The 115,343-nt window shown below is 45.4% G+C and carries 100 protein-coding genes and 1 tRNA gene (1 of these 101 running past the window's edge); 43 read left to right on the top strand and 58 right to left on the bottom strand.

From position 1 onward, the window contains the following. Both ACZIX4_RS11205 and ACZIX4_RS11200 read right to left on the bottom strand, forming a co-directional pair. On the bottom strand, window positions 1-547 hold the 5' portion of the coding sequence (locus tag ACZIX4_RS11205; RefSeq protein ID WP_463335729.1) for a DUF3127 domain-containing protein. It extends 23 nt beyond the left edge of the window; the window shows 547 of its 570 coding nt (coding positions 1-547); its start codon is at window positions 545-547; its stop codon lies beyond the left edge, outside the window. Window positions 548-606: 59 nt separating this feature from the next. Then, entirely contained in the window at window positions 607-1,488 is an 882-nt protein-coding gene (locus tag ACZIX4_RS11200) for a flavin reductase family protein (RefSeq protein WP_463335728.1), read from the bottom strand. Between the two features lie 160 nt (window positions 1,489-1,648). Between ACZIX4_RS11200 and ACZIX4_RS11195 the strand changes: the two genes are divergently transcribed. Next, window positions 1,649-2,794 (top strand): sensor histidine kinase, encoded by a 1,146-nt coding sequence (locus ACZIX4_RS11195; RefSeq protein ID WP_463335727.1) that lies wholly within the window; start codon window positions 1,649-1,651, stop codon window positions 2,792-2,794. A 5-nt stretch (window positions 2,795-2,799) separates the two neighbouring features. On the opposite strand, the gene ACZIX4_RS11190 is transcribed toward ACZIX4_RS11195, so the two are convergent. The 4 genes from ACZIX4_RS11190 to greA all read right to left on the bottom strand — a co-directional run bounded on the left by ACZIX4_RS11190 (window position 2,800) and on the right by greA (window position 4,994). Then, a complete protein-coding gene (locus ACZIX4_RS11190; protein WP_463335726.1) occupies window positions 2,800-3,306 on the bottom strand; it encodes a hypothetical protein in 507 nt (168 codons plus the stop codon). A gap of 120 nt (window positions 3,307-3,426) precedes the next feature. Beyond that, a complete protein-coding gene (locus tag ACZIX4_RS11185) occupies window positions 3,427-3,813 on the bottom strand; it encodes a lipocalin family protein (protein WP_463335725.1) in 387 nt (128 codons plus the stop codon). A 298-nt stretch (window positions 3,814-4,111) separates the two neighbouring features. Continuing rightward, the gene (locus ACZIX4_RS11180; RefSeq protein WP_463335724.1) at window positions 4,112-4,501 is read right to left on the bottom strand and encodes an HIT family protein; all 390 of its coding nucleotides are present in this window, start codon (window positions 4,499-4,501) and stop codon (window positions 4,112-4,114) included. Window positions 4,502-4,517: 16 nt separating this feature from the next. Beyond that, a complete protein-coding gene (greA, locus tag ACZIX4_RS11175) occupies window positions 4,518-4,994 on the bottom strand; it encodes a transcription elongation factor GreA (RefSeq protein WP_463335723.1) in 477 nt (158 codons plus the stop codon). A gap of 169 nt (window positions 4,995-5,163) precedes the next feature. On the opposite strand from greA, the gene ACZIX4_RS11170 reads away from it, so the two are divergent. Next, entirely contained in the window at window positions 5,164-5,601 is a 438-nt protein-coding gene (locus ACZIX4_RS11170) for a Rieske (2Fe-2S) protein (RefSeq protein ID WP_463335722.1), read from the top strand. Continuing rightward, the gene (locus tag ACZIX4_RS11165; protein WP_463335721.1) at window positions 5,601-6,074 is read left to right on the top strand and encodes an SRPBCC family protein; all 474 of its coding nucleotides are present in this window, start codon (window positions 5,601-5,603) and stop codon (window positions 6,072-6,074) included. The genes ACZIX4_RS11170 and ACZIX4_RS11165 overlap by 1 nt, the downstream gene beginning before the upstream one ends. Before the next feature lie 117 nt (window positions 6,075-6,191). Here the strand turns inward: ACZIX4_RS11165 and ACZIX4_RS11160 are convergent, their stop codons facing one another. From ACZIX4_RS11160 to ACZIX4_RS11140, 5 genes are all read right to left on the bottom strand, one after another. After that, window positions 6,192-7,781 carry an MFS transporter gene (locus ACZIX4_RS11160; RefSeq protein ID WP_463335720.1) on the bottom strand — a complete coding sequence of 530 codons (1,590 nt, stop codon included), beginning with the start codon at window positions 7,779-7,781 and terminating at the stop codon, window positions 6,192-6,194. Window positions 7,782-7,797: 16 nt separating this feature from the next. Continuing rightward, window positions 7,798-8,850 (bottom strand): HlyD family secretion protein, encoded by a 1,053-nt coding sequence (locus tag ACZIX4_RS11155; RefSeq protein ID WP_463335719.1) that lies wholly within the window; start codon window positions 8,848-8,850, stop codon window positions 7,798-7,800. A gap of 20 nt (window positions 8,851-8,870) precedes the next feature. Continuing rightward, window positions 8,871-10,199, bottom strand: coding sequence for a TolC family protein (locus ACZIX4_RS11150; RefSeq protein WP_463335718.1), 1,329 nt, complete (start codon window positions 10,197-10,199; stop codon window positions 8,871-8,873). A gap of 155 nt (window positions 10,200-10,354) precedes the next feature. Beyond that, a complete protein-coding gene (locus tag ACZIX4_RS11145; RefSeq protein ID WP_463335717.1) occupies window positions 10,355-10,795 on the bottom strand; it encodes an RNA recognition motif domain-containing protein in 441 nt (146 codons plus the stop codon). Between the two features lie 217 nt (window positions 10,796-11,012). Continuing rightward, window positions 11,013-11,474 carry a DUF6252 domain-containing protein gene (locus ACZIX4_RS11140; RefSeq protein ID WP_463335716.1) on the bottom strand — a complete coding sequence of 154 codons (462 nt, stop codon included), beginning with the start codon at window positions 11,472-11,474 and terminating at the stop codon, window positions 11,013-11,015. A gap of 226 nt (window positions 11,475-11,700) precedes the next feature. Between ACZIX4_RS11140 and ACZIX4_RS11135 the strand changes: the two genes are divergently transcribed. The 3 genes from ACZIX4_RS11135 to ACZIX4_RS11125 all read left to right on the top strand — a co-directional run bounded on the left by ACZIX4_RS11135 (window position 11,701) and on the right by ACZIX4_RS11125 (window position 13,720). Then, entirely contained in the window at window positions 11,701-12,252 is a 552-nt protein-coding gene (locus tag ACZIX4_RS11135) for a 30S ribosomal protein S16 (protein WP_463335715.1), read from the top strand. A 14-nt stretch (window positions 12,253-12,266) separates the two neighbouring features. Beyond that, complete coding sequence (gene rimM / locus ACZIX4_RS11130) at window positions 12,267-12,794, top strand: ribosome maturation factor RimM (protein WP_463335714.1); 528 nt, start codon at window positions 12,267-12,269, stop codon at window positions 12,792-12,794. A gap of 218 nt (window positions 12,795-13,012) precedes the next feature. Beyond that, window positions 13,013-13,720 (top strand): tRNA1(Val) (adenine(37)-N6)-methyltransferase, encoded by a 708-nt coding sequence (locus tag ACZIX4_RS11125; protein ID WP_463336079.1) that lies wholly within the window; start codon window positions 13,013-13,015, stop codon window positions 13,718-13,720. Here the strand turns inward: ACZIX4_RS11125 and ACZIX4_RS11120 are convergent, their stop codons facing one another. Both ACZIX4_RS11120 and ACZIX4_RS11115 read right to left on the bottom strand, forming a co-directional pair. Further along, window positions 13,721-14,371 carry a hypothetical protein gene (locus ACZIX4_RS11120; protein ID WP_463335713.1) on the bottom strand — a complete coding sequence of 217 codons (651 nt, stop codon included), beginning with the start codon at window positions 14,369-14,371 and terminating at the stop codon, window positions 13,721-13,723. Then, window positions 14,359-14,664 (bottom strand): peptidase associated/transthyretin-like domain-containing protein, encoded by a 306-nt coding sequence (locus tag ACZIX4_RS11115; RefSeq protein WP_463335712.1) that lies wholly within the window; start codon window positions 14,662-14,664, stop codon window positions 14,359-14,361. The genes ACZIX4_RS11120 and ACZIX4_RS11115 overlap by 13 nt, the downstream gene beginning before the upstream one ends. A 263-nt stretch (window positions 14,665-14,927) precedes the next feature. On the opposite strand from ACZIX4_RS11115, the gene ACZIX4_RS11110 reads away from it, so the two are divergent. Beyond that, window positions 14,928-16,106: an acyl-CoA dehydrogenase family protein gene (locus ACZIX4_RS11110; protein WP_463335711.1), complete on the top strand. Its 1,179-nt coding sequence runs from the start codon at window positions 14,928-14,930 to the stop codon at window positions 16,104-16,106. 142 nt (window positions 16,107-16,248) lie between these two features. Here ACZIX4_RS11110 and ald read toward each other — a convergent pair whose 3' ends face one another. Next, on the bottom strand, window positions 16,249-17,343 hold the full coding sequence (ald, locus tag ACZIX4_RS11105; protein WP_463335710.1) for an alanine dehydrogenase: 1,095 nt from the start codon (window positions 17,341-17,343) through the stop codon (window positions 16,249-16,251). A gap of 226 nt (window positions 17,344-17,569) precedes the next feature. Between ald and ACZIX4_RS11100 the strand changes: the two genes are divergently transcribed. Then, complete coding sequence (locus tag ACZIX4_RS11100; protein WP_463335709.1) at window positions 17,570-18,196, top strand: hypothetical protein; 627 nt, start codon at window positions 17,570-17,572, stop codon at window positions 18,194-18,196. A 27-nt stretch (window positions 18,197-18,223) separates the two neighbouring features. On the opposite strand, the gene ACZIX4_RS11095 is transcribed toward ACZIX4_RS11100, so the two are convergent. From ACZIX4_RS11095 to ACZIX4_RS11030, 14 genes are all read right to left on the bottom strand, one after another. Continuing rightward, the gene (locus ACZIX4_RS11095) at window positions 18,224-18,862 is read right to left on the bottom strand and encodes a hypothetical protein (RefSeq protein WP_463335708.1); all 639 of its coding nucleotides are present in this window, start codon (window positions 18,860-18,862) and stop codon (window positions 18,224-18,226) included. 50 nt (window positions 18,863-18,912) lie between these two features. Beyond that, window positions 18,913-19,473: a DNA-3-methyladenine glycosylase I gene (locus tag ACZIX4_RS11090; protein ID WP_463335707.1), complete on the bottom strand. Its 561-nt coding sequence runs from the start codon at window positions 19,471-19,473 to the stop codon at window positions 18,913-18,915. After that, on the bottom strand, window positions 19,463-20,155 hold the full coding sequence (locus ACZIX4_RS11085; protein WP_463335706.1) for a queuosine precursor transporter: 693 nt from the start codon (window positions 20,153-20,155) through the stop codon (window positions 19,463-19,465). The genes ACZIX4_RS11090 and ACZIX4_RS11085 overlap by 11 nt, the downstream gene beginning before the upstream one ends. Before the next feature lie 219 nt (window positions 20,156-20,374). Then, window positions 20,375-21,736: a glycoside hydrolase family 27 protein gene (locus ACZIX4_RS11080; protein WP_463335705.1), complete on the bottom strand. Its 1,362-nt coding sequence runs from the start codon at window positions 21,734-21,736 to the stop codon at window positions 20,375-20,377. Window positions 21,737-22,080: 344 nt separating this feature from the next. After that, window positions 22,081-26,457 carry a beta strand repeat-containing protein gene (locus tag ACZIX4_RS11075; protein ID WP_463335704.1) on the bottom strand — a complete coding sequence of 1,459 codons (4,377 nt, stop codon included), beginning with the start codon at window positions 26,455-26,457 and terminating at the stop codon, window positions 22,081-22,083. Window positions 26,458-26,928: 471 nt separating this feature from the next. Then, entirely contained in the window at window positions 26,929-28,365 is a 1,437-nt protein-coding gene (locus ACZIX4_RS11070) for a tetratricopeptide repeat protein (protein WP_463335703.1), read from the bottom strand. Window positions 28,366-28,535: 170 nt separating this feature from the next. Continuing rightward, entirely contained in the window at window positions 28,536-32,651 is a 4,116-nt protein-coding gene (locus tag ACZIX4_RS11065; RefSeq protein ID WP_463335702.1) for a T9SS sorting signal type C domain-containing protein, read from the bottom strand. Window positions 32,652-32,862: 211 nt separating this feature from the next. Continuing rightward, window positions 32,863-33,474, bottom strand: a complete 612-nt coding sequence (locus tag ACZIX4_RS11060) for a hypothetical protein (protein WP_463335701.1) — start codon at window positions 33,472-33,474, stop codon at window positions 32,863-32,865. Between the two features lie 17 nt (window positions 33,475-33,491). Continuing rightward, window positions 33,492-34,967, bottom strand: coding sequence for a DUF3570 domain-containing protein (locus tag ACZIX4_RS11055; RefSeq protein ID WP_463335700.1), 1,476 nt, complete (start codon window positions 34,965-34,967; stop codon window positions 33,492-33,494). 6 nt (window positions 34,968-34,973) lie between these two features. Continuing rightward, window positions 34,974-35,180: a DUF4266 domain-containing protein gene (locus ACZIX4_RS11050; RefSeq protein WP_463335699.1), complete on the bottom strand. Its 207-nt coding sequence runs from the start codon at window positions 35,178-35,180 to the stop codon at window positions 34,974-34,976. Window positions 35,181-35,194: 14 nt separating this feature from the next. Beyond that, a complete protein-coding gene (locus ACZIX4_RS11045) occupies window positions 35,195-36,202 on the bottom strand; it encodes an FAD:protein FMN transferase (protein WP_463335698.1) in 1,008 nt (335 codons plus the stop codon). Continuing rightward, entirely contained in the window at window positions 36,189-36,635 is a 447-nt protein-coding gene (locus tag ACZIX4_RS11040) for a thioredoxin family protein (RefSeq protein WP_463335697.1), read from the bottom strand. The genes ACZIX4_RS11045 and ACZIX4_RS11040 overlap by 14 nt, the downstream gene beginning before the upstream one ends. Before the next feature lies 1 nt (window position 36,636). Continuing rightward, the gene (locus tag ACZIX4_RS11035; protein ID WP_463335696.1) at window positions 36,637-37,485 is read right to left on the bottom strand and encodes a T9SS sorting signal type C domain-containing protein; all 849 of its coding nucleotides are present in this window, start codon (window positions 37,483-37,485) and stop codon (window positions 36,637-36,639) included. A 106-nt stretch (window positions 37,486-37,591) separates the two neighbouring features. Continuing rightward, window positions 37,592-38,905, bottom strand: coding sequence for an HTTM domain-containing protein (locus tag ACZIX4_RS11030; RefSeq protein WP_463335695.1), 1,314 nt, complete (start codon window positions 38,903-38,905; stop codon window positions 37,592-37,594). 123 nt (window positions 38,906-39,028) lie between these two features. Here ACZIX4_RS11030 and ACZIX4_RS11025 point away from each other — a divergent pair, with 123 nt between their 5' ends. Beyond that, window positions 39,029-40,249, top strand: coding sequence for a hypothetical protein (locus ACZIX4_RS11025; RefSeq protein ID WP_463335694.1), 1,221 nt, complete (start codon window positions 39,029-39,031; stop codon window positions 40,247-40,249). 166 nt (window positions 40,250-40,415) lie between these two features. Here the strand turns inward: ACZIX4_RS11025 and ACZIX4_RS11020 are convergent, their stop codons facing one another. The 3 genes from ACZIX4_RS11020 to ACZIX4_RS11010 all read right to left on the bottom strand — a co-directional run bounded on the left by ACZIX4_RS11020 (window position 40,416) and on the right by ACZIX4_RS11010 (window position 45,789). After that, window positions 40,416-42,854: a glycoside hydrolase family 95 protein gene (locus ACZIX4_RS11020; protein ID WP_463335693.1), complete on the bottom strand. Its 2,439-nt coding sequence runs from the start codon at window positions 42,852-42,854 to the stop codon at window positions 40,416-40,418. Between the two features lie 460 nt (window positions 42,855-43,314). Then, a complete protein-coding gene (locus ACZIX4_RS11015; protein ID WP_463335692.1) occupies window positions 43,315-44,763 on the bottom strand; it encodes a tagaturonate reductase in 1,449 nt (482 codons plus the stop codon). A gap of 12 nt (window positions 44,764-44,775) precedes the next feature. After that, window positions 44,776-45,789 carry a zinc-binding alcohol dehydrogenase family protein gene (locus tag ACZIX4_RS11010; protein WP_463335691.1) on the bottom strand — a complete coding sequence of 338 codons (1,014 nt, stop codon included), beginning with the start codon at window positions 45,787-45,789 and terminating at the stop codon, window positions 44,776-44,778. 219 nt (window positions 45,790-46,008) lie between these two features. On the opposite strand from ACZIX4_RS11010, the gene ACZIX4_RS11005 reads away from it, so the two are divergent. The 4 genes from ACZIX4_RS11005 (at window position 46,009) to ACZIX4_RS10990 (ending at window position 48,744) form a co-directional block, all read left to right on the top strand. Next, window positions 46,009-46,875 (top strand): AraC family transcriptional regulator, encoded by an 867-nt coding sequence (locus tag ACZIX4_RS11005; RefSeq protein ID WP_463335690.1) that lies wholly within the window; start codon window positions 46,009-46,011, stop codon window positions 46,873-46,875. Window positions 46,876-47,010: 135 nt separating this feature from the next. Next, the gene (locus tag ACZIX4_RS11000; protein WP_463335689.1) at window positions 47,011-47,340 is read left to right on the top strand and encodes an L-rhamnose mutarotase; all 330 of its coding nucleotides are present in this window, start codon (window positions 47,011-47,013) and stop codon (window positions 47,338-47,340) included. Window positions 47,341-47,373: 33 nt separating this feature from the next. Continuing rightward, a complete protein-coding gene (locus ACZIX4_RS10995) occupies window positions 47,374-48,198 on the top strand; it encodes an amidohydrolase family protein (protein WP_463335688.1) in 825 nt (274 codons plus the stop codon). A gap of 81 nt (window positions 48,199-48,279) precedes the next feature. Next, window positions 48,280-48,744: a nucleoside deaminase gene (locus ACZIX4_RS10990; protein WP_463335687.1), complete on the top strand. Its 465-nt coding sequence runs from the start codon at window positions 48,280-48,282 to the stop codon at window positions 48,742-48,744. 218 nt (window positions 48,745-48,962) lie between these two features. On the opposite strand, the gene ACZIX4_RS10985 is transcribed toward ACZIX4_RS10990, so the two are convergent. After that, window positions 48,963-49,088, bottom strand: a complete 126-nt coding sequence (locus tag ACZIX4_RS10985) for a hypothetical protein (RefSeq protein WP_463335686.1) — start codon at window positions 49,086-49,088, stop codon at window positions 48,963-48,965. 256 nt (window positions 49,089-49,344) lie between these two features. Next, a complete protein-coding gene (locus tag ACZIX4_RS10980; RefSeq protein ID WP_463335685.1) occupies window positions 49,345-53,748 on the bottom strand; it encodes an Ig-like domain-containing protein in 4,404 nt (1,467 codons plus the stop codon). 291 nt (window positions 53,749-54,039) lie between these two features. Between ACZIX4_RS10980 and ACZIX4_RS10975 the strand changes: the two genes are divergently transcribed. Together ACZIX4_RS10975 and ACZIX4_RS10970 are read left to right on the top strand one after the other, a co-directional pair. Then, window positions 54,040-54,162: a hypothetical protein gene (locus ACZIX4_RS10975; protein ID WP_463335684.1), complete on the top strand. Its 123-nt coding sequence runs from the start codon at window positions 54,040-54,042 to the stop codon at window positions 54,160-54,162. Between the two features lie 3 nt (window positions 54,163-54,165). Continuing rightward, the gene (locus ACZIX4_RS10970; RefSeq protein ID WP_463335683.1) at window positions 54,166-54,483 is read left to right on the top strand and encodes a hypothetical protein; all 318 of its coding nucleotides are present in this window, start codon (window positions 54,166-54,168) and stop codon (window positions 54,481-54,483) included. A 285-nt stretch (window positions 54,484-54,768) separates the two neighbouring features. Here ACZIX4_RS10970 and ACZIX4_RS10965 read toward each other — a convergent pair. Then, a tRNA-Leu gene (locus ACZIX4_RS10965) sits at window positions 54,769-54,848 on the bottom strand. Window positions 54,849-55,006: 158 nt separating this feature from the next. Here ACZIX4_RS10965 and ACZIX4_RS10960 point away from each other — a divergent pair. The 8 genes from ACZIX4_RS10960 (at window position 55,007) to pth (ending at window position 65,056) form a co-directional block, all read left to right on the top strand. Continuing rightward, window positions 55,007-55,948, top strand: coding sequence for a ribose-phosphate pyrophosphokinase (locus ACZIX4_RS10960; protein ID WP_463335682.1), 942 nt, complete (start codon window positions 55,007-55,009; stop codon window positions 55,946-55,948). A 34-nt stretch (window positions 55,949-55,982) separates the two neighbouring features. Further along, window positions 55,983-56,591, top strand: coding sequence for a 50S ribosomal protein L25/general stress protein Ctc (locus ACZIX4_RS10955; protein WP_463335681.1), 609 nt, complete (start codon window positions 55,983-55,985; stop codon window positions 56,589-56,591). A 374-nt stretch (window positions 56,592-56,965) separates the two neighbouring features. Continuing rightward, window positions 56,966-57,412 carry a hypothetical protein gene (locus ACZIX4_RS10950; protein ID WP_463335680.1) on the top strand — a complete coding sequence of 149 codons (447 nt, stop codon included), beginning with the start codon at window positions 56,966-56,968 and terminating at the stop codon, window positions 57,410-57,412. A 138-nt stretch (window positions 57,413-57,550) separates the two neighbouring features. After that, a complete protein-coding gene (locus ACZIX4_RS10945; RefSeq protein ID WP_463335679.1) occupies window positions 57,551-58,636 on the top strand; it encodes an efflux RND transporter periplasmic adaptor subunit in 1,086 nt (361 codons plus the stop codon). A gap of 26 nt (window positions 58,637-58,662) precedes the next feature. Then, on the top strand, window positions 58,663-61,857 hold the full coding sequence (locus ACZIX4_RS10940) for an efflux RND transporter permease subunit (RefSeq protein ID WP_463335678.1): 3,195 nt from the start codon (window positions 58,663-58,665) through the stop codon (window positions 61,855-61,857). Window positions 61,858-61,859: 2 nt separating this feature from the next. Further along, a complete protein-coding gene (locus tag ACZIX4_RS10935) occupies window positions 61,860-63,296 on the top strand; it encodes a TolC family protein (RefSeq protein WP_463335677.1) in 1,437 nt (478 codons plus the stop codon). A gap of 123 nt (window positions 63,297-63,419) precedes the next feature. After that, window positions 63,420-64,376, top strand: a complete 957-nt coding sequence (locus ACZIX4_RS10930) for a T9SS type A sorting domain-containing protein (RefSeq protein WP_463335676.1) — start codon at window positions 63,420-63,422, stop codon at window positions 64,374-64,376. 56 nt (window positions 64,377-64,432) lie between these two features. After that, complete coding sequence (gene pth / locus ACZIX4_RS10925) at window positions 64,433-65,056, top strand: aminoacyl-tRNA hydrolase (RefSeq protein WP_463335675.1); 624 nt, start codon at window positions 64,433-64,435, stop codon at window positions 65,054-65,056. 144 nt (window positions 65,057-65,200) lie between these two features. On the opposite strand, the gene ACZIX4_RS10920 is transcribed toward pth, so the two are convergent. Beyond that, on the bottom strand, window positions 65,201-67,891 hold the full coding sequence (locus ACZIX4_RS10920; protein ID WP_463335674.1) for a zinc-dependent metalloprotease: 2,691 nt from the start codon (window positions 67,889-67,891) through the stop codon (window positions 65,201-65,203). Between the two features lie 190 nt (window positions 67,892-68,081). Here ACZIX4_RS10920 and ACZIX4_RS10915 point away from each other — a divergent pair, with 190 nt between their 5' ends. The 3 genes from ACZIX4_RS10915 to ACZIX4_RS10905 all read left to right on the top strand — a co-directional run bounded on the left by ACZIX4_RS10915 (window position 68,082) and on the right by ACZIX4_RS10905 (window position 70,978). Beyond that, complete coding sequence (locus ACZIX4_RS10915) at window positions 68,082-69,011, top strand: bifunctional riboflavin kinase/FAD synthetase (RefSeq protein ID WP_463335673.1); 930 nt, start codon at window positions 68,082-68,084, stop codon at window positions 69,009-69,011. Continuing rightward, window positions 69,008-70,315: an HTTM domain-containing protein gene (locus ACZIX4_RS10910; protein ID WP_463335672.1), complete on the top strand. Its 1,308-nt coding sequence runs from the start codon at window positions 69,008-69,010 to the stop codon at window positions 70,313-70,315. Before ACZIX4_RS10915 ends, ACZIX4_RS10910 begins: the two co-directional genes overlap by 4 nt. Before the next feature lie 189 nt (window positions 70,316-70,504). Beyond that, a complete protein-coding gene (locus ACZIX4_RS10905; RefSeq protein WP_463335671.1) occupies window positions 70,505-70,978 on the top strand; it encodes a hypothetical protein in 474 nt (157 codons plus the stop codon). A gap of 31 nt (window positions 70,979-71,009) precedes the next feature. On the opposite strand, the gene ACZIX4_RS10900 is transcribed toward ACZIX4_RS10905, so the two are convergent. After that, window positions 71,010-71,762 (bottom strand): hypothetical protein, encoded by a 753-nt coding sequence (locus ACZIX4_RS10900; protein ID WP_463335670.1) that lies wholly within the window; start codon window positions 71,760-71,762, stop codon window positions 71,010-71,012. Between the two features lie 244 nt (window positions 71,763-72,006). On the opposite strand from ACZIX4_RS10900, the gene bioB reads away from it, so the two are divergent. After that, window positions 72,007-73,089 (top strand): biotin synthase BioB, encoded by a 1,083-nt coding sequence (gene bioB, locus ACZIX4_RS10895; RefSeq protein ID WP_463335669.1) that lies wholly within the window; start codon window positions 72,007-72,009, stop codon window positions 73,087-73,089. Between the two features lie 99 nt (window positions 73,090-73,188). Here bioB and ACZIX4_RS10890 read toward each other — a convergent pair whose 3' ends face one another. Beyond that, window positions 73,189-74,121 carry a hypothetical protein gene (locus tag ACZIX4_RS10890; protein ID WP_463335668.1) on the bottom strand — a complete coding sequence of 311 codons (933 nt, stop codon included), beginning with the start codon at window positions 74,119-74,121 and terminating at the stop codon, window positions 73,189-73,191. A 487-nt stretch (window positions 74,122-74,608) separates the two neighbouring features. On the opposite strand from ACZIX4_RS10890, the gene ACZIX4_RS10885 reads away from it, so the two are divergent. From ACZIX4_RS10885 to ACZIX4_RS10860, 6 genes are all read left to right on the top strand, one after another. Next, the gene (locus ACZIX4_RS10885; RefSeq protein WP_463335667.1) at window positions 74,609-75,430 is read left to right on the top strand and encodes an alpha/beta fold hydrolase; all 822 of its coding nucleotides are present in this window, start codon (window positions 74,609-74,611) and stop codon (window positions 75,428-75,430) included. A 356-nt stretch (window positions 75,431-75,786) separates the two neighbouring features. Then, on the top strand, window positions 75,787-77,961 hold the full coding sequence (locus ACZIX4_RS10880) for a TonB-dependent receptor (RefSeq protein WP_463335666.1): 2,175 nt from the start codon (window positions 75,787-75,789) through the stop codon (window positions 77,959-77,961). 148 nt (window positions 77,962-78,109) lie between these two features. After that, entirely contained in the window at window positions 78,110-78,688 is a 579-nt protein-coding gene (locus tag ACZIX4_RS10875) for a hypothetical protein (protein ID WP_463335665.1), read from the top strand. A 9-nt stretch (window positions 78,689-78,697) separates the two neighbouring features. Then, window positions 78,698-81,019, top strand: a complete 2,322-nt coding sequence (locus tag ACZIX4_RS10870; RefSeq protein ID WP_463335664.1) for a GH92 family glycosyl hydrolase — start codon at window positions 78,698-78,700, stop codon at window positions 81,017-81,019. A 330-nt stretch (window positions 81,020-81,349) separates the two neighbouring features. After that, window positions 81,350-82,990: a tetratricopeptide repeat protein gene (locus ACZIX4_RS10865; RefSeq protein ID WP_463335663.1), complete on the top strand. Its 1,641-nt coding sequence runs from the start codon at window positions 81,350-81,352 to the stop codon at window positions 82,988-82,990. 108 nt (window positions 82,991-83,098) lie between these two features. Then, window positions 83,099-85,180, top strand: a complete 2,082-nt coding sequence (locus ACZIX4_RS10860) for a T9SS type A sorting domain-containing protein (protein ID WP_463335662.1) — start codon at window positions 83,099-83,101, stop codon at window positions 85,178-85,180. Window positions 85,181-85,350: 170 nt separating this feature from the next. Here the strand turns inward: ACZIX4_RS10860 and arfB are convergent, their stop codons facing one another. Genes arfB through ACZIX4_RS10840 form a run of 4 tightly spaced genes read right to left on the bottom strand, consistent with a single transcriptional unit; the run spans window position 85,351 to window position 88,919 of the window. Next, window positions 85,351-85,752 (bottom strand): alternative ribosome rescue aminoacyl-tRNA hydrolase ArfB, encoded by a 402-nt coding sequence (arfB, locus tag ACZIX4_RS10855; RefSeq protein ID WP_463335661.1) that lies wholly within the window; start codon window positions 85,750-85,752, stop codon window positions 85,351-85,353. A 15-nt stretch (window positions 85,753-85,767) separates the two neighbouring features. Then, window positions 85,768-87,675: a DUF4301 family protein gene (locus ACZIX4_RS10850; protein ID WP_463335660.1), complete on the bottom strand. Its 1,908-nt coding sequence runs from the start codon at window positions 87,673-87,675 to the stop codon at window positions 85,768-85,770. Continuing rightward, the gene (gene pnuC, locus ACZIX4_RS10845) at window positions 87,645-88,271 is read right to left on the bottom strand and encodes a nicotinamide riboside transporter PnuC (RefSeq protein ID WP_463335659.1); all 627 of its coding nucleotides are present in this window, start codon (window positions 88,269-88,271) and stop codon (window positions 87,645-87,647) included. The genes ACZIX4_RS10850 and pnuC overlap by 31 nt, the downstream gene beginning before the upstream one ends. 15 nt (window positions 88,272-88,286) lie before the next feature. Further along, a complete protein-coding gene (locus ACZIX4_RS10840) occupies window positions 88,287-88,919 on the bottom strand; it encodes a 4'-phosphopantetheinyl transferase family protein (RefSeq protein ID WP_463335658.1) in 633 nt (210 codons plus the stop codon). Window positions 88,920-89,005: 86 nt separating this feature from the next. Between ACZIX4_RS10840 and ahcY the strand changes: the two genes are divergently transcribed. From ahcY to ACZIX4_RS10825, 3 genes are all read left to right on the top strand, one after another. Then, complete coding sequence (gene ahcY / locus ACZIX4_RS10835) at window positions 89,006-90,322, top strand: adenosylhomocysteinase (protein WP_463335657.1); 1,317 nt, start codon at window positions 89,006-89,008, stop codon at window positions 90,320-90,322. Between the two features lie 418 nt (window positions 90,323-90,740). Then, window positions 90,741-91,376, top strand: a complete 636-nt coding sequence (gene aat / locus ACZIX4_RS10830; RefSeq protein ID WP_463335656.1) for a leucyl/phenylalanyl-tRNA--protein transferase — start codon at window positions 90,741-90,743, stop codon at window positions 91,374-91,376. A 162-nt stretch (window positions 91,377-91,538) separates the two neighbouring features. Beyond that, window positions 91,539-92,708, top strand: coding sequence for an MFS transporter (locus ACZIX4_RS10825; RefSeq protein WP_463335655.1), 1,170 nt, complete (start codon window positions 91,539-91,541; stop codon window positions 92,706-92,708). Between the two features lie 279 nt (window positions 92,709-92,987). Here ACZIX4_RS10825 and ACZIX4_RS10820 read toward each other — a convergent pair whose 3' ends face one another. The 3 genes from ACZIX4_RS10820 to ACZIX4_RS10810 form a co-directional block, all read right to left on the bottom strand. Then, window positions 92,988-93,278, bottom strand: coding sequence for a hypothetical protein (locus tag ACZIX4_RS10820; protein WP_463335654.1), 291 nt, complete (start codon window positions 93,276-93,278; stop codon window positions 92,988-92,990). A 28-nt stretch (window positions 93,279-93,306) separates the two neighbouring features. Further along, window positions 93,307-93,690, bottom strand: a complete 384-nt coding sequence (locus ACZIX4_RS10815; RefSeq protein ID WP_463335653.1) for a hypothetical protein — start codon at window positions 93,688-93,690, stop codon at window positions 93,307-93,309. 96 nt (window positions 93,691-93,786) lie between these two features. Further along, window positions 93,787-94,392, bottom strand: a complete 606-nt coding sequence (locus ACZIX4_RS10810) for a 5' nucleotidase, NT5C type (RefSeq protein ID WP_463335652.1) — start codon at window positions 94,390-94,392, stop codon at window positions 93,787-93,789. A 115-nt stretch (window positions 94,393-94,507) separates the two neighbouring features. On the opposite strand from ACZIX4_RS10810, the gene ACZIX4_RS10805 reads away from it, so the two are divergent. After that, window positions 94,508-95,254, top strand: coding sequence for a DeoR/GlpR family DNA-binding transcription regulator (locus tag ACZIX4_RS10805; protein ID WP_411406332.1), 747 nt, complete (start codon window positions 94,508-94,510; stop codon window positions 95,252-95,254). 550 nt (window positions 95,255-95,804) lie between these two features. On the opposite strand, the gene ACZIX4_RS10800 is transcribed toward ACZIX4_RS10805, so the two are convergent. From ACZIX4_RS10800 to ACZIX4_RS10775, 6 genes are read right to left on the bottom strand one after another with little or no spacing between them, the layout of a single operon-like run. Continuing rightward, the gene (locus ACZIX4_RS10800) at window positions 95,805-97,487 is read right to left on the bottom strand and encodes an Ig-like domain-containing protein (protein ID WP_463335651.1); all 1,683 of its coding nucleotides are present in this window, start codon (window positions 97,485-97,487) and stop codon (window positions 95,805-95,807) included. Between the two features lie 10 nt (window positions 97,488-97,497). Next, window positions 97,498-98,019, bottom strand: coding sequence for an ankyrin repeat domain-containing protein (locus tag ACZIX4_RS10795; RefSeq protein ID WP_463335650.1), 522 nt, complete (start codon window positions 98,017-98,019; stop codon window positions 97,498-97,500). A 6-nt stretch (window positions 98,020-98,025) separates the two neighbouring features. Further along, window positions 98,026-98,568 carry a YceI family protein gene (locus ACZIX4_RS10790; protein WP_463335649.1) on the bottom strand — a complete coding sequence of 181 codons (543 nt, stop codon included), beginning with the start codon at window positions 98,566-98,568 and terminating at the stop codon, window positions 98,026-98,028. An 18-nt stretch (window positions 98,569-98,586) separates the two neighbouring features. Then, the gene (locus tag ACZIX4_RS10785) at window positions 98,587-98,943 is read right to left on the bottom strand and encodes a cytochrome c (RefSeq protein ID WP_463335648.1); all 357 of its coding nucleotides are present in this window, start codon (window positions 98,941-98,943) and stop codon (window positions 98,587-98,589) included. An 18-nt stretch (window positions 98,944-98,961) separates the two neighbouring features. Continuing rightward, window positions 98,962-99,804: a DUF5777 family beta-barrel protein gene (locus ACZIX4_RS10780; RefSeq protein ID WP_463335647.1), complete on the bottom strand. Its 843-nt coding sequence runs from the start codon at window positions 99,802-99,804 to the stop codon at window positions 98,962-98,964. Window positions 99,805-99,806: 2 nt separating this feature from the next. Then, a complete protein-coding gene (locus tag ACZIX4_RS10775) occupies window positions 99,807-100,202 on the bottom strand; it encodes an OB-fold protein (RefSeq protein WP_463335646.1) in 396 nt (131 codons plus the stop codon). A 235-nt stretch (window positions 100,203-100,437) separates the two neighbouring features. On the opposite strand from ACZIX4_RS10775, the gene ACZIX4_RS10770 reads away from it, so the two are divergent. The 4 genes from ACZIX4_RS10770 to ACZIX4_RS10755 all read left to right on the top strand — a co-directional run bounded on the left by ACZIX4_RS10770 (window position 100,438) and on the right by ACZIX4_RS10755 (window position 103,695). Next, window positions 100,438-101,943 carry a hypothetical protein gene (locus tag ACZIX4_RS10770; RefSeq protein ID WP_463335645.1) on the top strand — a complete coding sequence of 502 codons (1,506 nt, stop codon included), beginning with the start codon at window positions 100,438-100,440 and terminating at the stop codon, window positions 101,941-101,943. Window positions 101,944-101,945: 2 nt separating this feature from the next. Beyond that, the gene (locus ACZIX4_RS10765; protein WP_463335644.1) at window positions 101,946-102,560 is read left to right on the top strand and encodes a DUF6705 family protein; all 615 of its coding nucleotides are present in this window, start codon (window positions 101,946-101,948) and stop codon (window positions 102,558-102,560) included. 150 nt (window positions 102,561-102,710) lie between these two features. Next, window positions 102,711-103,205 carry a hypothetical protein gene (locus ACZIX4_RS10760; protein ID WP_463335643.1) on the top strand — a complete coding sequence of 165 codons (495 nt, stop codon included), beginning with the start codon at window positions 102,711-102,713 and terminating at the stop codon, window positions 103,203-103,205. A gap of 4 nt (window positions 103,206-103,209) precedes the next feature. After that, complete coding sequence (locus ACZIX4_RS10755; RefSeq protein WP_463335642.1) at window positions 103,210-103,695, top strand: hypothetical protein; 486 nt, start codon at window positions 103,210-103,212, stop codon at window positions 103,693-103,695. Window positions 103,696-103,796: 101 nt separating this feature from the next. On the opposite strand, the gene ACZIX4_RS10750 is transcribed toward ACZIX4_RS10755, so the two are convergent. The 4 genes from ACZIX4_RS10750 to ACZIX4_RS10735 form a co-directional block, all read right to left on the bottom strand. Further along, window positions 103,797-104,279 carry a hypothetical protein gene (locus tag ACZIX4_RS10750; protein WP_463335641.1) on the bottom strand — a complete coding sequence of 161 codons (483 nt, stop codon included), beginning with the start codon at window positions 104,277-104,279 and terminating at the stop codon, window positions 103,797-103,799. A gap of 88 nt (window positions 104,280-104,367) precedes the next feature. Further along, window positions 104,368-106,836, bottom strand: coding sequence for a TonB-dependent receptor family protein (locus ACZIX4_RS10745; protein WP_463335640.1), 2,469 nt, complete (start codon window positions 106,834-106,836; stop codon window positions 104,368-104,370). Next, window positions 106,775-108,205 carry an HTTM domain-containing protein gene (locus ACZIX4_RS10740; RefSeq protein ID WP_463335639.1) on the bottom strand — a complete coding sequence of 477 codons (1,431 nt, stop codon included), beginning with the start codon at window positions 108,203-108,205 and terminating at the stop codon, window positions 106,775-106,777. Before ACZIX4_RS10740 ends, ACZIX4_RS10745 begins: the two co-directional genes overlap by 62 nt. 14 nt (window positions 108,206-108,219) lie before the next feature. Continuing rightward, window positions 108,220-109,329, bottom strand: a complete 1,110-nt coding sequence (locus ACZIX4_RS10735; RefSeq protein WP_463335638.1) for an imelysin family protein — start codon at window positions 109,327-109,329, stop codon at window positions 108,220-108,222. A 145-nt stretch (window positions 109,330-109,474) separates the two neighbouring features. Between ACZIX4_RS10735 and ACZIX4_RS10730 the strand changes: the two genes are divergently transcribed. Both ACZIX4_RS10730 and ACZIX4_RS10725 read left to right on the top strand, forming a co-directional pair. After that, the gene (locus ACZIX4_RS10730) at window positions 109,475-110,635 is read left to right on the top strand and encodes an imelysin family protein (RefSeq protein ID WP_463335637.1); all 1,161 of its coding nucleotides are present in this window, start codon (window positions 109,475-109,477) and stop codon (window positions 110,633-110,635) included. A 74-nt stretch (window positions 110,636-110,709) separates the two neighbouring features. Continuing rightward, window positions 110,710-112,107, top strand: coding sequence for a di-heme oxidoreductase family protein (locus ACZIX4_RS10725; protein ID WP_463335636.1), 1,398 nt, complete (start codon window positions 110,710-110,712; stop codon window positions 112,105-112,107). 166 nt (window positions 112,108-112,273) lie between these two features. On the opposite strand, the gene ACZIX4_RS10720 is transcribed toward ACZIX4_RS10725, so the two are convergent. From ACZIX4_RS10720 to ACZIX4_RS10705, 4 genes are all read right to left on the bottom strand, one after another. Then, a complete protein-coding gene (locus ACZIX4_RS10720) occupies window positions 112,274-112,720 on the bottom strand; it encodes a carboxymuconolactone decarboxylase family protein (RefSeq protein ID WP_463335635.1) in 447 nt (148 codons plus the stop codon). A gap of 74 nt (window positions 112,721-112,794) precedes the next feature. Then, the gene (locus tag ACZIX4_RS10715; protein ID WP_463335634.1) at window positions 112,795-113,370 is read right to left on the bottom strand and encodes a Crp/Fnr family transcriptional regulator; all 576 of its coding nucleotides are present in this window, start codon (window positions 113,368-113,370) and stop codon (window positions 112,795-112,797) included. Window positions 113,371-113,429: 59 nt separating this feature from the next. Continuing rightward, window positions 113,430-113,882 (bottom strand): hypothetical protein, encoded by a 453-nt coding sequence (locus ACZIX4_RS10710; RefSeq protein ID WP_463335633.1) that lies wholly within the window; start codon window positions 113,880-113,882, stop codon window positions 113,430-113,432. Window positions 113,883-114,748: 866 nt separating this feature from the next. Continuing rightward, the coding region (locus ACZIX4_RS10705; RefSeq protein WP_463335632.1) for an OmpA family protein at window positions 114,749-115,343 on the bottom strand (595 nt) is incomplete at its 5' end.

The raw sequence follows: 115,343 nt of genomic DNA, 5'->3' as shown, positions 1-115,343 counted from the left end.
CCTGTTCGTTATAGTTTTGTGCAGGCTCAAAAGCATCGCGCGGCGTAGCAGGCTGCTGGAAGCCCTGTTGCGGCTGGTTAAAACCACCTCCTTGTTGTGGTGGCTGTCCGTAACCCTGTTGCGGAGCGCCATATCCCTGTTGTGGCTGGCCATAGCCTTGTTGCGGTTGACCGTAACCTTGCTGTGGTTGGCCATATCCCTGTTGCGGCTGTCCGTAACCCTGAGGGGCACCGTAGCCTTGTGGGGCTCCATAACCCTGTTGTGGGGCATCGCCGCCTTTTTCTATCCTCCAGCCCTGTATAGAGTTAAAGTACCTTGTTTCGCCTTGTGGGGTTACCCACTCACGGCCCCTTAAGTTTATGGAAACCCTTACCGGCTCACCTATCTGGTAGGTATTAAGCAGGTCGCATTTGTCCTGGGTAAATTCTATAAGGATGTGCTGTGGGTACTGCTCATCAGTAGTTATTACCACTTCCCTCTTCCTGAAACCGTTTGCACCAAATGCCTTGGTTTCGTCGATCATTTTGATCCTTCCTGTTACTTCCATAATCTTTTGTTTTTTTCTGCCTCTGTGGGCAGCCATCGTTACTATTTAAAAATTTGTTCTTAAAAATCAGCTTTTGCGAGCAACAGCTTCCATGCCGTTACCACATCATTATCGTCAAGGTATTCCTTGGCGCGGCGTAGTTTTTTATCCTCATCATCAGCACTTAAAAGCGCCTTGGCTTCAAAACTGCCTTCTACAAATATAGCAATTTCTTCGGCAGTAGGCAACGATTGTACATTACCCAGCTTGCCCATGTCGTTACCGTTAAAAACAGTACTCTGCTTTATAAACCCGGGTATGGCATCTACCCCTATACCCAGTGTGGTAAGCGGTTTTTCCACCTCAAAAAGCCCTTCGTTGCTGCGCGAATACCAGTTGGCACCAAGTCGCGACACCAGGTCTATTTTGTGCTGGTCTATATTACCGGCCTCGTCTAAAATATCTTCGCTTATGTGCATTTTCAGCACTTCGCAAATCACCAGGTTGCCGGCACCACCACCATCGCCCAGTGCTACTATATCATTCACACGGCATTCAAACTGCACCGGGGCCTCCTTTACGCGTGGTGGTTTCACCACTTCAGACGGCTCCATGGTAAAACCGGCCTTTACAAACTCGTTTACACCCTCGGCATATTCAGTACTGCTTAGCGATGTTTGCTGCACCATGCTGTAATTTACCACATTTATCACCACCTCTTTATGCAGCTGTGCATTAATAAGGGTATGCTTTACCGTATTGTCCCTTACCCTTCGCGAAGGCGAAAAAATAAGTATGGGCGGGTTTGTACTGAACAGGTTAAAAAAGCTGAAGGGCGAAACATTCGGCACCCCGTCGGCATCTACCGTACTTGCCAGCGCTATAGGCCTGGGCCCCACCGAGCTTTGCAGGTAACCGTGCAGCTTAGGCGTAGGCATTTCTTTTGGGTCTATGGTAAGCATTAGTGTGTTTGTTGTTTAGGCAAAGATACTTTTTATACTGTACCGATTTCGGGCTGTGCGAAGGTTGTTAATAAAATATCGGCAGGGTAAAAAGCGTTATAATAGTGCATGCCTTACCCCCGCCCAGTTTTTATTATCTTTAAGGCGAAAATAAATTTGTATGCAAATTTCCGATAAAAGGACCTTTACCCGCTGGATGATTATTGGCGTTTCGTGCTTTATAGTAGTATTTATTGTATGGAACACCTACTACCTGTTCCAGATTTTTAAGGAGGAGGAGCGCGCTAAAATGGAACTTTGGGCCAATGCTACCGAATCGTTGCCCGAGGCAGACGGCAAGGTACTGGTAACCCTGAGTACCATTATTAACAACAACAATACGGTCCCTATTATCCTTACCGATGATAAAGGCAAAATAATTTCGTGGCGTAATGTAGACGACCGCGTAATGAAAGATTCAATACAGGCGTACCAAATGCTTGATAAATTTAAATCAGGCGAAAACAAGCTGGCTATAGAATACCTGCCGGGCGAATTTCAGTATGCCTATTATGGCAACTCGGTTTTGCTGGAGATATTAAAATACTATCCGTTTGCACTGGCTGCTATTATATTGTTATTCGGTTCGGTAGTGTATAACTTTTACCGTGCTACAAAAGCCGGTGCACAAAACAGGCTTTGGGCAGGTATGGCCAAAGAAACCGCGCACCAGATAGGCACACCGCTGTCATCGCTTTTAGGATGGATAGAGATAATGCGTGCTGATGATGTGGATGAAACTACTGTTATGGAAGTAGAGAAGGATGTAATGCGCCTGCAAACCATAGCCGACCGTTTCAGCAAGATAGGCAGCGAACCGGTACTGGAAAAACGCGATATTATAGCCGAAACCGAAAAATCATTTGCCTACCTGAAGAGCCGCGCCAGCCGCCAGGTGGAGTTTAGCTTTAATGCGCCAGACCACCCGGTTATGGTAATGCTGAACCCCGAGCTGCACAGCTGGACGGTAGAAAACCTGGTGAAAAATGCCATAGATGCCATGAAGGGCAAAGGCAACCTGAGCGTAAATATTTTTGAAAGCGACAAATATGTAAAAATAAAGGTAACCGACACCGGCAAGGGCATACCAAAATCGCAATTCCGGAAGGTGTTTGAACCCGGCTTTACTACCAAAAAACGCGGATGGGGACTTGGCCTGTCGTTAACCAGGCGTATCGTAGAAGAATACCACAACGGGCGTATAAAAGTAGCCTTTAGCGAAGTAGGCAAAGGCACCACCATGCAGGTAAGTATGCAAAAAATATAAGGCTGTTAGTTTATCTTTACCTGAAAAACACTTTTTATATACTGCTCGCTTAAATTACCCGCTTCATCTGAAACCATTTGCCCGTTAAACCGTATATCGGCTGTAGTGGTATGGGTAGGATGATAGCTGTTTGTATATCCTCCTGAACGGTCTGAAGAGCCGCCGGGGCCATCTTCTGCCCATTGATAGCCTTCAGATGTGAAATTCACCCCTGATACGGTCCTTTTAGTAAGGCTTACAGCCTTTATTTCCAGCCCGGCATCAGGTTCTTCTATTTCAAAATGCAGTGCATACCGCACTTCATTTGTCTGCGGGAAATATACATTTCCATCAACCGTGAGGATGTAGTCCATATATTTTCCTTCAAGGGTTACAACCGGTTGTATTTCGAAGGTTTCGTTATCTATAGTAACCGAAAGGCTGCTTGAAGTAACTGCGGCCTTAGGGTCATCATCATTGCTACACGAAACAAGCATGAGCAATGCAACGCTTAACGCAAATAGTTTTTTCATGTGGTTTGTTTTGGTTATTTGGTTTATAACGCAATTTAAACAAAAAACTTACAGTACATAAGCAAAAAGTGCCGCCGGTAAACCGAGCAGCACTTTTCTATAAACAACTTTAATCTTTAATTAGTTTGCTGTATATTCTACAGTACTCTTGTAAGTAACACCTTCGTACTCTTCACTTGCTTCAAGAACAAGCTTGCTTGAACTTAGAGATTTTACATTTATCTCAATGGTTTCACCATCCTGTGTTAAAACAATCTTCTTACCACTAAGAGTGTAACTACCGGTTTCAATGTCTTCTGTACAATCACTGTAATGGTAGCTATCTGAATAAGTACCGTTTGAAAAAGAGATGTAATCTTTAGAAGTTGTACAGTCGTGATCATAAGCACCTTCGTCTACTGTATATCCTTCAACAGTAGTTTTGGTAGTACTGTAGTACCACTTGTTAGCAGATAGTTTTGCTTCGCTAACACCAGAAGATGAATCATCATCTGAACAAGAGAACATAACAGCTGTAAGTGCCAAAAGGCCAAAAACTTTTTTCATTTTCGTTAAATAATTAATTGGTTAAAAAATAAAGGTCTATCGGTGCCACAGGCTATGAACCGTGGCAAAAGCATATTTAGTTTCGTAAATAATCAGGTATAAAAAACGGTGTACGGTTGGTCGTTAAGTATTAAAGGTTAATAAATGATTAAATTGGTTTAAAAACATTGCAAAGATATACTTCGGCGGTAATCTGCAAAGTTTTTTTAACAAAAAAGCCGGGCTACCCCGGCTTTTTATGAATGTTTTAACAATGTACTTATAAATTTTCGGTAATCGCTTTTGCAAGCGCTTCAAATTCCTCTTTCTCTAATTTCACTTTATCTACAAAACGCATTTCATCCATATTGTTAAGCGGAATAAGGTGTACGTGCACATGCGGTACCTCAAGCCCTATTACTGCCATACCAACCCTTTTGCAGGGTACGGCTTTCTCTAATGCTTTAGCTATTTTTCGGCTAAACTGCATCAGGCCAAGGTAATGCTCCTCTTCCATATCGAAAATCTTGTTTATTTCCTCTTTGGGTATGCACAGGGTATGCCCCTTTGCATTTGGGTTCACATCAAGGAAAGCAAGGTATTTGTCGTCTTCAGCAATTTTATAAGCCGGTATTTCGCCGTTTATTATTTTGGTAAATATAGAACTCATGATAAGCGTTTATAGGTTAGTCCCTGGTTATTTCCAGCACTTCAAAGTTAAGCGTACCGTTCGGCACTTTTATTTCAGCCACTTCACCTACTGATTTACCCAGTAACCCCTTGCCTATAGGCGATGTTACCGATATTTTGTTGGCTTTAAGGTTCGCCTCACTTTCGGCTACCAACGTGTACTTCATTTCCATGCCGTTTGCCTGGTTTTTTATTTTCACGGTACTAAGCACCAATGCTTTGCTGGTATCCAGCTGCGACTCGTCTATAATACGGGCGTTAGCTACCAGTTCTTCCATTTTAGATATCTTAAGTTCTAACAGTCCCTGCGCCTCTTTAGCGGCATCGTACTCGGCATTTTCACTAAGGTCTCCCTTGTCCCTGGCCTCTGCTATGGCCTGGCTTGCTTTAGGGCGCTCCACACTCTTCAGGTTCTCCAGTTCATCTTTTAATTTTTTCAGGCCTTCAGCAGTGTAATAAGATACTGTACTCATAACTTCGTCGTTTATATAAAATAGAAAAAATCCCATGGGAGCGGGATTTCTTATATTGCAAAGATAATATTTTTTTAATAAATCTGTTTTCAGTGCCAGTATAGCACATACCAAAGTTAAATAAATTAAATTTGTTTCATAATATTTCTTCAGGAATTTAAAAATTGCAATGAAAAAACTTTTAATACTTATAGTAGCCCTTACAGGCATTGCCGGCTTTACCGGATGTTCGTCAGATAACTTTAACAATAACAACCCGTACCTGCCCGGCTACAGCTTTACCGTTAATATAGACATGGCCCTGCCATCTTACACCGACCTGCTGTATACCGGCAATGCCAAGTACATAGGCATAGACGGCGTGGGCATAAACGGTATTTTTGTTATGAATACCGGCAGCGGGTGGGCCGCCTGGGAGGCCAGCTGCCCTAACCAGGAACTAAGCAGCTGCTCTGTACTGGTAAAAAACGGCGTAAATGTAACCTGCCCGTGCGACGACGTAGAATACAGCCTGTTTACGGGGCAGCCTACCACCAAGGTAAAATATCCACTTAAAGCTTACCGCGTAGAAATACTGGGCAACAACGTTATACGGGTATATAACTAATGCCGGCTATACGGCTGTACACTACCATACATGCCCCTGCCGACGTGGTGTTTAACCTGTCTCGCAGTGTAGATTTACACATGCAGTCTACGGTACAAACCAAAGAAAAAGCCATAGCAGGGCGTACCTCCGGCCTTATGGAACCCGGCGAAACCGTAACCTGGGAAGCTAAACATTTTGGCATAACCCAAAAGCTTACCAGCCGTATTACAGAATACAATTACCCGCACCATTTTGCCGATGAAATGGTATCGGGGGCGTTTAAAAGCTTTAAGCACGAACATATCTTTGAATACAACGTGCAAAATGGGTTTACGGTAATGACAGATGTCTTCACTTACCGGAGTCCGCTTGGTTTTTTAGGCAAGCTTGCAGATGTATTGTTCCTGGAAAAGTATATGACGCGCTTTTTAATGCAACGTAACCGCGTTATTAAACAAGTAGCTGAAGACCCTTTAAAACACATACCGTAGAGACGTTGCATTGCAACGTCTCTACACCCGATGGCGCAGATTTACTCATACCCTGAACACCAAATACACAAATAAACGAATTAACGAATCCACAAAAACCGAATCACCGCATAACCCTCAACTCCCCCACACCTTATTCTTAAACAGGTCGAAAGAGAAGCGTAATTGCCTGTTAAACAATAGCAGCACAACTACCGCAAACAGTACATACCCCATTACGGTAAATATTTCCATGTTGGACAAAAGGAGCGACTGTGTGCGTGCCGACTGCGCAAGGTTTTTTATGGCGAGTTTATATGCTTCGGGTTCTGCGTAGCCCTTTGCCATGAAACGCTGCACGGCTGCGGGATTACGGTCCTGCATCAGTGGGCTTTCAGGCAGCACAAATGATATGGCTTTATCATAATGCTTTTGGGTCAGGAAAACCTGTGCATTCTGCATGATGCAAAAACCTAAGGTACTCCCCCAAAAACGGCCGATAACTCCGGCAGTCCCCGAAAAGGGCGCGAGTTTCTTTGGTACGGAAGACACCGTAAACAACACCAACGGTACAAACAGAAAACCCACCGCAAACCCCTGCAACATATAAGGTGTGGCTATGTCTGCCAATGAAGCATCGGGTACAAATAAAAACGTCATCCATATATGGTGGATTGCCAGAAGCAGAAAGCCTACTATAAATATATACCGGCTGGCTACCGACTTTGCCAGGCAAATACCCGCTACCGCCATACCAATGATATTGCCCGCCACATTTAGAAACTGTACGTGCGCCACCCGTGAGGGTTCCCAGTTCCACACCGTGAACATAGTGCTGTGGCAAATGTTCAATGTGGCGCGGGCGATGTACAGCACCACAAACAGGAAAAACCCTATACGCAGGTTAGGATACACCAGGACTGACAGGTCGAATGACGGACGTTTTACCGTAACCTGCCGCATAAGGAACAGCCCGCCGAACAGCAAAAAGGCAACAGCTGCTGTTACGATTTGGGCCGACTGGAACCAGTATTTTTTTTCGCCGTAAATGAACACAAATGCCCCGGCGAGTATGGTGATGTGTATGAGTATAAAGCTCGCCCAGTCAATTTGGTAGAGCGGGATTTTTTTGTGCACACGGTGGTTGGTAAAGGTTATCAGCACCAACCCCACACAGGTAAGCTGGAACAACGCCGAACCACAGGCCATGTAACGCCAGTCGTAATTTTCCAACAGGTATACTGCTATGTTCATAATGAAAGGCGATGCCAGCAGCAGTGCACCATAGGTAAAACTAAACCCAATGATTATAGCATTCCTTGTCCTGAACCGGTTGATAAGCATTTGCCGTAAGGGCAGCCAGGGCAATGCCATAAGTATACCTTCGGCTACGCGCAACAGCAGGAACACCACATAGTTTTTGGTGTAGCCCGACATTACAAATGCTATGGCCGAAAGGCTGAAAATAACCAGGAAGTAGTTTTTCGGCGGGAAGAATTTAAACAGCCTGCTTTCTACCAATAGCGTTGCCAGGAAGGTACCATAGGTAACACACAGCGAAAACTGCAAGTCTTCCACTTCCACATCTAAAAAACTGGCCGAATACGTAATATTACTCGTATACACCCCCAGCAGTACCATACAGTGCAGCAGGCAGAAAAACAGCACAAAAACAGCGAGCCAGTTTGGCACCCAGGGCTTAAACACCCCGGCGTTATCTTTTGGCATAACAATAGTTTTTCGGTTAGTCCTGATGTTTAGCAATAACGATAACATTCATCCCGGCACGCAGGAAACCATTATCCTTATCATTGCCGGTAAGCACTATCTTAACAGGGATGCGCTGTTCTATCTTCACAAAGTTGCCTGTAGCGTTATCGGGCGGCAACAACGAGAACCTCGCCCCACTCGCCGGTGACAGCGACTGTATTTTCCCTGTATATTTTTTATCGCCCAGAGCGTCTACCTCCAGGGTTACCTCCTGCCCTACTTTTAGGTATTCCAGTTGGGTTTCCTTAAAGTTGGCAATCACCCATTTTTCGCTGCTTACCATATTTACCAGTGTTTGCCCCTCTTTAACCAGTTGCCCCGGTTGCAGGGTACGTTTGCCCACATAGCCGTCATACGGTGCCGTAATCACGGTGTAAGAATAAAACAGTGCGGCATTTTCGGCATCGGCTTTTTTGGCAAGGTATTGCGCCTCGGTTTCGGGGATAATGGTAGCCGCCTGCGCCGTGGTAAGCCCGGCACGGTGTATGCTACTTTCTACCTCTTCGTAGTGTGATTTGGCAGCATCATAATCAGCCTGTACGCGCTGTACCTGTTGCAGGGTGGTAGCTTCTTCCTTGTATAGCGACTGATAGCGGTCAAGGTCCTGCTTAGCCTTGAGCATAATAGCTTTGGCACCCGAAAGTTTTGCCCTCTCAATATCGTTCATGGTACCGGCAGCCTGTGCCGAAGCATGGCTTACACTTATGGCGCTTTTGGCGGTAAGCTCATCGGCAAGGGCCTTATCCAGGCGGGCTTTGTATTCGCGCGGGTCTATGATGATGAGGGTATCGCCTTTGCGCACAAACTGGTTTTCTTCATAGCGCACCTGCTGCACATAGCCAGGTATACGGGCTGCAATAGGCGTTATGTACTGCTCTACCTGGGCATCGTTAGTTTCTTCGTGGTTGCGGTAGTAAAAAAAGAACCACAGCGCCAGCACTATGCCGGTAATAAAAAGGATGGTAGCCACCAGCGTTACCAGGGTGTGCAGGTAGCCTTTAGACGTGGCGGAACGGAAAAGTTTCATAACTATATACGTAAGGTGAATTAACGGGTAAAAGGAAGGCCTGCGGTGTGCAGCATTTCGTAGTACTTCATTTCGGCATCTATGCGCACCGAAATGCGGTTGTACTTAGCCTGTAGCAATGCGTTATCGGCATCTATCATTTCGGTGACCACCACCAGCTGGTTCAGGTATTGTAGTTTTACCAAGCGGTAGTTTTCTATGGCAAGGGCTTCGGCGGCATCGGTCACCTTAAATTTCTCCTGCAATTCCTCATATTGGCTGAACTGCCTGAAAATAAGGTCGCGGTTTTCGTCCTCCACAATTTTAGTTTCGCGGTCAGCGGCTTCGGCTTTCTTTTTGGCAAGGCTTACGCGGCTTTTGTTTTTGTAAATCCCGCTGATATTATAGGTGAGTTGTACGCCCACACTACCAAAGGTATAGGCATACGGGTCGGGCGGAAAAAACATATAATTCGGAAACTTATAAGCGTAGCTGCCGTACAGGCTAATGACCGGATAGTAGTTAGCCTTAGCGTTCTTCACATCTATCTTCCCGGTTTCAGAACGCAGCTGTGCCATGCGAAACTCCTCGTTGCCCAGCGCGGCATTTTGCAGCAGTGCAAAATCTACCCCGTCGGTTTTATGGATAAGCCCCGTGGTGTCTATCACCACCGCCTGCCCTTCGGGAAACTGCAACAGCGTTTTCAGGTCGTTATAGGCTATTTCCATATCCTTGCGGTTGTTAATCAGCTGCATTTCCCGGTCTTTCAACTGAAGTTCAGCACGAAGCACTTCATTTTTAGTCAACATACCGTTTTTGTGGAGCGACTTTACCTCTTTAAGGCGTTCTTTTTCTTCCGAAACATTTTCAGCCAAGAGCTTATCCAACTGCATCAGCTTGTAGATACCGAGGTACAATGCGGTAACATTCAGCTTTATGTCTTTTTCGGTTTTCTTAACCAAAAAGCCAGCAGCTTCGTGGTTCAGCTTTGCTTTCCGCACCAAGTTATTAATACGGTTACCCTGGTACAACGGCATGCTGCCGCTCATGGTAAAGTCGTACATGTTAGGGTTAAGGTGCGTTACCCTGCGCCCATCAAGGCTGCCGCGGGTAAACTCGGTAATGCTGCTTATGCGTGCATAGGCCGTATGGAAATCCAGTTCGGGCAGGCGCATTTCTTCGGTTTCGGCGACTTCTTCAGCTGCAATTTCCTTTTCGGTTACCGATTTCAGCACGCGGTTGTTTTGGGTTTCGGTCAGGCTAAGTGCCTGCTGCAATGGCAGTACCTGCTGCGCATTTATTTTCTGGGGGAATACGGCTGTAACTGCGGCCAGTGGTAAAAGCAGTTGTAGCAACTTGTGCGGGTGCATATCATGTTGTAATTGACACTGCAAAGTTGGGGAGATTATATCAAGTCTTATATAGATTAAAAAGACAATAATTTATTAAAAAAAGACAAAATATAAGCACAAAAAAACCGGCATATAGCCGGTTTAAAGATTATCTCGAAGGTAAGAGCATCAGCTTAGTAGCGTCCGCTGCCGCCACGGTTGTAGCCGCCTCCACCATTACGATCTGAACGGTCGCTGTTATAACCACCAGAACGGTCGCTGTTATAGCCACCACTACGGTTGTTATCACGGTTATAGCCTCCAGAACGGTTGTTATCACGGCTAAAACCACGATTACCACCACCGCCGAAAGACTTGCGTTGTGATTGGTCAGGCCTTGCATCGCTTTGGTTAACAACAATTGTCCTGCCGCTTACCGTAGCACCATTCAGCTCAGATATGGCTCTTTGGGCTTCTTCTTCGTTTGGCATTTCCACAAAGCCAAATCCTTTACTGCGGCTGGTGGTCCTGTCTATAATAATCTTTACAGAATCTACCTGGCCGTAGGCCTCAAAAGACTCTCTCAAATCTGCCTCGCCCAAGCTGAACGGAAGGCTTCCAACAAAAATGTTCATGGAAAAAAAAATTAAAAAAATTTATAAAGCACTTAAAAAATCCTGGACCTGAACGTTACCGGCCCAGGTTATAACAAATATAAAATTATTTATGAAGCAACAAGTAAAATTATTATTATTTAATAAAATTTTAATAAAAATATTTTACTGCTTAAAAAAAAGCCCCCCTGCCGTGCAGGGGGACCCATATATTATTACAAAGTAGTTTTATACCATATTAAGGAGCCGTAGTAAGCGGTATCCTGTAAAAGTTACCATTAGTAAAAGAAACCTCGTTACCCGCGCTGTCTACCGCAAGGAAATTAAATGTACCCACTACATACCCACCTGTTACATTGGTTTCGGTAATGATAAGCCTTCCTCCTGCTTCGGCATCGTCTGTAGTATAATCTTCTTCAAATCCATCAGCTTCAAATACGTAGCCGGCTACGTTTTCAGACCCTTCACCCATAGTATATACACCCGGGTTTAAAGATTCTGCATGCAGTGTAAGAGTTTCAAAATCCTTATGGGCTATTATATTAAGTGACAAATCTGCCCCCATATAGGCGGTAAAGCTGTCTGCTTTCCAGTTTTCCCTGTCTTTAAGAGCCTGCACTGCAGGGGTGTTAAATTTCACATCTTCCTCACAAGAACTCAGGACTGCCAGCAACACACAAAGTGACAAAATTTTTTTCATTTCTTTTACTTATAGAAGGGTAACTCAAATATTCCAACGACAAAAATAGCTTTTTATAGAATATATCCTAATCAAAAAGATATAAATCACAATAAAATTTTAAATTTTGAATTTACTACCGAGAGAAAATCATAAAATTCAATGATAAGCCCTTAAAAATTAAAATCTTTTATATATTTGCACGCTAAAATTAACCGGGGTCGGGTACCCCACAAAATCTAATAAGATGCCTGTAAGAATCAGACTACAACGCCACGGTAAAAAAGGAAAACCTTTTTACTGGGTGGTAGCGGCAGACAGCCGTTCTAAACGTGATGGTAAATTCCTTGAGAAAATAGGAACATACAATCCAAACACTAACCCTGCAACAATAGACCTTAACGTGGACAGCGCGGTTAAGTGGCTATTTAACGGTGCTCAGCCATCGGACACTGCAAGGGCTATCCTTTCTTATAAAGGTGCACTTCTTAAACACCATCTTGAAGGCGGTGTACGCAAAGGCGCTCTTACTGCTGAACAGGCTGAAGAGAAATTTGCAAAATGGCTTGATGAAAAAGCTGCTAAAGTACAAGGCAAGAAAGACGGACTTTCTGACGCTAAAGCTACTGCTAAGGCTGATGCACTTGCTGCTGAGAAAAAAGTTAATGAAGACCGTATTGCTGCTAAAAAAGAAGCTGAAGCTGCTATTATTGCTGCCGCTGCTGCTGAAGAAGCTGCCAATGCAGAATCAACTGAAGAAACTACTTCTGAGGAAACTACAGAAGAAACCGAAGCTTAATTTATCTTTGGCGCATGCGTAAAGAAGATTGTTTTTATTTAGGCAAAATCGCCAAAAAATTTAGCTTTAAGGGTGAGGTGCTGGCCTGGCTGGACACCGACGACCCGGGTTATTTTCAAGATATGGAATCAGTGTTTGTTGAAAGAAACAAACATCTGGTTCCATTTTTTATTGAACAATGCCGCCTGCACAAAGGCGAGTTCCTCCGTATAAAATTTGAGGACATAGACAGCGAGGAAGAAGCCGAATCTATCCTTGGCAGCCCGCTGTACCTGCCCCTTACCATGCTGCCTAAGCTGGAAGGCAACAAATTTTACTTCCACGAAATCATAGGTTTTAAAGCTGTAGACGAACGCCTGGGCGACATCGGCGTAATTGCAGGCGTAAACGACACTTCAGCACAAGCACTTTTTGAAATCAAAAAAGGCGATATAGAAATCCTTGTCCCTATGATTGACGATTTCATTATAAAGGTAGACCGCGAAAACAAAACCATTACACTAAATACCCCAACCGGGCTTGTAGACCTATATTTGGGTTAAGTTTTGTTTCAGGTTTAAAGTTTAAAGTTGCTTACTCAAGCTCTTAGTGATTTAAAAATTGAAAGATTAAAAGATTGAAAAATTCAGGGATATCTATTATCTCTACATCTTTCAATTCAAAATTTAAAACAACGGAAAGGTCTTTCATCTATCATCTATTATCTTTACGTCTGTTCTAACAATCTAATAATCCAAAAATCTAACATTCCAAAATGTCCATCTTCCAGTTTAAGCAATTCAGCATACAGCAAGACAAAACCGCTATGAAAGTAGGCACAGACGGCGTACTGCTGGGCGCATGGGCTCCGGTAGCACACCACCCGTACAACGTGCTGGATGTAGGCGCCGGGACCGGACTGATTTCGCTGATGCTGGCACAACGCTGCGGCGCCGAACAGATAGACGGACTGGAAATAGATGCCCCAGCACACGAGCAGTGCGTGGAGAACTTCGAGGCTTCGCCCTGGGGCGACAGGCTGTTTTGCTACCACGCCAGCCTGGACGACTTTATGGAAGAATGGGAGGAGGAATACGACCTGATTGTAAGCAACCCACCTTTTTATACCGAAGACTACACCAGTGGCGATGAACAGCGTGATGCAGCCCGCTTTAACACCTCACTGCCCTTTCAGGATTTACTGGAGGCATCAGGCATTATACTGAGTGAAAACGGTGTCTTGGCAGTAATTATTCCTTTTAAAGAAGAAGCCAATTTTCGCCTGCTGGCAAAGGAAGAAGGCTTGTTCCCGTTTAAAATTACCCATGTAAAAGGCACTCCCGAAAGCCCTGTAAAGCGCAGCCTGCTGGCCTTTAGCCGTTATGAAACGAACGACATTGCCACAGACGAACTGGTTATAGAAACCGCCCGCCACCAATATACTGCTGAGTATATAGCGCTTACTAAGGATTTTTATTTGAAGATGTAGTTAATGCCCCACAATTAGGCCCATAGTAGGCGTCCACAGGTTTTTAGGGTCAAGACCATGCCCCATAGCCTTCATATCGGCAGCATGCCACTTGTTGATGTTCACCCAAAAAGCATCCCAGGTAGTACCTGAAACCGTAATCTTTTGGCAGAAATTATCGTTAAGCGCCCGGTGCATTTCTATCCAGGTCAGCTCTTTTCCCGATTTTGTATTTACAGGTTGCCCGGCAGCATCAAAATACCCCAGCACTTCCAGGCCGATAAAAGCACCTTCCTTTGGCAAGTCAAGGTTATACCCCGAGAGGTCTATCTTCAACTCCTTTTTATCTTCAGGGCTTATATACACTATAATATTTTGCTCGTAAATATCTTTAAGCGGGATAAAACTGTCATAAGAATGTTCACTCTTGGGTTCCTTTGTATCCCAATACACTTGCTCATAATCCTTCCGGCTGTATACATGTACACGCACTGCCGTAGTATATTTTATTTTTGACAGCTTCAGCCAAATCGCACGGATAGGCACATCCTTACCAAAGGTATTTCCAAAAAACACAGCGATACTACTATTGGCATCGCCTATTGTGGTATTCCTGAGTTTCTTCTCCTTATACTCCCCTATCAGCGTATCTTTCAGCCTTACCGACGACACCGTAACTTCATCAAGACTATCCCTTTCGGCTTCAGGTATACCGTCTTTTCCACTTTCGCTTTATCCAACCCCTTAGTTTCAAATCCTAGGCAACTGAACTCTGCCGTATCATACGCTGCATTAATATCAGCAGTACCATTTTCACCACAATAAAGGCCTCCGGTTACTTTACCATTGGTTTTTAAGATGACCGTAGCAAAAGGTACCGGCTCACGTGTATCGGCATTAAGCACGGTAACGTTTTGCGCAGATAAAACCGCTGTGAAAAATAAGAGGTAAAAGAGGTGTTTCATATATAGGATTGGTTTATCTGGCCAATAAAGACCATTGTCACAATAATACAAAAAAACCTTACAGCGTATAATGCACCCGCTTTAATTTTACAGCCTTGAAAATTCGCAAAAACACTTACCTAAATTCTCTATTTTTATTTAATATCCTCAAAGAATATTCACAACCACCTACAAATACACAATTCATCACAAAATATAAAACAATAAATTATTGAATTGTTACATTTCTTTATTTACATTTGTTTTAAACTAAAAGCAAACAAATGAAACCCGATCTTTTTCAGGCACCTGATTATTACTTAGTTGACGACCTGCTTACAGACGAGCACAAAATGGTGCGCGATGCTGCCCGCGAGTGGGTGAAGCGTGAGGTGTCTCCCATTATAGAAGACTACGCCCAGAAGGCGGAATTCCCGAAACAAATCATTAACGGCCTTGCCGAAATAGGCGCTTTTGGGCCGTACATCCCTGAGGAGTATGGCGGTGCGGGACTGGACCAGATAAGCTACGGCCTTATAATGCAGGAAATAGAGCGCGGCGACAGTGGTGTGCGCAGTACGGCATCGGTACAATCGTCACTGGTTATGTACCCTATATGGAAATACGGCAACGAAGAGCAGCGTAAAAAATACCTGCCAAAATTGGCCAGCGGCGAATTCATAGGTTGCTTTGGTCTAACCGAGCCTGACTACGGCAGTAACCCGGGCGGTATGATTACCAACTTTAAAGATAAAGGTGACCACTACCTGCTGAACGGTGCCAAAATGTGGATAAGCAATGCTCCCTTTGCCGATATAGCCGTGGTTTGGGCTAAGGACGAAAGCGGCCGTATACACGGGCTTATCGTAGAGCGCGGCATGGAAGGCTTTACAACTCCCGAAACACATAACAAATGGTCGCTTAGGGCTTCAGCTACAGGCGAACTGATTTTTGATAATGTAAAAGTACCTAAAGAAAACCTGCTGCCTAACAAAAGCGGACTGGGCGCACCACTGGGATGCCTGGACTCTGCACGTTACGGTATAGCATGGGGTGCCATTGGTGCCGCTATGGACTGCTACGATACCGCACTGCGTTACAGCAAAGAGCGTATACAGTTTGACAAGCCGATAGGCGCCACCCAACTGCAACAAAAGAAGCTTGCCGAAATGATTACCGAAATCACCAAGGCACAGCTGCTTACCTGGAGGCTGGGCGTACTGCGCAATGAAGGCCGTGCCACCAGCGCACAGATTTCTATGGCGAAACGAAACAATGTGGATATGGCAATACACATTGCCCGCGAAGCACGCCAAATGCTGGGCGGTATGGGTATTACAGGCGAATACAGTATAATGCGCCACATGATGAACCTGGAAAGCGTAATTACCTACGAGGGTACGCATGACATACACCTGCTTATAACAGGGATGGATGTTACAGGTTTTACTGCTTTTAAATAAAAACTACTTCAAACATATAGTAATCCCTGGTACAGTTTTGTGCCAGGGATTATTTTTTAACGGTCTTTCATAAAAAAGCCCCTGCACGGGATAATGCAGAGGCTCTTTTTAACAAACAGAAACTGGAACAGAGATGGTTTTTTCAAACCAGGGAGCCATGAAAGGCGTCATGAATTTCGTCTATCATTACTTCTCCCTTTACTATATTAAGGCCTCGGCCCAGGTCCGGGTACTCCCTGCAGGCAGTTTCCCAGCCGAGGTTGGCCAGCTTTAAAATATATGGCAATGTTACGTTGGTCAGCGCCAGCGTACTGGTATACGGCACCGCACCCGGCATATTGGTTACACAATAGTGCACCACATCGTTTATTATGTACGTTGGGTCTTCGTGCGTGGTAGGGCGCGTGGTTTCAAAACAGCCACCCTGGTCTACCGCCACATCTACCATTACCGTACCGGGACGCATTTCCTTCAGCATGGCACGGGTTATAAGCCTTGGTGCCTTCGCCCCCGGAATAAGCACTGCACCTATTATAAGGTCGTGGTTTTTTATATGACGTTTTATATTGTATACGCTGCTGTATTCGGTAACCACATGTGGTGGCATTACATCGTTTATATGGCGCAGGCGCTTCATGTTGATATCCAGTATGGTTACGTGGGCACCCAGCCCGGCAGCCATTTTTGCAGCCTGTACCCCTACTACACCGGCACCCAGTATAAGCACCTTACCGGGAGGCACGCCCGGTACACCGCCCAGCAGTACACCACGCCCTTTTATGGGCTTTTCAAGGTATTTGGCACCCTGCTGTATGGCCATACGGCCTGCCACCTCGCTCATAGGGGTTAGCAGCGGCAGCGAACCGTCTTCATCGCGTACGGTTTCGTAGGCTATGCATACCGCCTTGCTGGCTATCATGGCACGTGTAAGGCTTTCGCTGCTGGCAAAGTGGAAGTAGGTAAAAATTACCTGGTTCTTTTTTATCAGCGGGTATTCCTGTTGTATGGGTTCTTTAACTTTTACCACCATTTCGCTCATGGCGTATACCGCTTCCAGGCTGGGCAGCATTATGGCGCCTGCCTCGCGGTAATCTTCATCGGGGAAACCGCTGCCTACCCCGGCCGACTCCTGTATAAATACTTCGTGGCCGTTGTTTACAAGTTCATATACCCCACCCGGCGTTAGGGCCACCCGGTTTTCGCCGTTCTTCATTTCTTTTGGCACCCCTATTTTCATGATGGTATGAATTATAATTTTTGCAAATATAATAATTACACCCCCTAAATTAAAAGGGGTTCATGTAAAATAATTTTAAAAATAAAAACACCACCCCCAAACAAAAATAGGACTAGTGGTTTATAAAGACATTTTTTACAACGCACACCCCCTAAAAAATATACCCCAAACCTGTATTTACCAATATTTCGCCGAAACCCTTATCTTTACCATAACAATAAACCCGATGAAAAAACTCCTCCTTATATCCCTGTTGGCACTCGCGGCCTGTAAAAAAGAAAGCAGCGCTACCGATACCGTAAACGACAGCATCAGTGCCGATACTACCCTAATCGCCCCGCCTGAAGAAGAAAGCGCGCTTAATGATACTACCGAAACCGTAGCGCCCGAACGCACCACGGCCAACCCGGAGGAATCAGTTACGGGTAATTTCACCGGGAAAACGCTTACCGCTATGGGTACACTGATACATGAGGGCACTGATGGTGATGAAGACCCTTCAGAATATAGCATTACATTTAACGACCCTGCAATTGCATCTGTACCGGGTGGCTGTTGCGGAATGATACTGGTTAACGAGGGCGACCTTGACGGCGATGGCCTTGACGAACTGGGAGTAGCACAGGCACCCCTGCATGGCTGCACTTACGATTATATGGCATACACCTATAAAAACGGCAAGTGGAAACGGTATGTAGATATGTTTTTAATCCCCACCGCATGCGATGGTATCAGCCGCAACGATGTGCAGCAACTGGTATTTAAGGAAGGGAATACGGTATACTATATGCAGGCCGACCTGAACGATGAAAATTTTAAAAAGATAAAGACCAAAGCCAAGATTTTAAAATAGCAGCTGTGTTAGTTACAGGCCGACATCTTATTTATCAGTCAGCACAACCTCTTTAATGGTCATTTTGTATATTGATGTGCCATTCCCCAGCATGACCCAATTGTTCAATTTTGAATTCCACATATAAGTAATATACCCTTCTGCATCGCAAAGGTAATCCACTTCTATATCGGTTTTTGTACCTGGTTTAAGAGGCTTTACCCTGCGCAGCCCAATGAAAAAACGTCCCGGGTTTTTATATAAGGGGTATGGCACCGGGATTTCCAGTTTGCCCTTTTCATCTCCCTTTACGGTAAAAGGCAAAGGTTCCCCTATCATCTTACCGGGTTCGCCATTCGGGGCTACTTCAAAAAAAATGATCTGCAAATCGGTATCCTGAAAATCATAAGAAGTGGATTTCCTGCTTGGCTTATGGTTAAAATCAAACGTTACCGAACTGATGTATCCTTCGGGCAAATCGGTAATCAGGGTCACCCTTTCATATCCATAAGTAACGGATCCTAAAAAGGTACACAAGCCCGAAAAACGTTTTTTAACGGTTTTTGATTTCTTTGGCGGTTTATTCCCGATAAAAACTTCTTTAAGCTGAATGGTATCTTTTCCCAAGTCTTGGGCAAAACTAACAGTTGCTGATAATAACAGGATAAAAAGCAAAAGTTTCTTCATGGTTGGTTGTGGTTCTGCTTATACAACGCCTTTCCCGGCATCGTAGTATATTACCCCCTCACCCAGCAATCGGCTACGTGGTCGTTTACCATGCCGGTGGCCTGCATGTGGGCGTAGATTATGGTACTGCCCACAAACTTAAAGCCGCGCTTTTTAAGGTCTTTGCTTATTGCATCGCTTAGCGGTGTAGTGGCGGGTATATGCCCTAAGGAAGCAGGAACGTTATCCAGAGGGTTGCCATCGGTAAAATTCCAGAAGTATTTACTGAAGCTACCGAACTCCTCCTGCACTTTCATAAAGTTTTGGGCATTGGTTATGGCAGCATTTACCTTTAACTTATTACGGATGATACCCGGGTCGGCCATAAGGCGGTCGATGTCTTCCTGGGTATAATTGGCAATCTTTTTATAATCGAAATTATCAAAGGCTTTACCAAAGCTTTCGCGGCGGCGGAGTATGGTAATCCAGCTTAGCCCCGCCTGGAAGGTTTCCAGCAGCAGGAACTCAAACAGCTTACCGTCGTCATACACAGGCTTGCCCCATTCTTCATCGTGATAGGTTTGGTACAGCGGGTCGGCACCACACCAGCCGCAGCGTATTTTAGTGTCCATTGTTTGCGAGTTTCTTATCGTGGTTGTGTACGTACTTTTCTATCAGCCAGTGGCCCAGGTAAATCATCGGGGTCATCAGCACGGCTATTACCAGTTTTACGGTATAGTTGGTAAACCCGGCCTCTATGTACACCGGCAGGGTCATTTTGCCGGTAGCATAAAACGCGATGCCCAGTACTATAAACGAATCAAAGAACTGCGAAATCACCGTACTGCCGGTACTGCGCAGCCATATCATTTTTTCGCCGGTTTTCCTTTTAAAGAAATGGAACAGTGTAACGTCTATAATCTGCGAGGCGATGAATGCCGTAATACTGCCCACAATAATCCACATACTCTGCCCGAACACGGCACTAAATTGCGCATCGGTCACCCAGCCGGGGCCTTGTGCAGCAGGTATCAGCATGGCAAAGTACAGCAGTATGAAACAGTAGGCAATAAGCAATGCCGTGATAACAGACAGCCTACGCACACCCTTTTGCCCGAAGTATTCGTTAATAAGGTCGGTAGTGATGAATACCACCGGCCAGGGCACCACGCCCACACTCATAAGGTACGGCCCAAAACCAAATACAGGGCCTATATTAATGAGCTTGCCCCCTATAAGCTCGGCAACAACGGCATTGGTAATAAAAATCCCTGCAAGGATAACGTACAGGGTGCTTTTGCGGTTTTCAAACATTTCGGGTAGAATAAAACGTAAAGTTAAGGAAAATGTGTTCCTTATCCAAAGCCACTGAGCTACTAAGCTACTTAGCAGCTTCGAAAGAAAAAGCCGCTGAGCTGCTAAGAAGCTAAGTGGCTCAGAAGCTTAGTAGCTTAAAAAAAAGCTGCTGAATTCCCGGGCAACCCGGAAACTCAGCAGCTAAGAAGCTTAGTCGCTCAGCAGCTTTAAAAAAAACTACTTCACGGTTATTTTGTACAGCCCGCTGGCATGCGGCGCCAGTGACTTTGTAAACTGACCTTTAAAGCTGCCTTCCGGCTTACCGTTCCACATATCGGTGAATGTGGCTTCTTTGGTAAGGCCAATATCGGCAAGGTTAACGCTTACATCTGCCGGTTGGGTACCATCGGCCATGTTGAAGACCGCGAGGTATACCTCGCCTGTACTCGGGTTTTTAGAGGTAATGGCTACTTTGCCGTCCTTCTGGAACAGCTGCCTTACACCCGTGGCCTCGCCATGCATTTTCAGAACCTCCTTGTTGGTAAGCAGCGAATACGTAAAGGCATCGTTGCTCGGCATGTCACCGCCAAAGAACAGTGGCGAACGGAATATGGTAAACAGCGTCATTAATGTATATTGCTCGTCTTTGGTAAGGCGGGTCATGCGGTCGTTGCCACGCTCGCCACGGATAGAGATACGCCCCAGCGGAATCATATCGCAATCAGGCCAGGTGCCCGGCGCTATGTGCGGGTACCACTTTTGGCATACTTCCATAAGGTGGGTTATGTGCGGCCAGGTATCCCAAACGTCGTCTACCATACGCCACATGTTGGCATGGGTTTTTACGTGCTCTGCTTTTTCTATCGGGGTTTCCCCCGGCGATGTGCTCAGCACTATCTTACGTCCACACTTGTCTATCGCCTTTCGGATAAGGTTGATTTCATCTTCGTGGTACGGGCGCGAAAGGTCGTCTATCTTCACAAAATCGATTCCCCAAGAAGCGTACAATTCAAAAAGCGAATCGTAGTATTCCTGCGCTCCCGGTTTATCAGCCAGTACGGTGTAGTTGTCCTTCAGCCATTCGCATTGCAGGGCGGTGGTATAAATCTGGTCGGCAGTAACACCGTTAGCGCCTTTTATGGGCAATTTATCCTGCACCGCTTTTTTAGGGATGCCACGCATAATGTGGATACCGAACTTCAGCCCTTTGCCGTGTACGTAGTCGGCCAGCGGCTTAAACCCTTTGCCATCCTTAGCCGAAGGGAAACGGTTTACCGCAGGCTGGTACCTACCGTATTGGTCGATAACATAGCGAGGGTCGGTTTGGTTATAACCGCCTGCCTTGTCGTTTTCCACAAACCAGCGGATGTCTACTATTATGTACTCCCACCCGAATGGCTTCAGCTTTTCAGCCATGTAGTCGGCATTGGCTTTTACTTCGTGTTCCTCAACGGTGGGGCCGTAGCAGTCCCAACTGTTCCAGCCCATAGGCGGGGTTTGTGCCCAACTCCTGAAATCGCTGTTGCTACTTACCTTAGTAGACGAGCAACCAGCAAGGACCAGAGCCAGTGCAGATGAAATAACTATTTTTTTAATCATGGTTATAGTAAGTGATTTGGATTTACATCGGTAGTAAAATTAGTGTTTAAAATACACTTACCAAAAAATGGCTTTACTTTTAAATATATCTTAAAGTTAACCCCAAATATAAACACCTCTTTGCGTCTTGGCGCCTTTGCGAGATTTTCTTTACCACCACGTTCACAAAGGTTTTCACAAGGTTCACTATGTTTGGTTCAAATAAGGCAAGACATACTTGAATGGCCACTAAGGCTTTCCTACGGAAAGCTAAAAGTACACATAATTATGCTTAACAACAGGAATAAAAAAGGGCTGTCTCTTTCGAAACAGCCCTCCGGTATTTATACCGATTTCAAGAACAATTACTGCTTAATTATTTTTTTATTGGCAACAGTACCGTTTTCAAAGGTTACTGTCATTATGTAGTTGCCTGAAGCAAGGCCTGAAAGCTGCACCTCTTTAGCAGTGGTAGTGTACAGCAGGCTGCCCAGCATGTTAAACACGCTTACTTGCTTCACCGTTTGGGTAGTTTTAATGAACACCACATCGGTAGCAGGGTTAGGGTATACGGTAAACAGGTTAGCGTTTACATCATCAACACCCAGCGGGATGTCTACTGTCACTTCAATTTCGCCGTAGATGGTACCATCAGCGGCAGTAGCCCTTACGATAACCGTACCGTTAGCAATAGCCGTAACAAGTCCGTTTTCATCAACTGTAGCGAAATCAGAACCTGCAACAATGCTCCAGGTAACGTCGTCGTTAGTAGCATCGGCAGGAAGTACAGTAGCTACAAGCTGAAGCGTACCACCGGCAGTAGTGATTTCGGCAGCAACATCACCTTCTGTGGTTACTGTAACCGATTCTACAGCCACAACCTGGCCTGTGATAGTGATTTCTATTTCGCCATAAACAGTTCCGTCAGCGGCAGTAGCCCTTACAGTAACTGTACCGTTGGCAATAGCCGTAACAAGTCCGTCAGCGTCAACCGAAGCAAAATCAGCACCTGAAACAATGCTCCACGTTACATCAGTATTGGTAGCATCAGCAGGAAGTACAGTAGCTACAAGTTGTAATGTACCTGCATCGGTAGTGATGGTTGCAGCAACATCGCCTTCAGTGGTTACAGTAACCGAAGTAACCGCAACAACCTGGCCTGTAACCGTGATTTCTATTTCGCCATAGACAGTACCGTCAGCAGCAGTAGCCCTTACGGTAACTGTACCGTTGGCAACAGCCGTAACAAGTCCTTCTGCATCAACCGAAGCAAAATCTGAACCTGCAACAATGCTCCAGGTAACGTCGTCGTTAGTAGCATCAGCAGGAAGTACCGTAGCTACAAGCTGTAGTGTACCGGCATCGGTAGTGATTTCGGCAGCAACATCACCTTCAGTGGCTACAGTAACCGAAGTAACCGCAACAACCTGGCCCGTGATTGTAACCACAATTTCACCGTAGATGGTACCGTCAGCAGCAGTAGCCCTTACGGTAACCGTACCGTTTGCAACAGCAGTAACAAGTCCGTCTGCATCAACCGAAGCAACATCAGCACCTGAAACAATGCTCCAGGTAACGTCGGCGTTAGTAGCATCGGCAGGAAGTACAGTAGCTACAAGCTGTAGTGTACCGGCATCGGTAGTAATGGTTGCCGCTGCACCACCCTGTGTAGCAACCGTTACCGAAGTAACTGCCACAACCTGGTTGGTTATTGTAATGGTAACTTCATCATATACGTCAGGATAACCTGTAACAGTAGCCCTAACGGTAACCGTACCGTTTGCAGCAGCAGTTACAAGGCCGTTAGCATCTACAGTAGCATTACCTGCACCTGAAGTGATGGTCCATGTAAGTGGCGCACCTACCGGTGTAGCAGTAGCTACAAGTTGCAATGTACCTCCGTCGGTAGTTATGGTACCATCGGCACCGGCCTGAACGGCAACGTCTACTGTAGGCGTAGCATCAGGCTGTCCGAATTTAGATACCGCAAGTACCGAAAGGCGTATTTCGCTGCCATATTCTGCACCCTGGTTGCCCGCAAAGCTGAAGCTGATACCTGTAACCGTTTTGGCCTGATTTGCTTCATCTATTTCAATGCTGTACTGGTACAGGCGCGGGTTGCTGCTGTCACCTTCAAGGTTATTGTTGGCACGGTTTACACGGCCCACACCCTGTATGGCATAATCAGTACCGTTGTACCAGTCAGACACCGATGGGGTAGCCTGTTGTGTAGTACCGTCAGCAAAGTTTACGGTAGCCACCAGTGGCAGGTATTGCACACCACCACCGGCAGTACCGGCCAGGAGATATAAGGTAGAAACGTTAGTAGACAGGAAGCTAAGCGTACCGGTGCTGCTGCCTGTACCTACATAATCAGGTGTAAGGAAAAGAGCGTTATCGCCATTGTAATCTGCCAGCTGGAAGCTAAGGCCCGATGTGGCTACGCTGTTTATAAGACCGTTTACCGGAAGGCCGTATGTAGGTGTGGTAGATGAACCCGGAGCCTGGAAATCCAGTGATACCAGAGCCCTTGAGTTTGTTTCGTCAAAACCGATGTCTGAACTGTCAGATGCATTGCCCATACCGTTAGCAATAATATCGTGGTTAAAACCATCGGTAATGGCTATTGGCGAATAAGCATCTGCTACTACCGTAGGGGTTTCGCAGATGCTAACACCTAAAATTGCCGTTGTTGTAGCCGCGTTAGAAGACGTTGCTTTCGCAAAGCTAACCGAGGCTATCAGTTTATCGTAGTTTGTGCTGCTAAGCACAAATTCTTTCTGGAACATGTACGTTTGGGTAAGGCCGCTGAAGCTGTTTACCGGGGCCCATCCTGCTGTAGTGATTACAGATACCCTGCCCAGAGGGCCTGCTGTAGTAACCGTTGCAGACGGTGTACCGTCAGACCACCAGTCAGTAGCCTGCTGCGCTGCAAATACCTGTGTTGTACCATCGGCAAAGTTTACCGTTACATCTACATTGTTAGTACCTTCTGCACTTACCCATGCAAGGTATAGCTTCTGGGCTTTCTTTTGTGTTGTAAAGGTAAGCGTACCGGTATTGGTAAGGCTGTTCCTCAGTACAAGTGCATTGTTTCCTGTGTATGATGCCAGTTGGAACGACAGCCCTGCGGTAGCAGCACTGTTTATAGTACCGTTGTTCGGTAAGCCTGCACCATAAGCAGCAGCGCTTGCACCCGATGAATGCGGGTTAGTAGGGACAAAGTCCTGAGCGTAGTAACCGTTAGCACCGTCTATAGGCTGGGTTGCTTTATCATTGGCATTACCGCCGGTACCTTCTGCAATAACGTCGGCATTAAAGCCGGTAACTGCTACTGTAGCAAATGTACAGTCGGCAGGAGCCGTCTGGTTTGAAATGGTAACTTCAAATGTAGCGCTAAGCGATGTGCTTTGTGCTGATGTAGCCGTTACGGTAACTGTACCGCTTCCGTTTCCGGTAGAGGTTAAAAGTCCGTTTGCATCTACGGTAGCCAGGTCACCACCTGTAGTTACTGCCCAGGTAACATCTTGTGCCGCTGCGGCAGGATATACCGTACCTACAAGCTGTAGTGTACCGCCATAAGTAGTAATGGCAGGAGCAGCATCGTTTAGCGTGGTAACTATAATGTACTGGCCTGCTACAGTTTCAAGGTTTAGTTTTTTAACCGATAGTTTGCCAAGGCCTGAATCGCTGAACGCAAGGTACAGGTTGCCCTCGCTGTCTACCGCAAGTGAGTTGTTTGTAGCCTGTCCGCTGCTCACGTAGCCCGGCGAAGGTTCGCTCCAGCTGTTGGTATCGGCATCGTAGCCCAATACATAATTTTTCAGCAAGTCGGTATTTTCCCAGTTACTTGCAGCCACATATACATGGTTATCTGCACCTATCGCTATACTGGTGTGCTGTACTTTCCCAACAGAAAAGTTTTCGTTGCCCACCTGTGTCCACTCGCCGTTAAACTTTTTAACATTCAGTTTATTGCCTCCGGCACTGTTAGATACATATGCTACGTACAGGGAGTTATTGCTGTCTACAGCAATACAAGAGTTATAATTTTCTGTTGATGGCGCTGCAACAAGGTTAGCATTGCCCCCAACAGGCGACCATGCATCGGTAGACGATGCGGTAACCGTGTTTTCATATATGTGAAGGTAACCGTTATTGTTAAAGCTTACATATATTTTTCCGCTGCTTGTTATGGCAAGGTCCAGGTAAAAAGCCGTACCGCCAAAAAAGCCTGCAGTACCCACCTGTTCCCATGCGCCGTTTACATAGCGTTTTATGGTACCGGTACCCTCGCCGCTGGCTACAAAAAGTACACCATCAGCAGAAACCGCCGAAGCCTGATAGTTAATGGTATTTGTAGTAGTGTTAGGCAACTGGCTCCAGCTGGTGCCGTTAAACTGCCTTGCCTGAAGGCCGGAGTCCTGGTTTGTAAAATATACATTTCCCGAAGCATCTGCCGCAAGGGAATTATAGGACGCAAGTCCGGAAGTAATCCCCGCCGAACCGCCAAGGTACGACCATGCGCCATCGCTAAATTTCTGTACGCTGCCCTTGGTTACTGAGGTATCATAGTAACCTACCAGCAGGTTGTCCTGGTAATCGCTTATAAGGGTAAGCCGCCCTGCACCTGCGGCTGATACACCATCGGCTGAGCCAACGGCTTCCCATACCTGGGCAAATGCATTGGTACACATAAGCAGTAATACTGCCAGCATACCCGCAAAATAATTTTTTTTCATAACGAGTAGAAAATTGGTTTAAAGTGACCCAAATGTAGAGCGCGTGTTAACATTGTGTGAAAAATGCCCTACTTAACAGCTTACCTCTTGCCAAAAACAACATACTCATTACGTACTCACCACTAAAAACCAATTATTTACAACGATTTCAATTCTTTGCCATAACAAAATATCCGTGTATATTTTAGGCCTGCAGGATGGTTCGTTTTGGGGATTCAGGACTTATTTTCACGCCAGTCATCGCGAGGAACGAAGCGATCTCATAATGGATTACAGGAATTATGATACGCGGGTGAAGCCAACGCTTAGCGGTCACGGATTTTGAGATTAATAAATACACAATGTAGACGTTTTCCATGTCGACCGCAGCGGAGTGGAGACATCTCAGGCGAGATTTCTCCTATCGTCGAAATGGAACAGCCAACTTTGTATTTTAGAAAATATGTCTTGTAGAGTAAATAGAAGCAAAACCTAAATACCGTCAAACCAGTTATAAATATCTGCTGATTGCGGGATATCCAGCTTTTTACGGATGCGGTATTTTTTGTTTTGTACTGTACGGGTTTCTATGTAGGTAAACTGTGCTATCTGCTTGGTAGACAACTTCATTTTCAGCATGGCGCAAAACTCTATTTCCGATTGTACCAGCTGAGGGTTAATGTCCAACAGCTTTTTGGAGAAATCAGGGAATAGTTTCTCAAAATTGAAAATGAATGAAGAATCGTCGCGCTTTATCAGTTCTAAAAGTGCATCGTAGTTTTCGGTAAGCTCGGGCAGCGTTTCAGCCTGTGGCTCGGTATCATCGGCAGAAACAGCACGTTTCCTGCGTATATACACCCATGATGCCCCGGCCCCGGCAAGTACCACAACACCCATAGCCAATGCAAAATACGGGAAACGGCTTGCAGGCGGGGTGGTTTCTTTTTTGGCAAGTTCGCTTTTCAGCAAGTTATATTTACTTTTTAGCGCCTGTAATTCTATAGCCTCCAGCTTATCACCATACTGTTTTACAGCAGTAGTATCGCCCTGCATTTTATACACCTGTATAATATTGGTATACAGTTCTTTTACATTAAGCACTTCACCATTAGTCTTGTTTATCTCTTCGGCTTTCAGGTAATATTCCAGTGCTTTGGCATTGTCTTTACGCTGTTGGAACACCTGCCCCAACACGTAATAGTTGAGCCCCGTGACATTATCATCGTGTGTGCCCTGCGGCTTCATGACCATAGACATGTTGGCATAATGCTCCGCCGAATCGGCATTTACATGGATGTAGGTGCTGGCAAGGTTAGAATAGTTAAGGTACTGGAACCGCTTATACGCTTCAGAATCCTTTTTGCCACGGTAGCTTTTTATGGCCAGCTGCATTTTCTCAAGCGCCTTCAGGTATTCCTTGCGGTCGTTATAAATATTCGCCTGACTGAGCAGTACATTGGCACGGGTGTAGAAAATGGTAGGGTCGCTGTCGTTTGCCTTGTCCAGTACCTTGAAGGCTTTATCCAGGTTAGCCAGCGCCTTATCGTGCATTTCGTTAATGGAAAATGCCTCTGCCCTGTAAATGTAGGACATGGCATTGTACTTGGCATTCCCGTGTTTGTCTGCTTTTACATGTAGTGAATCGGCTGCCTTTATAAGGTTTTCCACATCCTCTTTGCTGTAATAATAGCGGCAGCGCCTGTCCAGCAATATAAGTTCATTCAGCCTGTCTCCTGCGGCAATAGCCTCATCTAAAAGCGGCTGGATTTCGTTGTATGCCTTGTCTACATTGCTCCTGAAGAGGTTACCGTTTTGCTCCACACGCTCGGTAAGCGTAGCCGGGTGCTGTGCATAGGCGTGCAGTGCCGCAAGCAAAAACAGCATGCTTATAAAACCATGAAACGATATGTTGTTGAATTTCTTTTTCATCAAGCGTTGTACTATACTACTCATGCTTTCGCGTAAAAGTATAATATTTTATAAAATTTTGTACGCTTTTAATACCATTAGCCAACAAAACAAATAATAAATGTAGTGAAACCAGCCCCGAACCTTTCATTTACAGGGCCGTTTCACTGCCATAACACAACTATCAACTATCAGAAGAGAATCCTCCTGCTTACTTTTCCTTTTGGTGTATGTACCTCAACAATAAGCACCTGCTGTGCGGCGTCGAGGCTGCTTATGGTAAGCCTATTGTTATTTACATTCCCCTGGGTGTACAGCTTACGCCCGCGGATGTCAAAAACGTTTACACTGTCCATCATTACATTACCACTGCTGATGCCAATTGTTTTGCCTTCGGTAAATACAATTACATTATTGGCTTCCGCCAATGGGTTATCTGTACCCAACGCCTGGGTGCTGTACACCACGTCAAAACGGTTTTCAAACGTACCCGCTTCCGTACTGAAGCTATACTCCTGTTGGGTAAGGTCGCGTAATATCCCCTCGCTGTTATCCCTAAGGTAAATTTTCTGCCCCTGTGCAAAGACACCATCTACATGGTCCAGGTTTATGGTATACGTACCCGCTGCCGGGGCCGTAAAGCCCATCGGCACCACATCGGTAGTTTCAAACCCTGCCCTTGCCTGTATGGTAAGCGGGGTAACTTCAGCAATTGAGTACAGCGCTATATTTTCTGCGTCGGTAAACTTCACGGCATCGTAACCGTAGTCGATACCCATAGTACCCTGGGCAAAATACCCCACCATGGCCTGGCTTGCGGCTGCATCATTGGTAATGTTCAGCCACAGTCTTGACGCCGTATTAGCGGCCGACTTAAAGAAGCCCTGTGACGTACCCCCTATTGCCCTGCGCATACTGTTTGTAAAGGTAAGCTGCGGGTTGGTAACGCCTGTTTTTGTTTTCACAAAGAAGCCCTGGCCCGGTGCCAGTGTCCAGCCGGTATTAAAGCCGGTAAAGAAATCGGCCTGCTCAGAACCGCCCCCTTCTGCCGGGTTGTGTACAAAGCCCGAAAGGTTTATGGTGGCGTAAGACGGGCTACTGCTGTTGTTTCGTTTCCTCCAAACGTAAATACCGGATGTAATGTCTATAACGCTGCCGTTATTCTGCACACCTGTTACAGCGGCATCGGTATCGCCATAGAAGAAATCGTAAATATTAAGCGGCGACGGGTATGGGTTCCCCACAGCAGTACAACGGCTGCCCTCTGTATTTAACGGATAAGTAAATGTACCGTTGTGCGGCGCACCTGTAAACACACCATCGAAATAGTAATTATCGGTGCCTGCTATGTATTCGGCAGGGGTGGTAATACCATTGTTTGTACTGCCGGTTACATCGGCTGACAGCACATTCGGCATACGGATAAGGTAGCCTTTAGCAGCTGTAAAAGTACCAGCAGCACTTACCGGAGAATAAGCCTGGACACCATTTTCGTATTTATATTCGTAGAAACGGTTAGCCGCAGTAGCCGGAGAAAAACCGCCTAAACTTTGCCCACTTACCGGCGACGACCACAAGGTATAATCTAGCCTGTATAGCGGGTTGCTCTTTTTGTGCAGGGTTATAGCACCACTGTTCGTAGCAGTATTTACTTGTACCAATGCCGCATTGTCCTGCACGGTAAGGATAGCATCCTCATCAACCGAAAGGCTGTTTGCTACCCAAAGCGTAGCCCCTGTTTTTACGTTAAGCGAAGTGGCTTCTGCAAGGGTAAGGCTTTTTGCATAGCCTGTATTCCCCACCTGTATTTCGGCAGCTGGAGCCGACTGCGGCAGGGTAATATCATCTTCAACGCCCGGCAGCGTACCCCCGCACCAGTTGGCCGGGTTGTGCCAGTTGCTGTCGACAGTACCGGTCCATTCATAATTTACCGTAGCGATAACCGATACGCGCGTAGCCGATTCGCCACAGCCTGTGGTAAACTTCCAGTCGTAGAAGTAGTACCAGTAGCTGTTTCCAGACACACCGGTATTACCTGTAAATGTAAGGCCGTTGTTATTTACATTATACTGGCCTGTAGCACCCGATGCATTACGGATGAGCCTGTTGGCTCCATAATAATCAGGCACACCCCATTCCAGCCTGTAATCATTACCCGCAGGAATTTCCCAGTTAAGTGTTACAACATAAGGTGCACCTACTACTGATGAACCTGAAACCGGTGACGTACCTACAGTTGAAAATGTCAATTGTTTTAGTACCGTACCCGAAGTATTTTTGAGATAAATAATATTGTTTGCCTGGGGATCTACCGGATAAATAGTAACCGAAGTAAGCGTAATCGCCGTAGACAGGTTAAACTTCATGGCTTCACCATTATTCGCAGTACCACCGTAAGATGATGAAGATAAGCTTGCCGGGCCTGCCGGGCCTGTGGTGTATGAATTTAAGTTCCCCATAGCCGCAGCATAGTACGTAGTAGTATGCGCTATTACAGGTGTGGTTACAGTGTTACCTGTACCTATCAGTGTACCGCTTGTTTCGGCGGTGTACCATTTTATGCTGTTGCCGCTTTGGGTAGTGGCGCCAAGCTGTACCGTACCCTGGCCGCATCGGCTGCCCGGTGTGGTAGCCGTTACAGAAACACCAAGAGTTATCGTCACAGGTGTAGAAGTTAACACCGTACTGCCGTTACACAATACATCGCATTTAAAATATTTGTTATTCGCATCGACGGTAAGTGTTGCCGTGGCGGTGGTTGATGCCGTTCCTGCATTAGTATACGTAATACCATCAGCAGATGATCTCCACTGGTAGGTAATGCCGCTGGCCGCAGGTATACCCGAGCCAAGGCTAAAAGTTAATGCCTCAGCACTACAGATATTGGTTTTTGATGCAGATGCCGTTACCGATGTAGGGAAGGTAGCAGCGCTGCAATTAGGTAGCACATCAACAAATATATCGTCTATAGAAAGATAAAACGGCGCCGATGTTAAGGTGGCTTTTATGCCAATGTAATAGGTGCCGGTTGTAGCCGGTGTAAATGTACCGGAAACTTTCTGGTAATTGCCGTTAGTAATATCAGTGGCTGCAACTATAGTATTTGTCATGGCCGTTGCTGTGGCCGATGTACCGTAAGCAGCCGTTACGTTTGCGCCACTGGTAACATCCTGGCGGGCGTAAAATTCCATTTGGTATGCTGTACCGCCGGTAAGTTGCAGCGGGTAAAACATCCAGTCTTCGTTACTGTAGCCAAGATATACATTCCAACTGCCCGTGCGCGGGCTGCGGTTGTATGTTGTAGACGAATTGTTAGCTGTCCATGTAGCCGAACCGCCTATGCTCTGCTGTGACCAGCATCCCGCCACTGCCGTATTATTGCTCTGGCCGCTTTCAAAGCCCTCAGAGAACGGTATCGTATTCGACATTGTTACCTGTACTGCATTTGATGTACCTGTATTGCCTGAACAGGTGACATTGCAACGGTAGTAGGTAGACGCCGTTTGTGTTGTAGCTAATGTTGAAGACGTAGCACTACTAATGTTATTCCATGTAGTATTGTTTGCAGACGATTGCCACTGGTAAGTTACACCTGTACCCGAAGTTGCATTTTGCAGCGACAGGGTAAATGAGGTAGCGGGGCATACACTGCTTGCCGTACTTAGTGTATTGCCCGGTGTAGGTGTGCCTGAACAGGCCGAAGCTGTTTCAAGGGTAAGCTTTACGTTAGGATAGTTGCTTTGCCTGGTCATTGAGGTAGATGCTGTCCAGGTATTGGTACTACCGTACCAATACGATGAGCGATAATTACTGCTACTGCTCATTGAGGTATATGCCCAGCTTGGTCTTGGTGAGGCTACTGATGCACCGCTGTTGTTAACTACCACTATAGAAAGGTTGTTTGATGTAGAGTCGAACAAGAACGGCGTGGCAAGTGTAATGTTCTGCCAGCCCGATGCCGTATTCGGGAATGTACCCGACCATACCTGGGTGTAACCCGTTAATGTAGCGGTTGTGCTTACTACGCTATACGACACCTTCTTCATGTAAATGGTTACATTGGGTATTGTAGTGGTATTACCTACTGTTTTATTAAAGGAAATCCCGGTAATATTACCGGTAGTATTTATTTCGCTGCCCAGGTAAAGTATCTCACTTACACTGTAGTTGCTAAATGTGTATACAGGGGTAGTTGTTTGGGTGCCGGTGCCCGTACCTAAGGTAACCGTTTGTGCACCTACCCTGCCCACAGAGGCCAGCAAGGTAAGTACCAGTAAAAAAATGCAATGTATTTTAGGGGTTTTCATTGTCGTTTTATTTGTGGTAAAAAATAATGCAGATTTATTATATTTATTTAAACTTATTCTAAATAAAGTGTTAAAGCCTAAAAAAAGGTACCCGGGAGAGTACCCTTTTTCCGTTTGGGCCGAAGTGGAAAAGCCGCTTTGATTAACTAACTCCTGAAATCAATGCAAATTTCTCCACTATGTTTCGGCCTTAACAGAAGGCTTAGCCTTATTACTGTTTTTGGTATACGTTACGTGTTACTACGCTCACACCGTTTACTGTTGTGGTTTTCTCAACATAAAAACGGTTGTTGGCATCGGTAAAGAAAATGGTTTTTACCTCAGCTGTCCCGTCTACGGTAAATGTATAGTTGTTGTGGTTAACCGACCAGTTACCTATAACCATATCGCTTACCACACAGGTACCGCTTCCGCCACCCGATCCGTTATCATCAGATTCATCTGTACTTTCGTCGGTAGTCTCGTCTGTAGTTTCCTCATCGGTACTTTCATCGGTTTCTTCCTCCTCATCAGTGCTTTCATCGGTTTCTTCCTCGTCGTCACTCTCTTCTTCGTCATCGTCGCTGCCAAGTGTGCTTTTGTATGCAGCGCCCGGCTTGCCACCGTTTGTATACAGCTCATGCGTAAACTGTTCAGGCCCGAAGATGTACGTTTCCTCCATCTGGCATGCGTTAAGCGAAACGGCATTGCCGTTTGTATAACGCTCCACAAGCTTCCATGTGCCAACAATTGGCTGCGCCGAAGTGCCGTTGTCGTCATGGCAGGCCACAAAAACCGATGCCGTAAAAACGAACGCAAGCATGATTAGTATTAGTTTTTTCATTGTATGGTGATGTTTAATTAGTGAACAAATTTTAATGCCAGCGAAATGATGTCTGCTTCCAGCGAGTCGCTGCGCTCATAGTGGTTGTACCTCAGGTCGATGCTCTTAAGCCCCAGCCCTGCCAGTTTAAACCGTTGGAAAATATCGGTATACGAAGCGCCAAGGCCATACTGGTGGCTATCAAACGACGACAGGTCATAATCCGATGTATAGTAGCGTTCAAACGAGTAATGCGTATCGTGCGGGGCAAAATAACGCACCCCTGCCTGGGTATAAAAACGGTACATAGGGTACAATGTAAATGCGCCCAGCTTTACCGGCACCTCTATACTCGCCGTATGCGACTCCATCCCCCAGTTGTCAGTATAATACCTGTAGTAGGTACGCAGTATAAAACGGTCGCTCAGGTAATAGTTAAAGCGCAACCCAATAGGGAATTTAAACCTCGTAGACGGCAGCCTTTCCACGTCGTCTGCCAGGCGAAACACCCCCTGGTTATCCCTCATGTTGTACACGGGTATGTAACGAGCCTGACCGATGTAAAAGTTAGCCTTATCGGCAAAATACATGCGGTGGTACGGCGTAGACAGCAGCCCTTCCTGGTACAGGAAGTCAAACAATAGTGCCGCCTGTGCCCTCTTGCCCAGTATCTGCGAAACGCTAAACGACAACGCGTACGAATTCCTCTTTTTATTGGTAAACTCCGTAAAGGCCGACGGCAGGTAGCTGCGGCTCTCGTTGCCCATCTGGTCATAAACGGTTACCCCCTGGAAGTAACCCGCATTCAGGAAATTCATGCCGTACTGGCCATATTCGTGCAGCTCAGTAGGATAAATAGGTTTCCATTGGTCAAAGAACGCGGTAGCCTTGGCACTGGCCTCGGTATTTTTATCGTTGAACAGGCGGGCGATGCCCAATCCTGCACCCAGCGAGTGGTAATCATATTCTGTAGAGCCCGATACATTGGCCGTCCATACGATATTGCGGTCGTCTGAACTATGGCTGTATGCAGCCGAAACTGACGTAAGCACATCGTGCCTTGATGCCCCGCTGCTGGCTATCCACGGGCTGCCGTACGGTGCCGGTGTACCGCCTTCTTCATACTCATCATCGTCGTCATCACGTTTGGTCTTGTTACCCGGACGTGCCGACGCCCCCGAACCGTTAAGGTAGGTGCCATCGGTAAAGAACGGGTTAATATTACCCGACGAAGCCGAGGTATAGGCCGAAAAACCGGCATCTATGGTAAGCACATCGTCGTCATTTAGCGGTATAGCTATTATGATGTCGCCAGTGGTATCGGTAATTTCCTCCATACCGGTACCGCCACCCACTGCCGAATGTATACCGTCCTGTTTATAGTAACTGCCCAGCAGGTCTACCTCGGTGGTTTCAAGCACGCGCTTCTTAAAGGTAACGGTGCTGTCTGCCTCCTGCGCAAACAAGGCCGGTGCATATAAAACACAAAATAATACTACGTAAAACTTCCCCATACTTCCTTAGTTACAGCCGCAGCCCCCTCCTGTTTTGCCGTTAGAAGCGCCCGAAGCGCCCTCGCGGTAGATCTGGAAATTGGTTTCATATTTTTCTGATGTACGGGCATTAAGCGCCATATCAGGGTCGTTTACCTGTTGCTTTTCATACTCTTTTACAGTAGAGCATGAGGCGGTTGCCAAAACAATAAGCACGGGTAATAGTCTCTTCATAAGTTGGTTATGAATTATGGTTTTTTAATGTTTTTCAGGTCTACATTGTCTGAGGCAAATACCTCGCCCTGGTCAGTTACTACCACGCATCTCAGGCTCGGGAACTGGTTAATCAGGTTCAGCCCCACTTCCTTGCCCAGCACCATTACCGATGTGCTGAAGCCATTTGCCATTTCAGCGCTTGGCCCCATAACGGTAACACTGCACAGGCCGCTTGCCGGGTAGCCGGTTTTCGGGTTGATGATGTGCGAATACCGCTTGCCGTTTATCATGGCAAATTTCTCGTAGCTGCCACTGGTTACTATAGCACTTTCCTTCAGCGGGAAAACGGCAAATACCTTGTCCTTGTTCATAGGGTTGGTTATGGCTACCGTCCATGGCTTACCATCGGGCTGCGTACCCCAGGTATTCATATCGCCGGAGCCATTTACTATGCCCGCCTTAACGCCTTTTGCCAGCATCATGGCCTTGCAGCGGTCGGCTGCGTAGCCCTCGCCCAGTGCGCCAAAGCCTATTTTCATGCCCTTCTCCTTCAGGAAAATGGTACTGTTTTCGTGGTCAATAATTATGTTTTTGTACCCCACTTTGGCTACCGATTTCTTCACCGCTTCCGGCGAAGGCATTTCGGTCATGCTGCCGTCAAACTTCCAGATGCGTTCCATAGCTGCAAAGCTTATATCAAACGCCCCGTCGGTTATCTTGGAAAAATACAGTGCGCGCTCGGTAAGCTCTATCACTTCCTTGTCCACCTTTACGGGGGCTATGCCGGCATTGCGGTTTACGGCGCTTACCTGTGTTTCGGGTTTCCAGTCCGATATCAGGTACTCTATGCGAGTTATTTCCATCACCACCGTGTCTATGTAGCGTTCGGCTTTTTCAGCTTCGTCGGCTACTATGGTTATTTCGCAGCGGCTGCCCATAAGCAGTAATGTCCGCTTGCGCAATACCTGCGAAAACCCGCTGAGGCTGCACACCAAAAGCAGGAAAACAGACACGGATATTTTAAAGCTATTTGCTTTCAAGGCTGTGCAGGTGTTTTATATATTCTTCAGGCGAAATGTCTTTGTAAGCTGTTTTGCCCAACACCTTTCCGGTCTTATCCATCAGCACCACCAATGGGAAAGCGCCTTCTTTGTTGTACTTTTCATAAAGTTGGGCATTTTGCTGTTGCTGCGCTTCGGGCAGCTGGTTGGCTTTTTTCTTAGGGAAATCGGCTTTTACCAGAACCCATTGCGATGCCTGGCCTTTAAATGCTTCGGAATCCCAAACCTTCTTTTCCAGTTTTATACAGGGCATACACCAGTCCGATCCCGAAAACACCACAATGATGTTCTTGCCTTCCTTTTCGGCAAGGGCTTTCGCCTCGGCAAAATCTGTATGCCACTCCTGCGCCCCCGATACCATTGGCAACAGGGCAAAGAACGCAACTGCTATTATTTTTTTAATAGAAAGCATCTTAGTTTATTATTTTTTTGATAACAAGCCTACCTTCTGCATCGGTTACGTGAACCAACAGCAGGCCGCGGTTTGCCTGTGCAAGGCTGACTTCATGTTCAGTAGCTGTTAAGCCCTGTTGGCTATAAAGTTGCCTGCCCAGTGCATCATACATTGTTACCGATGCCACCGGTGTGGCCGACTGTATTTTTATGCTGTTGCCGCTTTTGTATACCAGTAGCGGGGTGCCTGCCGGAAGGTCGACACCAAGCGTACCCAGCGTAAGTTTCAGGTTAGGGCGTTCCCATACAGGCGCCATGGTAGACGATACTGTCCAAGGGTTATTGCCGCCACAGCCTATGCTGCCGTCGTTGTACCCGGCCGACATTTTACTGCCCGATGTGGTGGTATAACGGTACTGCGGCCTGCCCGATGCTATGCATGTGCCGCCGGTAACCAATACCGAAAGGTTTTGTGCATTGTAGTAGTTGTAAGGTGTTTGCAGGGTTACCTCAGCCCAGCCGTTTGTAAAGCCGTTCGGCAGGGTGCCTTCGTACACCAGGGTGTAGCCGCTTAGCGAACCTACGCTGTAACTTGCCGAAAGGGTTGCCGTTGTAGTGGCCTTAAGGTATATTTTTATTGATGGCGCTACGGTGCTGCTGCCCGATGCCTTTTGGAATGCGATTTTAGTGATGCTGCCCGATGTGCCTATTTCGGTAGAAGTGTAAATGCTTTCGGATGCAGATGATTCGTACCAGGTGGCTATAGGCGATGACGTTCCTGAGCCTGTACCCTCCCCAATGGTTACGGTAGATTGTGCCGCAGCAAGCCCGGTGCAAAACAGGCCAACTGCCATAAGTGTCTTAATCATAGTCGGTATTTGATTATCCTTATTTAAACCAAATCTAAATTACGGAGCAATATTAGAAATTAATATTAACTCGGGCAAGTTAATTTTTGGATTTTTTTAACAGATTTTATTTGAGTCCTTCGTAGGTTAAAATCCAGTCATTGTGCCAGTAATAATCCCATTTGGCAGCCGCCATGTCCACTTTCGGGTCGATAAGCAGATACGAAGTTTGGTGGTTTACCGATGTTTTTGCAGTGATAAAAATGGCGACATCAATTCCTTTTTCGCTGTATTCGTGCTTAATATATTGCGCCATCTGCCACAACATATCGGGTTTGGTTTGCATATTCCGTTTTTGCAGTGGGGTAAGTACGGCATCGGTATCGTACAGCCATGTTTTGCCGGTTTTTTTATCCCGGATTTTAAATTCCGCATATCCGGTACGCCTGCGCAACATCATCCGCCAGCTGAGACGGTGCCCCTCCTCCGTCCATATCACATCTCCTTTAATAAGGTGGTGACGCAGCGGCATCAGTACCTGAAAAATAAAATACGGTACAAACACATAAGGCCACCAGGTGTATGTTGGGCGCGAAATAGGTTCGGGAAGCAGGTTCTTCTTTGGGAAGCAAATTTTGGTAATCCTTTCGGCAGGGATAAAAAACAGCAGCAGCGCCAAAGACAAATACGGGAAGATACCGATGTGCAGCGTTGCCGAATTGAACAAATGGAAAATAAACGCAGCAGTAACCGCATAAGGCCGTGTTTTGCGGTAGAGCATGGCAGGGACTATACAAAAATCGAATATGATACCGGCATACGCCAAAAAGATGTGCATCCACTTTTCCCGGAAAAAGGCTATGCCATAATGGCGTGCAGCTTTGTTCAGTATGCCTGAGGTAAAGGTTCCGTCCAGCCACTCAGGGTAGAGCTTGGCAATTGATGCATAGAAGTACACGATGCCTACTTGTAGTATTATAACGTAGCGGCACCACACAGGCATGGTACTGCTTTTTAGTGACGGCTTTATTTTTACATCTACCGATGCATAGGCGTTAGCTGGCAGCAGCGCCATAATGTAGCACAGTAGCATAAGCAGGTAGTAGTGGTTGTTGTACGATGTTTTCTGCATAAAGTACACCCCCGTCCACAACACGGCATAGGCCAGCATACTGAGCCTGTACCACAACCCTATGGCAATAAAAACACCTAAAGCCGCCATAACCCAAAAGTACCAGTACATGCCGTTACCGGGCAGCGGCTGCAGCCACTCCATGCCGATATGCGAAAAGGTAAACTTCGGCCTGATAAAATTCTCGTACACCCAGTCGGTAGACACAGACAGCACTGCCTGCCAGGCCAGCAACAGGCCAAACAGCACACGGAACAGCACCAGCGCACCGTTATCTACAGGGGTATTGAGTTTTTTAAGCAGGTTCAAAACAGGTTTGGTTTTAATGCACCAAATGTATAGGTTTTATGCATTTAACATGATAAATATTTTTCAGCACCACTAAAACACAGGCAAAAAAACCTACCTTTATAGTACACCAACCTTTTAGTTATGAAACAGATAACCCTATTATTACTTTTACAGGCACAATTGTTTTTCGCACAAAACACAGTGCCACCCCCACCCGTTATATATACCGACATGCAGGTACTGCACGACACCTTGTATGCATTAAGTAACACAGGCGAATTGCACCAATGGGTTATCGGCGCCGATACACTGCATACTATAGTTTCTAAAAACGTGCAGGCTATAGCACAAGACAGGAACGGAGGGTTTTGCTTTGTAAAAGAAAAAGAAGGTTTACATACCCTGACACAAAACTCCTCTAAGAAAATCCATAATTTACCCGATAAAGAAACTTATAAATTGCTTTTTGATAAAGAAAACAATCCTTTGCTATTTACTACGGAAGGAGTATTCTACAAAGAAAAGACATTTACACCTGCAAACACTTCAGACCTATATGGTATGAAAAGGGTACGCGGATTGCCTTTGCCTAATCCAGATTTTACCTATTTAGACAGCTATGGATATTTGTGGATATTCCAGGATTATGGTGAATTTGGCAGTGCTAATGTGTTATTCAACACCAATACTTTACGCTATCATGAATATGAAAAAGCAAGTAACAAGGCATCAAGGAATTTTAGAAGGGAATTACGTAAAATTGATAAAGAGAATAAAAAACGTTTAGAAAAAGACTCGCTCTACTTTTCATCTGAAGCATACATAGCTTCTCAGCAGAAAAGGTATAACGTACAACAATCACCGGTTTCGAATACCTTATTGAATGAAGCACTATCTGTTGGACATATTAAAGGTGTAGCAGAAAATGAAGCTGGTGATATTATCATAACCCAAAGTATGATGCATTTTTTTATAAGTGGCAGTATTACCATTGGCGAAAAAATAAAAAAAGAGAAGTACAGCTTTATTGACTTGCCACATTTGCTGAAATACGATGCCGATTTAAGGATGCCTATACTGGAAGAATATATAGGCCCAGCAGCATATAACCCTTACGATAAATACTTTTACTACTATAGCAGTGAAGGCTTTTTTCGCTTACACCGAGATAATACCGGCCAATACAGTAAAGAACTGATATGCAAACCAAAAATATACTGGAACTACGGCATGGCAACCTCTGTAGGCTACCGCATGAATGTAATGCAGTTTACTTTTACAGGGCCTGACAATTTTGTTTTCCTTACCGAAAATGCCATAGGGCATTATGCAAACGGCAGCGTAACCTGGTACAGGCAATAGCAATCTGAAGAACAATAAAAAAGGGCTCCCCGAAAGAAGCCCTCTATCAGCTACAAAAGCCGGTTTAATATTCTATTTTCAGCACATAAGAAATAGCCGATTTGTTAACCCCCGAAGGCAGTTGCACTTTCAGGGCATCAGCATCCGGGGTGTATAGTATCAAATATCATTGAGGCCAGATTTCAAAAACCGAACCCTCGGTTGTTTCAATATCATACTCATAGGTTTTTGCTACTCCTGTAGTTGTTTGTGTTTTTTCGTTATGTATAATTGGTTCAGGGATGGTAGGGATTACATAAAACGGGTTGGGGTTAGCACCGCCTGCCACCTCTTTAGCTCCTAATGATGCTTTAAGCGGCTGCACGTACCGTATACGGCAATTGCCGCCAAGCCCCGACTTTATTTTCAGGCGGGTAAGCTTGCCGTCTTTCCAGTCCATCTCTAAAATTTCAAAACCACCCCTGGCGCGAAGTCCCTTAACACTGCCTTCTGCCCAATCTGTTGGCAATGCCGGAAGCGGCTGTATGGCCCCGTCATGGCTTTGTAAAAGCATTTCTGCCACACCCGATGTAAAACCGAAATTACCGTCAATCTGGAATGGCGGGCAGGCATCGAGCATATTAGGGTAAGTACCGCCACTGTCCGGAAACTCTCCGTGTACCGGTAGCGGTGCCGGCACTATCTGGTTCTTTATCAGGTTTAGCGCATGGTTACCGTCCTGTAGCCTTGCCCAGAGGTTTATTTTCCAGTTCATGGACCATCCTGTAGAAGGGTCGCCCCTATGGATAAGCGAAGTACGCACGGCATTAAAAAGCTGCGGGGTATGGTACGGGGATATTTGGTTTGACGGGAAAAGCCCGTACATGTGAGACACATGCCTGTGGTGGTCATCGGGGTTATCCCAGTCTTCCATCCACTCCTGTAATTGCCCGAAGCGGCCTATCTGCATGGGTGCAAGCCTTTGCCTGGCATTTTCCACTTCACTTATAAACCCTGCATCGGTATTTAAAATTTTTGCTGCCAAAGCAGTCTTGGTAAACAGGTCAAACAACAATTGGTTATCGTGGGTGGTGCCGGATGCAATAACCGTCCATTTTTTTCGGACAGAATACGGTGCGTTTTCAGGTGAGATTGAAGGAGAAACCACCAGCCATTTGTGTCCGGGGTCTTCAACAAGCACATCAAGGTAAAACCTTGAAGCCTCTTTAAGGATAGGGTACACTGATTCCAGGTATTTTTTGTCACCACTGTAAAGGTATCGTTCCCAAAGATGCTGTGAAAGCCATGCCGAACCCATAGGCCATATACCGGTGGGGCCATCTATAGCGCCGGTCATTCGCCAAATATCGGTATTATGGTGCGCCATCCACCCCCTGCTGTTGTACATGGTTTTTGCCGTTTCCTGTCCTGATTCCGAAAGCTCACGAATCATGCTTACTAACGGCTGGTGGGTTTCGGGCAGATTAGTAACCTCAGCAGGCCAGTAATTCATTTCAGTATTGATGTTTATGGTATACTTACTGTCCCATGCGGGCTGCAATTCGTTATTCCATAAGCCCTGTAATGTGGAAGGCTGACCCCCGGGTTGGGACGAACTGATAAGCAGGTAGCGCCCGAACTGGAAATACAGCGCCACAAGCTGCGGGTCGTTGCTGCTGCTAAATTCCCTGATACGTACATCGGTAGGTTTTGCAGACTGCTCCGTAACCCCAAGGTTAAGCGCAACCCTTGAAAACATATTTTGGTAGTATTTAATATGTGCCGATTTCAGTTTCTTATAGCTTTTACCTGCGGCTTTCGATAAATATTTTGAAGCAGCCTTGTGTTCGTTTGCCGAAATATCTTTGTACGATTTAAAGTTGGTCCCGATAGAAATATAAATTGTAGCCGATGTGGCACCGGAAACCTCAAGCGATTTACCGTTGGTTGTAAGGGTTCCGCCTTCCGGTACAATTTTCACCTGTGTTTCAAATTTCACCTGCCCTTTTACGCCTTCATGGTTTGAAGTAATACCCGTCATTATTAGCACATTGTCTGCATCGGTTTTTAAGCTGGTGCTTTCATCTCGGCTGAGGGTAGCTGTAAAGCCCAATGCCCCTTTTTCATCTGAAGAAATTTTCACAACAATAACCTGGTCGGTAAACGAACTGAAAACCTCCTGTTTGTAGTTTACATTGCCAACTTTATATGTTGTAGTGGCAACTGCATTGTCAAGGCTGAGTTCCCTCTTATAATCTGTAAAATGTTCGTACCCCTTAAAATCCAGCTTAAGCTCCCCCGCTGTCTGGTAAGGCATACCCTGCGCTCCCTGGCTTATCATGTCTTTTAAAGCCAACTCTTCGGCTTCAGCGTATTTCCCCTCAAAAATCAGTTTTTGTATAACGGTACGCGAAGCAGCCATTTTAGGGTTATCATTACGGTATGGGCCACCTGCCCAAATGGTGCTTTCATTAAGCTGTATGGTTTCGTTAACCGGGTTACCATAAACCATAGCGCCTAACCTGCCGTTACCCAATGGCAATGCCTCAAACCAGGTTTGCGCAGGTTTGATATAATAAAGGAGGGATTGCTGTGCCAAAATACTATTGAAAGTAAATAGCAGCAATAGGGCGCACAATAATTTTTTACACATAATAAGAGACTCTTGAAACACTAATATAAAATACAAATTAAGTGGAATCAGCGACTTTAAAATTTTGGAATATTATCCAATTATTAAGTGAAATTATTCAACATTTAAAAAAAAGGCGATTTTTTTTCGTTTTTACTATTTTGAAAACATTTTAGAATGTGAAATGATAATTTTATTTCACAAAAAAAGGTGTGCCCGCTAAGGCACACCCGAAGAAAGGCAAACACATTATTTAAAATCGTAATATAAATATCCGGAACTATACCTGCGAAATTGAAGTGAATAATAGCCCGCTTCGATAAGCTCAGCGTGACTATTATTCACTTCAATTTCGCTCAAAAATTATTCCTTCATACAGTCAGGCTGAGCCTGTCGAAGCCGATTGTATGAAGGAATAATTTTCACTATAACACACCTATACATTATTTAATTTCTAAATCCCTACAAGAGTTTCTTTAAACTGTAAAAAACCGTCTTTAATACCATGACTGGTAATTGCATTTACGGCAAGGCCCAATTGCGTACCAAGCTGTTCTACAGGCAATACACCGCCTGTAAAGTCGATATTCTGTAGTATATAATTCACTACAGCTTCGGCATCTTGTTGCTGCCATGCCTGCCTGAATATACCAAGCACCTTATCCTCATCGCGCGGTGCGGGTAGGTTGTCCTTACCGTCGCTCTTATACGCACAGATAAGGCACCCCAATGCAAACACCATGTGTTGTGGCAGTACACCATTGGCCGTATAATAATCGGCCATGACCGGTAGCAGCCTCGCCCTGAATTTCGATACCGAGTTCAGCGCTATATCAACAAGGTAATGCTTCAGGTACGGGTTCCGGAAACGGTCCAATACCTCTACGGTATAGGCTACGCATTCGTTATACGGCAGCGGTATGGTGGGCAGTATTTCATCGTTAAGCGCTTCGGTTAAAAAGCTTTGGCAAAACGTATCTTCCGTGCTCTCCCCCACTGTGGCATTGCCCGCCAGTAACGACACCTGCGCCAGCAGTGTATGGGCACCGTTCAGTATGCGTACCTTACGGGTGCGGTAGGGTGTAATATTAGTTGTAATTAAAATATTCTCGCCCGATTCCTGTAACGGGAAGTGTTGCGTAAGCATATCATCAGCCTGTATGGCCCAAAACAGGTAAGGCTCGCAGATGGTGATAAGGTTGTCGGTATACTGCAATTGCGAAGTATACTGCTCCGCATTATTTTTAGGGTAACCCGAAACTATACGGTCTACAAGCGTATTGTGGAAACTGCTGCTATGGTTTACCCAATCTACAAAGGCATCGCCCAGCTGCCACAAACGGGCATATTGCAGTACTATATCTTTCAGTATATCGCCGTTGTTTTCTATCAGCTCGCAGGGCAAAACGATAAGCCCCTTGCTTTCATCTCCCTTAAAATGGTTGAACCGCCTATAGAGCAATGCCGTAAGTTTCGCCGGAAAACTGCGGTGCGGGCCTGTGCTTACCGCATTATCATTTACATCAAAATAAATACCTGCCTCGGTAGTATTAGACACCACTACTTTTAGCGCTTCGCCTTCGGCCAGTGCCAGGTAGGCATCGTAATCTTCGTATGGGTTAATACACTGTTGCAGGCAGTGTACCAGCTGCTTTTTACGTACCGCCTGCCCGTTTTCTATACCTTCGGTAAACAGGGTAAAAAGCCCCTGCTGCCCTATAAGGGTTTCCATACCGGCACCGGGGCGGTTTTTAATTACCGCTACTCCCCCGCCATAGCCTTTTTCATTAAGGCGTTCAATAACATAACCGGCAAATCCCCTCAGGAAATTACCATCACCAAACTGTATTACTTTTATGGGTAATGTACCGGTGGGTACCGTTTCCCTGTTTAATTGCTGCATGTAAAATGGGTATTAAAATTCTATTACCGCTTTCAGCACATTCTGGCTGCTGTCCATAAGTGTTTCAAAGGCCTGCGGAAGTTCTTCAAAACCCAGCCTGTGGGTAATGTAGGTAGAAACATCGATACGCCCCGACCTCAGGCAGTCGATAACAAAATTGAAATCGGCATCGGTCGCATTACGGCTGCTCATCAGCGTGCTTTCCCGCTTATGGAATTCGGGGTGGCTAAAGCTCAGTTTGTCTTTTTGCAGCCCCACCAGTACGTAGCGTCCTCCGTGTGCCATATACGAAAAGGCCTCGTTCATGGCTTTTTTATTACCCGTGGCATCAATAACCACAGTAGGCATATCGCCATCGGTAATTTCTTTTAAGGCTGTAATCACATCGGTATTCAGCGGATTTATGGCAGCATCGGCACCCAGTATATCAACAGCATAACCGAGGCGGTAATCGTTAAGGTCCAGCGCTATGATTTTTTTGGCTCCGGCTATTTTGGCAAATGCAATAAGGCCTGCGCCTATGGGGCCTATACCCATAACCAGCACCGTATCGTTTGTAGTAACGCCGGCTCTTCGTATACCGTGGGCAGCTATAGCCAGAGGCTCTGCCACCACAAGTTGCTCGTAAGACAGCCCCTGCCCGTTTATCACATAGCCTTCAGGCACCGTGATGTACTCACTCATGCCTCCGTCTATATGTACCCCGAAAACACGTATTTTTTCGCAGCAGTTGGTATATCCGCTACGGCAGGCAACGCAGCTGCCACAGTGAAAGTACGGTATTACCGTAACCTTATCGCCGGGGTTTATGCCGGGTACATTGCCGCTTACATATTCGGCAGCCAGTTCATGCCCTAATATCCTGGGATATTCAAAGAAAGGCTGCGTACCCTCATAGGCATGGATATCAGTGCCACAAATTCCCGCCATTTTCAGCTTCAGCAATGCTTCGCCGGGCTTAGGCAGCGGTGCGGGCTTGTCTTTCAGTAAAAGCCTGTACGGCTCTTCGCATACTATGTATTTCATTGATTTAAATAGTATTTTTAGGTGATTATACTTTTATACCGGTCTCTTTGCCCGGCAATTATAATCTTTTTAGTGCTTGATAAGACACAAAGTAAGGGCAATTGCATGTGCTAAAATTTTGGGTAATTGTCCAATTAATAAGCTATATTATCAAACCATAAACTAAAGCACTACCATAAAGATAAAATACATTAATTTTGATGTAAACGACCCTAATTAGTGAAACCGCTTTTACTGAAAATAACCGCTAACTCGGCACGCTCCTTTAGTGCCCGGGCCGACCGCAAGCCCGATATAAACAACATTTGGCACTACCATGCCGAGCTGGAACTTATATACATAAAAAAGGGTAACGGTACGCAGTTTATAGGCGATGACATAAGGCCGTTTAGCGAAGGGAATATTGTGCTGGTAGGCAGTAACCTGCCCCACTTCTGGGAATATGCCCCGCAGTATTTTGAAAATATAGAAAGTAACCCAATAGAGGTATACGTCATCCATTTTTCCAACCATTTTTGGGGTGATGATTTTTTAAAGCTGCCGGAAAATACCGAACTGCAACGTGTTATAGAAAAGGCGCGGCGCGGCATACAGCTATCGGGCAGTAACGGCACACGGCTGGCGGCTACTATAGAAGAGATTGTAAACGGCAGCGACCACCGCAAAATACTCAACCTTATGGATGCCCTGCTGGAAATAAGTGAGACTGAAGATAAAGAGCTACTGGCATCGGTAGGGTTCCAGGGATATTTCCAGGAAGCAGAACGCGACCGTATACAGGCTATTTTTAACTATACGCTAAACCACTACAAGCGCCGTATAGACCTGGACGAAATAGCCGGGGTAGCCAAAATGAGTAAACCCGCCTTCTGTAAATTCTTTAAGGCGAAAACCGGAAAGACTTATTCGGCATTCATCAATGAAATACGCATAGGCAATGCCTGCAGGCTGCTGATAGAAAACAGCATGAGCGTAAAGGAAATATGCTACGAATCAGGGTTTAACAATTTTGCGAGCTTCCACCTGTGCTTTAAGTCCATAACCGGCAGCACCCCGCTTAAGTACCTGAAGGTGCATAATAAGTAAGGGAGATAAATCCCAAAGGGATAATATCGCTTATCATTTTAATAATTTACCTTAGTTTTTACTGCACACTTTTGCATTCTTTTGTAAAAGCATCAAACGTTATAGTAACTTTGATGGCATTAATAATCCACTTTTATGAAAAAATACTGCCTGGCGCTGGACCTTGCTGACGACCCTGCCCTTATAGCCGAATATGAAAACTACCATAAAGCCGTGTGGCCCGAAATACTGCAAAGCATTACAGGTGCCGGCGTAGAAAACATGGAAATATACCGCACCGGCAACCGCCTGTTCATGATAATGGAGGTAAACGATACGTTTTCGTTTGACGCGAAAGCTGCTGCCGATGCCGCCAACCCCAAGATACAGGAATGGGAACAGCTGATGTGGGACTACCAGCGTGCGCTGCCCCATGCCAAACCAGGTGAAAAATGGATACTGATGGACAAGATTTTTTCACTGTAATATTTTCTTTGCTTTAACCGAAACCCTGTTGCCATGATTATAGATTCGCATGTACATTTCTGGAAATACCACCCTGTAAAAGATGCCTGGATAACCGACAACATGAAGGTAATACAGCGCGATTTTTTACCGGAAGATGCCATGCAGGTATTTTCGGAAAACGGTGTGGCGGGCTGTGTGGCCGTCCAGGCCGACCAAAGCCCCGAAGAAAACCTTTTTTTGCTGCAACTGGCTGCCGAAAATGATTTCATAAAAGGTGTAGTGGGTTGGACCGACCTTGCCTCCCCTGATATTGAGGAAGCGCTCGAACAGTATAAAGCACATCCCAAGCTGAAAGGTTTCCGCCATGTGGCACAGGGAGAGCCGCAGGGCTTTTTGCTTCGCGATGCTGTACTGAATGGTATAGTACAAACAGGCAAACACGGCTTTACGTACGACATACTCATCTTCGGGCACCAGCTTACCGATGCCATTACCCTGAGCGAAAAACTACCCAACCAGTCCTTTATACTGGACCATTGCGCCAAGCCAGCCCTACGCGATAATGATATAACCGACTGGAAAAACGAGATAAAAACATTGGCACAAAACCCAAACATTTACTGCAAGCTGTCGGGGTTGCTTACCGAAGACCATTGGCACAACTGCAATGAGTCGCAGCTACTGCATTGCCTGGATGTGGTGATAGAAAGTTTCGGCACAAACCGTGTGGTTTTCGGCAGTGACTGGCCTGTGGTACAGCTGGCCGGCACCTACACCCAGTGGCTTGGCCTTATAAAAAACTATATTGCGCAGTTTACCCCCACCGAGCAGGAAAATATACTTTATGGCAATGCCGTACGCTTTTATAAGCTGTAAAAAATTACCGTTATTTAAAGTGCAATTGCCCTCACGGTACACAAAACCTGCTATTTTTGTTACAGGACCAAAACAACAAAGATGGAAAAGGATTTTATGCTACAGGCCATAAAAAGGGCCGAAGATAACGTAGCCCTGGGTGGCGGGCCTTTTGGGGCGGTAATAGTTAAAGAAAACAAAATAGTAGCAGTGGGCAACAACCGTGTTACCCTTACAAACGACCCTACGGCACACGCCGAGGTTACCGCCATACGCGAAGCCTGCTCTGCATTGGATACGTTTGACCTGAGCGGTTGCGAAATATACACCTCATGCGAACCCTGCCCCATGTGCCTCTCGGCGATTTACTGGGCGAGGATTGGCAAAATATACTACGGCAATACCAAGACCGATGCCAAAAACATAGGCTTTGACGACTCCTTTATTTATGATGAAATAGATAAAACACCTGGCGAACGCGCCATACCGGCAGTACAGTTTATGCCCGAAGAAGCTATTAAAGCTTTTAAGCTATGGCAGGAAAAAGACGACAAAGTGAAGTATTGATTACATTGTTTTTAACTTCTTACCATTAACAAGACCATCAAGAAGCAATATACCTTAATAACATTAGCCCTACGATACAAACCGCTGCGATTTCAATAGCTGCAATTATCCTGTTCTTTTGTTTTAACGAATTGTCTGCCTTATCAAGGACGGCAAAAAAGTTGGCTTTTAGTTTCTTGTGTGTTTTCATGTTTACTTAAATATTACGTTTATCCTGCCTAACCGTGATTTGGCAGGACATGCACCATGGCAAAGAAAATCAGGGCACACATGGTTACAAAACCAACTATTGCGGTAAGTGCTATAGCTGAAATTTTTACCGCTTTAGAAATCAATTTTTTCATGATTCTTATACTTTAGTTAAAAAATCCTTTTGCGGGATTTATCATACTAACCAAAACGCATACCAAAAACAAGCAACATATAACACCTTGATTTACAAAGGATATTTTTCAAAACAATCTGTTTGGTTATAAATATCATATCAAAATGATAGGCCGTCCTTACCAATTCAGAAGTTCGTTCATATAACCATAAAAAAAGGCAGCGGGGGTTTTCACCCGCTGCCTGGAAAAACTAAACTAAACTTAACTACTTACTTTAATTCTTTATTACTTTTTGCACTGCTTTGGTTCCATTGCTGAACTCTGCTTCCACAATGTATACGCCTTGTGCAAATCCTGAAAAGTCGACAATGTTGGTTTTGCCCGTTTTAATTAACTGCCCTATCTGGTTATAAACCTTAACGGCATTTATCTGCTGGCCAGATGCTATAGTAAGGTTGCCCGCTACCGGGTTAGGGTAAATACTGAAGGTTCCCTTAGTAACATCTCCTACGCCAAGGCCTTCGATATCGATAATAATTTCAATATCGTCGTATTTTGTTGGGTCTGACACTGATGTAGCACGAACGGTAACCGTACCGTTAGCAACAGCCGTTACAAGGCCGTTTTGGTCAACAGTAGCAAATGCATCTCCCGAAACAATACTCCATGTTACTTCCTGGTTGGTAGCATCATCAGGGGTTATGGTTGCGATTAGTTGCAGTGTACCGTTTTCTGTGGTAATGGTAGCTTCTGCATCATTTTCAACAGTAACTACAACGCTTTCCACGGCAACTGTGTAGTTTATAACAACCTCGATTTCATCATACTTTGTAGGGTCAGATACCGATGTAGTGCGTACCGTAACTGTACCGTTAGCAACAGCCGTTACAAGGCCGTTTGCATCAACAGTAGCAAACTCACTTCCCGAAACAATACTCCAGGTTACTTCCTGGTTAGTAGCATCATCAGGGGTTACGGTTGCAATAAGTTGCAGCGTACCGTTTTCAGTAGTAATGGTAGCTTCTGCATCATTTTCAACAGTAACCACAACGCTTTCAACTGCAATTGTGTAGTTTATAACAATCTCAATTTCATCGTATTTTGTAGGATCTGATACCGATATAGCACGCACTGTAACCGTACCGTTAGCCGTTGCTGTTACAAGGCCGTTGGCATCAACCGTAGCAAACGCACTACCCGATGTAATGCTCCAGGTAACTTCCTGGTTGGTAGCATCATCTGGGGTTATGGTTGCAATAAGTTGCAGTGTACCGTTCTCTGTTGTGATAGTAGCTTCTCCATCATTTTCAACAGTAACCACAACACTTTCCACGGCAACTGTATAGTTTATCGTGATTTCAATATCATCATATTTTGTAGGGTCTTGTACCGATGTAGCGCGTACTGTAACCGTACCGTTGGCTATAGCTGTTACAAGGCCATTGGCATCAATACTTGCAAACTCACCGCCCGAAGTAATACTCCATGTTACGTTTTGGCTAACGTTTGATGGGGTTACCATAGCTGTTAATTGCAGCGTACCATTCTGTGTAGTGATTTCAGCTGGCACGTTGTTTTGTGTAGCTACTGAAACGCCAATTACAGTTATTGGTTCCCAATATACATCATCCCAATACAGACCCGCCCATGTAGTGCCTGGGTTCCTTAGTGCAAGCCTTGCATTGGCAGGAACCGTATTTGGCACTGTAAGTATCCTTTCCGCATCGTCACTGCCGTAGTTGTTGTTGCTGATGGTAAGGGTTTGTAACACCACAAACGTAGAGGCATCGGCAGTATCGGTAATATAACCAAAATCTAATGCACCCTCAGAGCTATTTACTTTGGCCTTAAACCTGAACTGGTGTGTACCGGTATTAACATTGCTGAAATGTGGCAATACTACAATGGCTATTTTGCCCACACCATAACCGGTCATATAAATCTGGCTGGTACCTGAAGCCGGTTGTGTGCTCGAAATGATCTGGCTGGCACCGCCAAGCAGGATGCTATCCCAGCACTCCGGTACAAGCCCCATAGCACAGCATGAAAGGGTATCAAAGTTTTCGTATAAATCAGTAAGCGAAGGACAGGCAGGTTCCGCGTTGATAACCACAGCCAGTTCGCCGTACTTTGTTGTATCAGATACCGATGTAGCACGCACGGTAACCGTACCATTAGCCGTTGCAGTTACAAGGCCGTTAGCATCAACCGTAGCAAACTCGCTGCCTGATGTAATGCTCCATGTAACACTTTGATTTGCGTTAGAAGGTGTCACCATAGCGGTTAACTGCAGCGTACCATTTTCAGTGGTGATTTCAGCAGGCACGTTATTTTGTGTGGCTACTGAAACGCCAATTACAGTTATTGGTTCCCAATATACATCATCCCAATACATACCCGCCCAAGTGGTGCCCGGGTTCCTTAGTGCAAGCCTGGCATTGGCAGGGACTGTATTTGGTACTGTAAGTATCTTTTCTGCATCAGTACTTGCATAGTTGCTGTTGCTGATGGTAAGGTTTTGCAACACTACAAACGTTGAGGCATCGGCAGTATCGGTAATGTAACCGAAATCTAATGCGCCAGGCCCACTGTTTGCTTTGGCTTTAAACCTGAACTGGTGTGTACCGGCATTAACATTGCTGAAATGCGGCAATACCACAATGGCTATTTTACCCGCACCATAGCCGTTCATATAAATTTGGCTGGTACCCGAAGCAGGCTGTGTGCTTGAGATAATCTGGCTGGCACCGCCAAGCAGGATGCTATCCCAGCACTCAGGTACTACACCCATAGCACAGCATGAAAGGGTATCGAAGTTTTCGTATAAATCAGTAAGCGAAGGACATGTCGGTACAATATTAACAACAACAGTCAGTTCGCTATACTTTGTTGTATCAGCTACCGATGTAGCGCGTACGGTAACCGTACCATTAGCCGTTGCAGTTATAAGGCCGTTGGCATCAACAGTGGCAAATGCACTACCCGATGTAATGCTCCATGTAACGCTTTGGCTCGCATTAGACGGGGTTACCGTAGCTACCAGTTGCAGCGTGCCGTTTTCGGTGGTAATTTCAGCAGGGACGTTGTTTTGCGTTGTTACCGCAACAGCCGTTACCGCCGGTACTTCTGTGATGTTGAAAGTATAATCTTCAACCTCGCCAAAAGAGTTGTACCCGCATGCTCCGCTGCCTATCCAGCCGATAACCACTTTAAGGCGGATCCTCGTGGCACCTATAGCAGCATCCTGAGGCACGTTAACCGTAAAGTTAAGCGTATTTGGTTCCTCACCTGAAGAGGTGTATACCTGCTCGTTATCTGAGAAGGTAAAATCATGGTTCCAGTCTACCCAGGCTGAAAGGTATGAAGTACCCAGCGAGGTAGTATTGAAATTCATGGTAAAGCCTACGCTGCTGCCCTGGGCCGCAGTAACCGATTGTGCCGTATAATTGGCATAACCGGCAAGTGAATTGTCGTTGCTGCAGCCTGTACTTGTATTGCCTATGTTGGTGGTTCCGCCGGTAGTAGCTACTCCCGATATGTACACATAATCAGCACAGCCGTTAATAAAGTATGCATCGCAATACGTTGGTTCCGGAATGGCAACGGTAATTTCTGTGTCGTCATATTTAGTGGTATCCTGTACCGATGTGGCACGGATGGTAACGGTTCCGTTAGCAATTGCCGTAACAAGGCCGTTTGCGTCAACAGATGCAAATGCATTGCCCGATGCAACACTCCATGTAACGCCCTGGTTAGCAGTAGACGGTGCTACCGCAGCTGTTAATTGCAGCGTACCCCCTACGGTAGTGATTGTAGGTTGGGCACCTCCCTGTACCGCTACTTCAACCGATTGCACCGCAGTAACCTGCTGTGCTTTCAGGCACCTTATGGCAGCACCCTGCCCGCGTGGGGCACCTGCACCCGCATTGGCAATTGTAGTACCCACATACAGATATTTCGCGCCGGTGCTTGATGTAGTCGAACTCCAGTAGTAGCCACGTGTACCAACATAGGTAAAGCCACCGGTAGTATTGCTCCTGTAACCATTACCTGTTAGTTTAAGCGAGCTTGCAAAAGCCGAAGCCGGGTTTGTAATGTTTTCTGCTGTTACAATAGCTTCCCAATCCGCCTGTGTAGGCAGTTTCCAGCCCTGTCCTAATAACGCTTTGCAAGGGTCGCAGCCGTTAACATCGCTCGCGTCTACTATTGTAGCGCCCGTCCATGTATCGGTAAGCTGATTACCGGACCACCAAGAGTCTGTACTGCTTCCTATAACATAATAATCAGTTGTATTTGTTAGCCCCGCAGGGTTGTTTGGCGCAGGTGCAACACCCGTAGCCGAAATACGCTTCTGGTGGCCGTCTGCCCAGCGTCCCCATTGGTAAAGGTCGCCATAAGCATTTTCATCTGCCACAGCACCGGCAACTGCCGTACTGCCCAGGTTTTGCTGTAACCATATTTTGCCATCGGCGCCACGCACGGTGGTATAGGTTACCTCCTCGCCCATATAGGTAAGGGTAATGCAGCTTGTATCGCCCGTGTTGGGGCCCGGTTCTGCACCGGTGCACTGGGCAGCCGTTTTCTGCACCTGTAACATCACAAAAAAGCACACCAAGGCCAGTTGTATGTAGCCTTTGTACCTGTTAGTTACACGATGTAATCGTGAGTTGTTTTTCATAAATGTGAATTGTTTTTTGACTCCACAAAATTATTTTATTTAGACTCAATAAAAATAACTCATTTTAAGAATTACGAATATTTACGAAAGCAATGGGGATAATTTTAACATATAAAGGTTTTTAACAATTATCCGCAGGCTTATAAAAATTTTAAGATAAATTATTCACTCTTACGGATGAAAGTGATTACGCGATTATAATTTGGCAGATGTAAGGAGATTAATTTGTGCCTAACAAAACGGCTGTTGAGGGGAAGATATAGGGATAAAACAAAAAAGCTTCATATCTCTATGAAGCTTTTGTACCTGGAGTGGAAATATTATGATAGCTTTAAAGAAAAAAATGGAACAGTGACAAAACAAGGTGTGTTCCCTCAGCGCCCAGAAGGAACTATTAAAGTAAAAAAACAATAAATTATGAAAATCTACTTACCACTTATTTTATTATTTTTTTCATGTTCTTCTGTGAGAGTCAAAAATCCACCTTGCAAAGAGAACTTAAAGTTTAAAACAGAGTTTTTTAAACATATTGAAAATATTGAGGCACATATTACAACTATAAAAGATGAAAGTTTTGATAATTCACTCAAATTCATTTCGAAATATACTCATGTTTCATTTGATTCGATGACGAATTATGCTCGTACTTATCCAATTGCAGCATTTGAAGAGGACAAAGCAGGTTGGTTAAAATGGTATGAAGAGAATAAGTGTAATAATATTCAATTCAAATAATAAAATAAAACCACTCTTTACCGAGCGGTTTTATTTTTTAAAAGCCCAATATATACCTGCTATAAGCATCACAATCAAAGCCCACTCGCCCTGCAAAGCCGCACCTACTAACCCCAAAGCACCAAAGCCAACAGGTGCGTTGCGCCGCTGGTGGTTGTACAGGGCAGGCGTAAAGACAATATCTCGATCATTACAAAAAAACACATTGTGGGGAAGATATGGGGAAAACCTAAAATAAAAAACCCCTAACAATTTGGTTACCAAATCAATTAGGGATTTTTAAAGTACCTGGAGTGGGAATCGAACCCACACACCGTAGTACACGAGTTTGAGTCGTGCGCGTCTACCAATTCCGCCATCCAGGCTTATTGCATTAGCAATTTTAACGCTGCAAAAATAGAAAATTATCTTTAAAACAAGGAAAAATACAATGCAAATTACTTTCCTTATAAAATTAAATTTCTAAATTTGCACCCTGTTTAGAAACAACACACACTAACAAACTACTAAACAGCAGATTAAAATGTCGTATTTAGAACCGGAAGCTAAGATATTTTCGTGCTCTCAAAGCACCTATCTGGCCGAAAAGATAGCCGAAAGCTACGGCATCCCGTTAGGGAAGGTATCGCTTTCGCACTATAGCGACGGCGAATTCCAGCCCTCGTTTGAAGAGTCTATAAGGGGAATCAGGGTATTTTTAGTATGCTCTACCTTCCCTACAGCAGACAACCTTATGGAACTGCTGCTTATGATAGACGCAGCCAAAAGGGCTTCGGCAAGGCACATTACCGCAGTAATACCTTACTTCGGGTGGGCCAGGCAAGACCGTAAAGACAAGCCGCGTGTGCCGATAGGTGCCAAGCTTGTTGCCAAATTATTAGAATCGGCAGGCGCTACCAGGATAATGACCATGGACCTGCATGCCGACCAGATACAGGGATTCTTTGAGAAACCGGTAGACCACCTGTTTGCCTCAACCATCTTTGTACCGCACATTAAGGCGCTTAACCTGGAAAACCTTACCATAGCCTCACCGGATATGGGCGGTAGTAAAAGGGCTTACGCCTACTCTAAGTTCCTGGGCAGCGATGTGGTTATATGCTACAAGCAGCGCAAGGAGGCTAACAAGATTGAAACAATGGAGCTGATAGGCGACGTTAAAGGCCGTAATATTATATTGATAGACGATATGATAGACACGGGCGGAACGCTTGCCAAGGCAGCCGACCTAATGATGGAAAAAGGTGCACTAAGTGTACGTGCTATATGTACACACGCTATACTAAGCGGTGGTGCGTATGAAAAAATAGAAAACTCGCAGCTGAAGGAACTTATAGTTACCGACAGTATTCCACTGAAGAAGGAAACTTCTAAAATTAAAGTGGTAACCTGCGCAGGCCTGTTTGCCGAGGTAATGCACATGGTACAGAATAATGTATCTATAAGCGGCAAGTTTTTACAATAAGTAACTTTTTTATTAATTATATAATTTATTTCAAATGAAATCAATTACGATCAAAGGATCTGAAAGAGAAAGCGTGGGTAAAGCGGCAACGCGTGCGGCACGTAATGCTGGAATGGTTCCTTGCGTGCTATACGGAGGAGACAAACCAGTACATTTTACAGCTGAAGACAAGGCATTTAAAAGCCTTGTGTACACTCCAAACGTACACACAGTTGTAATTGAAATTCCGGGTGCGTCTTACAACGCTATCCTGCAAGACATTCAGTTTGACCCTGTATCAGACAAAATCCTTCACATTGACTTTTACCAACTTCATGATGATAAAGAAATCACTATGGACGTTCCTGTAAAAGTTGTAGGTAACTCTAAAGGTGTTATGGCCGGTGGTGTACTTCGCCTTAACCAACGTAAACTTAAAGTGCGTGCCCTTCCTGCTAACCTGCCAGACTTTATTGAAGCTGACATCACTGAGCTAGAGATGGGTAACAAACTTTACATCACTAAACTTTCTCAGGACGGTTACAAACTACTTCAGCCAGATAACACTGTTATCGCTCAGGTACGTATTTCTCGTGCGGCTATGAAAGCTGCCCAGGAAGCTGCAAAAGCTGCAAAAGCTCCTGCAAAAGGAAAGAAAAAATAATTTTATCTTTTCGATATACCAAAAGCGTCCTCAAAAGGGACGCTTTTTTTATGCCCTTATTTTAAAAGTTCTCAGTCGCAGTTTACAGCCTCTTCCATGTCGACCGAAGCGCAGCGGAGTGAAGACATCTCAAAAAACCCACTCCTATAGTACAGGGAGCATCTCAAAAACCCCTACAACGATTTCCGGCACCACCCCATACGAATCCTAAGGAAATCTTAATAATTCTCCCCTTTATTGGCACCATCTTTGGCATATCTTTGCCAGAGTTTTATACGTAAAGGGCAATTAACGTTAAGACACCGCAATACACATATCCCGCTTTTAGCAAATGCCCCTGCCGCAAAAACACCGCTTTAAAATTTCGTGAACCGATGAAAAAGTTGTTTGTAAAATATTTAACCTGCCTGGTACTTGTACTGGTTACTGTATGCGGAAAGCTGCATGCACACACCGGCTACAGCAGCCTGCTGGTTAAAGACACTTTGCAAACCACACAAAGCATCTTTGCCAACGAAACCAAAAAGAGCGCCGATATAACAGAAGCTTCATTCAAAAAAGCGGTTTTCGAAACTGTAAAAGCTATCGACAAAGTAGACCCTACCGATACTGAGGAAGAGGAAGACGAGCTAAGCGCCTTTAAATCACTTTCATTTAAAAAACTTGCTGCCATAAGCGGCAACCACATACCTGCGTACAACCTGCTTGTACCTGCTGATGCATATACATTTACCACACAAAAAAGCTTGCATACCAGCAGGCTGTTTTTATTTATACCATCGGGTAAATGGCATATACTGTTCAGCGTTTTCCGCATTTGATTTTATCCTGAAAGGGCAATACACACCGGTATGCCCTACCCTTCCGCGCGCCCATGGCGTGTGCCTATCCTGTAATACCATACAGTATCCTATAAAAATTTATTGAGAAAGTTGAATTGCATTAAAAAGCGAGTTATTATGAAGAAATTTGTAATGATAATGGGGGTATGTACCCTGTTATTTAACACCGGCTGCCAAAAGAAAGAAGAAGAAAAGGCAGAAGAAGTGAAATTTTTAGCTACTAACCCTATTGTAAAGGACACCACCATTACTAAGGACTATGTGGGGCAGGTTAAGTCCATACGCCACATAGAACTGCGTGCGCAGGAACACGGTTACGTAGAAAAAATCTTTATAGACGAGGGTCAGCATGTAAAGCAGGGCCAACTGCTTTTCCAGATTATGCCGAACCTGTACAGGGCAGAAATGCAAAAGGCTGAAGCCGAAGCAAGCTATGCCGAAATAGAATACAAAAACACCAAAAGGCTGGCCGAAACCAATGTGGTAGCCCCTAACGAGCTGGCTATGGCCAAAGCGAAATGGGACAAGGCAAAAGCCGAGCTTAACCTAACAAAAGTACACCTTCAGTTTACCGAAATACGCGCCCCGTTTGACGGTATTATAGACCGTTTCCATGTAAGGCTGGGCAGCCTTGTAGAAGAAGGCGACCTGCTTACAGAACTGTCTGATAACAGCCAGATGTGGGTATACTTTAACGTACCTGAAGCCGAATACCTTGACTACAAAACGGCGCTTTACAATGCTAAAGACAAAGTGAAGGTGGGCCTTAAAATGGCAAACGGCAAAGAGTTTAACCACAAAGGTGTGGTAGAAACCATAGAAGCAGACTTCAATAACGAAACCGGTAACATAGCGTTCAGGGCTACGTATCCTAACCCTGAAGCCCTGCTAAGGCATGGCGAAACCGGTAATGTGGAAATGACACAGCCTTACAAGAATGCCATGCTTATCCCTCAGAAAGCTACGTTTGAAGTGCTTGAGAAAAAGTATGTGTATGTTATAGACAAAAACAATGTAGTTAAATCACGTGAAGTTACCATTGCTGCCGAGCTGCCGCACATATTCATTATCAGCAAAGGGCTTAGCACAGGCGATAAGATACTTCTTGAGGGCCTTCGCCTTGTAAAAGAAGACGAGAAGATAGAGTACACCCTGGAAAAACCGGAGAAAGTACTATCGCACCTGGAGCTGTATGCTGAATAAACGTGTAATTTAAAAACGAGAAAGCAATGTTCACTAAATTCATACAAAGGCCTGTATTTGCAATCGTAATTTCTATTATGATTGTGTTTATGGGTGTGCTGGCAATAGTACAGTTGCCCACAGCGCAGTTCCCCGAAATTGCCCCTACCACTGTAAACATATTTATTACCTACCCGGGCGCCAGTGCCGACGTGTTGGTAAAATCTACCCTTATTACCCTGGAAAACTCCATAAACGGTGTACAGGACATGAGGTATATGGCTACCGATGCCACCAGTGCCGGTGAAGCCACCCTGAGGATTATCTTTGAACCCGGAACCGACCCTAACCAGGCGGTAATCAGGGTAAAAACAAGGGTAGACCAGGTAATGCCGCTGCTACCGGAGCTGGTGCAGCGTGAGGGTGTGGTTATCACCCCTATCCAGCCGAGTATGCTTATGTACGTAAACCTGTACTCTACGGATAAAAACATGGACGAAAAGTTCCTGTATAACTATGCTAACGTAAACATGCTCCCTGAAATCAACAGGATTAAGGGTGTGGGCCGTAGCCAGATTCTTGGTTCAAGGATTTACGCCATGCGTATATGGCTGGATCCTGAGCGTATGAGGGCATACAACGTTTCTACCGAAGAGGTAATGAAAGCCCTGGGCGAACAAAGTATCATAGGCCGTCCTGGGCGTATAGGCCAGAGTTCGGGTATTGCAGCACAGTCGCTGGAATATGTACTTACCTACAAAGGGCAGTTTAACACCCCTGAGCAGTACAACAATGTTATAGTACGTGCCAATGCCGATGGTGAGGCCATAAGGCTCAAAGACATAGGCCGCGCCGAGCTTAATGCCGAATTCTTCGACATTTACTCTAACCTTGACGGTCACCCGTCTGCTTCTATCGTATTGAAACAAAACTACGGTAGTAACGCTAACGAGGTTATTGAAAGGGTAAAAACCAAGCTTGAAGAAATGAAAAAATCATTCCCTCCGGGAGTAGACTATAAAATCAGCTATGACGTATCTAAGTTTCTTGATGCCTCTATAGAGCAGGTAATAGACACACTACGCGATGCGTTTATCCTTGTGGCGCTTGTGGTATTCGTATTCCTGGGCGACTGGAGGTCTACGCTTATCCCTATCCTTGCGGTACCGGTATCGCTTATCGGGGCATTCTTTGTAATACAGTTCTTCGGCATCTCTATAAACCTTGTAACGCTGTTTGCACTGGTACTGGCCATCGGTATTGTGGTAGACGACGCCATTGTGGTGGTAGAGGCCGTGCATGCCAAGTTTGAGGAACACCCGCACATATCGCCGTACAACGCAGTACGCCTTGTATTGGGCGAAATCAGTGGTGCTATCATCGCTATTACAGCGGTAATGGTTTCGGTATTCATCCCTATCTCGTTCATGAGCGGGCCTGTGGGTACCTTCTACCGCCAGTTCTCTATCACCATGGCGAGTTCTATTGTAATCTCGGCCATCATTGCGCTTACGCTTACTCCGGTACTATGTGCCATGCTGCTTAAAAACCACCACGGCCACGAGAAGAAGAGCAACCTGTTTACCCGTGCGCTGGATAGCTTTAACCGCGGATTCGACAAGCTTACAGGCAGGTATGTAGCCGTACTGAAAAGGATTGTAAGCCTAAGGACATTTACCTTTATAGTACTGCTTGCCTTCTGTGCCGGTACGTATTTTATAAACAAAGTGCTTCCATCTGGTTTCATACCAAGTGAAGACCAGGGTACCATCTATGCGATCATCCAGACACCTCCGGGTTCTACGCTTGAGACTACAAACCAGGTATCGCAAAGGCTTCAGAAAATCTGTGAAGAGATAGACGGAGTAGAATCGGTATCATCACTTGCGGGTTATGAGATTATGACCGAAGGCCGCGGATCTAACGCCGGTACCTGTCTTATCAACCTTAAGCCTTGGGGCGAAAGGAAACATAAGGTTACCGAAATCATGGAAGAGCTGGAAGAGAAGTCTAAAAACCTGGGTGCAAAAATAGAGTACTTTGAGCCACCTGCAATTCCGGGCTTCGGTTCATCTGGTGGTTTCTCTATGCGTCTTCTTGACAAGAACACCACTACAGACTACCAGGACTTTGACAAAATAAACAAGCAGTTTATGGATGAACTGGGCAAGCGTAAAGAACTTACCGGCCTGTTTACCTTCTTTGCTGCTAACTACCCTCAGTACGAGCTGGTAATAGACAACAACCTGGCCATGCAGAAAGGCGTATCTATTGGCAAGGCCATGGAGAACCTTAACATCCTTATCGGTAGTACATATGAGCAGGGCTTCATTAAGTTCAACCGTTTCTTTAAAGTATTCGTACAGTCTGACCCTAAATTCAGGAGGATGCCGTCTGATATCCTTAACCTTTTCGTGAAAAACGACCAGGGTGAAATGGTACCATACTCAGCCTTTATGACACTTAAAAAAGGACAGGGGCCAAACGAGATTACACGTTACAACATGTACAACTCGGCTGCTATACAGGGTCTTCCTGCAAAAGGATATACCACTGCCGATGCTATTGCTGCGGTACGTGAAGTGGCAAAAAAACTGCCTAAAGGTTATGACATAGCATGGGAAGGCCTTTCTTATGACGAGTCTAACCGTGGTAATGAGTCGCTATACATCTTCGGTATCGTACTTGCCTTCGTATACTTTGTACTTGCTGCACAGTACGAAAGCTTTATCATTCCGCTGGCGGTAGTGTTCTCACTTCCTGTGGGTATCTTCGGTTCGTTCTTCCTGCTTAAGATGATGGGCCTTGAAAACAACATCTACGCGCAGATTGGGCTCATCATGCTCGTGGGACTACTCGGTAAGAACGCGGTACTTATTGTGGAATTCGCGGTGCAGAAGCACCATGAGGGCCTCAGCATAATCGATGCGGCCATTGAAGGAGCCAAAGTACGTTTCCGTCCTATCCTTATGACCTCGTTTGCATTCATTGCCGGCCTTATACCGCTTATCGTAGCCAGCGGTGCAGGTGCCATAGGTAACCGTACACTGGGTTCGGCTGCACTTGGAGGTATGCTTTTCGGTACCGTATTCGGGGTGCTCATTGTACCGGGCTTGTACTTTATATTCGGCTCGCTTGCAAGCGGAAGGAAGCTGATTAAGTTTGAGGACGACAGTTCACTTTCTGAAGAGCTGGTACATTCTATAGATAAATTCACCCACACTGACGACGAAACCGAATAACCATGCAAAAGAACATCATATATAAAAGCCTTGCCGTAACACTTGTTGCGGCAGCCTTTACGGCCTGTAGCGTACCCGGCGTAGTACAGAGGGCAGAGAACAAAAACACACCGGGCGCTTATAACAGCACTGCGGTAACCGATACTACCAGTACCGCTACCGTAAAATGGAAGGAATATTTTGCCGACCCTAACCTACAGGAACTTATAAACACAGCACTGACTAACAACCAGGAGCTGAACATTACCCTGCAGGAAATAGAAATAGCAAAAAGCGAAGTACGTGCCCGCAAAGGGGAATACCTTCCGTTCGTAGGCGTGGGTGCCGGTGCCGATGTTACCAAGGCATCGCGCAACACTACACAGGGCGCACTGGAGCACAACATAGATATCGTAGACGGCAAGGAAAACCCTGACCCGCTGCAAAACTATGGCGCAGGACTGCGTGCCAACTGGGAAGTGGACGTTTGGGGTAAGCTGCATACGGCTAAAAAAGCAGCCGTATGCAGGTACCTGGCATCGGTAGAAGGTAAAAACTTTATGGTGACTAACCTGGTTGCCGAAATAGCCAACTCGTACTATGAACTGCTGGCGCTGGACAACCAGCTGCAACTGGTAAACCAGAACATACAGATACAGACAAACGCGCTTGAAATTGTAAAGCTGCAAAAGGAATCGGCTCGTGTTACCGAGCTTGCCGTAAAACGTTTCCAGGCACAGGTGCTGAATACACAAAGCCTTCAGTACGACATAAAACAGAAGATTGTGGAAGCAGAAAACCGCATCAACTTCCTTGTGGGCCGTTTCCCGCAGCCGGTAAAACGCAGTTCAGATGCTTTCGCTACACTGACGCCAAATGTTGTAAAATCAGGCATACCGTCTCAGCTGTTAGCTAACCGTCCTGACATTAAGCAGGCGGAATTAGAACTTGCTGCATCTAAGCTTGACATTAAGGTAGCCAAAGCACGCTTTTACCCTACTCTGGGCATTTCGGCAGGTATAGGTTACCAGGCATTTGACCCAAGCTATATTGTAAAACCGCAATCGCTTATTTATACGCTTGCAGGCGACCTTGCTGCACCGCTTGTTAACAGGAATGCCATTAAGGCGGCTTATATAACGGCTAATGCCAAGCAGGTACAGGCAGCCTATAACTACGAGCAGAAAATACTGAATGCGTATATAGAAGTGGCTAACCAGATGAGCAAAATAGACAACCTGCAAAACAGCTACAGCCTGAAAGCGCAGGAGGTGGATGCCCTTACACAGTCGATAAACATATCTAACGACCTGTTTAAATCGGCACGCGCCGACTATATGGAAGTATTGATGACACAGCGCGACGCACTGGAGTCTAAATTTGACCTTATAGAAACCAAAATGCAACAAATGAACGCCATGGTAAACATCTACCGCGCACTGGGCGGCGGATGGAATTAATGCAAATACTTTCTCATACACTTGCAAGAGGCCCCCTGAGCAATCGGGGGGTTTCTTTTTTTGGCTCGGGTTAATTTTGACAAAAAATTCATACATTAGCAACACTAACAGAACCAAAAAATTATGAAAAAAACAACCCTGTTTTACCCGTTAGCCATTGCTGTTTCACTGCTTTCAGCACAACATACAATTGCACAAACCACCGGCATCCCCGACGCAAACTTTGAACAAGAGCTTATAAACCTTGGCATAGACAGCGACGGGATAATAAATGGCCAGATAGCCACCGTAGATGCTGAGGCCGTTACCGAACTTATTATAAATCCATATCCGAACAATTATCCCGAAGATTATATAAGCGATGTCACCGGCATTGAAGCTTTCATCAACCTTGAAAAGCTGATTATAGGCAGCACCATAATAGAGTCACTCAACGTAAGTACTATGCCGGGACTCAAATATCTGGATTGCAGCACTAACGCACTTACACATCTTGATGTTTCGGCAAATCCACTTTTAGAATATTTATACATTTCATCGGGGGGTGATGTATATCCGTTTAACGGTTTCAGCGAAATTGACCTCAGCCACAACCCTAACATAAAATATCTTTATGCAGATGGTGGCCTTAATTATATCAACTTGAAAAATGGCAATAACAATCCGGATATGCATATAATTATAGGTTATGCCTACCCCGCAGAAGAAACCTTAAGTGTATGTATAGAAATTGACGATGAAGATGTGGCACAGGCCGGGCAATATCCCTACTCTGAATGGAATGTGTACGGATACAGTATGACCTACAGCTATACCGAATCGTGTACTATGGGAGTTAAAACCAATGCTAAACCACACGCCGAAATATACCCTAACCCGGCTACAGATGTGCTGCATATTAGTTTAGGCAATGCAGCGGCAGATAATGTAAAGTTGCTTGATATTTCAGGCAGGCTTGTACGCGAATTTAATAACCCACAGGATAATACTGTAAATGTATCAGGTTTGGAAAAAGGGGTGTATATGGTGGTTGTAGCTTCGGGTAGTACGTCAGTTACAAAAAAGGTAGTAGTCAAGTAACATAGCTTTTTCAACTGCTTGCCTGCCGCTTACAGCAAATCTGTTATCTTTGCCACATGAAATGGCTTACCAATATATTTAGCGGTAAAAAAGAAACAGAACCTGAAGACCCGATGAAAAAATTCCTTATCGCGGGCCTGGGAAACCCGGGCGCCGAATATGTAAACACGCGCCACAACATAGGCTTTAAAATACTGGACCGCATAGTGCAGCAGGAAAACCTGAGCTGGGAAACTGCCAAGCTGGGCCAGGTAGCCGAATACAAGTTGAAAGGCCGTACCCTGATACTGCTGAAGCCCAACACCTACATGAACCTCAGCGGCAAGGCCGTAAAATACTGGCTGGACAAGGAGAACATCCCAAAGGAAAATCTATTGGTAGTTACCGATGACCTTAATATTCCATTCGGCACCATACGCATAAAAGCTAAGGGCAGCGACGGAGGCCATAACGGGCTTAAGAACATACAACTGGTACTGAACAGTGCTGACTATCCCCGTTTCCGTTTCGGGATAACAGACGCCTTTAAAAAGGGCCAACAGGTAAACTATGTACTGGGCGAATGGAGCGAAGAGGAAAAAACCACCCTTAGCGAACGTCTTGATAAATCGGCCGATGCGGTGCGTGAGTTTACCTTATCGGGCTTAGCCAATACTATGAGTACTTTTAACGGAAAATAGAGCTTTATGAGCAACACTGATTACACAGATTAAAAAGATTTTCACAGATGAGTAAAGCTCCTCCCTTTCCTTTGGAGAGGTAAAGGCCAATAAAAAATGGCGCCCTTTTCGGGGCGCCATTTTGTTTTATATAGCAGGAATGAATTATTTCACTACTACTTTACGGGTTTCGCTGCGGCTACCGTCCTGTACGGTTACAAGGTATACGCCACGCTCTGCATTGTTAAGGTTTACTGTACCCGATACAAGGCCGGTGTTGTCAAACTTGCTGTTGTATACAAGCCTGCCCCTTATATCGTGTACCCTTACAAGGATATCGTTTTGGCTTTCAGATGTAAACTGTACTGTAAATGAGCCGTTGTTAGGGTTAGGATACAGGGTAAATGCACTTAGGCCGTAGTCTGCTATAGCAGCCGTAGCCTGCATAGTACATATTTCCAGTGACCAGTTGTTAATGTTACCGGTATCGCCAGGGTAAGTATCCCTTACACGCAGCCTCCAGTTACCGTTAAGCGAGGTAGCATTGTTAAATGCCGAAAGCACGCTCTGTGGCTTGTATGTACCATTTGTAGGTGTATCACACTCTAAAGTTGTACCGCTGTCGCTAAATGTAACATCTAAATCCTGGTTACTGCCACATTGCTGGTTCCAAAGGTTCACAGAAGTATTAGCAGGGTTGGTTGCATTTATAATAAGGTCGCCTGAGTAGGTATGGGTTGCATCTACATGTACATTTACAGCCGAAATAGTACCGGTAAGCCCAGTTACTGCAATTGTTTGGTTTGTAAATGACGTACCGTTATCAGGTATTGTAAGGCCGTTGTCATTAGTAAATGTATTACATGTAGTAACTACGCTATATCCTACAGGGAAATTCTTCTCGTTAAGCGCGTAGAATACGTTACCCACGCTCTGCACCATAAGGCGACAGTTAATACCGGCTACACCTGCAGGCACTGTAATGGTTTCGCTACCGTCGTTAGCAGTTGCAGCAGCAAGTGTATAGCCCCATGTTTCACCGGCATCGGTAGAAAGCAGTATGTTTACCTGAGATACGTTTATGTTGTTAGCAGTTGTACCTGCCACATCCCATGTTACAGTTTGCTGGCTGTTTGCCGTCCATGAAGTATCTTCATCGTTTTGCGAAGTAACCTGGAACGGTCCTACATTCCTTACGGTAATATTAACGTTGTCATATTTTGTCTGGCCTCCGCCATCTATATTATCCCTACCGGTAAGGGTAAAGTTAAGTGTCCTTGCCACTTCAGATACGCTCTCCCATGTTGATGTAAGTGAGTTACCCAATACGCTGCTGTATGCAGGGAAATAACGGGTTGGCGATGATGAAGGTGGTAGCGAACGGAAGATAGGGCCGGCAGTTTTAGTACTTACTGCAAGGCTGTTTTCGTCTTGCGTACTGGCAGTACCCGTGTTGTTTTGCTCCCAGCAGTATGTAATGTTAGCCGGGTTATTTGCAGCATTAGCAGCTGTAAGCACAAAAGCGGTACCTTTCGGTATGCTGTAGGCGGCGCCTGCGTCAACTGTAAAGTCAGAATTGTTAAGGTCTACCGTTACAGGGCAGCTCTTGGTATTCAGGTTATACTGTATCTGGTACAGGTTAGTATAGGTAAAGTAATCATCTGAATTTGACTGTATGTCGGTAGGGCTACCGGTAATACCGGCATAACCCATAATGGTGCTACCACTGCCCGGTTCAGACTGGGCCGAAATATTTGCAGTACCAACACCTTCCCAAGAGTAAGTAAACGAGTGGTTTGCACCCAGTTGGTGGCCCATTTCGTGAGAAACATAGTCTATATCAAAACTATCACCCTCAGGTATACCATCGGCAGGCGATGTAATACCGCTACCCTTTTGGTTGTTTACGCATACACAGCCTATACAGCCTGCGTTACCGCCACCGCCTGTACGGCCAAAAAGGTGGCCTATATCATAGTTTTCCTCACCTATAACGCTGGTTAGGGTTTCCTGAAGCTCATCATTCCAGTTATACATAGCCGAAGCATTAGAATACGGGTCAGATGAAGCAGAGGTATAGATAATATCGGTTTCATTATCAATCATTATAAGGTTCACGGCAAGGTCTATTTCATACACGCCGTTAACACGGGTCATGGTAGCATTCATAGCCTCAAGTGCATTTGTAGCACTGCCAAAGTAAGCACCGTACTCACCGGTACAAGAAAGTGCCAGCCTAAGGGTTTTAAACTCCATAGCACTAGACAGTGCCGATTTATTGGCAAGGCTTTGCGAAGCTTTTAAAAGGCTCATGTCTTCCTGTGTGGTACAGGTAAATGGTAGTGCACCTTTTTTACGCTTAGCACCCGAATTAAATAGTGCATATACTTCGCTGTGGCTGGTATACGGCTCTATAAATTCAGTTTTTTTATCAGCCCTTAGTACCATAGTCTGTACACCCGAAGCAGATACACTTAGCCTTACGTGAGCAGTAGGGTCATCAATACCCTGGCCTGAGTACGAACGGATGTCAGGGAACTGTGCCTGTAGTGCAGGAGAAAAGTTAGACGCCTCTACTACTTTAAAACGCTCTGTAGTGCCGTCTATAGCAGGTAGTGTTATCACTACACCCTGCTGGCCTGTAAAGCGCTTAGGAGCTGTAGCCAGTATGGCTTTTAGCCCTGCGGCATCAAGTGTTACCAGGGTAATGTTTTTAGCTTCGGTAAAAGCAGGCTTCACCTCGCCCATTGCGGCAGCCCGTTCAGGAGTAACGGTAGCCCACAGGCTTTTGGTTTGCGCATACCCTGCCGTAAGCCCCAGCATAGCGGTAACACATAATAGGAATTGTTTTTTCATTGCATTAATAGTGTTTAGGTAATCAATAGGGGGCAAAGATAACAGATTATTAATGTTTTTCGGCGACACATTTCGTACAATTCACCGACAAATTATGTTAAATTTGAAGCTTTTAAGTAATTATGCCCTTCTTACAAAATGAATATTGGGGCAATAAGCTAAATTTGCCTCTCTAACAAGAATTACGATTTTGAAGGTCTACAACGATATAACGGATTTTTCACATAATGCAAAAACCATAGTTACACTCGGCACTTTTGACGGTGTACATACCGGGCATAAAATACTGCTGCAACGGCTGAACCAAACTGCCGCTGCACTGCATTGCGAAAGCGTGGTACTAACCTTTTTTCCGCACCCGCGTATGGTGCTGCAGCAGGGTGGCGAATTTAAGCTGCTGAACACTATGGCCGAAAAAGCCACACTGCTGGAAGCCGAAGGCGTAGACAACCTCATTATACACCCATTCAGTCTGGAATTTTCGAGGCTTACCGCCGAAGAGTTTGTAAAAGACATACTGGTGGGCCAACTGAATATTGCCAAAATAATCATAGGCCACGACCACCGCTTTGGCCGCAACCGCACCGCTACCACCCAGGATCTTGTAGAAATGGGTAAAGAATATGGCTTTGAGGTAGAACAAATTTCGCCTTACGAAGTGCAGCACACCCCGGTAAGCTCTACCAAAGTACGCAATGCGCTTGCAACCGGAAATATAACCCTGGCTAATGAATACCTGGGTTACCCCTACTTTATTACCGGTACGGTAACACAGGGTAAACAGCTGGGCCGCACCATAGGTTTCCCTACGGCTAATATACAACCTGTCGAAGATTACAAACTGATACCGGCAAACGGTGTATATACCGCATCGGCTGAAATAGCTGGCAAAACCGTATATGGCATGCTGAACATAGGCGTGCGCCCTACTGTAGACGGCACCTACCAAACCATAGAAGTACACTTCTTTGATTTCGATGCCGACATTTATAATACCGAAATAAAGCTCAACCTGCACAGCCGCCTGCGCGACGAGCAAAAGTTCAGTTCGCTTGATGCACTGAAAGAACAATTGCACACCGACCGCGAAAACGCCATGGCCTATTTTAAAAACCGATGAAAAAATTCCTGTATAGCCAAACGGATAATGCACCGCTGGTGCTCTTCAGGATATTTTTCGGTTTCCTCCTGGCCTGCGAAACCATAGGCGCCATATTTACAGGCTGGGTAAGGCTAAACTTTATAGAACCCCGCTTCACCTTTTCGCACATCGGCATGGAATGGCTTCAGCCGTTACCCGGTTATGGCATGTACATTTATTTTGCAATAATGGGCCTGCTGGGGCTTATGATAATGCTGGGGTACAAATACCGTTTCAGTATTATCAGTTTTACAGTACTGTGGGGACTGGTGTATTTTATGCAAAAAACATCGTACAACAACCACTATTACCTGCTACTGCTCATAAGCCTTATGATGTGCTTTATGCCCGCACACCGCTACAAGAGCATAGACGCAGCACAACACCCCGAAATAAAACAATACACCATGCCCGTCTGGTGCCGCTGGGTTATGGTATTTCAAATAAGTGTGGTATACTTCTACGCCACTGTGGCAAAGTTTTACCCGGACTGGCTAAACGGTACTTTTACCCGCCAGCTGCTGGACGACCAGGGAGAATCAGGCTTAGCAGCCGAAATACTACACTCTCATGGGTTTGCAATATTTATAGCCTGGGCAGGTATAGCATTTGATTTGCTTGTAGTACCGCTTATGTTGTACAGGCGCACCCGCACCCTGGCGCTGGTGGCCTCGTTAATATTCCACATTTTTAACAGTATTACCCTGAAGATAGGCATCTTCCCATTTTTTGCGCTGAGCTTTGCCGTGTTCCTGTACCCACCTGCCACCATAGGCCGTATCTTTTTTAGGCACAAGCCACGCATTGTTACCGATGCGCCCTACACAGGACAACAGGTATTTCAATACTTTTTTATACCCTATCTTATTATACAGTTGGCTTTACCGGTGCGTCACTATTTTATTAAGGGCGATGTACTCTGGACCGAAGAAGGCCACCGTCTTAGCTGGCGTATGATGCTGCGCAGCCGTTCAGGGTATACAAACTTTGTTATAAAAAACAAGGCAACAGGCAAGGAACTCCAATATAACCTTATGGACAACCTAACCTCTAAACAGCTGCAAATTATGGGGCCACACCCCGACATGATTTGGCAAATGGCACAACGCATCAAAAAACATTTTGCCGCACAGGGTATAGATGTTGCCGTGTATGCCCGTAGCGAGGCTTCGGTAAACCAAAGGGGCTACCACAGGCTTATTGATCCCGAAACCGACCTGGCTTCGGCAGAGTACCATTACTTCGGCCACGCACCCTGGATACTGGTGCCCGAAGAGGATTAAGGAAATTTAACGATTTTAAAATTTCTTTAATCAAATCACTTTCAAAGTATTAAACTTGTATTAATTGTCATTGGTTTCCGCTTTTTAATGGGTAAATTCGAAGAAGGATTAAGCAGGTATCACCTTGCATACCCTGCCCTTCCTCCGGATAGATAGTTAACCGTATCAGTAACCTTAAGCACGGAAATCATGAAAACATCAAGGATCATAACAAACGGACTCATCATTTTTATTGGTATAGGCGTGTACTTCCTTATTATGGACGTACTGGGCCTTTCAAGGAACCTTTACCTCAGGCTGCTCAACTTCGTCTTTGTATTCTATGGCGTAAACCGCACATTACAGGGAAATTTTAAAGACAACATAGACGGCTATTTTACCAACCTTGGTTCAGCGTTATTTACAGCCTTTACAGGGCTTGTTCTTAGCGTATTCAGCTTTATGGTATATGCCGCCACACACGGTGGTGAAGCCTACCTTGAAAAATTCCACTCTATCTATGTATTCGGCGGGCACACCCCTTCACCGTACCAGTTTGCCGTGAGCCTGTTCCTGGAAGGACTGGCTGCCAGCGTGGTAGTATCGTTTGCGCTGATGCAGTACTGGAAAGATAAGATAGAGAAAATCAACACAGTAGACGACGCGGCACACAACCCGCACTAAATCTCTGTATAACAGATATGACTGATGTATTTTAAACATCAGTCATATCTTCTAATTTTAAAAATTCATTATTTTCTTCAAAATATTGCTCCAATTTAGTTTTTATATCAGGAGTTGCAGGAATAATATCAATAAAAACTGGTATGTGGTCGAATAAATATCTTGCATGAAAACTGGCTATTTCATATTTCAAGCTCTTTAACTCAATGCTACGTTTCTCAGGAGATTTCAGAGTTTGATTTAAGAAAATATATAACTCTATATATAAACGTACAAACTCAACAGCAACCATTTCTACAGACCTCAACTGAGCTTCATTTAACGAGTCCTTCGATTTATACAATTTCTTTGTAAGCCTAAATGTATTTACACCTGAAAAAATATTAAAATCATCTGTAAGCGATTCTAACTCATTTTTTGCTTTTTTAGGATATCTCAATTCAACTGAAAGAAACCCTTTCTTTATTTCTCTCCAACTTTCAATTTGATTCAGATACCAAATCTCATCGTCAGACCTCTGCTTTGAATCTAAAATAGCATCCACCTGAATTTTGTTTGCTTTAATTTGTTGTCTAAAAGAGACATATACTAAACAAGATCCTAATAAACCAATAATTGGAGATGTAAGCCCCCCTATCGCATCGCCTATTTCTCCTTTGCCAATGATCCAATCTAAGTTACCTGAAGACAAAGCAAAATTTACCCATCCAATCATAATTACAATAAAGAATACAATAACTATGATTGCTGCAATAGTTTTTAAAACTCTAAGAAACATTTTCATTTTTTTAAATAAAATTTCACAGGTAAATTTAGTCAAACAAAATTTACATATATGTATATGCAAAATCAAGCAAAAAAATAAAATAGAATTCAACAAAGTGTCAACTACATTTCACCCTAAAGATATAAAATATAGAAAATCAACACAGTAGACGACGCGGCGCACAACCTGCACTAAATCTTGCACCCTTACCTGCACCAGTTACACGTAAAATAGTTACTTTTGGAGCAAATAATTTTTGTGTATGAGCAACAAAAGACACAACTGGACAAGGGAAGAGATAATTGCTATATATAACAAGCCCCTTATGGAACTGCTTTATGAAGCAGCCACTATACACCGTGAACACCACGACCCTAATGTAGTGCAGGTAAGCACCCTGCTGAGCATAAAAACCGGCGGATGCCCCGAAGATTGCGGTTACTGTCCGCAGGCTGCCCGCTACCACACCAAGGTAGAAGGCAATGACCTTATGAGCGTGCAAACCGTAAAGGCACAGGCACTAAGGGCAAAAGCATCAGGATCGAGCCGCGTATGTATGGGTGCCGCCTGGCGAAATGTGAAAGACGGCCCTGAGTTTGACCAGGTGCTGGAAATGGTACGTACCATAAACAAGCTGGATATGGAGGTATGCTGCACACTGGGTATGCTTACCGAAAACCAGGCACACCGCCTTGCCGAGGCCGGCCTGTATGCGTACAACCACAACCTGGACACATCGCCGGAGTACTATACGGAAGTGATCAGTACACGTGGTTATGAAGACCGCCTGCAAACTATAGAAAACGTACGTAAAACAAACGTTACGGTATGCAGCGGCGGTATTATCGGTATGGGCGAAAGCATAGAAGACCGCGCCGGCATGCTGGTAGCACTTGCTTCGCTAAACCCACAACCGGAATCAGTGCCTATTAACGCACTGGTAGCCGTGGAAGGTACCCCTATGGAAGACGAAAAGCCTGTTGAAATCTGGGAAATGATACGCATGGTAGCCACTACCCGTATTGTAATGCCTGAAACGCAGGTAAGGCTTTCGGCAGGGCGCACACAAATGAGCCGCGAAGGCCAGGCCATGTGCTTCTTTGCAGGTGCCAACTCTATATTTGCGGGAGACAAGCTGCTTACCACCCCTAACCCGGATGTAAACGAAGACATGAAAATGTTTGAAATGCTTGGGCTACAGCCGCAAAAGCCGTTCATTAAGCTGATGCAGCCGCAAACTGTGGAAGCCGAAGATTCTGCTTACCAGACATTGGGCGAAAAGCCAAGGTGGAGCCGCCCAGGCCACACCATAGAGCGAAACCTGAAAGCAAGCGGCAAAATATAAGTTTATTGACTTGCTAAAAAGATAAAGCTATAATATACAACAGGCTGCCCATGGGCAGCCTGTTTCTTTTTGTGGGGATTAATAACAGCCAATATATACTTAGTTGATGCTTCCTATAAGGGTGCCTACAGCAAAATCGCTCTGGCTGCAACCATCGGTACCGAAAAGGCCGTCGCTGCCTTTACAGGCGGCATAGTTCCAGAACGCCCTGTCGCGGAACAGCGGCCCTTTGCCCGGGCTACCCCAGTTACCGTTAAAGTTGAACTCCGTTTTTTCACAGCTTATAGGCTGAAGGTTGTTCCAGGTGCTGGCTTCGTCGCTGGCATCGGCCGGGTTGCGGTAATCGCCATAATACGTACATGCATAGCCGATAAAGCTTACACTGTTACCAAAATGGTACATACCGTGGGCATATTTGCCTACGTAAGCCACAGGGCGGGTGCCGGTAGCCACATTACGCCAGTCTTTAGTATACCAGCCCGCATGCTGAAAGTAGGTAACCGTAAGTATTTTGTTAGTTGATTTCTTAAACTGTACTACTATGTGCTCCAGATCATAGTCGTGGCCGCCCTGTCCGGCAGAACATGGCTCCTGGCGCTTGTATACAAACCAATACTCTACAAAAGCTTTATCGCTGTCAGTAGGGTGGTTTTGTACGTCATAGTACGTAGGAAAGTTAAGGCTTGTAGGTGCAGTGGCATTGGTAAGTGCCAAAGTACCGCCGCAAGTGATGGTTGACGGGTTAGTACTGGCCCAGATGTCTTCTACAGACGTAGGGTAATCCGGTGCTGCCTGGTCAAACTTTACCAATGGGGCGAATGCAGCAGCATAGCCCGCCGCAGTACTGCCGGTAATTTTGGTACTGCTTTCGGTACAGCCACAGTTAAGGAACGTGTTAGTGTTTACTACGGCATTGGTAGTGTACTTGTCTGCCATTATGCTGTCTGATTCTTCTTCAAGTGTGGGGGCAGTGCACGCGGCAAACAGTGCCAGGCCGGTAATGGCCAGCAGCACAAAAGGTTGCTTTTTCATTTTTAAGATGTTTAGTTAATGAATGATCTTGTTTTGTGGATATGGCCGCGCGACCTTTTACAAAGAAACTTTATACGGGTAAAAAATGCTGTTTTGTAAAGGTTTTGAAAACGTGAAACTCTTTTTACGCAATTACAGCCTATGTTGCCGCAGGGTTACGCCAGTGTAGCCAAATTTATTACAGTACTTTACATAAGAGCAAAGTGGTTAAAAATGCGGGGATTGGTTTTTGGGTTTTTAGGCGATTAGATTATTGGATGGTTGGATTTTTAGATCAGTAGACAATTGGAATGTTGGAATAAAACACTCAAAATGCACAACGGGAAAACATAAATTATAATAACCCGCTGATAAAACGACGAAATGTCGTAATTTTAAACATTGCCCGAGTTTTAAAAACCAATGATAATCAACCGATTAATTGTTTTGGGCTGTTTTTTGCCATTATGCTTGTACGTTTAATAAAATCAATTAAAATATAACAATTATGAGCACATTAAAACTTAAAGACGGAACAGAGATTTTTTACAAAGACCAGGGACAAGGACCGGTACTAATGTTTCACCACGGATGGCCGTTGTCATCAGACGACTGGGATGCACAGGTGATTTTCTTCCTGCAAAAAGGTTTCAGGGTTATTGCCCACGACAGGAGGGGCCATGGCCGTTCAAGCCAGGACATCTATAACCACACCATAGAGCAATATGCTTCAGACGCAGCTGAGCTGGTGGAGTTCCTTGGATTAACCGATGTTATCCATATCGGGCACTCAACAGGCGGTGGCGAGGTTATCCGCTATGTAAATAAATATGCTAACGGAAGGGCTAAAAAAGCAGTACTTATCAGTGCAGTTCCACCAATTATGGTGAAAAGCGAAACCAACCCTGACGGTGTTCCTATTGAAGTTTTTGATGGCATAAGGGACCAGACCCTGAATAACAGGTCCCAGTTTTATATTGACCTTACGGTTCCATTCTATGGCTACAACAGGGAAGGTGCCGATGTGAAAGAAGGCGTACAGAGGAACTGGTGGAGGCAGGGAATGATGGGCGGAATCGTTGCCCATTATGACGGCATCAAGGCGTTTTCCGAAACTGACTTTACCGAAGACCTGAAATCGGTTGATATCCCGGTTTTGGTACTGCATGGCGATGACGACCAGATTGTACCGTATGGTAACTCTGCTGCAAAATCGATAAAACTGCTTAAAAACGGCAAGCTGATTACCTATCCGGGCTTCCCTCACGGTATGCCCACTACCCATGCAGCAGACATCAATAAAGACCTGTTAGACTTTATCAACGAATAAGTTTTTTGGTTAAAACCTCTTTATTATCCCACAGTTAACCCGTTGCGCACTTTTATTTAGCAAAGTAAAAGTTGTGTAACGGGTTAACTATTTGTATTCTAGTCATCTAATAGTCTGACAATCCAAAAATCTAAAAATCCAATTATCTTTTAAATCTAAAATATTGTATTACCTTTGCGCCGTCTCAAAGGGGTGCCCTAAATATCGGGCTGAGATCATACCCAATGAACCTGGGCGGGTAATGCCGCCAAGGGAACAGGCAATAAGCGGAGTGCACGCCGCCGTGCCGAGAATTCATTACTAATTTTAAACCAAAAGAATAATCGCCCCTTTTATTCGTAAAGATTATTTTACGGATGAAAAACTATTTTTCTAAAGCTTCTGAGCGGCTTAGCTTCTTAGCTCCTAAGCAACTTCTTTTCTTGCTTCCTGCGGCGGCTTTTGCACAGCAGCCATCTACAACGCAGCAGGACTCCACTTCTACAAAACTTGACGAAGTACTGGTGCAGGCCGTACGTGCCAACAGTGGCAGCCCGGTTACCTTCAGTAACGTAACCAAAGAGGAACTTGCCCCACGCAACCTGGGCCAGGACATTCCGCTATTGCTTAACTATCTGCCAAGTGTGGTAACCACTACCGATGCAGGTAACGGTATAGGCTACACCGGTATCCGCGTGCGTGGTGCCGATGCCAGCCGCATTAACGTTACCCTGAACGGTATACCGTATAACGATGCCGAATCGCACGGTACGTACTGGGTAAACATGGGTGACTTTGCCTCATCTGCCGAGAGTATTCAGCTGCAACGCGGCGTAGGTACCAGTACTAACGGTGCGGGTGCTTTTGGCGCCAGCCTTAACGTACTTACCGATGCCTATAAAGAACATGCGGGCGGCGAAATAGCCAACTCATTCGGTAGTTACAACTCGCGTAAGCATACGGTAAAATTTAGCACCGGTTTGCTGAACGATCATTTTGAACTTGCCGGAAGGCTTTCAAACATAGAAAGCGACGGCTATGTAGACCGCGCTTCCAGCAGCCTGAAGTCGTTCTTTTTACAGGGAACGTATGTAAACGGCGGTACACTTATTAAAGGTATTGCCTTTGGCGGAAGCGAAAAAACCTACCAGGCATGGAACGGTATCGATGCGGCTACCATGGCATCGAGCCGTACGTATAACTATTCGGGTTACTATATTGATGCTGATGGAAACCAGCGTTTCTACAAAAACGAAACCGACAATTACTGGCAAGACCAATACCAACTACACTGGAACGAACGCTGGAGCAACAATTGGAGTACTAACCTTGCGGTATTCTATACCATGGGTAAGGGCTACTACGAAAACTACCGCGACGATGCCGAGCTGCCTGCTTACGGCATACAGCCGCTTATCGTGGGTAGCGAAACCATTGGCATTTCAGATGTTATAACACAAAAATGGCTGGATAACGACTTCTTCGGTACTACGTTTTCCACCAATTATAAGAAGGACAACTTCAGCGCTACACTTGGTGGCGGCTGGAACAAATACGAAGGTGCCCACTTCGGTAAGGCTATATGGGCGCAATACACACAAAACACAGTGCCTGATGACCGCTACTACGATAACAACGCCACTAAAACCGACTTCAACGTGTTTGCCAAGGCGAATTATACACTGGGCAGTAACTTCAGCCTGTTTGGCGACCTGCAATACCGTACCGTGCATTACAAAGCAGATAACGTAACTGAAGACAACGAGTATGTTATCCCGGCTGATGATACCTTTAACTTCTTTAACCCGAAGGCAGGTATAACTTTTACGGTGAATAACGACAACAGCCTGTACTTCAGCTATGGCCGTGGCAATAAAGAACCGCGCCGCAGCGACTACGAAAACGGCAGCACCAAGCCTGAAAGCCTTAACGATTTTGAGTTGGGCTGGCGCTTTAAGAAAAACCGTAGCACCGTAAACATCAACGGCTACTACATGCGTTACAAAGACCAGTTGGTACTTACCGGAGCCATTAACGATGTGGGTTCGCCTATTTATGCAAACAGTGGCGACAGCTACCGCGCCGGTATAGAGGCCGATGCTACCATATATGCTGCAAACTGGTTTATAATAAGGCCGAACATATCAGTAAGTGCCAATAAAAACCTTGATTTTTATAATGAAACCGATGCCGGCGTACAAAACCTTGGCGATACGCAGATAGCCTTTTCACCATCGGTAATAGCGGGTAACCAGTTGGTATTCGTACCGTTTAAAAACTTCCAGGCGGCATTGCTTTCTAAGTATGTAGGCGAGCAGTACATGGACAACCTGGAATCGGCCAATGCAAAACTGCCGTCGTACTTTATAAATGACATTAACGTGTCTTACGAACTGAAACTTAATTCAGTATTTAAGTCGGTTATGTTCAGTGCGCTTGTAAACAATGTACTGGATAAGGAATATGTGTCTAACGGTTACATGTGGGGTGACCCGTATTATTACCCGCAGGCCACGCGTAATTTCCTTATTGGCGCAAACATCAAATTCTAATTCATTTTTTGTTATAATTTATTTGAGTAAATCCTGCTTTGGAAACAAGGCAGGATTTTTTTATGGCGTTAACGTAAGGTTTTGATGATGAATAATTTTGTTATTCGATTTTGTTTTATATTTTTATAACAAACTTAAAATCAACCTTATGTCATTACTCAACTACCCACAAACCGGCTACCAGCTACCCAAAAAGAACGTCCTTGTAATAAGCTGCATCGACCTGAGGCTAACAGATAACCTTGTAGATTTCCTTAACTACGATAACCTGCAAAACCGTTATGACCATTTTGCACTTGCCGGTACTTCGCTTACACTGGCAGCCCCGCAAATTGCACAACAACCGGTAGTGGGCAATAGTGTACCGTCATCAAAAGTACCTTTTGACTTTAAATATGACCAATTAGAAAAGTACAACTTTTTTACACCTTGGAAAAAAACGTTGTTTAACCATATTGATATTGCAGTCCAGCTTCACCATATTGAAGACATATACATCATAGAACACCAGGATTGTGGGGCGTACAAAGAGTTTTTACAAAATGGTAAGTTTGATGATGAGAAAAAAGAAAAAGCCTGCCATGGCCATTTTGCCGAAGCGCTTGCAGGAGAAATCAGCGCCGTAGAACATGATTACGGCAAAGGTAAATACCACCTTAAAGTACATACTTTTTACATAGATTTGCGTGGCAATGTGTCTTTGTTTGAAAAAGAAGACAGCCATTAAACAAACTACATGAAACTACAATTTGCTATTACTGCATTACTGGTAACATTTTTCGGCTACAGCCAGAAAACCATAAAGAAGGACTACCAATACATCAACCCGCTTATCGGTACGCAACGTATGGGGCATACCTACCCCGGGGCTACGGTGCCGTTTGGTTCGGTACAGCTTAGCCCCGATACTGATACCATTGCCTACGAACTCAACAAAAAATACAACGGCGAGGTATACCGGTATTGTGCCGGTTACCAGTACGACGATAAAACTATAGTTGGTTTCAGCCACACCCATTTTAGCGGTACAGGGCACAGCGACCTTGGCGACTTTTTGCTGATGCCTACAACGGGTCCACTACAGCTGAACCCCGGCACGGCAGACAAGCCTCAAAGCGGTTACCGTTCGGCTTTTTCGCATCCCAATGAACATGCCGAAGCTAACTACTATAAAGTAAAGCTGGACGACCACAACATACTTGCCGAGCTTACCACCACTACCCGCGTGGGCATGCACCGCTATACCTTTCCAAAACAGGAAACAGGCCACATTATAGCCGACTTTATGCACGGCATATACAACCACAACAACAAAAACGTGTGGACGTTTGTACGCGTGGAAAACGACACCCTGATAACCGGCTACCGCCAAACGCGTGGCTGGGCGCGTACCCGTACGGTGTATTTCGCTATGGCATTCAGCAAGGCACCGAAGAATTACGGGGCACAAACCTATGATAAGGATAATATTTACAACGGCTTCTGGCGGAAGTTTGACCAAACCAGGAACTTCCCGGAGCAGGCCGCGCAAAACCTGCGCATGTACTTTGACTTTGATGTAGACGCCGGTGAGCAGATACTGGTAAAGTTTGCACTATCTCCCGTAAGTACTGAAAATGCCATAGCCAACATGAAAACCGAAGTGCCGGGTTGGGATTTTGACAAGGTAAAAACTGACGGGCAGCAACTTTGGGACAAGGAGTTGGGCAAAATAAAGGTGGAAACGCTTACCGAAGCTGATAAAACCAACTTCTACACGGCCATGTACCATGCCTTTATCAACCCCACTACGTACATGGATGTTGATGGCAGCTACAAGGGGCTTGACCAAAACATACACAAAGCAGAAGGCTTTACCAATTACACCACCTTTTCGCTTTGGGACACCTACCGCTCGTTGCACCCGCTGTTTAATGTTATCCAGCCGAAACGCAACAGCGACATGATAAACAGCATGCTGGCACATTACAGCCAGAGTGTGCATAAAGCCTTGCCGGTGTGGAGCCACTATGCCAATGAAAACTGGTGTATGATAGGCTACCATTCGGTATCAGTCATTGCCGATGCCGTAGCCAAAGGGAATACGGGGTTTGATACCAGGCTGGCGCTACAAGCGTGCAGGGATGCATCTAACCTTAATTATTACGACGGGATTTGGTACTATACTGAGATTGGTTATGTACCCGAAGATAAAAACGGGGCTTCGGTTTCTAAGACTTTGGAATATGCCTATGACGACTGGTGCATTGCCCAAATGGCAAAAAAGCTGGGCAATGAAGAGGTGTACAACGCCTACAGCGCCCGTGCCGAAAACTACAACAATGTTTGGGATAAGGAAAGCGGCTTTATGCGCGCCCGTATGGCAGATGGAACTTTCATGAAAAAGTTTGACCCGCTGGATACCGGTGAACGTGGTTATATAGAAGGCAACGCCTGGAACTACAGCCTGTACGTGCCGCAAAACCCTGATGCGCTTATTAAGCTGCACTGCGGTAAAGAGAAATTTACGCAACACCTGGATTCGCTGTTTACCATGCAGCTGCCTGATAAATACTTTGAACATACCGAAGACATTAGCCGCGACGGCATTATAGGCAATTATGTACACGGCAACGAACCCAGCCACCACGTGGCCTACCTGTACAACTATACCGGCAAGCCCTGGAAAACACAGGAACGCGTGCGCATGATACTGAACCACCAGTACAAACCTGCCCCTGACGGCCTTGGCGGTAACGATGATGCAGGCCAAATGAGTGCGTGGTATATTTTCAGCAGCCTTGGGTTTTACCCCGTAGCGCCGGGCAGCGATGTTTACCAGCTGGGCAGCCCTTTGGTTAAACAAGCCATACTGACATTGGAAAACGGGAAAACTTTTACCATTTCAGCAAAAAACCAAAGCGCTAAAAACGTGTATGTGCAAAAAATGGAACTGAACGGCAAGCCGCTACAAGGCACTACCCTAAAGCATTCTGATATAATGAATGGCGGCACACTGGTATTTTATATGAGGAGTAAAAAAGCCTCCCCCCCGCCCTCTCCCAAAGAGAGGGAGTAGCATCACTCAGGCGTGTGCTGCTTTGTACACTTCATCACATTCCGCAGGAATGCTTTGCGGACTTAAATAAGAAAACTTAGGGAAACTTTGCGCTTCCTTTGCGGGACTTTGTGCAATAGCCTCTCAGTGCAATTTCTGTGGGACTCTGTGTTACAAATTTATCCGCCAAAGAATCCCAACCCCTCTGATAAGCGGGGTGAAGCAGCTTCATAGGCAAAAACTACACCCAACACACCTCAATTTTAGGTGCAATTAATTTGCATACAGGCGCAGTATGGTTATATTTGGCAGATTATCCCAAAACACACACTAAAAAACACTGCCCCGCCAATGAAAACTGTATTGCTGTACATAATGCTGTTTGCCTCCACGTTACTATACGCCCAGGATGCCGCGCATTATTGTGATTCGCTTATAGTGGCCGGGAAGGAAAAACTAAACAAGCGCAAATACCACGAAGCCATAGAGATAATGCTGCGTGCCCAGCAGATAGCCGAAAAGAACAGCCTGCCGAAACATTACATCAATGCCACAAATAACATAGGCGTATGTTATTCTGAAATGCTGGATTTCGGTACGGCACTCACCTACCACCTTGAAGCCTACAATGCAGCGGTAAAAATAAACAACATAGAACTGGAGATGTCTGCCCTTAATGACATAGCCATACTCTACGGGCAGGAAAAGCAATACGACAAGGCTTTTGAGTATTTCAACAAAGCGTATGAACGGTCGCTCAGGTTAAAGAATGAAGAATCGACCGCGGTATACCTGCTTAACCTTGCGTTGGTAAAAAACAAACTGGGCCAGATAGAAGAATCCATTGCCTACCTTAAAAAGGCACAGCCCCTGGCAAAAAAATACCCGGCTATTTACAAACTGATACAAATAGCCTTTGCCGAAGACGAAATGATGCTGCATAATACTGACGTTTCTCTTAAAATGGCCACAGATTTACTGAAGGACATGCCAAACGACAAAGGGAATAACGACGTGGTAACACTGCAAATTATCATAGCGAAAAACCTTCTGTACCAAAAAAACTATACCGCCGCAGAAAAGTATGCCAACCTGGCGTTACAATGCAACACAGACCTTTCTACACGGCTGTCTATATACGAACTGCTATCGGAAATAGAACAGAAAAAAGGCAGCTACGCGCAGGCCCTGACATTTAAGGATAGCGTTTTCAACATACAGGAACGGCTAAACAATATAAAGAACGGCCGCATCTTTGAAAACAACCGCGTAAAATTTGAAATGCAGGACTACCGCAACCAGATTGCCATACAAGATGCCACCATAACCCAGGAACGCAGGCTGTTTTATGCCCTTGCTGGTTGTATGACGGCGGGGCTGTTGCTGGTCTTCTTTATATTACGAAACAGGGCCATGAGGCACAAACAACGTAAGCTGGAAGCCGAAAACAGCAACCAGCAGCTACAGCTGAAACTTGCCCGCAGTGAAAGCGATGCATTATTAGCCGAACAACAGCACCGGGAGGAACAGCACAATACACTTGTAGAACAGGAACGCCTGAAGAGCGAAATAGAATACAAAAACCGCAAGCTATCGTCGCAGGCGCTACATACTTCAGGCAAGTACCAGATGATAGAGGATGTAATAAAACTACTTTCAGGCGAACCGGAACTGGTACGTATACCGGCCATAAAAAAGCACATCCGCTTTCTTCGCGATTCACTTCGTACCGATAACGAATGGGACAACTTCCTGATACATTTTGAGGAGGTAAACCAGGGCTTCCTGTCACGCCTTAAAGCCGCCCACCCCGATCTTAACGCCAATGACATCCGCTTTATCTGCTACGTATACATGAACCTAAATGCTAAGGAAATTTCGGTAATGCTGAACATTTCGCCCGATGCTACCCGTAAGCGTAAGGAACGTATTGCCCAAAAACTTGGCTTACCCGACAGCACGTCGCTATATAGCTATCTATCAGCAGTATAATTTCACAACATAGCGTGTAAATGTCACACTTTTTCTAACTGTTTTTTTCATGATGCCAAATGGTTTTAGCATCTTTATGGTTTGTCAAAACCTAAAAAACCATTTTACATGAGAAACCTTTTCTTATCCCTGCTGATGCTGGCAGCAATTTGGCACGCATCAGCCCAAAGTACCATTTACAGTACTACATTCCCTGCGGGCGGCCCACCAAACGGCTGGTCTACACAATTGTTAGGCTTTGAAGCCGAAACCGACTGGTATTATGGTACCACTTACCTGCCCGGAGCAGGCAGCTTCAGTTCGCCTGCGGCTATTTTTAACGACGACATGTCGTTTGACGACAACAGCTGGGTACGCCTTATTTCGCCAGCGTTTGACACCAGCGGATTCGACACGGTAAGCCTGTCGTTTGATTACGGCCTTAGTATCGCCGAAGATCAGGGCGGTACTTTTACAGTAGAAGTGTACAACGGCACTGCATGGCAGCAGATACTGTTTGTAAACACCCACACCCCGCCTACCCCAAGTGGCAACATAGATGTTACCGCTTACAAGAACAGCCAGTTTAAGGTACGCTTTACCTACAACGACCAGTTTACCTACAGCTGGGGTGCAGGCGTGGCTAATGTTAACCTTTCGGGGACGTATACCGTAATACCAAACGACACCATAGCAGGTGCGTTTATGCTTAGCTGCGGGCAAACGAGCAATGGCACTACGATTACCTCAACCCCCGAAACCGGCTTACCGGTGTGCAATAGTGTAGATGGTAATACCAATGGTGTTTGGTACAAATTCAGCAATGAAATGTACCAGTCTGCAGTAACGCTGAGCCTGTGTGATTCTTCAACCGAATTAGACACCCGCCTGAGTGTGTTTAAGGGCAGCCCCGATACGCTGGAGTGCGTTACCGCTAACGATAACAGTTGTGGCAACCTTAGCAGTATTACCTTTAACTACGACGGTTATTCGGATTATTATGTACTGGTTTCGGGCGCAGGTGTTACCACAGGCGATTTTGTAATTTCGGCAACGTGTACTCCCATTGCACCGCAAAACGACGAAATAGTCAATGCGTATGATGTAGATACCTTCACCCAGCCGTATACTGACCATGCCGTACAGTTTATGTATGCAACAGCCGAATCCCAGGCTTTTGACTATACCGTAAACGGATGCGATGGCGGCAGCATGCCTTTTGTGTGGTATAAATTTACAGCCACTGCAAACGGTACTGCGCAGGTAATACTGCCTACCCCAAGCCCGGGCGACCTTAACCTGATACACTTTTACACAGCACCAAACGAAAATGCAGGCGTGCCGAACCTTACATGGGTGAACCAGGCTACCAACCCGTGTAATGTTTTTGACGATAACAGGACAATAAACATTACTGCCGGGACTACCTATTATGTAGCCATAACCCTGGAAGGCGGAAACTCTGATGTGGATGTTATTATTACATACGACTGTACTGCACCTGAACAGCCTGTAGCCGAAGCACAATCGTTTTGTGGTGAAGCTACCGTGGAAAACCTTAGCGCAACAGGTACAAACGACAGCCTGATACTGTGGTACGCTACTGCAGATGGTTCTCCCCTTACAATCGATACATTACTAAGCACCGGTACCTACTACGTAACCCAAACGGTAAACGACTGCGAAAGCGACCCGCTTGCTGTAGATATTACAGTAAATGCAGTACCTAACGCTCCGGAAGCTGTGGAAACACAAACCTATACTGAGGGAGAAACGATAGCGGACCTGGAAATTACCGTTACCGATGGTGCCGTGGTAAGTTGGTACTCTTTGCTTTTTGACACCTTCATACCGGTAACAGCCGATACTCTACTGGAAAATGGCACTACTTACTATGTAAGCCAGACAGTAAATGGTTGCGAAAGTAGTTATACTGCAATCACAGTTAGCCCGGCATCAGGTACGGATAGCTTCAGCAGGCTGGATTTAAAAGCATATCCAAACCCTGCGGGGAGTACAATTACACTAAGCAGCGGCAGTACAGTGATAGATACGGTTACCGTTTACAACCTTTTAGGCCAGGAAGTCCTGAGCCAAAAAGCAGGTAAAACCGAAGTTACACTACCGGTACATACACTACAGGCCGGTACTTACCTGCTAAAGGCAGAAGCGGCTACCGGGTCTAAGACCATTAAGATTGTGAAGCTGTAACACTTTGTATAAATTTTTACCACAAAGCACACAACGTTTCACATGGAGTACACTAAGCCAGGCTGTTATTTTCTTTTGAAGGACACAAGGCTTTCCTCCGGAAAGTAAAAACAGCTATAAACAACAAGAGCTGCCCGTTTGGGCAGCTCTTTATTTTTGTGCGGCAGGCTTTAAAAATCAGGCCTGCGTCGCGATTGCTTTTTTTCGCTGTTACGGGCTTTGTTATCACGGCGTTTTTGCATTACTGCACGCGGCACCCGGGTAGCCTTTCGGGGTATTTCGGGTTTTATGGCCGCTGCCATAAGCTGCAGGAAACGGCGCGTAACAAGTTCCTTATTGCGAAGCTGGCTGCGGTCTTCATCGCAGTGCAGTACCAGCTGGCCTTCGGCATTAATGCGGTTTGCCAGCCGTGCTGCCACCAGCAGCTTTTCTTCTTCGGTAAGTGCAGCCGATATGGCGGGGCGGAAACCCAGTACTACTTTACTGGATACCTTATTTACATTTTGCCCCCCGGCACCGCTGCTGCGTACCGCCTTGTATTCTATTTCGCTGAGTATCTTCTCTGTGTCCACAACGGTTTTTGTCTGTTAAGCCGGTTTCTGGTGGGCCGGTTTCAGCAGGTCGTTTACAGTTTTTACAGGGTTAAAGGTTTTAAGCGGCACCTCTACAAACACCGTTACCCATCCTGCCATAGCCCCGTTCCACAGTCCCGGAAGTTCGTATGATTTTACTTCTTTGCCCATGCGGTTTTTCTGTACAATAAAGCCGGTATTGGCATCTACGTACTGGCGCAGGTCAAATTTATCTCCTTTATAGTCCTTAACACCACACACCAGGTCTACCGGGTTAAAGTGGGTGCTCTGGCTAAAAATGTGTCCCTGGATTTTGTTATCCATGTCTATCTGCGAGCTTTCCACAATTTGTAGTGAAAGCCTGCCGCGCTTGCCCTTAACCCAGAATGGGCCGCCACCCGGCTCGCCTTCGTTCTTTACCATACCGCATACGCGTATAGGCCTGTTCAGCTGGTCTTTTACGTATTGGTATTTGTTTTCAAGGGTAAACTTATCAAAGTCAGGCGAAATATCCAGCGACAGTTCCTGCTCTGCAAATTTAATTATCTCGTCAAGCTCGGCTTCGTTAATACTACCGTTGTCTATATCTTCAAGATATTTAAACACTTTTTCCTGAAGCTTTACCAAAATACCGCCCAGCGCTTTTTTGTATAGCGCTATGGTTTCCATTTTGGTATGCCTTACGTTGTCTATGTTTTTAATAAACACTACATCGGCATCCAGCCTGTTCAGGTTTTCTATCAGCGCACCGTGTCCGCCCGGGCGGAACAGCAGCTTGGTTTTTTCTTCCCTAAACGGCCTGTTATCCAGGTCTACGGCAAGCGTATCGGTTTCTTTATGCTGGTAGGTAAAGTTGAAATGTATTTTTATGCCCGACTCCTCTTCTACTTTACTGCGTGCATCGTTTATGGCATCAAGGAAACCGTTAAGGTGCGCTTCAGATATGGTGAAGTGTACGTGCGTTTCGCCTTTAGAACTGGCATAAGCCACAGCTTCGCGCAGGTGTTCGTATACCGGCGTAGCACTAAAATCGTCGTACCTGTGGAAAGGCAGTATACCTTTAGGCTTATTGGCATAATCAAAATGCTCCTCGCTCATCATCGTTTTTACAAAACTGTAATTGCGGGCATCTTCACGCAGGTTCTCGTTTTCCATATCGCTGCACTTAATGTGCTTTTCTGCTATTTCGGCTATTTCCTTATAGAAAGGGAAACGCTCCAGCCCCAGGAAAAATACGGGCAGTGAATTATCTTTAACGCGGTTAACGTAGCTGTTTATAGTTTCTTTAGAAGCATCGTACCCGCTCATAAAATCGTGCAGGAACTTAAACATACGGGTAGCAGCACCCGATGCCGGAACAAACTTCTTAAGCTTATAGCTTTCTTTTTTAACATCAAAAAAATCGGATAGTGACTGTGCCTCTTCTTTTTGCAGCAGTGTAATACCATCGCCTATTGTGGCAGGTCTGTCCAGGTTTATCTTGGCAATACCGTTAGTAAAGATAGATAATTGGTGCTCTACCTTATCCATAGATATACCCCTACGATATATCTGCATAAAGTCGGTAATTTCCAGTCCAAGCTCCAGCGCCCTTTCCATTTCTGTGGCTATTTCCGATACCTTTTCAAATACGTTATCGTATCCGGTGGTAATGCGCAGCCTCAGGTTTTGGTTGTTCAGCAGCTTTTGTGCAAGTTCATTGGCCTCTTTATTTTCTTCGGGCGCAATAACAATAGCCAGGTCACTTTGTTTCGGGTTATTTACTAACCCAATGTCTTTTGCTTTAAAATTCAGGCGGCGGTTGTCTTTTTCCTGTGCAAAAGGTTGTTGGTTGAGCAATGCAGCCGTGGGCTTGCTTTCCTGCTCTGCGTAGACCGTTATGTTTAACGTGTCTACTTTTTGCCTTGTAAAATTTTCTTCCATGCTAGAAAGCCAAAAATGGCAATTACAGTTAAAACTACATTCAAAATACTGGTAAGGGTGTACCCCTTAAGATAGATGAGCGGAATTGCTATTATATCCCCGGCAATCAGGAAAAGCCAGTTTTCAAGTTTGCGCTTCGCAAGCTGCCATGTCCCCACAAAAAGCAGCCCGGTCATGATGATGTCGGCATAAGCCCACCATCGGTCAAACTTGTCAAATACAATATAAATTCCTGCAACAAATATAATAGAAAAAATGAAAATAAATAACGATTTTATATAATCTTTATACGAACTTTTTGTAATTTTTAGAATATCGTTGCTTTTTCTGTAGCGTTTACTCCACAAAACCCATCCGTAAATACTCATGTAAAAGTAGTACAAATTGATAATGAGGTCGCCATAAAGTTCCCAATTATATAGTAAATAAATATAAATTACAGTACTGGCCAGGCCAGTTGGGTAGAGCCATATATTATTGCGGCTACTTAAAATAACACTAACTATTCCTAACACTACTGCAACAGACTCTAACAGAATCTGCACAAAAGTATAGTCTTTATATTGCCTGAATAAAAAGTCGAAAACCTCTAACATTAAACAAAAGTTAAATTAAAGCCCCAAACAATACACCAGTGTAAAGCCTTCGAGCTCCATAAAAAAGAACGGCACTTTAGCCGAAACACCCTCAAAACTGTATGCGGTTTCGCCGCCGCCGTCATTAATTATAAACGGAAAAACTTCAATGTTTTGCTTAAAGCTCATGCCCGGACGCGAAATCATTTTATACACCGCTTCTTTTACACCCCATATTACTATAAGGCGGCGCAGGTAATCTTCTTCATCGGCCGCATCAAGAAAATTAAATTCTGCATCTATAAATTTATCTGCTATGCTTACCACCTTAGGGCGCTGCATTTCCATATCTATACCTATCTGCCTGTTGCTTATAATTATAGCACTGTATGCATACGAGTGGGTAATGGATATATTTTTGCCATCTTTAAGGTGGGGCTTGCCGTTTTCGTCATAAAACAGGTCAAAGTCAGTATACCCTATATGCTGCAGCAGCATGCGCACACCCAAAAAGCCTTTTTGGTGCTGCTCGCTCTTCATACCGGCCAGGCGTGCGGTGCATACCTCGCGTAGCTGCGTGGCAGCCAGCAGTTCTTCAAGGGTTTCGGTGTTCTTCCACACCAGCACCTGGGTATCGGCACTTACGGTAAGCGATTTATATAAAGGCATTTATTATTGGTTGACGTTCGGAATTAATTTTCCTGTTTAGTATCTTTGCAAAAATTTTTTGCTAATACAAATATACGTAATTAGGAATGAGTACAACAACACTGCCTTTTGTGGCATACAAAGTAAAGGATATTTCGCTTGCGGAATGGGGAAGGAAAGAGATACAACTGGCTGAAGCCGAAATGCCGGGGCTTATGGCACTGCGTGCCGAATATGGCCCGAGCCAGCCGCTTAAAGGCGCCCGTATAGCCGGATGCCTGCACATGACCATACAAACCGCTGTGCTTATAGAAACGCTTGTAGCCCTGGGTGCAGAAGTTACCTGGAGCTCATGCAACATATTTTCTACGCAAGACCATGCTGCTGCTGCCATAGCTGCTGCCGGCATATCGGTTTATGCATGGAAAGGCATGAATGAAGAAGAGTTTGACTGGTGTATAGAGCAAACCCTTTGGTTTGGCGAAGAGCGCCAGCCGCTTAACATGATACTTGACGATGGTGGCGACCTTACCAATATGGTATTTGACCGTTTCCCTGAGCTTGCTGCCGGTATTAAAGGCCTTAGCGAAGAAACCACTACAGGTGTACACCGCCTTTATGAAAGGATGAAAAACGGTACACTTGTAATGCCTGCCATCAACGTTAACGACAGTGTTACCAAATCTAAATTTGACAACAAATACGGCTGTAAGGAAAGTGCTGTAGACGCGGTACGCCGTGCTACCGACCTTATGCTTGCCGGTAAGCGCGTTATTGTATGCGGTTACGGCGACGTGGGTAAAGGTACTGCTGCATCATTCCGTGGTGCGGGTTCTATAGTTACCGTTACCGAAATTGACCCGATATGTGCGCTACAGGCTGCTATGGACGGTTACGAAGTGAAGAAACTTGACACTGTGATAGCCAATGCCGATATTATCATTACCACTACAGGTAATAAGGATATTGTTGTAGGCCGCCACTTTGAGCAGATGAAAGATAAAACCGTAGTATGTAACATAGGCCACTTTGACAACGAGATTGACATGGCTTGGCTTAACGGCAACCACGGTGCTTCTAAAATAGAAATAAAGCCACAAGTAGATAAATATACCGTAAACGGTAAAGATATTATCATCCTTGCTGAAGGCCGCCTTGTAAACCTTGGCTGCGCCACAGGCCACCCAAGCTTTGTAATGAGCAACTCGTTTACTAATCAAACCCTTGCCCAGCTTGAGCTTTGGAACAACAGCGCTGCTTACAAAAACGAAGTGTACATGCTGCCTAAGCACCTTGACGAAAAAGTGGCTTCGCTACACCTTGCCAAACTGGGTGTTGAACTTGAAACCCTTAGCGAAGGCCAGGCCGCTTACATAGGCGTGGAAGTACAAGGGCCATACAAACCGGAGTATTACCGTTACTAATTATAAGGTTCTTTTAATAAACAAGCCCCGCCTGAAAAGTGCGGGGCTTGTTGTTTTTGCCAAAACTATCAACTAATGCTATGAGATTTTCATAATACTACTACGGTTTATGAAATCGAAAATTGGTTTACTTTTCCAAAAATAAAACGAAATAGTACACCATAAAATACCCAATAGTAGGTATTTTTCATATGTGTTAAAGTATAAAAACACTACAGCCCCACTGTGAGGCGGGGCTGCGTGCTTAATGAAAAAATAGATGATAAAAGCGGAATGTTACCGCACCGCAAAGGTACATATTTAAAGGGGTTTCAGCACAATTGCCACAACAGGATTAAGTTAAATTTAATATTGAAGCCCTGCTTTTTTTGCAGTAAATTGAAAAAAGCTAATTTTGTAACACACCAAACTAACAGGTATGTATTTTTTATCACGCGAGCTCTATTTTCCGCCGGTGCATTACGCTTCACCTGAAGGCATTGTAGCCATAGGGGGCGACCTGAGCGCCGAACGGCTGATGCTGGCATACCGCAGCGGTATATTCCCGTGGTTTGATGATGATGAGCCCATACTGTGGTGGAGCCCACCAGAACGCATGGTACTTTTTTTTCCGGAACTGAAGGTTTCCAAAAGCATGCGGAACGTGATTAACCGCCGCGATTTTACCGTAACCTGGAACACCGCCTTTGAACAGGTAATAAGCAACTGCCGCAGCATAAAACGCGACGGGCAAAACGGCACCTGGATAACCCCCGAAATGAAGCAAGCTTACTGTCGCCTGCATGAAATGGGTTACGCAAAATCAGTAGAGGTATGGATGGATGGTGAACTGGTGGGTGGCCTGTACGGCATAGACCTAGGGCATATATTTTGCGGCGAGAGCATGTTCAGCAAGGCGAGTAATGCCAGCAAAATAGCCTTTATAGCTTTGGCAAAAAAACTGCAACACGAAAACTACCGCATACTGGACTGCCAGGTACACAACGACCACCTGGAAAGCCTGGGCGCACGCGAAATTTCACGAAAGGATTATATGGACTTGCTTCTTTCCTGATTATGGTGATTCGGTTATAAGGTAATACGGTTATTTGTTAATTCGTAATTTGAAATTACGCAATCCTGAAACTTTTCCCTTCTGCCTTATCCCTTTTGCCTTTTACCTTTAAGACTTTCAGCTTTAAACTTTCGACTTAAAGGAGTACCTTTGCACCGCATTATGGAAAAATCCCCGCACCCTATCTACAACCTGCAATTTGGCCTTATGTGCCTTAGTTCGCTGTTGTTTTCAGCTAGTTTTAACATGCTTATCCCCGAACTGCCCGCGTACCTTACCAGCCTGGGCGGTGCCGAATACAAAGGGCTTATCATAGCACTGTTTACACTTACGGCAGGCATATCACGCCCGTTTAGTGGCAGGCTTACCGATACCGTGGGGCGCATACCTGTTATGGCGGTGGGCAGCATAGTGTGTTTTGTCTGCGGGTTGCTATACCCCGTGCTTACTTCGGTAGCAGGGTTTTTATTCCTGAGGCTGATGCATGGTTTTTCTACAGGCTTTAAGCCTACTGCCACTGCGGCCTACGTAGCCGACATAGCACCCAAGGAACGCTGGGGAGAAGCGCTGGGCATACACGGGCTGTGCTTTAGTACCGGCATGGCAGCAGGCCCTGCATTGGGCGGGCTTATTACACTGCATTTCAGTATTAATGTGTTGTTTTATGTGTCGTCGGGGCTGGCGCTGCTGAGTGTGCTCATCATCATGAACATGAAAGAAACCCTTAAGGACAACCAGAAATTCAAACCCGCACTACTAAAAATAAACCGCCGCGACATCATCCTGAAACAGGCCATACCTGCTGCTTTTGTAAACCTGCTCATATGTATATCCTACGGGGCAATGCTTACGTTGGTACCCGATGAATCGGAAGCATTGGGCATAAAAAATAAAGGGATGTTCTTTATGGTGCTTACGCTTACCTCGCTGGCCATGCGTTTCCTTGCCGGTAAAGCAAGCGATAAATACGGGCGTGTTACAGTACTGCGTTGGGGATTGGTAGTATTATTTATAGCATTAATACTGACAGGGATTGCCACTACAAAATTCTTTTTACTATTTGCCGCAGGTATTTACGGTATAGCGCAGGGCATCCTCTCCCCTGCCATTAACGCCTGGATGGTAGACCTCAGCGGTGCCGCCGACCGTGGCAAGGCCGTGGCTACAGGCTATATGGCTATGGAGGCCGGCATAGGCTTTGGTGCTGCCATAGCGGGCTGGTACTATGCCAATGACCTGGCGCGTATACCCATGGTATTTTACTTTGCGGCCTTTGCTGTGGTTATTGCTATAGTATATACGATGATGTGGCAACGAAAAAACAAGGCGTAATAGTCAGTTCATCATTTTTATATGATGAGCAATAATATCCCCAAAGCTATTATAGGTATTATGAACAGTAAAATGGAGTACCCTATATAGTTTTTCGGCCTTTTAATGATTAGGCGTATGATTACAATAAGGTTTGTAATGCAAACAACACTAAACCACAGTAAGTAATAGTAGATTCCCGCGATGGGTTCAATCACTAAAAACAGCCCTAAAAAGAACAGTATTGCCTCGAAGAACAGCAGCCGTTTTGTGGTATGAATAAGTTTCGTGTTCATAGCATTAACATTTAATCCTACTTAACTCGCCCAACACCCATACAACAAGAATAAACAGGGCCGTTACAGGCAGCGATAAACCCGCAACATAAGCGATATATTTTGGCGGTTTGTTTATAAACAGGCGGACAATCCAGAATATGTTTACCGGTATTGAAATAAGCACCAACCCTACCGCCATATATACCGTAAAACTGTTCCACAATGCCAACCCACAAAATGCAATAAACAGCAGGAACTCCGTAATCATTATGTGCTGTGCTGTTTTTATATCAGGGTGTATATCCTCATCCATAATTTGTATTGGTTATCTTAAATCAATCTTACCATTTCGTCATCACCGTCCCTACAGCCAATAATGCAAAAAGCACAAAAGCCATAGCTATATTACCCATATAGAATTTAGCAGTCTTTACCATTTGCAATACGGTTGCATCCAGCCGGTTTAAAATTTCCTTATCGGTAAGGTCCCAAACGTGGTCTACCCTGCCGTTTATCATCTTATGCTTCTTATAATATTCCGGGAAGTGCCGTTCCAGATAGGTATATAGTTCCTGCCCGTTCCAAAAGGTTTTACCTGCACAAGCCACAAATACCGGGGCAAACAATAGCGGGATATAGTTGTTATCCTTCGGGAAAAGCACTATTGCCACACCGCACAATAACGCGTATAAAAGTATAGCCGGGCGGATGTGTTGTTGTTTCATTAATCAGGTCGGTTTACACCAAAAGTACACAATTATACCCAATAAAAAATCCCGCCGTGGCGGGAAACAGGAACTAAAAAAAAATCAGAAAAATCGTTACCAGCGTGGCCTGTCTATATTTTTTACAGACGGAATTTCGGCCAGTTTCTGGCGTACGTGTGTGAGGTCACGTACCAGTCCAGGCACGTCGTTCCAATGGTTTACACGCTGGTGGTGGTCTTTATTTACGTTGTGGAAAGCCGTAAACATAAGCGGCTTACCCGGGCAGTTGTCAAGGTTTTTGCAGTGGTCGTCTATCAGGAAGTCCGTATCAATCACGCTTTTATCGCCGCAAAAGATAATGTTCCTCCAGTCGATGAACGGAAAGTGCTCTTCCAGCCACAGCTTTTTTTCGTACAGCGACAGCGGAAACTCCATAGCCGCCGATACTACGTACACGTCATAATCTGTCATCAGGTCTTTCACTGCGGCTACCGCGCCTTCCATAACCGGCAGCGTGCGGAAGAACCCGGGCGTAACCAAAAATTTGGCTATGGCGCCGTTTGGCAGGGCATCACATTCCATAAGGCCCAGCATGCTTTCGCGTTCCGGCCTTGTTCCATACTCTTTTTCGTACCAGTCCAGGTACTGCGCCTCTACATCGGCCAGTACGCCGTCCATGTCGATGGCAATTGTTTTACGTTTTGTTTCTGAGGTATTCATGGGGTTATTGCATTTACTTGCAGCAAAGATAGCAACATTTTGCAATATACTGCAAATATTTGCAAACTTTTGCAAGGTTAAATTTTTGTATCTTTGCGGTAAACAAATACACACCATGGTTAAAGAAGAGCGTTTACAGCTGATACTGGAACACTTAACCCGCGACAACCGCGTGCAGCTGGGTGAAATGAGCCGTTTGCTTAATGTATCTGAAGATACAGTACGCCGCGACATTAAAGAACTCGACATACAAGGCCTGCTGAAAGCCGTACGCGGCGGCGCCATAGCCACCAGCACCATACCGCAACATTACCGCGACCGGGAGAAGTTTGACATTTCCCTGAAAAAGCGCATTGCCGAAAAAGCTATCCCTTTTATAAAGAACGGGCAAACGATATTTATGGACGGAGGTACATCGGTACTTGCAGTGGCGCAAATGATGCCAAAAGACCTGAAAGTTACGGTGGTAACAAACAGCTTCCCCGTAGCCGATGTGCTGGAAGACCACCCGAATGCCGAAGTAATATTTGCCGGGGGAAGGCTCTACAAAACTGCCTTTACCACCATAGGCCAGCAAGCTATAGACACAGTGCGTAATGTGCGTGCCAATATTTACTTTTTCGGGGTGAGCAGTATACACACCATAGGCCTTACTGCCCGCAGCTATGAGGACAGCCTTGTGAAACGTAACATGGTGGAAAACGCCGCGCAAATCATTGCGCTAAGCACCCTGCAAAAGATAGATACCGCCGAAGCGTTTTTTGTATGTCCGATAACCAAAGTAGACACCCTGGTTACTGAAGCCGAACCGGATGATGAAAAGCTGCAACCCTACCGTGACCTGGGGCTGAATGTGGTGTAGTATTTGTATATTAGCGGTACTAACCAGAACCATTTATTATGAGTAAGGCGGAGCGTTTTTTCATATACCTGTTTATAACTACCGTTGCTTTTTTTCGGGATATTTTTTCTGGCGGGCATAGCTACCAAGTTTTTTTCGATTGAAAACCAAGACAGTGTCCAAACGATACTGTGCATATTATTATCTATAGCATTTGGTTGGTTTGGTTTCCAGCTTATACAGAAAACCATAAACATGGTGCGTTACTTTTTTCAGGATAAAAAGCAAGCAGAGTAATTCTTTTGAATTAACTAAATTAAGAGATTGCTTCGTCGTGCCTCCTCGCAAAGACGAACCGGATGAGACTGGCTATAGACACGTGGGCAATACGTTGCTTTCTTCACGCCCCGTCTTTGCGAGCGAAGCGCGGCAATCTAACTGGATTTTCTTCATCTTCAAACAACTATATTAGCCCATTCCTAAAATAAAAAACAGGCCACTCCCGTACGGGAACGACCTGTTTTACCAACCTAAAAATAAGAAAAACCTTTATTTACACAAAACTTTCGTTTTATCGTTTTACTACTCGTAGTGTAGCCACGGCACCTTTATCAGACGTTACTTTTACCAGGTAAGTACCGGCAGTAAGGCCTGAAAGGTTCAGCGTGGTACTGGTACCATTGGCAGACTGTACCAATACCTGCTGGCCTAATATGTTGTGTACCGAAACACCTGCAAGGGCAGTACCCGCACTAACAGTTACCGAGTTTCCGGCAGGGTTAGGATAGGCTTTTAGCCCGGCAAGGCCAAAGCTGTCTGTACCCGCAGTCTCAGTCACCGTTACAGCAAGGTAGTCGCTTATACAGCCGTTTACCGTCTGGCTTATGTAGTAGGTAGTACCCGTAACAAGTGCAGTACTTGCAGGGATAGCCACATACACATCTTCATCAAGGATATAATATGTAATGGTGCTGCCTATAAGGATGCTTATTTGCAGTTCAGATACTGTAGCACCCGCCTGGAATGTTTGCTCTGGTGCACCACCCGGTGTACCCGGTGTAGCTGTTACAGTTACCTCTACTGCTGTAGTTGTACTTTCGCAGCTGTTAAGCGTTTGTGTAGCATAATAGGTACCGGTGCTTAGTGCAGCAGTTGAAGCAAGAGCTGTACCGCCTTCGGTTTCATACCATTTTACAGCAGTACCATTAGCAGTAAGTTCAGCTACGGTAGCTGTACCACAAAATGACTGTGCAGATGCGACCGGTGCGGCAGTAGTATTTATGGCAACAGTTACGGCAACCCTCTGGCTGGCACAGTCGCCCTGCGTTTGGCCTACATAGTATGTATTACCGTTAACCAGCTCTGTAGATGGTTCAAGTGCGAAAGGCTCGCTTGAAGTACCATACCATATTACTGTAGCACCTGCCTGACCAGTAGCCGTAAGGTCGGCCACGGTAGCAGCATTACAAAACGACTGCGTAGCAGCGGCTGTAGGTAGTGGTACCGTAGTTATGGTTACCGCAACAAGCGTACGTGCGCTTTCGCATGCACTTTGTGTTTGAGATACATAGTAGTTACCACTGCTCAGTGCCGTAGTAGATGCCAGTGCAGTACCTCCGGTAGCATTAGCATACCAGCTGAAGGTAGCACCACTGCCGCCTGTAGCAGCAAGGTTAGCCACGGTAGCACCCGAACAGAACGACTGTGCTACAGCAGCAGGCGCATCCGGTGGCATACAGCTGAATGATTGGTTTATTTTATAGCCGCGGTTACCGCTGCCGTGGTTACCCAAAGAGTAGGTAGCGCTACCGCCCCTGGCCCATGCAAAATCAATATCAGCATTGCTGTAGTTAAAGGTGTAATCGTTAGTACCACCGGCAAAAGCCCTTGTAGCCACTATAGTACGGGTGCTGCCGCTTACGGTGTTGCTGCTTACCGTCCAGTCGTTAGTATCAGAACTTGGCGTATTACCCACACCATTCATGTGTGCATCTACCAGCGTGGTACCGTTATAGTACACAAGGTCCTGGCCGTTAGCCATACCACCCGTGTTTGTAAACGAACCAAACTGCAGGGCTATCCAGCGGTCCTGAGGGCCGGTAAGGGTAAGCGTAGCGGTAGAAGTATCATTGTTCAGGTCCACTTTCACGGTCATTCCCGTGCCAAGCGTAACCGTTCCTGTGGTCTTGCTCTGTGCAAGGACCCCGGTTGTCGTTGCCAGTGCAACAATTGCGGCGAGTAGCGTTTTTTTCATTTGCGTTTTTTTACTTTTTGAATAGTTTTATGATTTCTTCGTTTTTGCTGAAAGCGGCATGGTCGTACACGGTGTGCCCCTCGTTATCCTTTGCCGAAGGGTTTGCCTTGTACTGCAACAGCAGCTTTATCAGTTCTATGTTTTCAAACTGCACGGCATATACCAGTGGGGTTACCCCTGCCGGATCGGCAATATTGGGGTTGGCTTTATGCTCCAGCAACAGTTTGGCAAGCTTTATGTTTCCCTTTACCACAGCAGCAGCAAGGGCCGTACCATTAGAGGTGTTTTTGTTCACGTCCTTCACGCTGCCTATCAGGTATTCTGCCACAGGGTCATTGCCGCGGTAGCAGGCCAAAAGCAGCGGTGTATACCCCATGGGGCTTACGGCATTTATTGTATCCTTGTTTTTTTGCACCAGTATTTTCATTTGTTCTACGGTACCGCTGCGTGCGGTATCGAACACGTCCTTGCCCTGGGCAAGGCATACAGCCGGCATAATTACCGTAACCAGGAGGATTAAAAGCTTTTCCATACTCTGTTATTTAGTAAGTTGAAACGTGTAACTAACTTTAATTTTGTCGGCAATCTTTTTGCTTACCAATGAAGGTATTTCAATGTCAAAATCGGCAGGTGTAACCTCAAAGGCACCGGTAATAACCAATGTATTTCCCTGGCGGGTTATCTTAGCCGAATCGGTAACGTGCTTGGTTTTTCCGTGCAGGGTAAGGTCGCCCGTTATGGTAAAGTTCTTCCCATCGGCAGTAACCTTACTGATGTCGAAACCCTCAATCTTTCCCTTAAAAGTAGCCTTAGGGTACTTGTCGCTTTCTACATAGTTTTCGTTAAAGTGCTCTTCCATAAGTGCTACTTTAAAACGGAAACCCTTCATAAGCGCCAGTACCGCAATATCACCTGTTTCGGCTACAACCACAGCCGATGCCGTTTTGTTTTCGGCAGCTACCTCCTCAAAAGACGGCATACTGGCTTCAAACTTAATATTGCCCGTTTTGGTAGTGTACTTCTGGGCGTGGAGTGCTGTAACCATCATAAAGGCAAACAGCAGTAGTGTGTTCTTTTTCATAAGCATTTCTTCCCGTATTTAGTTTTCAAGTAATCCGTCTGTGTTCCATTGCAGTATGATGTCGATGTTCGCCTGAGACATGCGGCCGGTTTGCGGCATCAGCCCGTCCTCTCCATTCTGGCGCTGTATGCGGTTTAGCAAATCCGTGTTCTCTACCGCAGTTTTTACCTCATCGTACGTGGTAAGCGGTAAGAACGAAGCGCTGCCTCCATTGGCATGGCAGCTAACGCAGTTGTTAGTCATAATGCTTTTTACGTGGGCGTTGTAGGTAACATCACCCACAATTACCGTATCGTCCTGAATGTCTTCGTAGGTGTGCGATTCGCAACTTGCAAAAGCTGCCGCAACAAGTATATAAAGTGTGTATTTTTTCATGCTTCTACTTCCTTAAAATTAAAATACCCTGTACAGGTTAAACCCAAAAAAGAAATCGCCTTTACCCCAGTCGCCCGCAGCATTGGTAAGGTAACCGCTTTCGGTCATGGACTGCGAGTTGGTAAATACCAGCTGGAAAATGTGGCCGCCGGTTTCAATGTCAAGCCCCACAGACAGCGGGTTCTTGTAATAATCGGGCTTATCAAAATTGTAGCCGTACTCCAGGTTAAGCGACATGCGTCGGGTAAGCTTTATGCGCCCACCACCGGCAAGCGATACCTGGTTTTCATTTTCCAATGCGGCATCGCGCAGGTTGCGGTGGATGAACGACGGCACCAGTTCCAGCGAAACGGCATCGCTAAACTTACGCGACACGATAAGCTGCTGCACATAGGTAAGCCTGTCTGAAAATTCTATTTTTGGGTACTGTTCTTTTTCAAGGAACGTGTTAATATCTACGGTGCTATAACCTACAAGATCTACAGGAAACTCGCTGCTTTGGCGGGCAAACCTGTATTTGGCCGAACCTTCGTATACCTTAAGCATGGTGTGGCGCGAAAAAGCTACCGAAAGCCAATTGGTAACCCCGTAAATACCACCCAGTTTTGTAGTGGCATTATCTAACCCAAAGAAGGTATCTATACCATTCTTTACGGTACCGAAACGGTGCGACACTACCATGTACCACTCTTTGGCGGCAGGCATTTTTGTAGATTGTAATGTAACCACCTGCAACCCTTTAAAAGCGGCGGTGGCATAAGTGTCCTGCACTTGTGTAGAGTCCAGCTGGGTAAGCAGGTCGTCTTGTGCATGGGCAAAAAGTGTGCATGCAAAACATGCTGTCAGTAATAATTTTCTCATTTTTATAAGGCGTCGTTTAGTATACACTGGTCCAGTTTTACCTCCCCGAAAAGTTCGTCGTAGCCTATGCAGCGGCCCTTAACGGTTATTTCCCTGCCTTCGGGCTGTTTTGTTTTTTCGCCAAAGCTGCAAAACACCCTCCCGTTCAGCGTTACAATAGAATCCTCAACGGCGGTAACTATACCCGTAATGGCTATGGTTTTGTTCAGGTACTTGGCATCGGCTTTTTGCTGACCCGCCTGGTATTCAGACGAAATGGCTTCAGCCGAAACCGTGTAGGCCGGGGCCTCGCTGCTTACATTGCGTCCACCGCCATACAACCAGGCATACACCACAGCAGCGCCAACCAGGATAATAACCACTACTGACCCAAGGATAATGCGCACGCTCTTTTTCATAATTGCAGGATTTAGGTAATTTATGCAACTAAAGTAATTATTGCCCCAAAACCCCACGCGCGTATAGGGATATAGGTGCGGTGCGGGTTAGAATTTGCAGGGTTTGGGTTAGAATTTGAGGGCTTAGTATCGATTTAGTTGGCATAGATAAATATTGACTAAAAAATAGGGTTTTACCTATATTTTTAAACGGCTATATTTTAGTATTTTAGCAGTAAATCAATTTAACCGTTATATGAAAAACCTACCAATCAAACGGAGCCTCTGCGTGCTCCTGCTGGCTGTATTGCTATCGGGCTATTACGGCTGCCAAAGCGACGATTCAATAAACCTTAAAGAAGCAACCCTTGCTAAGGAAACCTCTGAAATTATTTCCTTTTCAGAGTTTAAAAAAGACAAAGCGGCTTTTGCTGCTTACCGGAAAAACACGGGCAGCAACACATCGCGTTTGGTGTATAATGCCCAATACCAATTTACTGTAGATACAGACCAGATTGTACGCACCGTACGTGGCGGCTACAACTACTACATGTTTGTGGTATACCCTGACGAAGAAAGGGGGCTTGTTGAGCGCCTGTACTTACACCCGCAATCAGACGGCACTTATATTGCTTTTTTGGTAAAGTACATGCTGAGCCAAAAAGACATTGAAAACATGGAGGCAGGGATGCCTATAGCACAGCTAAGCCAAAAAACCCTTTATAAACGCCTTGACGGATTTAATACCCAAACAGTAATGAGTTCTGGGTTTACATCCTTTATAACGCTCTGCGATTACCTTGTTACAGTTACCGAAGTACCAGTTTATGTAAATGATCACAATGGTGATTTAGATACTACTCAAGGCCATTGGGAAACAAAATATAATTATAGCTATACACTAATAGGTTGTACCCTCCTGTTTTCAAATGTATTTGCTTTTGAAAATATAGCACCACCCAATACCGGTGTGGGAGGCCCGGTAAGCGGCGACCCTTTTAACCCTAATGAAGAAATAACAGCTGTGCCGCCAAGTTTGACATTGAACATTAATTCTGACGAACTTCATTTAAAAGAATTAAATAAAATCACAAACAACAATCAATTACGCCAAAAAATTGATGAATTTGTTGCCTCTTTGCCTAATGCTCAACAAGAAAATGGAGCGGAATTTAGAAAGACCACATCTCCAAACTCTTTCTCAGAAGCTCTTCCTTTAGAAGTAGGATTCGATTTTGTAAAGTGGGGGCTACCTACAACCGGTACATTTCTAAACATGCATATACATCACAGTGCATCAATGATACAAAATGGACAAGAGGTAGTTTTAGATCCTGTGCCTAGTGATGATGATTTTTTTGCATTTGCAAAGCTATATAAACAACTCAATGACTTAAATGTTTCTCATAAACAAAACATAACCTCTATAATAATTACAAGAAATGGCCTTTATGCAATGAGAATTTCAAACCCAGCCAATGCATTAAATTTCTACAATAATTTAAAGAATGACCCAAAACTATATAGTGCTTTTTCTAACGTCTTCACACGCAATGTTACTGTAGCCGGAAGGAATAAAGCGAAAGCTGGTTGTTTGGGTTGTAGCCAGGAGGAATTAGATGAAATGACAGATTACGAATTAAATGCTGCATTTATTAAATTTATTCAAGGATTTAATAATGACTACAAAACAGGAATATGTTTGTATAAAGGAACTTTATTATCTAACGGAAAATATAACTGGACTAAAATTATCAACTAATCATGAAAAAATATCTAATAATAACATTATTATGGTGTTCATACTTTTATGGACAGACTACTATTGCGATTGAAAATCAGGTTTCACAATTCAATTCAAATACATATTACAAAGATATTAATTTGATTTTTAATAAATTCATAGGCACGTGGGAATACAGTGGCGCTACACACTACCTAAAAATACAATTCTATAAATTGCAACATGTTAAAGGTGGTTATGGTTTATACAAATCAATATATGAAGATGAATTAAGGTCATTTATTTTATACAAAAAATTGGAAAACGGAATTTGGGTTACAAAATATAATACATTTCCTAATCCGATAATTTATGATGAAGAATTTAATTTAGAATCTATAAGGGGAAATCTTATCCAAACCCCGAATAAGATAATTCTTAATTATAGCGAGCCAACTAACGGTTGCATAAGAACTAAAAAAGCCAATCTTTATTTGGTATATTCTTCATCACCTGGGCTACAAACTTTACAATGGGAACGTATTAATGAAAAAGACCATATACCCCTGGATAATTCCCCCTGCACGGATGGTAGTGTTATCGACACTTCGTCATTCATTGTCCCTACTAACATAACACTCACAAAAATCAATTAATACAAGCAGCCTTCGGGCTGCTTTGGCAAATGCTTTAAAGGTGAGTGGCCTGGACCATTGTGATTCCTTTAATCAGATGTTTCCGCCAGGATCGGCATCAAAATATTATTTCGAAAAATATAATGGCATCGCTATAATTGCATTCACACCATGAGAACAATAATTTTTCTTGTATTAATTTCTACTAAACTTTTTAGCCAGGACTTAAATCACCTTAAGTCCCAAGATACCTTGTATATAGTATTAAAAAATATGGGAGAAGGTGTAACCTCTGAAAAGACATCATTTGAAAAGTTCAGAATGGAATCATTCGGTAATGGTAAAGAAGATGATCATAATATAATTGACAGCCTAAACAGGAGCATTATTATCATGGTGCCAAAAGATATAAAAAAGCCAGATGCGGATAAAGCTCTGATTGTAAACAGGAAAAAATTCATTAAAAACAACAAGAAGAAGATTATTACTTTAGACTTTATAAAACAATACTATCCTGAAGAATTGTTTTTTGGATACTTAGGTGTTACAGCTTACCGTACTTATAAAGTATTTTATATAATTGATGAGGATAGCCTGAAGAGAAAAGATAAAAATCTTGTTTTAAGGAAAGCTTTTATAGTGGCATTTTCCTTCGCAAGGATATGATTAAATGATGAGAACAATAATTTTCTTCTTACTAATATCTACTCAGCTTTTTAGCCAGGACTTAAATTACCTTAAGTCCCAGGATACTATTTATATAGTGCTTAAGGATTTGGGCAATGAGGTAGCTTTTAAAAAAGTAGCGTTTGAAAAGTTCAGTATGGAATTATATGGTAACGATAAGGTAAATGAATATTTTATTATTGACAGCCTTAAGAGGAGTATCATGATTACAGAGCCAAAGAGATTGGAAACACCTGTATTAATTGTCAATAGAAAAAAATTTATCAAAAAGTATAAGGATAACATTATTACATTAGACTTTATAAAACAATATTATCCTGAAGAGTTGTTTTTTGGTTACTTAGGGGTTACTGCCGGTCGTACTTATAAAGTATTTTATATAATTGATGAGGAAAGCCTGAAGAGAAAAGATAAAAATCTTGTTTTAAGGAAAGCTTTTATAGCTGCATTTTCCTTCGCAAGGATTTAAACGGTTTATCTTGCGAAAGGCTACCGTACTGGGATGGATATATACTCAAATATGAGATTAAATACAAAATTAACACAAGCAGCCTTCGGGCTGCTTTGGTTTTATAACAACCGCTTCTCCCCTTCCGTAAACGCGCCTGATTGCAGTATATAGGCTTTGGCAAATGCTTTAAGGTCGACAGATTGGGCAGTGTAGTTTTTAAGCAGAAAGGTTTTGTCCTCTTTCAGGTTGCCTTTGTAGCCGGTAATCCACGGCACGTTGTCCTGTATGTTCAGGCGGATAAGGTGCGCTTCGTAGTTATCGGGGTCTTTGTTTATGGTAGCATCCAGCAGGTCAGTGCCTTTGTCAAACAGCCGCTTTTTGCTGAACAGCCCTTTCTCGTACCTTGCAAGCAGTACTATAGAAGCCGCCTTATAGGCCACCAGTGTGGTATTGGCATGCGAATCGCCCACGGTTTCAAACCGTTTGTGGAAACTGCCCGCACCTGTTTCTGAAGTTGCTGCGTTTACATACCCCTTACGTACATCAGCAAGGTCCATATTAAAGGCGGACAACAATAATAACAGCGCAACAAACAGTTTCATAAGGCAATTTTTAAGGTGAAAGCCCCAAATATAATGCCTTACGTTGCGGAATACCGTTCAACAACTGTTATATTTATCAGAAAGAGCATTACAATTTTATCTGCAATGTCGTATAAAACGTCCTTGGGTCGCTGGGCAGTATGCCCGGGCCGGGATAACCTGTAGCACGACGGGTAAAGTAATAATGATTGGTAAAGTTATTAATACCTGCCTCCAGCTTCAAAAATTTCCAACTGTATGAAGCCGAGAAGTCGGCCACATAGTAAGAAGGTATCTGCCCGAAAATGCCGTAGGTATTATCAGTGCTGTTTGTAGTACTGTTGTTGCTGTCTGTAAACTGTTCAGACAGGTAGGTAAGCTGCACCGAAGCCTTAAAGTTACCCAACCCCACTGTGGTACCCGTTTTCAGGTTGATAAGCGGTACAAATTCCACCTTGTTGCCTTTAATGTTTGGCGCATCGGTTTTCAGGTAACGGCTGTCGGTAAGGGCATTGTTTACAAAAAACGTCCACAAAAAGCTTTCATTTTCCCTGAAAAAAGTGTTGCTTATGTTCCAGTCGGCCAGGGCTTCCCAGCCGTAGGTAAACGCCGTACCTATGTTACTGCGGTAGCGTACCACCGCACCGCCGCCGTTAGGGTTTTGTGTCATGTACTCGCCTATCTTGTCGTTATAGAAAAGTGCGTACACATTGGTATCATAGCTAAAACGGTCGTCTATTTTACCGCGAAGGCCCACATCGCCGGTAAATCCTTTTTCATCGGTAATGTTTGGGTCTATAGCCAGCCCGGGGCTTGCCGTACGGATATCGCTAAAGGTAACCGAACGGTAGTTTTGCGAAACGTTTGCATACATTTCGGTACTCTGGTTTGGCTTATAGCTAAAGCCCACACCCAGCAGTACAAAGTTGCGGTTCTTTACCACATCTTCTTCGTTTCGCTCGTCCAAGATAATATTCCCGGCAAGGTCGGTATTAATGCGGCGCCAGTAGCCATCTGCCTCCGTACGGATATTTTCGTAGCGGATGCCCGGCGTAACAGTAAGCTTTGGCGACAGCCTGAACATGTTTTCGGCAAATACCGAAGTGTTCACATTCGGGTAGGTATAATCGCTCTGGTTGTTATAGTACGGAAATTCGGTAGTAGCAGGGTTAAAATCGGGTCCGCTGCCACTGCTGCCCGGCCCTTGTGATGCGGTGTTACGCGCCTGATAGTATTTTGCCCCCACCATAAAAGCACTTTTTTGTGTGCCAATGGTATATTGCTGCAAAAATTTTGCTTCGGCACCCCAGTTTACAAACTTGCCCTTAATCAGGTCGCGCACGGTGCCCGGGGTATCGGTATTGCTTACGCGGTTACTCAGGTAGCCCAGTGCATTACGCCCGGCATCGAGCCCGAAAGCCTGTACCGAAAGGGCAGCATCGGGGGTAAATTTATGCTCCAGGCGCAGGTTCAGCAGGTTCCAGTCTACGGCAAACCAGTTACGCGTACGGTTACTCTGGAACATGTCCTGCGCAAACATATAATCGGTAAGCCCGCCCGGTTGTTTGGCAAGGTAATTAAACAGTGTATAGTCGAAGCCCAGCGTGGTTTTAGGTGTGAACTTGTAATTCAGGTTCACAAAAAAGTTGCGGCTGTTAAATTCGGCATTCGGCCTGAAACCGTTACCCTCCTTGTAGTTGAAAAAAGTATAAAAACTGAACTTGCCTTCGGTGCCGCTCACACTGGTGAAGTTGGTCAGCAGCCCGTAAGAACCGGCGGTATTACGCTGTATTACTTCAATGGGCTTTTCGCTGGGGCGGTGCATTACAAAGTTTACAAGCCCGCCAAACTGCGTACCGTATTGCAGCGAAGCCGCACCACGTATTACCTGTATTTTTTCCACGCCCTCGGTGGGTGGGGTATAGTAGCTTTCGGGGTAACCCAAAACATCGGCACTGATATCGTAGCCGTTTTGGCGGGTATTAAAGTTACTGGTGCGGTTCGGGTTAAGGCCGCGTCCGCCTATATTAAGCTGTAAACCACCGTCTGAATTTTCATTAAACGTAAGCCCCACCACCTGTGCGTATACCTGCCGCATGGTATTGGTTGCCTTGTTTGCCACGAGGCGGTCTACCATAACCACTTCGGTTTTTTTGCCTGCGTAAATGCTGGTGCCTTCAACATCTTTAAGGTGGTTCAGTGCATTCAGCTTTTCCTGGTTGCGTTCTACCACAACCTCATTTAGCAAGGTTGTTTTTTTAAGCGAAAAGTTCAGTGTGGTTTGCCCTGAAGCAATTTCGACTTCATCTGCCCAAAAACCGTCTTTAAACACAGTAAGGCGCACTGGCGTATTTACGCTGATGGTAAAAGTACCATCGGTAGCTGTAATGGCGCCGGTACCTGTACCCATGTCCAGCACTTCTACACCGGCCAGTGGCTTGCCGTCTTCGCCGGTTATGGTACCTTTTACAGTGGTTTGTGCAAAGGCGGTAACGCCCAGCAGAAAGAACAGTATGCTAAAAACCTTTGATAGTGTCGTTAAACGGCAGTATCCAGTTTTTATGGCGGAATGATTCATCTTGTTTCGCAAGGTTAACGTTCGGGTCTATATAGGGGCGGCTCAGGCGGCCATTCAGCGCTACGTAACTTTTTACGCGTACTTCGGGGTCGGCCATGCCTTGTGTTTTATAATAATCATGCAAAAAATGCGCGTATTCCAGGATAAAATCGGGCTGAAAGGCCATCTGCTTTTCCTGGAAACGGGTGAGGAACTTACCGTTATCCACCACCGCAAAGGTATGCGTTTTCGGGTCGGATACGGTAAACTGTGCATAACCCGCCTTTTCCATAAGCATCACGCGCCACGACAGGCGGTAGCCCTCTTCCGTCCAGAACACTTCTCCGGGATAGCAAAGGTAACGGAACGGGAACAACAGTTGTATGACAATAATCAGGGCGAGGAAAGCGGGTTTTAGGTTATTGGTTGATGGTTGTTGGTTGATGGTTGTTAGTTGTTGGTTGTTGGTTGTCGGTTCCTCAACAGCAGATTCGAGTGAAGCTGTTCCCCTCTTGAGAGGGTTCAGGGGTGTGTTAAACCTGAAACCTGAAACTTTAAACTTTAAACTATTCAATACCCTCCTGTGAAAATCCCCACTGAAAAACACCAGCGTAGAAACAATCATCACATAAGGGAATATACCGATGGGGAACAATATCCGCGTAAGCACATGGAACACCACCACCAGTATAAACGCAAACCAGCGCATACGTTTGTTCAGCAGCAGGAAGGGTATGCCCAAATCATAAACAGCACCGATATAACTGAAGGCATAAGCAGCCCATTCCTTACCCATAAGCGGGCCGATGACGGGCAGGTTGGCATTGGCCGGAAGCCATATCCTTAGCGGTTGTGCGTGCAATAGCCAGTCGGAATTTAGCTTTGCAATGCCCGCGTAGAAGTATACGATGCCTAAAAGTATTTTCAGGACGTCTACGGTATAGCGGGGTACGGTATTACTGAACAGCTGCGGTTTGCGACGGGCATCGGCAGAGAAAAATACATTTGCCGGGAGGAACATCATTACAAAACTCACTACCGAAATGAAGTAATAGTGGTTAAGGTAGGTGGTTTTGTCCATGAGTTCTATGTAGGTAAAGCTCAGGAAAAACAGGATGATGCCCAACCTATATCTATACCCGAAAGCCACCATTAGTGCTGAAACGGCACAAATAATGAACAGCAGGTATGTGTATATGCCGAAGGGTTTTATCCAACTAAAACCATAATACGTGAAATGAAAAACGGGTTTGATGTAAAACTTATCTATCCAGCCGTTTAGTGCAAAACGAGCCATACCCAAAAACATCATGATGCCGAACGCAAGCCTGTAAAAAGCGAGCGATGCGGCATCGGTATGGGAATCCAGGTAAGCCTGTATGTTGCGCATGGAATTGGTAGAAATTAATCGCCGTCGCCGTCTACGTAGTCGATGGTAAGGCTCAGCGCACTGAACATGTCTACCTTAAGGTACACCAGCAGTTGCTGCATCTGGTTGTACGATGCGGTCATTTTGCTGTTATCAGTACTCACCTGTGTGCTGAAGCTGTCGGCCAGCGCACCGTTAGTACTTACCACGGTAGCATATTGTGCATTGATGATGTCGCTAAGGTTTTGCCCGCTGGCTTTCGCGCCTACAGCATCAAGGTAACCTTTAAGGCCCGGGCCTGTAGCTGATCCGTCAAAATACGTACCGTTAAAAAAGTTCTTAGAAGCCGTAATTGACTCGTTAAGCAGTATTTTGCTTACGTTGTTACGGTAGTAGGCCTCTACTTTTTCAGGGAATAGCACACCATTGCTGAAAAGGCCTGCCGGTATACCCACCTTAGGTGTACGTATGTCTTTTTCAAGGTTTTTCACAAAGTTGTTGGCACTCTGGTTCAGCGAGCCGGTTACGACATTGCTGTTGTTTACAAAGGTGTTGCGGTAGCCACCGTTCCAGTCGGCCACTATAGCACCCGATACACTTTTAAGCCTTGCAGCCACTGCCGTAAGGTACTGCTTGTACTTGGCAGCATTGACATTGGTAGTATAAAAAGTAAGGGTTTCGTCGTTGGTAGTGCCCAGGCCGTACAGCAGGTAGTCCAGCGCCGGGAAACCCTGGCGCACGAATTGTGCCTGTAGCTCCAGGTTGTAACTGCCCGATGCAATATTGCTCTCTATACCGGCAGCATCCGTTGGGTACGTGTTGCCTGATTCCAGCAGGTACAGGTCGGTAGCCTTGCCTATATCAAACAGGGCTACGTGCTGGTAGGCTTTGTAGGCATCAAGCCAGGCCGTTTGCACTGCGGTAAGGTTGGCCGCAGTAGGTGTGGCGGTAAACGTTTCAGTGGCGGTTTTCAGGGTGCCGGTGGCGGCATCGTATGCTGTATAGGCCGGTACTATAAGATTATCTGCCCAGCTGGTAAGCATGGCGGTTTTATCGTAATTGGCTGTGTTATTGTTGTTACTGTCTGAAGATGAGCAGGCAGCAGCGGTTATTGCTATGGCTATAAGGGCGATAAGTTTTTTCATCCCGGTTAATTTTTTTGCAAAAGTATGTAAAGGCCGCAAATTATTTTTACTAATTCTAAATAAATTTTTTTCGCTTTCTGCTTGCACGGTTTTTAAAAGTTATTACTTTTGCCTTGTTTTTAATCAATCTAAATAAGGACGAAAAATGAAAAGAACGATACTTTGCCTTAGCGCTTTAGCCGTTTCGGGATTACTAATCACCGCGTGTAGCGATGACGACAGCAAAAAAAGCCAGAAGCAGCTGGTAGTGGAAAACTATGCCGACATAGTGTACCAAAACTATAAAGATGCCCTGGATGATGCCGAGGAACTTGAAACAGCAATCAATGCCTTTACTGCTAACCCTACCGAAGCTGCCTTTACTACAGCTAAAAATAAGTGGAAAGATGCCCGCGAGAGCTATGGTACTACCGAGGCTTTCAGGTTTGCAAACGGCCCTATTGACGACGAAGACGGACCGGAAGGGCTGCTGAACGCATGGCCACTTGATGAAAACTATATTGACTATGTAGACAACGGCGGTACGCCAATATACGGTGGCATCATCAACAGTACTACAATTTACCCTACCCTTAGCAAAGACCTTCTTGAAGGCCTTAACGAAGGCGGCGGCGAAAAGAACATCAGCGTAGGTTACCACGCCATAGAGTTCCTTCTTTGGGGCCAGGATCTTGATGCCCCTTCTGCACTTACATCAGGCCACAGGTCATATACCGACTATACCACTACACAGAATTTTGAGCGCAGGAAACAATACCTGAACATTTGTGCCGACCTGCTTACAGACCACCTGTCTATGATGGTAGACACATGGGCACCGGGCGGGGAGTACAGGAGCACCTTCCTTTCGCTTGATACCGATACTGCACTTACAAACATTTACCTGGGTATAGCTACCCTTGCTACTGCCGAGCTTCCGGTAGAACGTATGTCTGTAGCGCTTAACAATGCCGACCAGGAAGACGAGCACAGCTGCTTTAGCGACAACACCCATAGGGATATTTCGCTAAACTTTGAAGGTATTGTTAATGTATACCATGGCTCATACGGCAGCATCAGCGGCCCGTCTCTTGCCGACCTTGTAGAGGAAGCTAACCCTGAATTCTACAGCAGTACTGAAGCTTCAATCACTGACGCAAGGACTAAAATAGCTGCTATGTACACCCCATTTGATTACGCTATTTCAGGAGGCCCTGCTTCTGCTGAAGGACTAAAGGTAAAAGCGGCTTATGATGCCCTTAAAGACAACTTTGGCGCTAACCTGCTTGCAGGTTCTGCAGCCCTTGGCCTTACCGTAAATCCGTAAGTAATATTTTTTTGATAGTTTTATTCAGTAAAAGTGCCGTACATTTGCGGCACTTTTCTGGTTTATACATTGCAATGAAAAACAGCATTTTAGGCAGCATTTTGGCGCTGGGTATACTCAGCACGGCCTGTAACAACAACGAAGATTACCACCCGCTTACCGCCGAAGAGGGCGAACAGTATAGCGGCGGCAGTGTTACCGTGGCAAACGCCACAGAGGAGGCCTTTGGCTTTTCTGCACCGCAGCTTACTACTGATGAGGCCGTGGCCTTTGGGGTAGGTAATTCGTTTTTCCGCCAAAGCTGGGTTTCGGCACCATCGAGCACTACTGCGCGCGACGGGCTGGGGCCGTTTTTCAACGCCATATCCTGTGCTGCCTGCCACTTTAAGGACGGTCGCGGGCGCCCGCCTGCCTTTGACGGCGAAATGGCTACCGGACTGCTGATGCGCCTTAGCCTGCCGGGTACCGATGCATTTGGCGGTGCGTTGGTAGACCCTGTATACGGGCACCAGCTACAGGACCTTGCCATACTGGGCCAAACCGTAAAAGGTACGTATACCATAACCCACACCACAATTACCGAAACACTGGCCGACGGCACTGTTGTAAGCCTGCAAAAGCCTGTGTATAATATAAGCAACCTGGGCTACGGTGCGCTTGCAAGCGGCATACTGGTATCGCCGCGTGTGGCGAACCAAATGTCGGGCCTTGGCCTGCTGGAAGCACTGGATGAACAGACTATTTTAGCTTTCGCCGATGAAAACGATGCCAATGGCGACGGTATTTCGGGGCGTGCCAACTATGTATATGATGTGGTGAGCGGTACAACTGTATTGGGCCGTTTCGGGTGGAAGGCTAACCAGCCGAACATAAGGCAACAGGTGGCCGCAGCTTTTGTAAACGATATGGGTATTACATCATATGTATTCCCTGACGAAATATGCCCTCCGGGTGTGGACTGTAATGCTATACCGAACGGTGGCTCACCGGAAATAAGCGATGCGAACCTGGATAAGGTGGTACTGTACAGCCAAACGCTGTCGGTGCCCATCCGCCGCAACTTTGACGACCAGAGCGTACTGAGGGGCAAAAAGATATTCAGCGATATTAACTGCGCCGGTTGCCACATCCCTAAGATGCAAACAGGCACCAGCCATGCTGTGGCTGCCCTGCGTAACCAGACCATCCGCCCGTATACCGATATGCTGCTGCACGACATGGGCGACGGCCTTGCCGATAACGCGCCTGATTTCCTTGCTACGGGAAGCGAATGGCGCACCCAGCCGCTGTGGGGCATTGGCCTTATTAATACTGTAAACGGGCACACCCGCCTATTGCACGACGGCCGCGCACAAAACGTTACCGAAGCTATACTGTGGCACGGTGGCGAGGCACAGCTAAGCAAGGAGAAATTTAAGCAACTGAGCAAAAAGGAGCGCGACGACCTACTGGCGTTTATTAATTCGCTATAACATAAAACCGTATATAAAAAACAAAGGCACCTGAATATCCAGGTGCCTTTTCCATTTCGAGCGGAGCTTTAGCGGAGTCGAGAAATCTCTTATAAATCAGTGTTTGAGATTTCTCCATTCCGCTACGCTTCAGTCGAAATGGAACCAGCATCCTGCAATGTAAACGTTACACCCCCGCTGGCTGCAACTGTCCGCTGATTGCTATACGGTTCCATGCATTAATGGTCACTACTGCAATAATCAGCTGGGCAATGTATTCATCGGTAAACAGCGCTTTGGCCTGGTTGTAGGTAGCTTCGGAAAGGCCGTGCTGGCTTATCAGCGTTACCTCTTCGGTAATGGCAAGCACTGCTTTTTCTTCTTCTGTATACAGGTTATGGGTTTCGCGCCAGGCGTTCAGTAAAAAAATACGCTGTGTGGTTTCACCGTATTTCAGGGCATCTTTGGTATGCATATCAATACAAAAGGCACAACCGTTTATTTGCGATGCACGTATCTTGAGCAGCTCTTTGTGGGTTTTGGTAAGCTGGGTAGTATTCAGGTAGCCTTCAAGGCCGTACATAGCTTTAGTAGCTTGCGGTAATGTTTCGAGGATGTTGATTCTTGTTTCCATGATACTGTGATTTAAATGGTTATTAATTACAGTACAAAGTTGGGAAACCCTCACCCTAAAAAACTTAAACCGGTTTAAGAACGCTTGCGGGCACGTATTTCACTTAAATATTCGGGCGTAAAACCAAGGAACGATGCCAATAGGTACTGTGGCACGCGCTGCACAAAATCAGGGTGCTTGTCCAGGAAATGAAAATACAGCTCCTCCCGAGAATAGTCGTACAGGTATTTTATACGCATTTGCGAGGCCGCGTACGCCCTTTGGTACACAAACCTGAAGTAGCGTTCCATTTGCGGATAATCGTGCAGCAGCGCCTCCTGTTTCTCGTAGGTAATGGCCAGTACCGTGCTTTTCTCCACCGCCTGAATATAAAACTCTGTAGGCAGGTGGCGTTCGTAGGCAATATTGTCGGTAATCCACCAGTTTTCTATGGCAAATTCTGTCGTTTGCTCCGTACCCTTATCCGTCATAAAGAATTTCCGAAGGCAGCCTTGTTCCACAAAATAGTGGTATCGGCATACCTGCCCCGTGGCAACAAGGTTTTCTTTTTTGGCTACAGCCAATACTTCAAAGTAACTGGCTACCGACTCACTTTCAGCTCCGGTAAGCGTGGTGAATTTCTGTATGTGTTGCAATAAGGCTTGTGGCATGGTGTAGGTGTTTACCTCAAATATACACCGAATAGTAAAAAGCCACGCTAATGCGTGGTTTAATTTATACCATCACTCTTAGTAGTAGCGGCAATTATAGCACCCGTAACCAGCGCACCGGCCAGATAGTACCCCACCGTAAGCAGCTTGGTACGTTGCGATTTGGTAACCGGTTCAGGGTTCAGTCCGAGGGGCTTGGGCAATGTTACAGCACCAATACCGGCAGCTATGCCCAGCAGTGTGGCACGCGCCCACAAATGCCTGCGCTCCCCTGCCCCTATCATGCTGTAATATGTAGCGTTAGACAGTACATCGGCAGCCAGCGTAGGAGTATACAATGCTGCTTCAGGTGGTGTGCCATGCCCGGTAAAAGCAATGACATTACCCAACGCCTGCTCGCCCAGTAGGTCGATGCGCGGCATATCTTCATCCTTATCTTTAAGGCCTTCGTGTATAATGTTCAGGGCTATGGCACCGCCTAACCCTGCCAAAAAATTCTTTGTTGTGCCCATGGTGTTGTACGTTTAAAGTTTCATCATATAAAGTTCACTGAAAAACCCCGGTTTCATTGTTAGCATTCAGTTAATTAACGGTCCTTTAGATGCCAAAATGCCGCAAAACGTTATCTCACGATTAACAAATGCTAAACTTTTATTAATCCATTTCCTAATAACAAACAAGGTTGCTAATTTTAGGTGACAATAATTATTAATAACCTAAAAACCATTTACGCCATGCACATTTCTATTTTTCGCACGCTGTACAAAAACGTGATAGACAACCAACGTATAGAGCGTTTAATGCAAAGACACAACATATTATTTGAAAAAACGGTTTCAGACAGGGGCTCGCGCTACAGGATTGAATCCGACAGTGAGGATACCATCGCTACTTTTAAGAAGCAGCTAAACATGATTTATCCTCAAATTTGCTTTTAATACCTGCATCCTTACTAAAAACACATGAACCTCCGCACTGCCGGAGGTTTTTTATGGACTACTATTTGGGCGCCTCCCTGCGGGCCGGGCTGTTTGCTGCAAGTCCTCGCTACCGCTGCGGGCTTTGCGCGTCCATCCCTGGCGCGGAGGCCTGTGCACTGGGGATTGTGTATGGCTTTTACCCCAACTATTTTTGAGTGGGTTCTTTACCGCAGGACTTTGCGGCTTGGCGCCTTTGCGAGGTTTTTTCACCACAACGGACACAACGTTTTCACCAGGAACACTAAGCCCATTCATAGAAATTACACTATTTAAAGTACACAAGGGCTTCCCTACGGGAAGCTCAGTGTCCTCCTTTAAAACGCAACACCCCCTGCCGTTGTGGGCAGGGGGTGTTTTGTTATTTGGTGGTTTCGCGTGTCTACCTTCGTTTGTGCAGCTTACTGCTTCACGATGATAAACTCACTACGCCTGTTTTGTGCGTGCTCTTCGTCGGTACACTTGTCGCAAGTTACCTTAGGCTCGCTCTCGCCATAACCCTGGCCTGAGATGCGCTCCTTGGCTATGCCTTTTGAGATGATGTACTGTACCGTACTCTTTGCCCTGCGGTTTGAAAGGCTCATGTTGTACTGGTCAGTGCCACGGTTATCCGTGTGCGATTTAACCATTACTACAATGTCAGGGTAGGTTTTCATCGTCTCTACGATCTTGTCAAGCTCAAAGGCTGCCTGTTTGGTGATGTTGCTCTTATCGTACTCGAAGTAGATGTTCTCAAACGTAATGATTGGCGGGTTTGGTATCTCTACCGGTTTCAGCTTCGCATCCACCTTAAGCTCGCCACCAGGGTTCTTGGCTATCGGGAAGGTACCGCCTTCGTAACCCGAAGCCGTTGCCTGTACCGTATACGCCTTATCACAGTCGATGTTGTAGGTTACGTTACCGTCTGCACCTGATGTGCGGGTCTCGATTACGTTGCCTTTCTCATCAAGTATCGCTACCGAAGCCGCTGCAATTGGTGCACCTGTGTTCAGGTCA

The organism is Flavobacterium niveum (genome assembly GCF_055231775.1).
Note: the sequence above shows the minus strand (reverse complement) of the source record. Positions and strands in the feature narration are given on the sequence as shown.

Coding starts and splice junctions, on each gene's coding strand:
- ACZIX4_RS11200 (WP_463335728.1), bottom strand. CDS start 1,488: ATGCTTACCATAGACCCAAAAGAAATGCCTACGCCTAAGCTGCACGGT.
- ACZIX4_RS11195 (WP_463335727.1), top strand. CDS start 1,649: ATGCAAATTTCCGATAAAAGGACCTTTACCCGCTGGATGATTATTGGC.
- ACZIX4_RS11190 (WP_463335726.1), bottom strand. CDS start 3,306: ATGAAAAAACTATTTGCGTTAAGCGTTGCATTGCTCATGCTTGTTTCG.
- ACZIX4_RS11185 (WP_463335725.1), bottom strand. CDS start 3,813: ATGTTCTCTTGTTCAGATGATGATTCATCTTCTGGTGTTAGCGAAGCA.
- ACZIX4_RS11180 (WP_463335724.1), bottom strand. CDS start 4,501: ATGAGTTCTATATTTACCAAAATAATAAACGGCGAAATACCGGCTTAT.
- greA (WP_463335723.1), bottom strand. CDS start 4,994: ATGAGTACAGTATCTTATTACACTGCTGAAGGCCTGAAAAAATTAAAA.
- ACZIX4_RS11170 (WP_463335722.1), top strand. CDS start 5,164: ATGAAAAAACTTTTAATACTTATAGTAGCCCTTACAGGCATTGCCGGC.
- ACZIX4_RS11165 (WP_463335721.1), top strand. CDS start 5,601: ATGCCGGCTATACGGCTGTACACTACCATACATGCCCCTGCCGACGTG.
- ACZIX4_RS11160 (WP_463335720.1), bottom strand. CDS start 7,781: ATGCCAAAAGATAACGCCGGGGTGTTTAAGCCCTGGGTGCCAAACTGG.
- ACZIX4_RS11155 (WP_463335719.1), bottom strand. CDS start 8,850: ATGAAACTTTTCCGTTCCGCCACGTCTAAAGGCTACCTGCACACCCTG.
- ACZIX4_RS11150 (WP_463335718.1), bottom strand. CDS start 10,199: ATGCACCCGCACAAGTTGCTACAACTGCTTTTACCACTGGCCGCAGTT.
- ACZIX4_RS11145 (WP_463335717.1), bottom strand. CDS start 10,795: ATGAACATTTTTGTTGGAAGCCTTCCGTTCAGCTTGGGCGAGGCAGAT.
- ACZIX4_RS11140 (WP_463335716.1), bottom strand. CDS start 11,474: ATGAAAAAAATTTTGTCACTTTGTGTGTTGCTGGCAGTCCTGAGTTCT.
- ACZIX4_RS11135 (WP_463335715.1), top strand. CDS start 11,701: ATGCCTGTAAGAATCAGACTACAACGCCACGGTAAAAAAGGAAAACCT.
- rimM (WP_463335714.1), top strand. CDS start 12,267: ATGCGTAAAGAAGATTGTTTTTATTTAGGCAAAATCGCCAAAAAATTT.
- ACZIX4_RS11115 (WP_463335712.1), bottom strand. CDS start 14,664: ATGAAACACCTCTTTTACCTCTTATTTTTCACAGCGGTTTTATCTGCG.
- ACZIX4_RS11110 (WP_463335711.1), top strand. CDS start 14,928: ATGAAACCCGATCTTTTTCAGGCACCTGATTATTACTTAGTTGACGAC.
- ald (WP_463335710.1), bottom strand. CDS start 17,343: ATGAAAATAGGGGTGCCAAAAGAAATGAAGAACGGCGAAAACCGGGTG.
- ACZIX4_RS11100 (WP_463335709.1), top strand. CDS start 17,570: ATGAAAAAACTCCTCCTTATATCCCTGTTGGCACTCGCGGCCTGTAAA.
- ACZIX4_RS11095 (WP_463335708.1), bottom strand. CDS start 18,862: ATGAAGAAACTTTTGCTTTTTATCCTGTTATTATCAGCAACTGTTAGT.
- ACZIX4_RS11090 (WP_463335707.1), bottom strand. CDS start 19,473: ATGGACACTAAAATACGCTGCGGCTGGTGTGGTGCCGACCCGCTGTAC.
- ACZIX4_RS11085 (WP_463335706.1), bottom strand. CDS start 20,155: ATGTTTGAAAACCGCAAAAGCACCCTGTACGTTATCCTTGCAGGGATT.
- ACZIX4_RS11080 (WP_463335705.1), bottom strand. CDS start 21,736: ATGATTAAAAAAATAGTTATTTCATCTGCACTGGCTCTGGTCCTTGCT.
- ACZIX4_RS11075 (WP_463335704.1), bottom strand. CDS start 26,457: ATGAAAAAAAATTATTTTGCGGGTATGCTGGCAGTATTACTGCTTATG.
- ACZIX4_RS11070 (WP_463335703.1), bottom strand. CDS start 28,365: ATGAAAAAGAAATTCAACAACATATCGTTTCATGGTTTTATAAGCATG.
- ACZIX4_RS11065 (WP_463335702.1), bottom strand. CDS start 32,651: ATGAAAACCCCTAAAATACATTGCATTTTTTTACTGGTACTTACCTTG.
- ACZIX4_RS11060 (WP_463335701.1), bottom strand. CDS start 33,474: ATGAAAAAACTAATACTAATCATGCTTGCGTTCGTTTTTACGGCATCG.
- ACZIX4_RS11055 (WP_463335700.1), bottom strand. CDS start 34,967: ATGGGGAAGTTTTACGTAGTATTATTTTGTGTTTTATATGCACCGGCC.
- ACZIX4_RS11050 (WP_463335699.1), bottom strand. CDS start 35,180: ATGAAGAGACTATTACCCGTGCTTATTGTTTTGGCAACCGCCTCATGC.
- ACZIX4_RS11040 (WP_463335697.1), bottom strand. CDS start 36,635: ATGCTTTCTATTAAAAAAATAATAGCAGTTGCGTTCTTTGCCCTGTTG.
- ACZIX4_RS11035 (WP_463335696.1), bottom strand. CDS start 37,485: ATGATTAAGACACTTATGGCAGTTGGCCTGTTTTGCACCGGGCTTGCT.
- ACZIX4_RS11025 (WP_463335694.1), top strand. CDS start 39,029: ATGAAACAGATAACCCTATTATTACTTTTACAGGCACAATTGTTTTTC.
- ACZIX4_RS11015 (WP_463335692.1), bottom strand. CDS start 44,763: ATGCAGCAATTAAACAGGGAAACGGTACCCACCGGTACATTACCCATA.
- ACZIX4_RS11010 (WP_463335691.1), bottom strand. CDS start 45,789: ATGAAATACATAGTATGCGAAGAGCCGTACAGGCTTTTACTGAAAGAC.
- ACZIX4_RS11000 (WP_463335689.1), top strand. CDS start 47,011: ATGAAAAAATACTGCCTGGCGCTGGACCTTGCTGACGACCCTGCCCTT.
- ACZIX4_RS10995 (WP_463335688.1), top strand. CDS start 47,374: ATGATTATAGATTCGCATGTACATTTCTGGAAATACCACCCTGTAAAA.
- ACZIX4_RS10990 (WP_463335687.1), top strand. CDS start 48,280: ATGGAAAAGGATTTTATGCTACAGGCCATAAAAAGGGCCGAAGATAAC.
- ACZIX4_RS10985 (WP_463335686.1), bottom strand. CDS start 49,088: ATGAAAAAATTGATTTCTAAAGCGGTAAAAATTTCAGCTATAGCACTT.
- ACZIX4_RS10980 (WP_463335685.1), bottom strand. CDS start 53,748: ATGAAAAACAACTCACGATTACATCGTGTAACTAACAGGTACAAAGGC.
- ACZIX4_RS10975 (WP_463335684.1), top strand. CDS start 54,040: ATGAAGCTTTTGTACCTGGAGTGGAAATATTATGATAGCTTTAAAGAA.
- ACZIX4_RS10970 (WP_463335683.1), top strand. CDS start 54,166: ATGAAAATCTACTTACCACTTATTTTATTATTTTTTTCATGTTCTTCT.
- ACZIX4_RS10960 (WP_463335682.1), top strand. CDS start 55,007: ATGTCGTATTTAGAACCGGAAGCTAAGATATTTTCGTGCTCTCAAAGC.
- ACZIX4_RS10955 (WP_463335681.1), top strand. CDS start 55,983: ATGAAATCAATTACGATCAAAGGATCTGAAAGAGAAAGCGTGGGTAAA.
- ACZIX4_RS10950 (WP_463335680.1), top strand. CDS start 56,966: ATGAAAAAGTTGTTTGTAAAATATTTAACCTGCCTGGTACTTGTACTG.
- ACZIX4_RS10945 (WP_463335679.1), top strand. CDS start 57,551: ATGAAGAAATTTGTAATGATAATGGGGGTATGTACCCTGTTATTTAAC.
- ACZIX4_RS10940 (WP_463335678.1), top strand. CDS start 58,663: ATGTTCACTAAATTCATACAAAGGCCTGTATTTGCAATCGTAATTTCT.
- ACZIX4_RS10935 (WP_463335677.1), top strand. CDS start 61,860: ATGCAAAAGAACATCATATATAAAAGCCTTGCCGTAACACTTGTTGCG.
- ACZIX4_RS10930 (WP_463335676.1), top strand. CDS start 63,420: ATGAAAAAAACAACCCTGTTTTACCCGTTAGCCATTGCTGTTTCACTG.
- pth (WP_463335675.1), top strand. CDS start 64,433: ATGAAATGGCTTACCAATATATTTAGCGGTAAAAAAGAAACAGAACCT.
- ACZIX4_RS10920 (WP_463335674.1), bottom strand. CDS start 67,891: ATGAAAAAACAATTCCTATTATGTGTTACCGCTATGCTGGGGCTTACG.
- ACZIX4_RS10910 (WP_463335672.1), top strand. CDS start 69,008: ATGAAAAAATTCCTGTATAGCCAAACGGATAATGCACCGCTGGTGCTC.
- ACZIX4_RS10905 (WP_463335671.1), top strand. CDS start 70,505: ATGAAAACATCAAGGATCATAACAAACGGACTCATCATTTTTATTGGT.
- ACZIX4_RS10900 (WP_463335670.1), bottom strand. CDS start 71,762: ATGAAAATGTTTCTTAGAGTTTTAAAAACTATTGCAGCAATCATAGTT.
- bioB (WP_463335669.1), top strand. CDS start 72,007: ATGAGCAACAAAAGACACAACTGGACAAGGGAAGAGATAATTGCTATA.
- ACZIX4_RS10890 (WP_463335668.1), bottom strand. CDS start 74,121: ATGAAAAAGCAACCTTTTGTGCTGCTGGCCATTACCGGCCTGGCACTG.
- ACZIX4_RS10885 (WP_463335667.1), top strand. CDS start 74,609: ATGAGCACATTAAAACTTAAAGACGGAACAGAGATTTTTTACAAAGAC.
- ACZIX4_RS10880 (WP_463335666.1), top strand. CDS start 75,787: ATGAAAAACTATTTTTCTAAAGCTTCTGAGCGGCTTAGCTTCTTAGCT.
- ACZIX4_RS10875 (WP_463335665.1), top strand. CDS start 78,110: ATGTCATTACTCAACTACCCACAAACCGGCTACCAGCTACCCAAAAAG.
- ACZIX4_RS10870 (WP_463335664.1), top strand. CDS start 78,698: ATGAAACTACAATTTGCTATTACTGCATTACTGGTAACATTTTTCGGC.
- ACZIX4_RS10865 (WP_463335663.1), top strand. CDS start 81,350: ATGAAAACTGTATTGCTGTACATAATGCTGTTTGCCTCCACGTTACTA.
- ACZIX4_RS10860 (WP_463335662.1), top strand. CDS start 83,099: ATGAGAAACCTTTTCTTATCCCTGCTGATGCTGGCAGCAATTTGGCAC.
- ACZIX4_RS10850 (WP_463335660.1), bottom strand. CDS start 87,675: ATGGAAGAAAATTTTACAAGGCAAAAAGTAGACACGTTAAACATAACG.
- pnuC (WP_463335659.1), bottom strand. CDS start 88,271: ATGTTAGAGGTTTTCGACTTTTTATTCAGGCAATATAAAGACTATACT.
- ACZIX4_RS10840 (WP_463335658.1), bottom strand. CDS start 88,919: ATGCCTTTATATAAATCGCTTACCGTAAGTGCCGATACCCAGGTGCTG.
- ahcY (WP_463335657.1), top strand. CDS start 89,006: ATGAGTACAACAACACTGCCTTTTGTGGCATACAAAGTAAAGGATATT.
- aat (WP_463335656.1), top strand. CDS start 90,741: ATGTATTTTTTATCACGCGAGCTCTATTTTCCGCCGGTGCATTACGCT.
- ACZIX4_RS10825 (WP_463335655.1), top strand. CDS start 91,539: ATGGAAAAATCCCCGCACCCTATCTACAACCTGCAATTTGGCCTTATG.
- ACZIX4_RS10820 (WP_463335654.1), bottom strand. CDS start 93,278: ATGGATGAGGATATACACCCTGATATAAAAACAGCACAGCACATAATG.
- ACZIX4_RS10815 (WP_463335653.1), bottom strand. CDS start 93,690: ATGAAACAACAACACATCCGCCCGGCTATACTTTTATACGCGTTATTG.
- ACZIX4_RS10810 (WP_463335652.1), bottom strand. CDS start 94,392: ATGAATACCTCAGAAACAAAACGTAAAACAATTGCCATCGACATGGAC.
- ACZIX4_RS10805 (WP_411406332.1), top strand. CDS start 94,508: ATGGTTAAAGAAGAGCGTTTACAGCTGATACTGGAACACTTAACCCGC.
- ACZIX4_RS10800 (WP_463335651.1), bottom strand. CDS start 97,487: ATGAAAAAAACGCTACTCGCCGCAATTGTTGCACTGGCAACGACAACC.
- ACZIX4_RS10795 (WP_463335650.1), bottom strand. CDS start 98,019: ATGGAAAAGCTTTTAATCCTCCTGGTTACGGTAATTATGCCGGCTGTA.
- ACZIX4_RS10790 (WP_463335649.1), bottom strand. CDS start 98,568: ATGAAAAAGAACACACTACTGCTGTTTGCCTTTATGATGGTTACAGCA.
- ACZIX4_RS10785 (WP_463335648.1), bottom strand. CDS start 98,943: ATGAAAAAATACACACTTTATATACTTGTTGCGGCAGCTTTTGCAAGT.
- ACZIX4_RS10780 (WP_463335647.1), bottom strand. CDS start 99,804: ATGAGAAAATTATTACTGACAGCATGTTTTGCATGCACACTTTTTGCC.
- ACZIX4_RS10775 (WP_463335646.1), bottom strand. CDS start 100,202: ATGAAAAAGAGCGTGCGCATTATCCTTGGGTCAGTAGTGGTTATTATC.
- ACZIX4_RS10770 (WP_463335645.1), top strand. CDS start 100,438: ATGAAAAACCTACCAATCAAACGGAGCCTCTGCGTGCTCCTGCTGGCT.
- ACZIX4_RS10765 (WP_463335644.1), top strand. CDS start 101,946: ATGAAAAAATATCTAATAATAACATTATTATGGTGTTCATACTTTTAT.
- ACZIX4_RS10760 (WP_463335643.1), top strand. CDS start 102,711: ATGAGAACAATAATTTTTCTTGTATTAATTTCTACTAAACTTTTTAGC.
- ACZIX4_RS10755 (WP_463335642.1), top strand. CDS start 103,210: ATGATGAGAACAATAATTTTCTTCTTACTAATATCTACTCAGCTTTTT.
- ACZIX4_RS10750 (WP_463335641.1), bottom strand. CDS start 104,279: ATGAAACTGTTTGTTGCGCTGTTATTATTGTTGTCCGCCTTTAATATG.
- ACZIX4_RS10745 (WP_463335640.1), bottom strand. CDS start 106,836: ATGAATCATTCCGCCATAAAAACTGGATACTGCCGTTTAACGACACTA.
- ACZIX4_RS10740 (WP_463335639.1), bottom strand. CDS start 108,205: ATGCGCAACATACAGGCTTACCTGGATTCCCATACCGATGCCGCATCG.
- ACZIX4_RS10735 (WP_463335638.1), bottom strand. CDS start 109,329: ATGAAAAAACTTATCGCCCTTATAGCCATAGCAATAACCGCTGCTGCC.
- ACZIX4_RS10730 (WP_463335637.1), top strand. CDS start 109,475: ATGAAAAGAACGATACTTTGCCTTAGCGCTTTAGCCGTTTCGGGATTA.
- ACZIX4_RS10725 (WP_463335636.1), top strand. CDS start 110,710: ATGAAAAACAGCATTTTAGGCAGCATTTTGGCGCTGGGTATACTCAGC.
- ACZIX4_RS10720 (WP_463335635.1), bottom strand. CDS start 112,720: ATGGAAACAAGAATCAACATCCTCGAAACATTACCGCAAGCTACTAAA.
- ACZIX4_RS10715 (WP_463335634.1), bottom strand. CDS start 113,370: ATGCCACAAGCCTTATTGCAACACATACAGAAATTCACCACGCTTACC.
- ACZIX4_RS10710 (WP_463335633.1), bottom strand. CDS start 113,882: ATGGGCACAACAAAGAATTTTTTGGCAGGGTTAGGCGGTGCCATAGCC.